The sequence below is a fragment of the Streptosporangium carneum genome (assembly GCF_027922005.1).
Classification (GTDB): domain Bacteria; phylum Actinomycetota; class Actinomycetes; order Streptosporangiales; family Streptosporangiaceae; genus Streptosporangium; species Streptosporangium carneum.
The window spans coordinates 284649-399073 of sequence record NZ_BSEV01000003.1; the positions used below are offsets into that span (position 1 = coordinate 284649).

General features: G+C 71.4%; 104 protein-coding genes (2 of these 104 cut by a window edge). 42 read left to right on the forward strand and 62 right to left on the reverse strand.

The window, feature by feature from the left end; all coding sequences use genetic code 11:
- A protein-coding gene (locus tag PKF00_RS10735) for a permease prefix domain 1-containing protein (RefSeq protein WP_271217275.1) crosses the window boundary here: on the forward strand, positions 1-153 show its 3' portion. Its footprint begins 555 nt before the window's first position; the window shows 153 of its 708 coding nt (coding positions 556-708); the start codon falls outside the window, past its left edge; the stop codon is at positions 151-153.
- Positions 154-215: 62 nt separating this feature from the next.
- Here PKF00_RS10735 and PKF00_RS10740 read toward each other — a convergent pair whose 3' ends face one another.
- Complete coding sequence (locus PKF00_RS10740) at positions 216-557, reverse strand: PadR family transcriptional regulator (protein ID WP_271217276.1); 342 nt, start codon at positions 555-557, stop codon at positions 216-218.
- Positions 558-722: 165 nt separating this feature from the next.
- On the opposite strand from PKF00_RS10740, the gene PKF00_RS10745 reads away from it, so the two are divergent.
- The 4 genes from PKF00_RS10745 to cydC are packed head-to-tail and all read left to right on the forward strand — an operon-like array spanning position 723 to position 6053.
- Positions 723-1904: a cytochrome ubiquinol oxidase subunit I gene (locus PKF00_RS10745; RefSeq protein WP_271217277.1), complete on the forward strand. Its 1182-nt coding sequence runs from the start codon at positions 723-725 to the stop codon at positions 1902-1904.
- 9 nt (positions 1905-1913) lie between these two features.
- Positions 1914-2681, forward strand: a complete 768-nt coding sequence (locus PKF00_RS10750; protein ID WP_271217278.1) for a cytochrome d ubiquinol oxidase subunit II — start codon at positions 1914-1916, stop codon at positions 2679-2681.
- A gap of 7 nt (positions 2682-2688) precedes the next feature.
- Positions 2689-4347, forward strand: a complete 1659-nt coding sequence (cydD, locus tag PKF00_RS10755) for a thiol reductant ABC exporter subunit CydD (protein WP_271217279.1) — start codon at positions 2689-2691, stop codon at positions 4345-4347.
- Positions 4344-6053 carry a thiol reductant ABC exporter subunit CydC gene (cydC, locus tag PKF00_RS10760; protein ID WP_271217280.1) on the forward strand — a complete coding sequence of 570 codons (1710 nt, stop codon included), beginning with the start codon at positions 4344-4346 and terminating at the stop codon, positions 6051-6053. The genes cydD and cydC overlap by 4 nt, the downstream gene beginning before the upstream one ends.
- 97 nt (positions 6054-6150) lie before the next feature.
- Here cydC and PKF00_RS10765 read toward each other — a convergent pair whose 3' ends face one another.
- The 10 genes from PKF00_RS10765 to lon all read right to left on the reverse strand — a co-directional run bounded on the left by PKF00_RS10765 (position 6151) and on the right by lon (position 17300).
- Positions 6151-7476 (reverse strand): S1C family serine protease, encoded by a 1326-nt coding sequence (locus PKF00_RS10765; protein ID WP_271217281.1) that lies wholly within the window; start codon positions 7474-7476, stop codon positions 6151-6153.
- Positions 7477-7812: 336 nt separating this feature from the next.
- Positions 7813-8373 carry an NUDIX domain-containing protein gene (locus PKF00_RS10770; RefSeq protein WP_271217282.1) on the reverse strand — a complete coding sequence of 187 codons (561 nt, stop codon included), beginning with the start codon at positions 8371-8373 and terminating at the stop codon, positions 7813-7815.
- Between the two features lie 247 nt (positions 8374-8620).
- On the reverse strand, positions 8621-9394 hold the full coding sequence (locus PKF00_RS10775; RefSeq protein ID WP_271217283.1) for a DUF732 domain-containing protein: 774 nt from the start codon (positions 9392-9394) through the stop codon (positions 8621-8623).
- A gap of 160 nt (positions 9395-9554) precedes the next feature.
- Entirely contained in the window at positions 9555-9722 is a 168-nt protein-coding gene (locus tag PKF00_RS10780; RefSeq protein ID WP_271217284.1) for a hypothetical protein, read from the reverse strand.
- A gap of 154 nt (positions 9723-9876) precedes the next feature.
- Entirely contained in the window at positions 9877-10098 is a 222-nt protein-coding gene (locus PKF00_RS10785; RefSeq protein WP_271217285.1) for a hypothetical protein, read from the reverse strand.
- A 98-nt stretch (positions 10099-10196) separates the two neighbouring features.
- Positions 10197-11732 carry an acyl-CoA synthetase gene (locus tag PKF00_RS10790; RefSeq protein WP_271217286.1) on the reverse strand — a complete coding sequence of 512 codons (1536 nt, stop codon included), beginning with the start codon at positions 11730-11732 and terminating at the stop codon, positions 10197-10199.
- A gap of 184 nt (positions 11733-11916) precedes the next feature.
- Positions 11917-12756, reverse strand: a complete 840-nt coding sequence (locus tag PKF00_RS10795; protein WP_271217287.1) for a MetQ/NlpA family ABC transporter substrate-binding protein — start codon at positions 12754-12756, stop codon at positions 11917-11919.
- Between the two features lie 71 nt (positions 12757-12827).
- The gene (locus tag PKF00_RS10800; RefSeq protein WP_271217288.1) at positions 12828-13484 is read right to left on the reverse strand and encodes a methionine ABC transporter permease; all 657 of its coding nucleotides are present in this window, start codon (positions 13482-13484) and stop codon (positions 12828-12830) included.
- A 55-nt stretch (positions 13485-13539) separates the two neighbouring features.
- Positions 13540-14502, reverse strand: coding sequence for a methionine ABC transporter ATP-binding protein (locus PKF00_RS10805; RefSeq protein WP_271217289.1), 963 nt, complete (start codon positions 14500-14502; stop codon positions 13540-13542).
- Between the two features lie 428 nt (positions 14503-14930).
- On the reverse strand, positions 14931-17300 hold the full coding sequence (gene lon / locus PKF00_RS10810) for an endopeptidase La (protein ID WP_271217290.1): 2370 nt from the start codon (positions 17298-17300) through the stop codon (positions 14931-14933).
- A gap of 193 nt (positions 17301-17493) precedes the next feature.
- On the opposite strand from lon, the gene PKF00_RS10815 reads away from it, so the two are divergent.
- The 8 genes from PKF00_RS10815 (at position 17494) to PKF00_RS10850 (ending at position 24746) form a co-directional block, all read left to right on the forward strand.
- Complete coding sequence (locus PKF00_RS10815; RefSeq protein ID WP_271217291.1) at positions 17494-18786, forward strand: sensor histidine kinase; 1293 nt, start codon at positions 17494-17496, stop codon at positions 18784-18786.
- A complete protein-coding gene (locus PKF00_RS10820; RefSeq protein WP_271217292.1) occupies positions 18783-19439 on the forward strand; it encodes a response regulator transcription factor in 657 nt (218 codons plus the stop codon). The genes PKF00_RS10815 and PKF00_RS10820 overlap by 4 nt, the downstream gene beginning before the upstream one ends.
- 134 nt (positions 19440-19573) lie before the next feature.
- Positions 19574-20314 carry an alpha/beta hydrolase gene (locus PKF00_RS10825; RefSeq protein ID WP_271217293.1) on the forward strand — a complete coding sequence of 247 codons (741 nt, stop codon included), beginning with the start codon at positions 19574-19576 and terminating at the stop codon, positions 20312-20314.
- On the forward strand, positions 20307-21422 hold the full coding sequence (locus PKF00_RS10830; protein WP_271217294.1) for an acyltransferase family protein: 1116 nt from the start codon (positions 20307-20309) through the stop codon (positions 21420-21422). The genes PKF00_RS10825 and PKF00_RS10830 overlap by 8 nt, the downstream gene beginning before the upstream one ends.
- Before the next feature lie 65 nt (positions 21423-21487).
- Positions 21488-22141, forward strand: coding sequence for a biliverdin-producing heme oxygenase (locus PKF00_RS10835; RefSeq protein WP_271217295.1), 654 nt, complete (start codon positions 21488-21490; stop codon positions 22139-22141).
- 263 nt (positions 22142-22404) lie between these two features.
- Positions 22405-22998 carry a TetR/AcrR family transcriptional regulator gene (locus tag PKF00_RS10840; protein WP_271217296.1) on the forward strand — a complete coding sequence of 198 codons (594 nt, stop codon included), beginning with the start codon at positions 22405-22407 and terminating at the stop codon, positions 22996-22998.
- A gap of 208 nt (positions 22999-23206) precedes the next feature.
- On the forward strand, positions 23207-23533 hold the full coding sequence (locus PKF00_RS10845) for a DUF8820 family protein (RefSeq protein WP_271217297.1): 327 nt from the start codon (positions 23207-23209) through the stop codon (positions 23531-23533).
- A gap of 109 nt (positions 23534-23642) precedes the next feature.
- Entirely contained in the window at positions 23643-24746 is a 1104-nt protein-coding gene (locus tag PKF00_RS10850; protein ID WP_271217298.1) for a DUF6745 domain-containing protein, read from the forward strand.
- Here PKF00_RS10850 and PKF00_RS10855 read toward each other — a convergent pair.
- The 5 genes from PKF00_RS10855 to PKF00_RS10875 all read right to left on the reverse strand — a co-directional run bounded on the left by PKF00_RS10855 (position 24722) and on the right by PKF00_RS10875 (position 30046).
- Positions 24722-25627, reverse strand: a complete 906-nt coding sequence (locus PKF00_RS10855; RefSeq protein ID WP_271217434.1) for an STM4011 family radical SAM protein — start codon at positions 25625-25627, stop codon at positions 24722-24724. The genes PKF00_RS10850 and PKF00_RS10855 overlap by 25 nt on opposite strands.
- 110 nt (positions 25628-25737) lie before the next feature.
- Positions 25738-27081 carry an STM4012 family radical SAM protein gene (locus tag PKF00_RS10860; RefSeq protein WP_271217435.1) on the reverse strand — a complete coding sequence of 448 codons (1344 nt, stop codon included), beginning with the start codon at positions 27079-27081 and terminating at the stop codon, positions 25738-25740.
- The gene (locus tag PKF00_RS10865; protein ID WP_271217436.1) at positions 27078-27884 is read right to left on the reverse strand and encodes an STM4013/SEN3800 family hydrolase; all 807 of its coding nucleotides are present in this window, start codon (positions 27882-27884) and stop codon (positions 27078-27080) included. Before PKF00_RS10865 ends, PKF00_RS10860 begins: the two co-directional genes overlap by 4 nt.
- A 66-nt stretch (positions 27885-27950) precedes the next feature.
- On the reverse strand, positions 27951-29093 hold the full coding sequence (locus tag PKF00_RS10870) for an STM4014 family protein (RefSeq protein WP_271217299.1): 1143 nt from the start codon (positions 29091-29093) through the stop codon (positions 27951-27953).
- On the reverse strand, positions 29090-30046 hold the full coding sequence (locus PKF00_RS10875; protein ID WP_271217300.1) for an STM4015 family protein: 957 nt from the start codon (positions 30044-30046) through the stop codon (positions 29090-29092). Before PKF00_RS10875 ends, PKF00_RS10870 begins: the two co-directional genes overlap by 4 nt.
- Positions 30047-30164: 118 nt before the next feature.
- On the opposite strand from PKF00_RS10875, the gene PKF00_RS10880 reads away from it, so the two are divergent.
- Positions 30165-31595 carry an MFS transporter gene (locus PKF00_RS10880; RefSeq protein ID WP_271217301.1) on the forward strand — a complete coding sequence of 477 codons (1431 nt, stop codon included), beginning with the start codon at positions 30165-30167 and terminating at the stop codon, positions 31593-31595.
- 203 nt (positions 31596-31798) lie between these two features.
- The gene (locus PKF00_RS10885) at positions 31799-32821 is read left to right on the forward strand and encodes an AraC-like ligand-binding domain-containing protein (RefSeq protein WP_271217302.1); all 1023 of its coding nucleotides are present in this window, start codon (positions 31799-31801) and stop codon (positions 32819-32821) included.
- Between the two features lie 119 nt (positions 32822-32940).
- Here the strand turns inward: PKF00_RS10885 and PKF00_RS10890 are convergent, their stop codons facing one another.
- The 4 genes from PKF00_RS10890 to PKF00_RS10905 form a co-directional block, all read right to left on the reverse strand.
- Positions 32941-34170 carry a cytochrome P450 gene (locus PKF00_RS10890; protein ID WP_271217303.1) on the reverse strand — a complete coding sequence of 410 codons (1230 nt, stop codon included), beginning with the start codon at positions 34168-34170 and terminating at the stop codon, positions 32941-32943.
- 217 nt (positions 34171-34387) lie between these two features.
- On the reverse strand, positions 34388-34924 hold the full coding sequence (locus PKF00_RS10895) for a hypothetical protein (protein WP_271217304.1): 537 nt from the start codon (positions 34922-34924) through the stop codon (positions 34388-34390).
- Between the two features lie 58 nt (positions 34925-34982).
- The gene (locus tag PKF00_RS10900) at positions 34983-36569 is read right to left on the reverse strand and encodes an alkaline phosphatase D family protein (RefSeq protein WP_271217305.1); all 1587 of its coding nucleotides are present in this window, start codon (positions 36567-36569) and stop codon (positions 34983-34985) included.
- A gap of 153 nt (positions 36570-36722) precedes the next feature.
- Positions 36723-37556, reverse strand: a complete 834-nt coding sequence (locus PKF00_RS10905) for a hypothetical protein (protein ID WP_271217306.1) — start codon at positions 37554-37556, stop codon at positions 36723-36725.
- A gap of 249 nt (positions 37557-37805) precedes the next feature.
- Between PKF00_RS10905 and arfB the strand changes: the two genes are divergently transcribed.
- A complete protein-coding gene (arfB, locus tag PKF00_RS10910; RefSeq protein ID WP_271217307.1) occupies positions 37806-38228 on the forward strand; it encodes an alternative ribosome rescue aminoacyl-tRNA hydrolase ArfB in 423 nt (140 codons plus the stop codon).
- Positions 38229-38375: 147 nt separating this feature from the next.
- On the forward strand, positions 38376-38819 hold the full coding sequence (locus PKF00_RS10915; protein WP_271217308.1) for an NUDIX hydrolase: 444 nt from the start codon (positions 38376-38378) through the stop codon (positions 38817-38819).
- Positions 38820-39007: 188 nt separating this feature from the next.
- Here PKF00_RS10915 and PKF00_RS10920 read toward each other — a convergent pair whose 3' ends face one another.
- From PKF00_RS10920 to PKF00_RS10940, 5 genes are read right to left on the reverse strand one after another with little or no spacing between them, the layout of a single operon-like run.
- Positions 39008-39187 carry a hypothetical protein gene (locus PKF00_RS10920; RefSeq protein ID WP_271217309.1) on the reverse strand — a complete coding sequence of 60 codons (180 nt, stop codon included), beginning with the start codon at positions 39185-39187 and terminating at the stop codon, positions 39008-39010.
- A 16-nt stretch (positions 39188-39203) separates the two neighbouring features.
- Positions 39204-39650 (reverse strand): signal peptidase I, encoded by a 447-nt coding sequence (gene lepB, locus PKF00_RS10925; protein ID WP_271217310.1) that lies wholly within the window; start codon positions 39648-39650, stop codon positions 39204-39206.
- Positions 39647-41644, reverse strand: a complete 1998-nt coding sequence (locus PKF00_RS10930; RefSeq protein ID WP_271217311.1) for an ABC transporter ATP-binding protein — start codon at positions 41642-41644, stop codon at positions 39647-39649. Before PKF00_RS10930 ends, lepB begins: the two co-directional genes overlap by 4 nt.
- Positions 41641-42177: a TlpA disulfide reductase family protein gene (locus tag PKF00_RS10935; protein WP_271217312.1), complete on the reverse strand. Its 537-nt coding sequence runs from the start codon at positions 42175-42177 to the stop codon at positions 41641-41643. Before PKF00_RS10935 ends, PKF00_RS10930 begins: the two co-directional genes overlap by 4 nt.
- The gene (locus PKF00_RS10940; protein WP_271217313.1) at positions 42174-42731 is read right to left on the reverse strand and encodes a MauE/DoxX family redox-associated membrane protein; all 558 of its coding nucleotides are present in this window, start codon (positions 42729-42731) and stop codon (positions 42174-42176) included. Before PKF00_RS10940 ends, PKF00_RS10935 begins: the two co-directional genes overlap by 4 nt.
- A gap of 238 nt (positions 42732-42969) precedes the next feature.
- Here PKF00_RS10940 and PKF00_RS10945 point away from each other — a divergent pair, with 238 nt between their 5' ends.
- The gene (locus tag PKF00_RS10945) at positions 42970-46509 is read left to right on the forward strand and encodes a BTAD domain-containing putative transcriptional regulator (RefSeq protein ID WP_271217314.1); all 3540 of its coding nucleotides are present in this window, start codon (positions 42970-42972) and stop codon (positions 46507-46509) included.
- 6 nt (positions 46510-46515) lie between these two features.
- On the opposite strand, the gene PKF00_RS10950 is transcribed toward PKF00_RS10945, so the two are convergent.
- The 4 genes from PKF00_RS10950 to PKF00_RS10965 all read right to left on the reverse strand — a co-directional run bounded on the left by PKF00_RS10950 (position 46516) and on the right by PKF00_RS10965 (position 49469).
- Positions 46516-47148, reverse strand: coding sequence for a hypothetical protein (locus PKF00_RS10950; protein ID WP_271217315.1), 633 nt, complete (start codon positions 47146-47148; stop codon positions 46516-46518).
- A gap of 36 nt (positions 47149-47184) precedes the next feature.
- Positions 47185-47937 (reverse strand): HAD-IIA family hydrolase, encoded by a 753-nt coding sequence (locus PKF00_RS10955; protein WP_271217437.1) that lies wholly within the window; start codon positions 47935-47937, stop codon positions 47185-47187.
- 176 nt (positions 47938-48113) lie between these two features.
- The gene (locus PKF00_RS10960) at positions 48114-48545 is read right to left on the reverse strand and encodes a nuclear transport factor 2 family protein (protein ID WP_271217316.1); all 432 of its coding nucleotides are present in this window, start codon (positions 48543-48545) and stop codon (positions 48114-48116) included.
- A 24-nt stretch (positions 48546-48569) separates the two neighbouring features.
- Positions 48570-49469 (reverse strand): TIGR03619 family F420-dependent LLM class oxidoreductase, encoded by a 900-nt coding sequence (locus tag PKF00_RS10965; protein WP_271217317.1) that lies wholly within the window; start codon positions 49467-49469, stop codon positions 48570-48572.
- Between the two features lie 56 nt (positions 49470-49525).
- Here PKF00_RS10965 and PKF00_RS10970 point away from each other — a divergent pair, with 56 nt between their 5' ends.
- Together PKF00_RS10970 and PKF00_RS10975 are read left to right on the forward strand one after the other, a co-directional pair.
- Positions 49526-50467 carry a phosphotransferase family protein gene (locus tag PKF00_RS10970; RefSeq protein ID WP_271217318.1) on the forward strand — a complete coding sequence of 314 codons (942 nt, stop codon included), beginning with the start codon at positions 49526-49528 and terminating at the stop codon, positions 50465-50467.
- 46 nt (positions 50468-50513) lie between these two features.
- Positions 50514-50795 (forward strand): TFIIB-type zinc ribbon-containing protein, encoded by a 282-nt coding sequence (locus PKF00_RS10975; protein WP_271217319.1) that lies wholly within the window; start codon positions 50514-50516, stop codon positions 50793-50795.
- 97 nt (positions 50796-50892) lie between these two features.
- Here the strand turns inward: PKF00_RS10975 and PKF00_RS10980 are convergent, their stop codons facing one another.
- Together PKF00_RS10980 and PKF00_RS10985 are read right to left on the reverse strand one after the other, a co-directional pair.
- On the reverse strand, positions 50893-51894 hold the full coding sequence (locus tag PKF00_RS10980; RefSeq protein ID WP_271217320.1) for a hypothetical protein: 1002 nt from the start codon (positions 51892-51894) through the stop codon (positions 50893-50895).
- A 312-nt stretch (positions 51895-52206) separates the two neighbouring features.
- Positions 52207-53769 (reverse strand): bifunctional phosphatase PAP2/diacylglycerol kinase family protein, encoded by a 1563-nt coding sequence (locus PKF00_RS10985; protein ID WP_271217321.1) that lies wholly within the window; start codon positions 53767-53769, stop codon positions 52207-52209.
- 136 nt (positions 53770-53905) lie between these two features.
- Between PKF00_RS10985 and PKF00_RS10990 the strand changes: the two genes are divergently transcribed.
- From PKF00_RS10990 to PKF00_RS11005, 4 genes are read left to right on the forward strand one after another with little or no spacing between them, the layout of a single operon-like run.
- The gene (locus PKF00_RS10990) at positions 53906-55018 is read left to right on the forward strand and encodes a hypothetical protein (RefSeq protein ID WP_271217322.1); all 1113 of its coding nucleotides are present in this window, start codon (positions 53906-53908) and stop codon (positions 55016-55018) included.
- A gap of 1 nt (position 55019) precedes the next feature.
- Positions 55020-56174 carry a toxic anion resistance protein gene (locus PKF00_RS10995; protein ID WP_271217323.1) on the forward strand — a complete coding sequence of 385 codons (1155 nt, stop codon included), beginning with the start codon at positions 55020-55022 and terminating at the stop codon, positions 56172-56174.
- A complete protein-coding gene (locus PKF00_RS11000) occupies positions 56171-57787 on the forward strand; it encodes a VWA domain-containing protein (RefSeq protein WP_271217324.1) in 1617 nt (538 codons plus the stop codon). Before PKF00_RS10995 ends, PKF00_RS11000 begins: the two co-directional genes overlap by 4 nt.
- A gap of 44 nt (positions 57788-57831) precedes the next feature.
- Positions 57832-58452: a hypothetical protein gene (locus tag PKF00_RS11005; RefSeq protein ID WP_271217325.1), complete on the forward strand. Its 621-nt coding sequence runs from the start codon at positions 57832-57834 to the stop codon at positions 58450-58452.
- Positions 58453-58974: 522 nt separating this feature from the next.
- Here the strand turns inward: PKF00_RS11005 and PKF00_RS11010 are convergent.
- A complete protein-coding gene (locus tag PKF00_RS11010; RefSeq protein ID WP_271217326.1) occupies positions 58975-59721 on the reverse strand; it encodes a VOC family protein in 747 nt (248 codons plus the stop codon).
- Between the two features lie 697 nt (positions 59722-60418).
- Here PKF00_RS11010 and PKF00_RS11015 point away from each other — a divergent pair.
- The 5 genes from PKF00_RS11015 to PKF00_RS11035 all read left to right on the forward strand — a co-directional run bounded on the left by PKF00_RS11015 (position 60419) and on the right by PKF00_RS11035 (position 63420).
- Positions 60419-60790 carry a hypothetical protein gene (locus tag PKF00_RS11015; protein WP_271217327.1) on the forward strand — a complete coding sequence of 124 codons (372 nt, stop codon included), beginning with the start codon at positions 60419-60421 and terminating at the stop codon, positions 60788-60790.
- A gap of 97 nt (positions 60791-60887) precedes the next feature.
- On the forward strand, positions 60888-61040 hold the full coding sequence (locus tag PKF00_RS11020; RefSeq protein ID WP_271217328.1) for a hypothetical protein: 153 nt from the start codon (positions 60888-60890) through the stop codon (positions 61038-61040).
- Between the two features lie 52 nt (positions 61041-61092).
- Complete coding sequence (locus tag PKF00_RS11025; protein ID WP_271217329.1) at positions 61093-61977, forward strand: hypothetical protein; 885 nt, start codon at positions 61093-61095, stop codon at positions 61975-61977.
- A 328-nt stretch (positions 61978-62305) separates the two neighbouring features.
- Positions 62306-62800 (forward strand): hypothetical protein, encoded by a 495-nt coding sequence (locus PKF00_RS11030; protein ID WP_271217330.1) that lies wholly within the window; start codon positions 62306-62308, stop codon positions 62798-62800.
- 77 nt (positions 62801-62877) lie between these two features.
- Entirely contained in the window at positions 62878-63420 is a 543-nt protein-coding gene (locus PKF00_RS11035; RefSeq protein WP_271217331.1) for an SMI1/KNR4 family protein, read from the forward strand.
- A 245-nt stretch (positions 63421-63665) separates the two neighbouring features.
- Here the strand turns inward: PKF00_RS11035 and PKF00_RS11040 are convergent, their stop codons facing one another.
- Positions 63666-64184, reverse strand: a complete 519-nt coding sequence (locus tag PKF00_RS11040; RefSeq protein WP_271217332.1) for a histidine phosphatase family protein — start codon at positions 64182-64184, stop codon at positions 63666-63668.
- Positions 64185-64423: 239 nt separating this feature from the next.
- Here PKF00_RS11040 and PKF00_RS11045 point away from each other — a divergent pair, with 239 nt between their 5' ends.
- A complete protein-coding gene (locus tag PKF00_RS11045; protein WP_271217333.1) occupies positions 64424-65167 on the forward strand; it encodes a class I SAM-dependent methyltransferase in 744 nt (247 codons plus the stop codon).
- Positions 65168-65430: 263 nt separating this feature from the next.
- On the opposite strand, the gene PKF00_RS11050 is transcribed toward PKF00_RS11045, so the two are convergent.
- The 15 genes from PKF00_RS11050 to mtnA form a co-directional block, all read right to left on the reverse strand.
- Complete coding sequence (locus PKF00_RS11050) at positions 65431-65871, reverse strand: hypothetical protein (RefSeq protein WP_271217334.1); 441 nt, start codon at positions 65869-65871, stop codon at positions 65431-65433.
- A gap of 205 nt (positions 65872-66076) precedes the next feature.
- A complete protein-coding gene (locus tag PKF00_RS11055; RefSeq protein WP_271217335.1) occupies positions 66077-66862 on the reverse strand; it encodes a polyphosphate kinase 2 family protein in 786 nt (261 codons plus the stop codon).
- Positions 66863-66992: 130 nt separating this feature from the next.
- On the reverse strand, positions 66993-67412 hold the full coding sequence (locus tag PKF00_RS11060) for a protease inhibitor I42 family protein (RefSeq protein ID WP_271217336.1): 420 nt from the start codon (positions 67410-67412) through the stop codon (positions 66993-66995).
- Positions 67413-67725: 313 nt separating this feature from the next.
- Positions 67726-68343: a GTP-binding protein gene (locus PKF00_RS11065; RefSeq protein WP_271217337.1), complete on the reverse strand. Its 618-nt coding sequence runs from the start codon at positions 68341-68343 to the stop codon at positions 67726-67728.
- Positions 68324-68716 carry a DUF742 domain-containing protein gene (locus PKF00_RS11070; protein WP_271217338.1) on the reverse strand — a complete coding sequence of 131 codons (393 nt, stop codon included), beginning with the start codon at positions 68714-68716 and terminating at the stop codon, positions 68324-68326. Before PKF00_RS11070 ends, PKF00_RS11065 begins: the two co-directional genes overlap by 20 nt.
- On the reverse strand, positions 68713-69141 hold the full coding sequence (locus PKF00_RS11075; RefSeq protein ID WP_271217339.1) for a roadblock/LC7 domain-containing protein: 429 nt from the start codon (positions 69139-69141) through the stop codon (positions 68713-68715). The genes PKF00_RS11070 and PKF00_RS11075 overlap by 4 nt, the downstream gene beginning before the upstream one ends.
- Before the next feature lie 96 nt (positions 69142-69237).
- On the reverse strand, positions 69238-71679 hold the full coding sequence (locus PKF00_RS11080; RefSeq protein ID WP_271217340.1) for a sensor histidine kinase: 2442 nt from the start codon (positions 71677-71679) through the stop codon (positions 69238-69240).
- 212 nt (positions 71680-71891) lie between these two features.
- Positions 71892-74018 carry a prenyltransferase/squalene oxidase repeat-containing protein gene (locus PKF00_RS11085; protein ID WP_438827850.1) on the reverse strand — a complete coding sequence of 709 codons (2127 nt, stop codon included), beginning with the start codon at positions 74016-74018 and terminating at the stop codon, positions 71892-71894.
- A 179-nt stretch (positions 74019-74197) separates the two neighbouring features.
- Positions 74198-75079 (reverse strand): terpene synthase family protein, encoded by an 882-nt coding sequence (locus PKF00_RS11090; protein ID WP_271217342.1) that lies wholly within the window; start codon positions 75077-75079, stop codon positions 74198-74200.
- Entirely contained in the window at positions 75076-76371 is a 1296-nt protein-coding gene (locus PKF00_RS11095) for a cytochrome P450 (protein WP_271217343.1), read from the reverse strand. The genes PKF00_RS11090 and PKF00_RS11095 overlap by 4 nt, the downstream gene beginning before the upstream one ends.
- Before the next feature lie 555 nt (positions 76372-76926).
- On the reverse strand, positions 76927-77895 hold the full coding sequence (gene meaB / locus PKF00_RS11100) for a methylmalonyl Co-A mutase-associated GTPase MeaB (protein WP_271217344.1): 969 nt from the start codon (positions 77893-77895) through the stop codon (positions 76927-76929).
- The gene (gene scpA, locus PKF00_RS11105; RefSeq protein WP_271217345.1) at positions 77879-80056 is read right to left on the reverse strand and encodes a methylmalonyl-CoA mutase; all 2178 of its coding nucleotides are present in this window, start codon (positions 80054-80056) and stop codon (positions 77879-77881) included. The genes meaB and scpA overlap by 17 nt, the downstream gene beginning before the upstream one ends.
- The gene (locus tag PKF00_RS11110) at positions 80053-81819 is read right to left on the reverse strand and encodes a methylmalonyl-CoA mutase family protein (protein ID WP_271217346.1); all 1767 of its coding nucleotides are present in this window, start codon (positions 81817-81819) and stop codon (positions 80053-80055) included. The genes scpA and PKF00_RS11110 overlap by 4 nt, the downstream gene beginning before the upstream one ends.
- 81 nt (positions 81820-81900) lie before the next feature.
- The gene (locus PKF00_RS11115) at positions 81901-82674 is read right to left on the reverse strand and encodes a peptidoglycan recognition protein family protein (protein WP_271217347.1); all 774 of its coding nucleotides are present in this window, start codon (positions 82672-82674) and stop codon (positions 81901-81903) included.
- Positions 82675-82980: 306 nt separating this feature from the next.
- A complete protein-coding gene (gene mtnA / locus PKF00_RS11120) occupies positions 82981-83961 on the reverse strand; it encodes an S-methyl-5-thioribose-1-phosphate isomerase (RefSeq protein ID WP_271217348.1) in 981 nt (326 codons plus the stop codon).
- Between the two features lie 47 nt (positions 83962-84008).
- Between mtnA and PKF00_RS11125 the strand changes: the two genes are divergently transcribed.
- From PKF00_RS11125 to PKF00_RS11150, 6 genes are all read left to right on the forward strand, one after another.
- Positions 84009-85724, forward strand: a complete 1716-nt coding sequence (locus tag PKF00_RS11125; RefSeq protein ID WP_271217349.1) for a serine/threonine-protein kinase — start codon at positions 84009-84011, stop codon at positions 85722-85724.
- 119 nt (positions 85725-85843) lie between these two features.
- Positions 85844-86953 (forward strand): DUF5925 domain-containing protein, encoded by a 1110-nt coding sequence (locus PKF00_RS11130; RefSeq protein WP_271217350.1) that lies wholly within the window; start codon positions 85844-85846, stop codon positions 86951-86953.
- Between the two features lie 93 nt (positions 86954-87046).
- Complete coding sequence (locus PKF00_RS11135; RefSeq protein WP_271217351.1) at positions 87047-87265, forward strand: hypothetical protein; 219 nt, start codon at positions 87047-87049, stop codon at positions 87263-87265.
- A 169-nt stretch (positions 87266-87434) separates the two neighbouring features.
- Positions 87435-88325, forward strand: coding sequence for a helix-turn-helix domain-containing protein (locus PKF00_RS11140; protein WP_271217352.1), 891 nt, complete (start codon positions 87435-87437; stop codon positions 88323-88325).
- A 333-nt stretch (positions 88326-88658) separates the two neighbouring features.
- A complete protein-coding gene (locus PKF00_RS11145) occupies positions 88659-89177 on the forward strand; it encodes a DUF732 domain-containing protein (RefSeq protein WP_271217353.1) in 519 nt (172 codons plus the stop codon).
- Between the two features lie 171 nt (positions 89178-89348).
- Entirely contained in the window at positions 89349-90767 is a 1419-nt protein-coding gene (locus PKF00_RS11150) for a DUF2079 domain-containing protein (RefSeq protein WP_271217354.1), read from the forward strand.
- A gap of 88 nt (positions 90768-90855) precedes the next feature.
- Here the strand turns inward: PKF00_RS11150 and PKF00_RS11155 are convergent, their stop codons facing one another.
- The 10 genes from PKF00_RS11155 to PKF00_RS11200 form a co-directional block, all read right to left on the reverse strand.
- Positions 90856-91617: an ABC transporter permease gene (locus PKF00_RS11155; protein ID WP_271217355.1), complete on the reverse strand. Its 762-nt coding sequence runs from the start codon at positions 91615-91617 to the stop codon at positions 90856-90858.
- 172 nt (positions 91618-91789) lie between these two features.
- Positions 91790-92821 carry an ATP-binding cassette domain-containing protein gene (locus PKF00_RS11160; protein WP_271217356.1) on the reverse strand — a complete coding sequence of 344 codons (1032 nt, stop codon included), beginning with the start codon at positions 92819-92821 and terminating at the stop codon, positions 91790-91792.
- A gap of 322 nt (positions 92822-93143) precedes the next feature.
- Positions 93144-93884, reverse strand: a complete 741-nt coding sequence (locus PKF00_RS11165) for an ABC transporter permease (RefSeq protein WP_271217357.1) — start codon at positions 93882-93884, stop codon at positions 93144-93146.
- A 32-nt stretch (positions 93885-93916) separates the two neighbouring features.
- Positions 93917-94801 carry an ABC transporter ATP-binding protein gene (locus PKF00_RS11170; RefSeq protein ID WP_271217358.1) on the reverse strand — a complete coding sequence of 295 codons (885 nt, stop codon included), beginning with the start codon at positions 94799-94801 and terminating at the stop codon, positions 93917-93919.
- Between the two features lie 11 nt (positions 94802-94812).
- Positions 94813-95115 (reverse strand): winged helix-turn-helix domain-containing protein, encoded by a 303-nt coding sequence (locus PKF00_RS11175; protein ID WP_271217359.1) that lies wholly within the window; start codon positions 95113-95115, stop codon positions 94813-94815.
- A complete protein-coding gene (locus PKF00_RS11180; protein WP_271217360.1) occupies positions 95112-95738 on the reverse strand; it encodes a hypothetical protein in 627 nt (208 codons plus the stop codon). Before PKF00_RS11180 ends, PKF00_RS11175 begins: the two co-directional genes overlap by 4 nt.
- Positions 95739-95911: 173 nt before the next feature.
- The gene (locus PKF00_RS11185; protein ID WP_271217361.1) at positions 95912-97186 is read right to left on the reverse strand and encodes an FAD-dependent monooxygenase; all 1275 of its coding nucleotides are present in this window, start codon (positions 97184-97186) and stop codon (positions 95912-95914) included.
- A 17-nt stretch (positions 97187-97203) separates the two neighbouring features.
- Complete coding sequence (locus tag PKF00_RS11190) at positions 97204-97851, reverse strand: maleylpyruvate isomerase family mycothiol-dependent enzyme (protein ID WP_271217362.1); 648 nt, start codon at positions 97849-97851, stop codon at positions 97204-97206.
- Positions 97851-98684: a fumarylacetoacetate hydrolase family protein gene (locus PKF00_RS11195; RefSeq protein ID WP_271217363.1), complete on the reverse strand. Its 834-nt coding sequence runs from the start codon at positions 98682-98684 to the stop codon at positions 97851-97853. Before PKF00_RS11195 ends, PKF00_RS11190 begins: the two co-directional genes overlap by 1 nt.
- Positions 98681-99835: a cupin domain-containing protein gene (locus tag PKF00_RS11200; RefSeq protein ID WP_271217364.1), complete on the reverse strand. Its 1155-nt coding sequence runs from the start codon at positions 99833-99835 to the stop codon at positions 98681-98683. Before PKF00_RS11200 ends, PKF00_RS11195 begins: the two co-directional genes overlap by 4 nt.
- Positions 99836-99915: 80 nt before the next feature.
- Between PKF00_RS11200 and PKF00_RS11205 the strand changes: the two genes are divergently transcribed.
- Positions 99916-100680, forward strand: coding sequence for an IclR family transcriptional regulator (locus PKF00_RS11205; RefSeq protein ID WP_271217365.1), 765 nt, complete (start codon positions 99916-99918; stop codon positions 100678-100680).
- A gap of 24 nt (positions 100681-100704) precedes the next feature.
- Here the strand turns inward: PKF00_RS11205 and PKF00_RS11210 are convergent, their stop codons facing one another.
- Positions 100705-101355, reverse strand: coding sequence for a TetR/AcrR family transcriptional regulator (locus tag PKF00_RS11210; protein ID WP_271217366.1), 651 nt, complete (start codon positions 101353-101355; stop codon positions 100705-100707).
- Between the two features lie 183 nt (positions 101356-101538).
- Between PKF00_RS11210 and PKF00_RS11215 the strand changes: the two genes are divergently transcribed.
- From PKF00_RS11215 to PKF00_RS11225, 3 genes are read left to right on the forward strand one after another with little or no spacing between them, the layout of a single operon-like run.
- Positions 101539-103083 (forward strand): bifunctional 3-(3-hydroxy-phenyl)propionate/3-hydroxycinnamic acid hydroxylase, encoded by a 1545-nt coding sequence (locus PKF00_RS11215; RefSeq protein ID WP_271217367.1) that lies wholly within the window; start codon positions 101539-101541, stop codon positions 103081-103083.
- Between the two features lie 46 nt (positions 103084-103129).
- Positions 103130-104062: a VOC family protein gene (locus tag PKF00_RS11220; RefSeq protein ID WP_271217368.1), complete on the forward strand. Its 933-nt coding sequence runs from the start codon at positions 103130-103132 to the stop codon at positions 104060-104062.
- The gene (locus PKF00_RS11225) at positions 104062-104907 is read left to right on the forward strand and encodes an alpha/beta fold hydrolase (protein WP_271217369.1); all 846 of its coding nucleotides are present in this window, start codon (positions 104062-104064) and stop codon (positions 104905-104907) included. Before PKF00_RS11220 ends, PKF00_RS11225 begins: the two co-directional genes overlap by 1 nt.
- Positions 104908-105213: 306 nt before the next feature.
- On the opposite strand, the gene PKF00_RS11230 is transcribed toward PKF00_RS11225, so the two are convergent.
- The 3 genes from PKF00_RS11230 to PKF00_RS11240 form a co-directional block, all read right to left on the reverse strand.
- Complete coding sequence (locus tag PKF00_RS11230) at positions 105214-105834, reverse strand: DUF6461 domain-containing protein (protein WP_271217370.1); 621 nt, start codon at positions 105832-105834, stop codon at positions 105214-105216.
- A gap of 55 nt (positions 105835-105889) precedes the next feature.
- The gene (locus PKF00_RS11235) at positions 105890-112678 is read right to left on the reverse strand and encodes a DNRLRE domain-containing protein (RefSeq protein WP_271217371.1); all 6789 of its coding nucleotides are present in this window, start codon (positions 112676-112678) and stop codon (positions 105890-105892) included.
- Positions 112679-112924: 246 nt separating this feature from the next.
- A complete protein-coding gene (locus PKF00_RS11240; protein ID WP_271217372.1) occupies positions 112925-113386 on the reverse strand; it encodes an ATP-binding protein in 462 nt (153 codons plus the stop codon).
- A gap of 132 nt (positions 113387-113518) precedes the next feature.
- On the opposite strand from PKF00_RS11240, the gene PKF00_RS11245 reads away from it, so the two are divergent.
- Together PKF00_RS11245 and PKF00_RS11250 are read left to right on the forward strand one after the other, a co-directional pair.
- Complete coding sequence (locus PKF00_RS11245; RefSeq protein ID WP_271217373.1) at positions 113519-114301, forward strand: helix-turn-helix domain-containing protein; 783 nt, start codon at positions 113519-113521, stop codon at positions 114299-114301.
- Positions 114292-114425: the 5' portion of a DUF397 domain-containing protein gene (locus PKF00_RS11250; RefSeq protein WP_271217374.1), read on the forward strand. The gene runs 97 nt beyond the window's last position; 134 of the gene's 231 nt are visible here — the first part of the coding sequence; its start codon is at positions 114292-114294; its stop codon lies beyond the right edge, outside the window. The genes PKF00_RS11245 and PKF00_RS11250 overlap by 10 nt, the downstream gene beginning before the upstream one ends.

Here is a 114425-nt window from a genome sequence, read left to right on the forward strand (position 1 = left end):
ACTCTGACGCTCAGCTCACACCACTCGTCGCTCTTCTCCTCCTATCCGCTGAGCATTCTCGCCGAACTGCTGAGCTCCGCGTGCGCGGGCCTGCAGCTGTACGGCGCGACCCGCTGCCTGAGAGTCACCAGCAGGCGGCTCGTCACGGCGTAGCCCCGCCCCGGCCCCTGGGCCTGTCACGGGCCTCGGCCCGGACGCCTCCCGTGTCCCCGCGCTCAGGTGTGCTGTCCCCGCGCGGGTCTGGGCTCGAGCACGCCGCCGATCACGCCGCTGAACTCCCGCCAGGCCGCGCGCTCGCCGGCCAGCGACTTGTGGCCTGACGAGGTCAGCCGATAGGTGCGCCGTTTGCGTCCGCCGACCGTCGCCCACTCGCTGGCGAGGTATCCCGCCTGCTCCAGCCGTCGCAGCGCCGGGTAGACGGTGCCCGTCGGCACGTTCAGCGCGCCGCCGCTGCGCGCCTGCAGCGCCTCGATGATCGCGTAGCCGTGCAGGGGCTCGTGCTCCAGCACGGACAGCAGCAGGGCGTCCATGTGCCCGCGGAGCGCGTCGGCGTTCACGCCGCTCCCCCCGCCCACCCGGCGGCGACGGACCCCGCGAGATCACTGTGGTTGTCGGCTCGGTCGCTCACGCCCTCACCTTACCTCTCCATAGGCAGGCTACATGTAGGCGTCCTACATGTAGAGTGCCTATAGGTAGACAGACACAACAACGGAGGTGAGTCCGTGGACGTGCTCGACCTGGCCCGGACGCAGTTCGCGGTGACGGGAAGTCTCCACTTCCTGTTCGTCGCGCTGACGCTGGGCCTGGCCCCCCTGGTCGCGATCATGCACACCCGCCACGCCGTGACCGGCAGGCCGGACCACGAGCGGGCGACCCGCTTCTGGGGCCAGATCTACGTGACCAACTACGCGCTCGGCATCTTCACCGGCCTGGTGATGGAGTTCCAGTTCGGCCTGAGCTGGAGCGGGCTGTCGGAGTACGCCGGGGACGTCTTCGGCGCCCCCCTCGCGATCGAGACGCTCGGGGCGTTCTTCCTCGAGTCCACGTTCCTGGGGCTGTGGATCTTCGGCTGGCACCGGCTTCCCCGATGGCTCCACCTGGCCTGCATCTGGCTGGTGACGCTGACCGCCTACGCCTCCGCCTTCTGGATCATGGTGGCGAACGCGTTCCTGCAGAACCCCGCCGGAGCCGTGGAACGCGGCGGCAGGCTGGTCCTGACCGACCTCGGCGCGCTGCTCACCAACCCGACGATGACCATGGCGCTTCCCCACGTGATCGGCGCGAGCCTGTGGGTCGCCGGCTTCACCGTCATGGGCGCCAGCGCCTACCAGCTTTTCAGGCGGACCTCCGAGCGGGAGTTCTTCACCTCCTCGCTGCGCGCCGGCGTGCTCGCCGCGTTCGCGGGCTCACTGATCGCGGTCGGCTTCGGCTACGCGCAGTTCGGCGTGGTCTCGGCCTTCCAGCCGGACAAGTTCAAGCAGCCTCTGGCGGGGCCGGGGCTCGGGATCATGATCGGGATCGGGCAGCCGCTCCAGTTCCTCATCATGTTCGTGCTGATGCCCGTGCTGTACTGGCTGCCCCGCTGGCGGTGGGCGCAGCCGGTCCTGATGATCGTCACCCCGCTGCCGTTCCTCACCGCGATCGCGGGCTGGCTGGTCCGCGAGAACGGCCGCCAGCCGTGGCTGATCAACGGGAAACTCACCGTCGCCGACGCCATGTCCCCCGGCCTGACCTCGGGGATGGTCACCCTCTCCTTCGTCGGCTTCGCCGGAGTGCTCGGCCTGCTCGCGGTCGTCGACTACCTCCTGATCGCCAGGACCGTACGGCGCGGCCCCGCGGCCGCCACCCTCGGCGTGGACGAACCCGCCGGCCCGACGACGCGCGCGCACGCGCTCAGCCACTAGGAGAAGACCGTGGACATCCTCTGGCTCGGCGTGCTCGCCCTGCTGCTGATCGGCTACTTCGCCCTGGAGGGCTTCGACATCGGCCTGGGCATGCTGCTGCCCGTGCTCGGCAGGACCCAGCGGGACCGGGACAGGATCGTCTCCGCCATGGCCCCGTTCGTCCTGGCCAACGAGGTGTGGCTGGTGGCCGTCGCGGGCGTGCTGTTCGGCGCGTTCCCCGAGATCGAGGGCCGGGCGCTGTTCGGCCTCTACCCGGTCGTGGTCGCCCTGCTGGTCTCGTGGATCCTGCGCGACGCCGGCCTGTGGTTCCGCCGCCGTCTCGACGGGGCCGCGTGGCGGGCGGCCTGGGACTGGGCCGTCTGCGCCGGATCGTACGGCCTGGCGCTGAGCTGGGGCATGGCGCTGGCCGCGATCGCCGGCGGCCTGTCCGGCCCGCCGGTCGGACTCGCCGGGCTCGGCTGCGGGATCGTGGTCGCCGCGCTGTTCGCCTTCCACGGCTGGACCTTCGCCTCCTGGCTGCTGCCCGGACAGGTGACCGGCGCGAGCCGCGGGACCGGGGCGCTGGTCGTATCCGCCTGCGCGGCCGCCCTGCCCGTGGCGGCGCCGCTGGCCGTACTGGCCCCGTGGCTGCTCGGACACGCCGCGCCCGCCGAGACGCTCGGTGTGCTCAGTCTCATAATCGCGCCGTTCACGCCGCTCATGGTGGGTGCGCAAGTATGGACATGGCGCACGTTCGGTCCCAGGCGTGCGGCCGATCGGACGCCGTCGTTCTTCTAGGGTTGGCATGCACAAGGATCTGCTGAGGCTCGCACTGAGCGAACGGGCCGTCCGCCGCCACCTGGCGCTCTGCCTGGCCGCCGCGGTCCTGGCCGGGCTGCTCGTACTGGTTCAGGCGGAGGTGCTGTCCGGGGTTCTGTCCGGTCGGTTCGCGACCTCCGCCCTGGTCGTCCTGGCGCTGGTCGTCGGCCTCAGAGCCCTGCTCGGCCTGACGCAGGGCGTGGCGGCCGGACGCGCGAGCACCGGCGTGAAGTCGGCGCTGCGTCACCGGCTGCTGTCGCGGCTGCGGGACCTGGGCCCCGCCCGGCTCGCCTCACACCGTTCCGGCGAGCTGGTGACGCTGGCGGGACGCGGACTGGACGCCCTCGACCCCTACCTGTCGGGCTACCTCCCCGCCGCGGCGGTCGCGGCCGTCGTGCCCCTCGCCGTGCTCGTCCGGCTGTTCGCCGCCGACCTGGCCAGCGCGGCGATCGTCCTCGTCACGCTGCCTCTCATCCCCCTCTTCGGCGCGCTGGTGGGCATGCGCACCAAGGACGTCACCGAGCGGCAGTGGCGCGCTCTGTCCCGGCTCGGCGGGCACTTCCTGGACGTGGTCAGGGGCCTGCCGACGCTGCGCGCCTTCGGCCGGGCTCGTTACCAGGCCGAGGTGATCCGGCAGGTGGCCGACGCGCACCGGGAGGCCACGATGCGCACGCTGCGGGTGGCCTTCCTGTCGTCGCTGGTGCTGGAGCTCGCCGCGTCGCTGTCGCTGGCGCTGGTCGCGGTCCCCGTCGGCCTGCGGCTGCTGTCCGGGTCCCTGGACCTGTCCACCGCGCTGCTCGTGCTGCTCCTGGCGCCTGAGGCCTACCTCCCGCTGCGCAACATGGGCAACAAGTTCCACGCGGCGATGGAGGGGGTCGCCGCGGCCGACCAGGCGTTCGCCGTCCTCGACGGGCAGGCGGAGGAACAGGCCGCGGCACGGGCGCCCCTGGGGAGCGCGGGCACGGCGCCGGAGATCCGGCTGGAGAACGTCACCGTGCGCTACCCGGGACGGCAGGAGGCCGCCCTCGAGGACGTCTCGCTGGTGATCTCCCCCGGCGAGCGGGTCGCGCTGGTCGGCGAGAGCGGCGCGGGCAAGAGCACCCTGCTCCACCTGCTGCTCGGCTTCGTCACCCCGACCACGGGCAGGATCCTCGTCGACGGCGTCGAGCTCGCCGGCGACGACCCGTGGCGGGAACGGCTCGCGTTCGTGCCGCAGCGGCCGCACCTGTTCGCCACGTCGGTGGCCGACAACATACGCCTCGGCTCCCCCGGCGCGACGACCGACGAGGTTCGGGCCGCGGCGAGCGCGGCGCACGCGGACGAGTTCGTCGCGGCCCTGCCGGAGGGCTACGAGACGGCGCTCGGCGAGCGCGGCGCGAACCTGTCGGCCGGACAGCGGCAGCGGATCGCGCTCGCCCGCGCCTTCTGCCGCCCCTCGGCCGACCTGCTGCTCCTCGACGAGCCGACCGCCCGGCTCGACGGCCGGAGCGAGGCGGCGATCGTGACCGCGACCCGTGAGCTCGCCGAGGGCCGCACCGCCGTGATCGTCGCCCACAGACCCGCGATGATCGACCTGGCGGACCGGGTGATCCGGATCGCCGAAGGGCGCGTCGTCCCCGCCGCGCTGACCGGAGGGGCCCGATGAGACGCACAGGACTGATCACAGGCCCGATGAGGCGGACGGGCGGGCGGACGGCCCTGGCCATGGCGGCCGGGGCGGCGGCCGAACTGGCCGGGCTCGGACTGATCGGGTCGGCGGCGTGGCTGATCACCAGGGCCGCCGAGCAACCGCCGCTGGCCGCGCTGAGCGTGGCGATCGTCGGCGTCAGGGCGTTCGCGACGACCAAGGGCCTCTTCCGGTACGGCGAGCGCCTGGCCGGGCACGACGTCGCGCTGCGCGCCCAGGCCACGACCAGGGAAGGCCTCTACCGGGCGCTCATACCGGCGGGACCGCTGAAGCAGCGGGGAGCCGACCTGCTCAGCCGGATGGTCGACGACACGGACGCGGCACAGGACCTGCTGGTGCGCTGCCTGCTTCCCGCGGCCGCGGCGCTGGTGACCGGGGTGGCCTCGGTGGTGCTCGGGCTGTTCCTGCTGCCCGCCGCCGCGCTGGCGCTGCTGGCCGGGCTGCTGGTCGCCGGGGTGCTGATCCCCGCGGGAACGGCCGCCGCCGCACGGCGCTGGTCGGCGCGGATCGCGCCCGCGCGGGCGGATCTGGCCGCCAGGGTCGCCGACCTGGTGCACGGCTCCGCCGACCTGGCCGCCTACGGCGCGACCGGCAGGGCGCTGGCCGCCTGCGCCGAAGCCGACGCCCGCCTGGCCGCCCTGGAGCACCGCCAGTCCAGGGCGAACGCGGTGGCCACCGGGCTGGGAGCGCTGACCCAGGGCATGACGGTGCTGGCGGTCGTCTGGATCGCCGCGGGCTCGGGGACCGGCAGGGTCGCCACCGCGGTGCTCGCGCTGACCGCGCTGGTCTCGTTCGAGCCCGTGCTGCCGATGGCCGCCGCCGCGGAACGGCTGACCGGAGTGCTCGCCGCCCTTCGCCGCCTGAGGGAGGTTCGCGCGACCCCGCCCGCCGTGGCGGAGCCCGCCCGTCCCGTCCCCGTCCCCGAAGGGCCGCTGACCGTCGAGATCGACGACCTGGTGGTCCGGCACGCCCCCGGCCGTCCCGCCGCGCTGGACGGCGTCAGCCTGACCCTCGCCCCGGGACGGCGCGTCGCCCTGGTCGGTCCCAGCGGCGCGGGCAAGAGCACCCTGCTGTCGGCCATGATGCGTCTGGTCGAACCGGAGTCGGGGACGATCAGGCTGAACGAGGTCGACCTCGGGGAGCTGTCCTCCGACGACGCCAGGCGGGTGATGACGGGGCTGACCCAGGACCCCTACGTGTTCCAGGCGTCGCTGCGGGACAACCTGCGCCTGGCCGGCCCTGAGGCGAGCCAGGAGGAGCTCGCGGAGGCCGTACGGCGGGCCCGCCTCGACCGGTGGGTCGAGCGGACCGGGTGGGACGCCATGCTCGGCGAGGACGGGCGGACGGTCTCTGGGGGCCAGCTGCAGCGCCTGGCGCTGGCCAGGGCGCTGCTGAACGCGCCGCCCGTGCTGCTGCTGGACGAACCCGCCGAGGCCCTGGACGAGGAGACCGCGGACGCGCTCATGACCGACCTGCTGGACGCGACGAACGGCCACACGACCCTGCTGGTCACGCACCGCCTGCGCGGGCTCGAGCGGGTTGACGAGATCATCGTGCTGGAGAACGGCTCGGTCGCGCAGCGGGGCACCCACGAGGAGCTGGTCGGCGTCCCGGGGTACTACCGCGACCTGTGGAGCTCGGAGGCCCTGACCGCGGGACGCTGACGGGCCGCCCGGGCCCGCAGGCGGGCTCACGAAGCGAGACGTGCCGCCGGGTCCGCAGCGACCCCGGCGGCACGCCTCGTTGATGAGCCTACTGAGGCTACTGACCCGTCTTCTCCGCCAGGGTCACGGTGGCGGTCTGGGGCCGCCCGTCGCGGACGTAGGCGATGGTCACTTTGTCCCCCGGCTTGAAGCCCCTGACCGCGCCGATCACGGTGGCGGCGTCCTCGACCTGGGTGTCGTTGATCTTGGTGATCAGGTCGCCCTGCCTGATCCCGGCGGCGGCGGCCGGGCTGCCCTCCGAGACCTGGCCCACCAGGGCCCCGCCCGCGTCACCGGTGGCGTCGGCGAGGCTCACGCCCAGGAAGGCGTGGGTGACCTTGCCCGTCTCGATGAGCTGCTGCGCGACCTGCTTCGCGGTGTTGATCGGGATGGCGAAGCCGACCCCGATGCTCCCCTCGCCGCCGTTGGTGGCGATGGCGCTGTTGATGCCGATCACCTCTCCGGCCGCGTTGACCAGCGCGCCGCCCGAGTTGCCCGGGTTGATCGCCGCGTCGGTCTGGATCGCGCCGCCGATGGTGGTCGGCCCGCCGCCGCTCTGCTGCTGCTGCATGCCGCCCCAGCCGGGGGGCAGCTGCTGCCGCTGCTCACCGCCGACGGTCAGCGTGCGGTTCAGCGCGCTGACGATCCCGGCGGTCACCGAGCCGGAAAGGCCGAGCGGGCTGCCGATGGCGAGCACGGAGTCGCCCACCTTGATCTTGTCGCTGTCGCCGATCGTCGCCTTGGTGAGGTTGGAGACGTCGTTGGCCCGGATGACGGCGAGGTCGGTGGCGGGGTCGGTGCCGACGACCGTCGCGGAGGCGGTCCTGCCGTCGCTGAACTTGACGCTCACCTGGCCGCCCTGTCCGCCTGCCGCGACCACGTGGTTGTTGGTCAGGATCAGGCCGTCGGCCGACAGCACGACGCCGGACCCCTCGCCGCCGCCGTTGGCGGTCTTGACCTCGATGGAGACCACGGAGGGCTGGACGGCCCTGGCCACGTCGGCGACCGTGGTCAGATTGCTGACCTGCCGTACGGCCGGAGCGGAGGAAGAGGAGGCGGCGACCGGGGTCGCGGCGCCGAACGAGGTCGCGACGAAGGCCCCCGTCACCCCGCCGCCGAGGGCCATCGCGGCCAGCGCCAGCCCCGCGCCCAGCTTCTGCCCGGCGGTGAGCGAGCCCCGCTGGGCGGGCACATGGGCGGGCATCTGGGTGGACGCGGCCAGCGGGTCGAGCACCGGGTGGATCAACGTCGGCTGCGGCCCGGTGTCCCTGTCCGACGCGTAACCGCCGGCCCGCGGCGGCACCTTGCCGAACTGGCTCCAGCCCTCGTTCTCACGGGCCGCCTCGACCGGGGTGTTCTCCTGCTCATTCTTGTTCGGGTCCATGTCTTCCCCCACGTCCTTCATCCGCCCGTGGATCGCGGAGCGGCGCCCGGTGGTTCCGGTACACCAAAACCATGCCTGAGCGGACGTAAGAGCAGGTTAAGAGGATGATCGGTCCCTGCCGATTCCTCTGACGGCGGCTTTATCAGCCGTGCTCAGCGGCGTTTCCGGCGCGGGCGATCGGCCTGAAACTTCTTCTGCCGCCTGGGACGCAGGTCATTGGGCCGATGGGTCAGTGCCCACATCCTGCCGTACGGTCCGCGTCATGACGCCGAACGGCCCCGCCGGCTTCCCGCCCAGGCCCAGCGGACAGCGGCTCTCCGCCGACCTTCTCAGCGGTCAGGAAGCGGCGGACGGCGGCGGGAGGGGCCGCTCCGCCAGCTTCTGGATGCGTGCCAGGTCGGCGGCGCCGACGTCGACGTCGCGGATCCGGCGCGTCCACCACCCCCAGATCGGCTCCAGGCCGGGGGCCGCGCTCCAGCCGGTTTCGGTGACCTCACCGCGCGCGTAGGCGACGGTGCGGTCGGCCAGCGCCTGGAGTTCGGCGCGGTTGGTCCAGCGGGTGTCGCAGGCGTAGGCGGCGGACGGCTGCAGCGCGCCGGTCACGGTGGCGCGGTAGATCGTCCAGTGGTGTCCCGGCGTCCGTCCGGCCTGAACGGCACGGTGGCAGTGGTCGGCCCGCCATCCGTCGGTCACGCGCTCCAGGGACATCACGGCCATGCCAAGCTGTTCGGCGACCTCGATGCGGGCGGCGAGTTCGAGGTCGCCGTGAGCGTCGTCGTGTCCGACGACCGACGTCCAGGCGTGCGGGTGATCGGCGTCTCTGATGAGCAGGTACCGGCCGGGCGCGTCAACGATCAGAACGCCGACGCGGGTGTGGTCGCACACGGCGAAGCTCATCGGCCCGCCGTCCCGGGGCGCCGGCAGGACATGGCGATCTCGTGCACGGCGCGCTCCCCGCTCCCCGCATCGACTGTGATCACGAATTGAAGATAGCCGACGGCGGCACGGCCAGGGGCGGGACGAGTCGCGCTGTCACCGCGGTTCCGCCGCCGGGAGGGCCGCCGGCGAGCGCGAGGAGGACCTGGTCGCCTCGACGGTCGAGGGGCCCGACCCGGTCCTGTACGCCTCGCGCGCGAACGTCGGACTACTTGGGGATCTTGTCCCGGTGACGCGGGCAGAGGCTGACGACGGCCGCGCCCGCCACGTATCCGGATGTCTCGGCGCCGAGTTCGCCGGCGTTGCTGGTCGCGACCTCGATGAGGTCACGTCCCTGGTCCAGGGCCGCGCAGACCTCCCGGCCGCGCCGCAGGAGGTCGTCCTCGTCCCGGTTCTTCAGGTCGGCCCGCTGCCGCATGGTGATCAGGAAGATCTCCTTGTTCTCCTTCTCCCCCCCGTTCGGCAGGCCGGTCGGCTCCTCGGTCGGCTCCTCTGTCGGCTCCTCGGTCGGGGTGGGAGTCGGCGTCTCGCTCGGCTCGGTGTCGGCCGTACGGGACGGCTCGGCGCTCTTCGACACGTTCACCGACGCGACCGGGTCCTCGCCCCTGTTCAGCAGGACGACCGCTCCGCCCACCAGGGCGAGCACGACCACCACCGCGACGACCACGCCTATCACCACTCCCTTCCCGCCCTTGCCCGGAGGCGGGGCGGGCGGTCCCGGCTGCCATCCGGGCGGCGGCCCCACGGGTGGCTGCTGCCATCCCTGGGGCGGTCCTGGCTGGGGATAGGGCTGCGTCGGCTGCTGCCCGTATCCCGGGCCCTGCTGGGGTGGATACGGCTGCTGCTGAGGCTGACCTGGGGGCGCGGGCGGCCACTGCTGAGGCTGACCGGGCGGATACGGCTGCTGCTGAGGCTGGCCGGGCGGCGCAGGCGGCCACTGCTGAGGCTGGCCGGGCTGATACGGCTGCTGCGGAGGATGCACCCGCGCACAATACGCCCCACCCCTGACGTTCCATCCAGAAATACCGGGATAGATGCCCAAAAGAGACAGCCGAAAGCGGTCGAACCCCTCGTCAACCAGGTGTCGACGAGGACCGGGAACCGGGCGCGCCCGGATCGGAGCCGTGGCCGCGCCGCGCACCTCAGAAGGTGAAGCCCTCCTGCGGCCTCTCCGTCCCCGGGACACCGTTCAGCTCGGCCTCGAGGCCGGGCAGCAGGCGTTCGAGGGCCTCGTGCCACTCACGGTGCCGCCCGGGGTGTTCGACCACGGTTCCGCACGTCCTGCACACAGGGGGCTGGGTCTGCGTCATGTCGGGATCCCTCCGGGATAGGCGATCGGACAGCACCCGCCGGAGGGGAGACCACCTTCCCGTCCGGCCTCGCGGACTGTCGCCTGCCCCGACAGACGGCTCCAGAACCATATTCCGCCGACGGGTTCGGAGTCCCGCCTCCTCCAGCCCTTCGTCAGAGGTCCACGACGCGGGAGGCGAGGGCTCCGAGCGGCGTCTGGCCCGCCGGTGTCACCACGACCCGCCTGCCCGGCTCCTCGTAGCCGTGTTCCGTCAGCCACATCAGGACGGTCGGCCCGAGGTCCTCGAAGGTGATCGGAGAATCCGGCGAGAAGAGGTCCTCGCCCGCTGCCCGCCCGGCGTCGCCCTCGACGATCGACAGGTTGTAGGTGGTCATGACGCCCCCGCGCTGTAGTCGTTGCCCACCGGGTCCATACCCAGGCCTGACCTGGGAACGACATCCGGGCCGCGGCGAGGCCCGTGCGGCCCGCCGGGTCAGGGAGCGGCGGGCCAGTACTCGTCGCGCAGGAGCCGCTTGTAGAGCTTTCCCGTGGGATGGCGGGGAAGCTCGGGCCGGAAGTCGATCGACCTCGGACACTTGTAGGCGGCGAGCCTGGAGCGGCAGTAGTCGATCAGCTCGCTCTCCAGCCCCGGACCCGCCAGGTCCATGGACATCGGCTGGACGACGGCCTTGACCTGCTCCCCCATCTCCTCGTCCGGGACGCCGAAGACCGCCACGTCCGCCACCTTCGGGTGCAGGGCCAGGACGTTCTCGGCCTCCTGCGGGTAGACGTTCACCCCGCCGGAGATGATCGTGTAGGCGCGGCGGTCCGTGAGGTAGAGGAACCCCTCCTCGTCGAGGTAGCCGATGTCGCCGAGGGTGGTCCACCCCCGGCCCAGCGGGTCGCGCGACGCCCTCGTCTTCTCCTCGTCGCCGTGGTAGACGAACCGGGGTCCTTCCGAGAAGTAGACCGTGCCGTGCTCCCGCAGCGGAAGCTCGTTGCCCTCCTCGTCGCAGACGTGCACCGCTCCCCCCAGCGGGCGGCCGACGGTGCCCCGGTGCTCCAGCCACTCCTCGGAGCCGACGTAGAGGAACCCGTTGCCCTCGGTTCCCGCGTAGTACTCGTGGACGATCGGCCCCCACCACTCGATCATCCGTTCCTTGACCGGGATCGGGCAGGGGGCCGCCGCGTGGATCGCGCAGGTCAGCGACGAGAGGTCGTAGCGCGCCCTGGTGCTCGCCGGCAGCTTGAGCATCTTGATGAACATGGTCGGCACCCACTGCGAGTGCGTGACGCCGTACCGCTCGATCAGCGCGAGCGCCTGCTCGGGGTCGAACCTCTCCATCACCACGAGCGTCGCGCCCAGACGCTGGAAGTTCATGCAGTAACGCAGCGGGGCGGCGTGGTACAGCGGCGCCGGGGAGAGGTACACGCTGTCGGCCGACGGCGCGAACAGGAACCGGATGAGCTGGAGCAGCGGCCCCGGCTTCTCCAGCGGAGCCGCGGACAGGAAGGGCTTGACGCCCTTCGGCCTGCCGGTGGTGCCGGACGAGTAGAGCATGTCGGCGCCCTGGCACTCGTCCCGGACGGGGGTGACGGGCTGGGAGGCGACGGCCTCCTCGTAGGAGACGAATCCCGGGGCGACCCCGTCCAGCATGAGCCTGAGCTCGACCCTGGGCGTCGCCTCGGTGACCGAGGTCGCCACGTCCGCCAGGTCCGCCGAGGAGAGGAAGACCCGCGCCTCGCAGTTGTCCACGATGTAGGCGAGCTCGTCGGTCGTCAGTCTCGAGCTGATCGCCGTGTAGTACAGCCCTGACCGGTGCGCCGCCCAGGCGATCGTCAGGAACGACGGGTGGTTGTCCAGCATGAAGGCGACGTGGTCGCCGGGGACGAGCCCGGTGGCGCGGAACAGATGGGCGAGCCGGTTGGACTCCTCGTCCAGCTCACGGTAGGTGACGACCCGCCCGGAGCCCGCCATGACCACGGCGGGCTTGTCCGGGGAGACTGCTGCGACGGCTCCCGGGTGCATGAATCCGAACGTTACTCGGCGCGATGACCGCTGAGAAGCCGCCGGGAATCGATGATCGCCGTCCCGGCGGGCCGACAGCCGGTGAGCGGCGGACGACGGGCCGGCAGCCGGGGGCCGGCGCCGGGATCGGCGCGGCCCCCGGCGACGCGAGGCGGGGCGAGGTTCGGACCGTTCCGGTCCCGGCTCAGTTGGCGGGGATGACCGCGCCCTTGTAGGTCTGCTCGATGAACTGCTTCACCTCGGGACCGGCGAGCAGCTTGGCGAGCTTGACCACGTTCGGGTCCTGCTCGTGGCCCGCGGCCACGACCAGGCCGTTGACGTAGGGGTTGCCCTCGGCCTTCTCCAGCACCAGCGCGTCCTCCGCGGGCTTGAGACCCGCCTCGAGCGCGTAGTTTCCGTTGATGACGGCGGCGTCCACGTCCTCGAGGGAGCGGGGCAGCTGCGCGGCCTCCAGCGGCTGGAACTTCAGGCCCTTGGGGTTGGCGGTGACGTCGCGCTCCGTGGCCGTGGTGCCGACTCCCGCCTTGAGGGTCACCAGGCCGTTGTCGGCCAGCAGCTTCAGCGCGCGGCCCAGGTTGGTCGCGTCGTTCGGCACGGCCACGGTGGCGTTCTGCGGCAGCTTGCCGACCTCGGTGACCTTCTTGGAGTAGAGCCCGAGGGGCTCGAGGTGGACCGGCTGGAGGAAGGTCAGCTTGGTGCCCTTGGAGGCGTTGAAGTCGTCCAGGTAGGGCTTGTGCTGGAAGAAGTTGGCGCCGAGCTGGCCGTCGTTGAGCTGCACGTTCGGCTGGACGTAGTCGGTGAACTCGACGATCTCCAGGTTCAGGCCCTCCTTCGCGGCGAGCTTGTCCTTGACGAACTTCAGGATCTGCGCGTGCGGGACGGGGCTCGCACCGACCTTCAGAACCTGGGCGGCGGGGCTCTTGGCCTCCGCTCCGGTGGTCGCGGCGGGCTCGTTCGAGCCGCAGGCGGCCAGCGTCACGACCAGGGCGGTGACGGCGGACGCGATTCCAAACAACTTACGCACGATGTGCTCCTTTTGGGTGTGGAAAACCAGGGCCCCCGCTCGTGGCGGGGTCCCGGGGGGAGGGGGAGAGGTCAGTTGCGCGCGATGCGGCGGGCGACGGTGTCGCCCAGGGTCTGCACGAGCTGGACGATGACGATCAGCACGACGACGGTGGCCACCATGAGCGTGGTCTCGAAACGCTGGTAGCCGTACCGGATGGCCAGGTCGCCGAGCCCGCCGCCGCCGATCGTCCCGGCCATCGCCGAGTAGGAGATCAGCGCGACCACGGTCACCGTGAGCCCCGCGACCAGGCCGGGCATCGCCTCGGGGAGCAGGACCTTGCCGACGATCGTCATCCGGCTCGCGCCCATGGCGTGGGCGGCCTGCACCTTGTCGCCGCCCACCTCGCGGAGCGCGGTCTCCACCAGCCTGGCGAAGAACGGCGCGGCGCCGAGGGTCAGGGGGACCACGGTCGCGGCGGTGCCGAGGCTGGTGCCCATGATCAGCCGGGTCAGCGGGATCACCGCGATCATCAGGATGATGAACGGCAGGGAGCGGCCGATGTTGACGATCAGCGCGAGCACCCGGTTCAGCGTCCACGAGGGGAACAGCCCGCCCCGGTCGGTGACGACCAGGGCGACGCCGAGCGGCAGCCCGAGCAGCACGGTGAACAGCGTGGACCAGACGACCATCTGAGCGGTCTGGCCGGTGTTCTCCCACAGGAGCTGGCCCATCTCGTCCCAGGTCATGAGATCTCCTTCGTCGGCCGGGCGGACGGGGCGCGGCGGGTGCGGAACGGCCCGGTCATCGGCTCTCCTCGACCAGCAGGCCGCGCTCGGCCAGGTAGGTGAGGGCGGCGGCGCGTTCCTGGCCGGTGAGGCGCAGGCGCAGGCGTCCCGACGAGACGCCCGCGACCTCCTCCAGCGCTCCGCCGAGGATGTTGACGTCCACGTCGAACTTGCGCACCACCTGCGAGACCACGGGCTCGTCCGCCTGGCCGGTGAAGGTGATCGTGACGTGGCCCGGCTCCGGCGCGGGAAGGGGGAACAGCTCGGCGGCGAGCCTGGACCCCGGCCTGGCGAGCAGTTCGGGGATGGTGCCTGACTCCTCGATCCGGCCGTCGCGCATGATCGCGACCGAGTCGCAGATCGTCTTGACGACGTTCATCTCGTGGGTGATCAGCAGGATGGTCAGGCCGAGCTCCCGGTTGAGGCGCTTGAGCAGGGCCAGGATCGACTGCGTGGTGCCCGGGTCGAGCGCCGAGGTGGCCTCGTCCGACAGCAGCACCGAGGGGTTGCCCGCCAGCGCGCGGGCAATGCCGACCCGCTGCTTCTGGCCTCCGGACAACTGCGCGGGATGGACCCTGGCCTTGTCAGCGAGCCCGACCAGCTCGAGCAGCTCGGCGACGCGCCTGGCGCGCTCGGCCTTGCCGAGCCCCATGACCTCGAGCGGGAAGGCCACGTTGCCCGCGACCGTGCGGGAGGACAGCAGCGCGAAGTGCTGGTGGATCATTCCGATCCGCTGCCTGGCCCTGCGCAACTGGGCCTCCCCCAGCGCGGTCAGCTCCTGCCCCGCGACGGTGACGGTGCCCTCGGTCGGGCGTTCGAGGAGGTTCACGCAGCGCAGCAGCGTGCTCTTGCCCGCGCCGCTCTGCCCGAGCACGCCGAAGATCTCACCCTCGCGGACGTGGAGGTCAACGCACTCGACGGCGGTCACCTCACGGCCCCGATCTCGATAGACCTTCCGCAGGCCTGACACATCAATCACAGCTGTTCCCCAACATGAGCGGATCGTCAAAAGGCTTCCGGCGGGGAGGGGCTAGCGCGTGCCGGGGTGGAAGGGGAGATGGCTCAGTCGGCGCAGGACGAGGTGGTCCGCAGGGCAGGTCATGGCTTCGGGCCTTCGTGAGGAGAACGGGCGGGGCGGAGCTTCAGTGCGTGAGGCGCATACAGCTCATGGCACGCATGGCGGGCATCCCGCACATGCGCTCGCCAAGAGACACGACCCGGCCCTGCGGAGTCGTGCCACCCTGGTTCACCACGTTCACGTCTGCGTCAACACAAGCCCGCTTACCCTCATTCCCATATTTCATGTGATTCCTATCACGCCGGTAGGTGAATGGATCAGGAGGCGGAACGGCGAACGGCCCGCCCTCCCCCGGCGGGGAGGGCGGGCCGTCGACGGACGGGACCGGGTCAGGCCGCGGCGTGCTCGGCGACCTTGGCCGGGGTGAGCGCGATCTCCAGGACCTCCCGCACGTCGCTCACCGTGTGGACGGTGAGCTCGGCGCGGACCGCCTCGGGGACGTCGTCCAGGTCGGGCTCGTTGCGGGCCGGGATCAGCACGGTGGTGATGCCCGCCCGGTGGGCGGCCAGCAGCTTCTGCTTGACCCCGCCGATCGGGAGCACCCTGCCGGTGAGGGAGATCTCACCGGTCATGGCCACGTCGCTCCTGACCGTACGGCCCGACAGCAGCGAGGCCAGCGCGGTGGTCAGGGTGACGCCCGCCGACGGGCCGTCCTTGGGAACCGCGCCCGCGGGGAAGTGGATGTGCACCGAGCGGTCCTTCAGGGACGCCACGGGCAGCTCCAGCTCCGCGCCCCGCGAGCGCAGGTAGGACAGCGCGATCCTGGCCGACTCCTTCATGACGTCGCCGAGCTGGCCGGTCAGGGTCAGCCCGGTGTCGCCGGTCTCCGGGTCGGCCAGCGACGCCTCGACGTACAGGACGTCGCCTCCCGCTCCGGTGACCGCCAGGCCCGTGGCCACGCCGGGCACCGCCGTACGCTGGCTGGACTCGGGGAGCGACGACTCCGGCACGTGGCGCGGGCGGCCGAGGTAGGGGACCAGGTCCTCCACCGTCACGGGCAGCCCGGCCTGGCCGAGCGCGACGTTGGCCGTCACCTTGCGCAGGACCCTGGCGATCGAGCGCTCCAGGGAGCGGACGCCGGCCTCCCGGGTGTACTCCCCGGCGAGCCTGCGCAGCGCGTCCTCGGTGACGGTGACGTCCTCGGCGGTGAGGCCCGCCTTGTCGAGCTGGCGCGGGAGCAGGTGGTCGCGGGCGATCGCGACCTTCTCGTCCTCGGTGTAGCCGTCGAGCGTCACGACCTCCATGCGGTCGAGCAGCGGCCCCGGAATGGCCTCGAGCACGTTGGCGGTCGCCAGGAAGAGCACGTCGCTGAGGTCGAGCTCGACCTCCAGGTAGTGGTCCCTGAAAGTGTGGTTCTGCGCCGGGTCGAGCACCTCGAGCAGCGCGGCGGTCGGGTCGCCCCGGTAGTCAGAGCCGACCTTGTCCACCTCGTCTAGCAGCACGACCGGGTTCATCGAGCCCGCCTCGCGGATCGCGCGGACGATCCGGCCCGACTGGGCGCCGACGTAGGTGCGCCGGTGTCCGCGGATCTCGGCCTCGTCGCGGACGCCGCCGAGGGCGACGCGGACGAACTTGCGGCCCATCGCACGGGCGACGGACTCCCCGAGGGAGGTCTTGCCGACTCCGGGAGGACCGGCCAGCGCGAGCACGGCGCCGCTGCGGCGGCCGCCGACCACGCCGAGGCCCTTCTCGGCCCTGCGCCCGCGCACCGCGAGGTACTCGACGATGCGGTCCTTGACGTCGTCGAGACCGGTGTGGTCGGCGTCGAGGACGGCGCGGGCCGCGGCGATGTCGTAGGAGTCCTCGGTCCGCTCGTTCCACGGGATGTCGAGGACGGTGTCGAGCCAGGTGCGGATCCAGCCGGTCTCGGGAGACTGGTCGGAGGTCCGCTCCAGCTTGTCGACCTCCTTGAGCGCGGCCTCGCGCACCTTGCCGGGCAGGTCGGCCGCCTCGACGCGGGCGCGGTAGTCCTCCTCCTCGGTCTCGGGGGAGGTGCCGTTGAGCTCGGACAGCTCCTTGCGGACCGCGGCCAGCTGCTGGCGGAGCAGGAACTCGCGCTGCTGCTTCTCCATGCCCTCCTGGACGTCCTTGCGGATCGTCTCGGCCACGTCCAGCTCGGCGAGGTGCTCGCGCGACCACTCGACCAGCCTCTCCAGGCGTTCCGCCGGGTCGGCGGTCTGCAGGATCTCGACCTTGCGCTGGGTGGTCAGCCAGGGGGCGTAGCCGGAGTTGTCCGCCAGGGTCGACGGGTCGTCCATCTTGTTGACGGCGTCGACGACCTGCCACGCGCCCCGCTTCTGCAGGATGGTGGTGGCCAGCGCCTTGTACTCCTTGGCCAGCTCCTCGGCGCGCTCCCCCGCCCTGACGGCCTCCATCTCGCTCGCCTGCACCCACAGGGCCGCGCCGGGGCCCGTGGTGCCGGAACCCACGCGGACGCGGCTGACGCCGCGCACCACGGCGGCGGGCTCGCCGCCGGGCAGCCTGCCGACCTGCTCGACCACGGCCTTGACGCCCACGGGGCCGTACTTGCCGTCGATCCGGGGAACGAGCAGCACCTCGGGCTTGTTGTCAGCGAGTGCGCGAGCCGCGTCGATCGCGGCCCGGACCTCGCCGTCCGACAGGTCCAGCGGGACGACCATGCCCGGCAGCACGACCTCGTCGTCGAGCGGCAGGACCGGGAGGATCAAGCTCTCACTCATCTGCACTCCAAAGGTTGAGTTATACCGACTCAATTAATGGGAGCCCTTGATTGTTCCCGGACTTGAGCGTGTTCGCTGTGAGCGATCGTAATTGTGTAATTCAGCTTCCTGGCGGCCGTACCTCTCAGGGGTGACCCGGGAGCTCACCCCCTGGTGGGACGCCGTCGAGGGCACTCATGCCTAGGCTGGGCGGGTGAACCTGCCCGCCGGTCTCGAACGGCTCCTCCGGCCACTGACCCTGGCTCTGATCGGCGGGCGGGCCGATCCGCCGTTCCCCCGCTCCCCTCGCCTGCGGATCAGGCTCCCCGCCTTCCTGGGACTGCTGCCGTTCCGCGCGGTCGACCTGGTCGTGGTCGCGAACGCGCTGATCTTCTGGTTCGTCTACAGCGAGGGCCTGACCGAGCTGATGGTGGACAACGCGAGGCTGCCCGCTCCCGTCCCCGAGTGGTGGGTCTACCTCGCAGCCGTGACCACCTTCGTCCCCGTGCTGCTGCGCGAGCAGTGGCCGCTGGCCGCCTGGCGGATCGCGCTGGCGTCCGTGTTCCTCGCCGCGCCGATCCGTGACGTCATGGGCAGCCTGCCCGTCTCGACCACCGAGGCCGTGCCGCATCTGCTCGTCGTCTACTCCGTCGCGGTCCGCTGCGAGCGCAGGACCACCGCGGGCGTGTGGACCGTCTCGTTGCTCGTTCTGGCGCTCTCCTCCGCCGAGGTCAACCAGATCCTCCTGGCCGCGACCCTGCTGGGCGTCACCGCGCTCCTCGGCTACAACGTCCGGATCAGGCGGCTGGCCGCCAGCCGGCTGGCCGAGGAGGAGTCGCGCAGCGAGCGGGCCCTGGCCGCGCAGGCCGCACTGGAGGAGCGGGCCAGGATCGCCAGGGAGCTGCACGACGTCGTCGCCCACCACATGTCGGTGATCGCCATCCAGGCGGAGGCCGTCCCCCTGCAGGCCGCCGGGAACGCCGAGCGCCTCGAGGAGGGGCTGCGGGAGATCCGCGCGCTGTCGCTCGCGGCCATGACCGAGATGCGCCGCGTGCTCGGCGTGCTCAGGGACGGGGACGGCCGTACGGACACCGCGCCCCAGCCGGGCCTCGAACGACTCGAGGAGCTCGTCGGCACCGCGCGCTCGGCCGGGCTCACCGTGACGCTCAGCCTGGGCGGCGTCCTGACCGGACTGCCCACGGCGGTGAGCCTGTCCGCCTACCGGATCGCGCAGGAGTCGCTGAGCAACGCGATGCGGCACGCGCCCGGCTCGACCGTCTCGGTGCGGATCAGCCGCTCCGGCGACGAGCTGCACGTCCACGTGGCGAACGACGCCGGGCTGCGCTCCCCCGCGAAACCGGGACACGTGGAAGGACCCGGACACGCGGGGCACGGCCTGATCGGGATGCGGGAGCGGGTGTCCATGCTCGGCGGAAGGCTGTGGGCCGGACCTGTCGGGACAGGCTTCGCGATCACTGCCATACTGCCGATCATGGAGAACACGTGACGATCCGGGTGCTCATCGCCGACGACCAGGGCATGGTCAGGACCGGGTTCACCGTGTTCCTCGGCTCGCAGCCGGACATCGAGGTGGTCGGCGAGGCGGCGAACGGCCGCGAGGCCGTGACCAGGGCCGCCGAGCTGCGGCCCGACGTGGTGCTGATGGACGTGCGGATGCCGGTCATGGACGGGCTGGCCGCCACCCGGGAGATCATGGCCTCGGGGGACCCGACGCCGAAGATCCTGATCCTGACCACGTTCGACCTGGACGACTACGTCTACGACGCATTGCGGGCGGGCGCCAGCGGCTTCCTGCTCAAGGACGCCTCAGCGCAGCAGCTCGCCGAGGCCGTCAGGGTGGTCGCCGCGGGAGAGGCGCTGCTCGCCCCCTCGGTGACCAGGCGGCTGATCTCGGAGTTCGCCCGCGTCGGGCCGCGCCGCCCGCGCGTCAGGCTGGGCGACATCACCGAGCGCGAGACCGAGGTGCTCGTCCTCGTCGCCCAGGGCCGCTCCAACCAGGAGATCGCCGCGGAGCTCGTGCTGTCCGAGCAGACGGTGAAGACCCATGTGAGCCGGATCCTGGCGAAGCTGAACCTGCGCGACCGGGCCCAGGCGATCGTCCACGCCTACGAGACGGGTCTGGTACGGCCCGGCGAGTGACCCGGGCCGATCACCCGGCGTCTCCCGGGTCACCCCCTGGAGGGACGCCGAGGGTGACCGCCCAGGGGTGACGTGCGCGACAGGGCGCGGCTCCTACCGTCCTGTCCGGTTCCCCCACCGGACAGGAGACTCACATGTTCCGTCGCGTGCTCGCGATGGCCGCGACCGCCGCGTTCGCCTACGCGATCGTCCCCACCCACCACGGCGACCGGATCGTCAGGGTCTACGGCGACCTGCGTACGGCCGAGCGCGTCGCGGTCATCGTGCCCGGCGCCGACACCACGTCGGCCACCTTCGAGGGCGGCAGGGCCAAGCCGTACAGCACGCCGGGAGGCGGCGCCCTGGCGCTGCTGGCCGAGGCGCGGGCGCTGGATCCCGGAGCGCGGCTGGCGGTGGTCGCCTGGCTCGGCTACGACAGCCCGGCGACCGTCAGCCTCGGGGTGGCGACCGAGGAGGCCGCCGAGGCGGGAGCCGTCGAGCTGCGACGCTACCTCACGGGGACGCTCGGGGGCCGGCGGGTGAGCCTGCTGTGCCACAGCTACGGATCGGTCGTGTGCGCGAAGGCCGCGCCCGGGTCGGGGGTGGCGGACCTGGCGGTCTTCGGCAGCCCCGGGCTCGGCGTCTCCTCCGCCTCCGAACTGGGCGGCGTCCCCCTGTGGGCGGGCAGCGGCGGCGAGGACTGGATGCGCGGGGTGCCCAAGCTCAGGCTCGGGCCGCTCGGCTTCGGCCCCGACCCGGCCGCCCCCTCCTTCGGCGCCCGCCTGTTCGCGACGGGCTCCGCCGGGCACAGCGACTACCTGAGACCCGGCGGCGAGTCGCTGCGCAACCTCACCCTGATCGCCCTCGGCCGGACGGGCGAGGTGTCCCGTGGCTGACCCGGAGGGCAGGGACCGGGGGGTGGACGCGCTGCGGGCGCTGGCGATCCTCGGGGTGGTCGGGGGGCACTGGCTGGTCACGGCGTGGGAGCGCGGGCCCGGCGGGACGGTGCACATCACCAGCCCGCTCGTCCACCTGCCGGCGCTCACGCCGCTGTCGTGGGTGTTCCAGACGCTGGCGGTGTTCTTCTTCCTGGGCGGTTTCGCGGCCGCGCGGAGCCTGCGGTCGACCGCGGCGGAGGGACAGGCGTCCTGGGTCAGGACCAGGCTGGGGCGGCTGTCGAGCCCGCTGGGGGCGCCCGCCCTGGTCTGGGCGGGGATCGCCGTGGGGACGGCCCTGCACGGCATGCCGGCCTGGACGATCAGGGCTCTCCTGCTCCCGGCGATCGGGCCGCTGTGGTTCCTGGCGGTGTTCGCCGCGCTCAACGCGGCCACCCCGCTGCTGCTGCGGGCCCGGCCGTGCGTCGTGGCCGCCTCGGCGTTCGCGGTCGTGCTCGTGGTCGACGCGTTCAGGTTCTGGCAGGCCGGGCCCGAGTGGCTGAAGTGGGTGAACCTGGTGGCCGGGTGGCTGGTGCCGTACGCGCTGGGGGTGGGCTGGGCCCGCGGCGCGCTCGCCTCGCGCGGGGCCGCCGCCGCCCTCCTCGCGGGAGGCGCGGCCGGAGCCGCGGTGCTGGTCACCGGATTCGGGTATCCGGCGAGCATGGTCGGCGTGACGGGGGCCAGGGTCTCCAACCTCGGTCCGCCCACGCTCGCCGCGGTCTGCTTCGGCCTCGCCCAGGTGGGGCTGGCGCTGCTGGCGCGCGAGCCGCTGGCCCGGCTGGTGCGGCGTCCCCGCCTCTGGGCGACGGTCGCGGCGGTCAACCTGGGCGCGATGGCGGTCTTCCTGTGGCACCAGACCGCGCTGACCCTGACCGTGCTGACCGTGCTGCGCTTCGACGACGTCCCCGGCCTGCTGGGCACGCCGGGCGGGGCCGCGTGGCCGGTGTACCGGCTGCTCTGGCTGCCGGTGTTCGCCCTGGTTCTCGCCCTGCTGCTCGCCGCGGCCTCGGGCCCCGCGCTGCTGGCCCGCCTCGCCGGGAGGCGGTTAAATGACAGGGTGTCATCATAGCTTGACGAGGGCGGGCGGCCTTTGTGACACTGTGTCATTAAAGACCCTTTGAACGCGGAGTGATCATGAGTGAGCCGCCCTTCTCCGAAGTGCTCAGGAACGCCACCTGGAGCAACCACGAGTCCGCAGAGGACGAGGGCTACCTCAAGGTCCTGATGGAGGGACGGCTCAGCCGCGAGGCCTACGGCGAGATGGTCGCCCAGCACTACTTCGCCTACGTCGCCCTCGACACCGTCTCCGAGACGCTCGCCGAGGACCCGGTCGCGGGCCCCTTCGTCTTCCCCGCGCTCTACCGTGAGCCCGCCCTGGTCCGCGACCTGGAGACGATCTACGGGGCGGAGTGGAGGTCGAGGATCGAGCCCTCCGAGCCGACCAGGAGGCTGGTCGCCAGGATCGAGCAGACGGCCGCCTGGCCCGGCGGCTACGTCGCCCACCACTACACCCGGTACATGGGCGACCTGTCGGGCGGACAGTTCATCCGGATGGAACTGCAGAAGATCTACGGCTACCAGCGGGACGGCGGAGTCGACTTCTACCTCTTCGACGAGATCGGCAGCCTGCCCCGGTTCAAGAACGAGTACCGGGCCCGGCTCGACGCGCTCGCGGCCGACGAGGCGGAGAAGCAGCGGATCATCGAGGAGACCAGGCTCGCCTACCGGCTCAACACCGAAGTGCTGGCCGACCTCGGACGGGTGGTGCGGGCCGAGCTCGCCGCCTGACCCGGCGCGCCGCCGCGCACCTCTCCGAACGCCCCGGTACGGCCCGCCCGTGCCGGGGCGTTCGGTCGTCCGGGGCAGGCGAACGGGACTCCGAGGAAAGTCACGACGCGACGGAAAGAGAGTCCGGGGCGGAGACCCGCAGGGAGGCGGGGCGCAGTGGAGCGGGAAGGGCCAGGGAGGAAGAGCGCGCGACGTCCCGAACCGGTTCGAGAAGGAACGCTCGTGGCCGAACCGGGACGTCGCCGCTGTGCCACCATGGGAGCATGCCCCGGATTTCGGCCGCGACGATCGGCGAGCACCGCGCCCAGACGCAGGACCGGATCCTGCAGGCCGTCTCGCGTCTCTCCCGCGACCAGGGCATCGACGCCATCTCGATGACCGACGTGGCGAGCGAGGCCGGGATCACCCGGACCGTTCTCTACAACTACTTTCCCGACAAGGCCGCGCTGCTGCTGGCCTTCACCGAACGGGTGACGCGCTACTTCATCGAGAGCTACGAGCGGGAGCTGCCGCAGGACGCCTCCCCCTCCGAGCGTCTGCGGGTGTTCGTCCGCCTCCAGCTGGCCGGGCTGCTCGCCCACCCCCACCCCGGCCCCGCCGACCTGTCGGCGGCGCTCGGCCCCGACGCCTACCAGCGCCTGGCCGACCACGTCGAGCCGATGCAGCGCATCCTGACCGGGATCATCGAGGGCGGCGTGGCGTCGGGCGACTTCAGGACCCCCGACGTGACAGCGGCCGCCCGCATCATCCTCGCCGTCATCGGGGCGGAACGGGTGCCGCTGCTCAGCGGCGAGATGACGCCGGAGGACGCGGAGGCGATCGTCTGCGAGTTCGTGCTGCGCGCCCTGGGCGCCTGAGCACCCGGCACGACGCGACACCCGGACGCGGGGCCACGGGGGCACCGGGACACGGAAACAGCGGGGACGCGGGGACACCGAGACGGAGGCTCTCCGGGACGCCGGGAGACTCGGACGTCCGGAGGTCGTGGGAGAGGTGCCGGAGCCGGCGGGGAAATGTCGGTGGCTGCGGCTAGCTTTCGATCACCCCGATTCGAGGAGCTGCGAGATGTACCGTCAGGGAGACATCCTGATCGTCCCCGTCGGCGAGGAGACCGTCCCCGCCTCGGTCGTCGCCACACCGTCCGTGCCGCGTGACGCGCGCGGCCGTCTGGTGCTGGCCCTGGGCGAGGCCACGGGGCACGCCCACGCGGTGGTGGGGCCGGGCAGCCTGGTCCGCGGGGCGCGCCCGATGGACCCCGCCTTCCTCCACCTTCCGTCGGGAGGGCGCGTGGTCCACGAGGAGCACGCCGCCATCTCCCTTCCCAAGGGGTGGTACCACGTGCGCCGCCAGCGCGAGTACGTCCCCGGCGCCTTCCGCGTCGTCGCCGACTGACCGGCCCCGCCTCCGTCCTCCCCGCCTCCGTTTCCCCGCTTCCCCCTCTCCCCCGCCGTCCCGAGGACGTCTCGGCACGGCCCGCCGCCCATTCCAGGAGCACCCGAGCATGACCGTCGCCACCGAACTCACCGACGCGCTGACCGCCGCGACGCTCCGCTGGGAGGAGACGGCCTTCCGCTCCGCCCCCGCCGACCGCGCCCGCGCGGAGGAGGGAGTGCGGCTGGCCTACCGGATCGGCGGGCTGGCCGAGCCCGAGCACATCGTCTGGGTCGGCTCCCCCGCCGAAGGCGCGAGGATCGCCGTGCGGCTCGGCACGGGCGGGAAGCGCGGTGCGCCCGACGCCAAGCCGTCCGACGTCGAGCTGCCCGGGGTCGGCGCGCTCGACGCGGGCAGGTCCGTCCGCGACGAGGTGCGGACCAGGCCGTGGGAGCGCGCCAGAGCCGACGCGCACGCCCGGCTCGGCCTCACGGACTGGCCGCTGGCCTGGTCCCTGACCGCGGGCGCGCTGTGGGACCCGGTGAACAGGCTGGTCACCCGGATCCGCGTGGCCGTCGCCGCGACCGGGAAGTCGGAGAGCGCGGGGGCCGAGTTGCGCGCCTCGACTCTGGACGCGGTGCTGGGCCAGCACGACGCGCCGTGGCTGTCGCTGTTCGCGGCGCTGGGCAGCCCCGAGGTCGAGGGGCTGGTCCAAGTGGCCGAGTCCGCCGGATGGTGGTGGCCGTTCGAGCGGGTCGCGCTGGTCTGCGAGCGCCCCGCGGAGCTGCGCCGCGACGACTCGGGCCGCCTGCACGGCGTCGAAGGGCCCGCTCTCTCCTTCCCCGACGGCTTCGCCCTGCACGCCTGGCACGGCATGCCGGTCCCCGAGGACTTCGGCGCCTCCATCGCGGGCCTGACCCCCCAGCGGATCCGCGCCGAGGAGAACGCCGAGCTGCGCAGGGTCATGCTGGAGCACTTCGGCTACGACCGCTACCTCGCCGAGTCGGGCGCGACCCCGCTGCACCGCGACGAGACCGGCGTCCTGTGGCGTGTCGACCTGTCGGACGACGAACCGGTGGTGATGGTCGAGGTGGTCAACTCGACCGCCGAGCCCGACGGCACGTTCCGCACCTACTGGCTGCGCGTCCCTCCGACGACCCGCACCGCGCGGGAGGGGGTCGCCTGGACCTTCGGCGTGCCGGAGGCCGACTACCACCCGGCCAAGGAGACCTGAGGAATCCTTTCCAGGACGCCCCCGGCGAAGACGTCGTAGAGTCCGGTGGGCTCCAGATGCACATACCCGATGTGGCAGTCGCACAACGCCGCCGGACAGGCCCTGGGACGCAGGGCCTCGCGGAAGGACCCGTCGTAGAGGTTGCCGAGGACGGCGGGGACGAAATGGCAGCGCCGTACGGTGCCGTCGCCCGCCACGGAGATCACGCTCTCCCCGGTTCGGCACGGCTGCCCGGCGCTGCGGTGCGGCGTCCTGCTGTGGTGGAACAGCGGGTCGATCTCCGCCCAGCGCGCCGCCTCCTCGTCCGTGTAGAGGCGCCCCTCCTCGGCGTTCACCCACAGATACACCTGGTCCGGCAGGTCGGCGCGGAGCCTGAGGGCGTGCTCCAGATGCTCCGGCAGCCCGACGACGCCGACACTGAAGCGGACCCCGCGCCCGGCGAGGTCACGGCACCTGCCGAGGAAGCGTTCGTAGCCGACCTGCCCCGGGTGGTAGGTCACCCAGAGGGCGAGGGTGTCCAGGTCAGCCTCCGCCAGCCAGTCGGGGCGGCAGCTGAAGTTCGTCTGGATGGCGACCCTCCTGACGTGCGGAAGGTGGCTGAGCTCGACCATCGCCCTGCGGTACCACGAGCGGACCAGCCCCTCGCCCCACGGTGTGAACAGCACCGAGACCGGATGACCGCATTCGGCCGTCCACGCGGTGAACCTCTCGAGCGCCGCCCTGTCCTCCCGCAGTTGCCGGGGGCTGTCGCGGCGCTTGGCGAAGGGGCAGTACGGGCAGTCGTAGTCGCAGCTGGACAGCGGCCCCCGGTACAGGATCGTCAGATGGCCGGGGTCGTGGCCGTCCGCGGAGGGGGTTCGCGGAGCCGCGTTCACGCCCATGTTCGCCTCCAGAAGGGCGTCTTCGATCGGACGCCTCATGAGATCAGGCCTTTCGGGGAGATCAGGCGCCTCGGGGGAGGTGGCCCCGGGCCCCGGCTTCGGAAGGGACGTCAACGCTGCTCGTATCCGGCCATCAGCTCACGCACTCCCTCGGAGAACAGCCATGGGCCGATCGCGTCGGAGTGGGCCAGGCCCTCCGGGGTGAGCCGGGGGCGGCGCTCGCCGCCGGACGCGGCGGTGTCGAGCCAGCCCCTGGCGGCCAGACGGTCCAGCTCCTCGCCGAAGTCGTCCTCGGCCTCGGCCCCGAAGCGCTCGCGGTATCCGCCCTGGTCCAGCCCCTCGGCCTGGAGCAGCGACTGGATCAGGTGACGGCGGCGGCGCTCCGCGTCGTCCAGGCGGAACCCCACGTTGGCGAACGCGAACTCCGCCGGGGCGAGCCGCACGTAGTCGTCGATGATCCCGCGCACCTCGCGGACGCCCACCGCGTACTCGTAGGAGTAGTGGAGGCCGGAGGTGTAGGAGCGGGCGCCGCAGCCCAGGCCGACCATGCCGTCGCTCTGGCAGCGGTACTCGCTCAGGCCGCCGGACCCCGGCAGCCGGAACATCCGCATCGACACCTGTTCGTATCCGGCGGCGAGCAGGTGGTCACGGCCTTGGCGGTAGAGGCTGAGCCGGTGGTCGTCCCAGTCGTGCGCGCGGCGGCCGAGACCGGTCAGCGGACGGACGTACAGCGGGTAGAGGTAGATCTCCTCCGGCCGCCAGCCGAGCGCCGCGTCCAGCGAGTGACGCCAGGACCGCTCGGTCTGCCCGTCGATCCCGTAGATCAGGTCGATGTTGAGCGCCTCGACCCCGGCCTCCCTGATCCGGCCGAGCGCCGCCTCGACCTCCCTGCGCCGCTGCGGCCTGACCGCGGCGCGGGCCTCGGCGTCGACGAAGCTCTGCACGCCGATCGAGATCCGGGTCGTGCCCCGCTCCACCAGGACGGCGAGCCGGTCGGCCGTCGCGGTCGCGGGTGAGGTCTCCACCGACAGCGGCACGGCGCGCAGGTCGGCGCCCATGATCCGCTCGGTGAGGTCGAACATCCGGGTGAGCTCCGCCGCGCTCAGGTAGGTCGGCGTGCCGCCCCCGACGGCCGCGGTCACGAACCTCGGCCCGTCCAGGGCCTCCCGTACGGCGCGCGCCTGGTGCTCCAGAGCGTCGAGGTAGGCGGCGACGAGCTCCTCCGGGGCGCCGGTCCTGGTGAACAGGTTGCAGAACCCGCAGCGCATCTCGCAGAACGGGATGTGCAGGTAGAGGAAGAGGGCGTCGAGCGGCTCCCCCGCCCACACCTCCCGGAGCGAGGGCCGGGGGTCCAGCGGCCGGTAGGCGGTCTTGTGCGGGTAGGCGTAGACGTATCCCTGGTAGGGGCCGCCCGCCGGTCCCCGCCCTCGCTCCTGCCCGTGCTCCCCGGTCACCGCCACTGCCCCCGTTCCATCGTGAACTCCCCGTAGGGCACGGTCCAGACGACCTCGTGGCCGATCCGGTGCCCGACGTGCCCGTCCTCGCCGTAGGCGGTGCCGTGGTCGGAGCAGACGATCGCGAACCCCGGACGCCGGGCGCTCATCAGGGCGAAAAGCCGGCCGATGTGCCGGTCGACGTACTCCAGCGCGGCGGCGTGGCTGCGCCTGTCGTCGCCGTGTTCGCGGGTGGCCCCCGGCAGGTGGAACCAGTTGGGCTGGTGCAGCGCCGACACGTTGACGAACAGGAACACCGGCCCGTCCGCCCGCGCGACCGCCCGCTCCGCGTACGCGATCTGCTCCTCGAACGAGGTGGGCGAGGTCACGCCGAAGCCGGGCTCCCAGTGGCTCTCCGCGAACAGCCCGGGCAGTGTGGACCCGAGCGGGGTCATCCTGTTGAAGAACCCCACCCCGCCGACGCAGATCGTGTGGTAGCCCGCCCCGGCCAGTCCGCCGGGCAGGTCGGGCGCGTCGAACACCCAGGTGCCCTCGGCCGTCGTCTCGCTGCCGGGGAACGCCGCGGCGAACAGCCGGGGGTGCGGCCCCGGGACGGCCGGGGTCGGCAGGAACCCGGCGAGCATCGCGGCGTGCGCGGCGTAGGTGAAGCTTCCCGGGCTGTGCCGCCGCTCCCACCGGCCGCCGGGCAGCGCCCTGCCCAGGGTGGGCAGCCGTCCCGCCGCCAGCGTCTCCTCCGCCACGTCGTATCTGAGCGTGTCGAGGGTCACCAGCAGCAGGTCGTGGCTGCCCACGATCTCGTTCATGTCCCGCACGGCGTCCACCGTCCCCTTCTCGGCCCTCTTCTCGGCCCCCTTCTCGGCCACTGTCGCTCAGCCACCGACGCCGCCTCCCCCGGACGCGAACGCGACCGGGCGGGGCGCGCCACCGTCCGGTGCGACGGCGTGCCGGGCGAGAATGGCCCTGACCTGGGTTTCGTAGGTGTCCAGGCCCTCGGCGACGCCGCCGGGCAGGCCGGTGAGCCGGGGCAGCAGGTCGCCGAAGGCGTTGACCTCCGCGACCGCGACATCACGCCAGTCGACGCCGATCATGAGGTCGACTCCGACGGACAGGCTGCCGGGGAAGCAGGCCGCCGCCCGCGCGCAGGCGTCGAGGGCCCGCCGCCGACCTTGCGGCCCCAGCCTGGTCATGACCGCGTCGAGGTCGCCGCGCTCCCCGCCGAGGTGCAGGTTCGTCATGGGCGCACGGCTCGCGCGCACCACCGCGTGGGTCGGGACGCCGTCGACCGCGACCACCCGCAGGTCGATCACCCGCTCGCCGAGGGAGGCCTTGGGGAACCAGCGTTCCACGTGGAGTCCGTCCGGGGCCAGCAGGTCGACGATCGCCGCCACGTCGGCCTCGTTCTCGTACGAGCGCACCCGCAGCGAGTTGTACAGCCCGCTCCCGGTCAGCTCGGCGGACGTCGTCGCCATGATCCGGCCGGCGGAGACCTGCAGGGCGACGACGCCGGAGGCGGAGGAGCCGTGGGCGGGCTTGACGAACACCCGGTTCCATCCGGCCTCGGCCATCCTTCCGCGCAGCTCGGCGTAGCCGCCGACCGGCCCCGGCAGGGCGGGCGGCACCGGCGTCTCCGCCGCCGACAGCCGCGCGTGGCACAGCCGCTTGTCGAACATCACCGCGATCTCGCCGGGCTCGGCCAGCAGCACCGCGCCGGGCGTGCGTTCGACGGCCTCGCGGACGCGCGCCGTGGCGGCGGTGAAGGCGGCGTGCCAGGCCGTGCCGCCGCCGACCCTGGACGGCTCGCCGGGGCCGCGCAGCAGCGCGTCGGCCTCCGCGTCCTCCCCCGGCGACTCGATCCGCACGAGCGTGCCCGGCTCGAACCTGATCTCCCGCCCGCGGAGCACTCGGGTCCACGGCACGACCAGGGGTTCGCGCAGGCCGTGCCTGACGCAGGCCCGCGCGAACATGGTCACCCTGCGGTCCCCCGGGGTGCCGACGACCGTCAGCAGGGTCACTCGGACACCGCCACGTAGCGCCAGTCGTCGTTTGGCTTCTGCTGTCCCGAGAGGTCGACCTTGACGCCGGCGTCGGCGAAGGCCGTCCTGACCCTGTCGGCCATGGGCGCGGTGAGGAAGTGGTGGTGCAGGTCGAGGCGCTTCAGGTGGGTCAGCGGCTGCCCCGACAGCAGCGCCTCCGCGCCCTCGTCGGTCAGGATGCCCATCGACAGCGACAGCGACTCCAGGCGGGCCACGATCGGCGCGGCCGCCACCGCCGCGGCGACCTCGTCCTGGATCTCGCTGTCCTGCAGGCCCAGGTGGCGCAGCGCGGGCAGCCGCTCGCCGGTCAGGAGGCTCTCGAGGTCCGCCACGCTCGAGTCGCCGCCGTAGTTGCTCGTGCCGAGCCAGAGCTCCAGATACTCGAGGGCGGGGAACTCGCTGTCGCCGACCCCGCGGACCACGGAGGCGGGCAGCCCGCCCGTCTCGAACCTCAGCACCCTGAGGTTGTCGTGCCTGACCGGGGGGAACAGCAGCCCGGTCCCTCCGCGCACATCCAGCCGTTCCAGCAGCGGGAAGGCGGCGAGCAGCGGCGTGACGTCGCCCTGCGTGATCCAGGAGATCTCGCACTCCTCCGCCTCGATGGCGCCGAAGAACAGCGAGCGGAGAGCGGGGAAACGGTCGGCGTGCTCGGTCAGCAGGCCGATGGCCTTGGCGGGGTCGTTGTCGTACGCCCCTCCCCAGTTTCCGATGACGAGCGCGCTGACCTTCGCCAGGTCGACCGTGGCGGCGAAGCGCCGGAAGCGGGCTTCGAACTCCGCCCCGTCGTCGTCGTAGTCCCCGACGATCTCCCAGGCCGCCGCCTCGGCGGCGGGAAGCTCCTGCGGGTCCGTGACGTCCGACTCCGGGACCTGCACGATGGGCAGTCCGGCGTAGGCACCGTCCCGGGAAGCGTCGAACTCGGCGTAGTCCATTCCAGAAGCTCCTGTCAGGTGAAAGGCGGCAGAACACGTCCTACCAGAGATCACCGACACTTCATGTCCTATCAGCCCATCCCTGGCGAAAGTCGAACAGTCGGCCATTATGGGGGTTATGGACAACGGCCACATCCGGCTCAGCTCGGCCCCGGGCCGCTGGGTCCTGCTCACCACCGTGCTCGGCTCGGGAATGGCCATGCTGGACGGCACGGTCGTCAACGTGGCGCTGCCCGCGCTCGGGGCCGATCTCGAGGCCGACATGGCGGGTCTGCAGTGGACGGTCAACGCCTACACCCTCACCCTGGCCGGGCTGATCCTGCTGGGGGGATCGCTCGGCGACCGCTACGGCAGACGCAAGGTCTTCCTGATCGGCGTGGTCTGGTTCGCGACCGCCTCCGCCCTGTGCGGACTGGCCCCGAACGTCGAGACGCTGATCACGGCCCGGGCCCTTCAGGGCGTCGGCGGAGCGCTGCTCACCCCGGGATCGCTGGCCATCATCCAGGCGTCCTTCGACCGCGAGGACCGGCCCAGGGCGATCGGGGCCTGGTCCGGGCTCGGCGGGGTCGCGGCGGCCGTCGGGCCGCTGCTCGGCGGATGGCTGGTCGAGACGGCGGGCTGGCGGTGGGTGTTCCTGATCAACCTGCCGTTGGCCGCGCTCGTGGTGACGGTCGCCCTACGGCACGCGCCCGAGAGCAGGGACGTGGAGGCGACAGGCCGCTTCGACGTGCTCGGCGCGGTGCTGGCCGCCCTGGCGCTGGCCGGGATCACCTACGGGCTGATCGGCCTGCAGGCGCTCCCGCTGGCGGCGGGCGCGTTGCTGGGCGCGGCGTTCGTCTGGCTGCAGATCAGGCGCTCGCCCAACGCGCTCGTGCCGGTCGGGGTCTTCGCCTCGAAGGTGTTCACCGCGGTCAACGTCGTCACGCTGATCATGTACGCCGCGATGGGCGTGGTGTTCTTCCTGCTGGTCGTCCAGCTCCAGGTCTCGGTCGGCCTGTCCCCGCTGCTGGCCGGGTCGGCGATGATCCCCGTGACGATCCTGATGCTGCTGCTGTCCGCCAGGGCGGGGGAACTGGCCAAACGGGTCGGCCCCAGGCTCCCGATGACGGCGGGCATCCTGCTCTGCGCCGCCGCGCTGCTGCTGATGTCGAGGATCGGCGAGGGCTCGTCCTACGCGACGGACGTGCTGCTCCCCGCCTCCCTGTTCGGGCTGGGCCTGTCCGCCGCGGTCGCGCCGCTCACCGCCACCGTGCTGGCCACCGCGGACGAGCGCTACGCGGGCGTGGCCAGCGGCGTCAACAACGCCGTCGCCAGGACCGGCGGCCTGCTGGCGGTCGCCGCGATCCCGCCGCTGGTCGGCCTGACCGGTGACGCCTTCCACTCGCCGGCGGTCTTCACGGCCGGGTTCCACACGACGATGCTGATCGCCGCCGCGATGATGGCCGTCGCCGCCGCCGTCGCCTTCCTGTCCATCAGGGAGAACGTCCTGACCGCGTCCCGGCCTCAGATGAGCTGCCCGGTGACGGCTCCCCAGCTCGGCAGGCGGTGACGACGCCGACGACCTGCGGAAACGGAATTGTTTTTGTTTACTTCCGCGCCCCGGGCTGCTGAACAAACTTCGCTTGCCTACACATAGGCGATAAGGGGGAAATGCGCCGCTCACATCGCGAAAGGAACTTCCATGTGTGTCGACGAGCACGGGGAACCGACGAAGGCGTCGGCGGACACGGGAAGGCTCAGGGAGGGGAATCGATGAGGGAGACCGTGTTCCGCAGCGACGACCTGCCGGCGGCCGACCGGTTCGCCTGGTGGCACGAGATGGCCTCCCGAGCGCTCGTCCCCACCCTGGCGCGCAGCGACCACGAGGCGGAGTTCCACGCCACCCTGCGCCTGCTCGACTTCGGCGCGGTGCGACTGTCCTGGTTGTCCTACCCGTCGCTGTGGACACGGCGCACCGAGAAACTGATCCGCCGCTCCGATCCCGACATGTACTGCCTGTCGCTCACCCTGCGCGGCACCATGAGGCTGGACCACCACGGTCGCCAGGCCGTCGCCCACCCCCAGGACCTGCTGCTCTACGACACCTCACACCCCTTCCACGGCCAGGCCCTGGCCGACGGCTCCGGCAGCGTCGAGGGCATGATCCTGCAGATCCCCAGAAACCTGATGCCGGTGCCCGCCGCGACGCTCGCCCGGCTCACCGCGACGCGGCTGCCCTCCCGGGACGGCGTCGGAGCCCTGCTGCGCCGCCACCTCGGCGACCTGGTCAGGCACGCCCCCCAGTGCACCACCGCCGACGCCACCCGCCTGTCCGCGCTCACCCTTGACCTGCTGGCCGCGACGTGCGCCCACTATCTCGAGGCCGAGGCCGCCCTGCCCGCCGAGACCAACCGCGGAGCGCTGCGGGCGCGCGTCCACGCCTTCATCCAGCGGCAGCTCGCGGATCCGTCCCTCTCCCCGGACACCATCGCCGCCGCCCACCAGATCTCCACCCGCCACCTGTACCAGCTCTTCAACGACCAGGGGCTCACCGTGGCCGCCTGGATCCGCAGGCAGCGTCTTGAGCGCTGCCGTCGCGACCTGGCCGACCCCAACCTGTGCCCGCGCCCCATCCACGCCATCGCCGCGCGTTGGGGCTTCTCCAACAACGCGCACTTCAGCAGGCTCTTCCGCGCCTCCTACGGCCTGTCGCCCGCCGACTACCGCAACCAGGTCCAGCACGGGGCCGTGCAGGAATCGGCAACGACTGTGCGGGAACTGTCAACGACCTTCTGAGCTCGGCCCGTCACACTGAGGACGGGGAGGCCGGCATGCCGGTCGAGGGGGGAGGCCGGCAGGCCGGTTACCGGTGTGCCGGCCTCCCCTGTACGAAGAGCCCGGCTCCGGCCGCGCCTTCAGAAGCTGAACGCCTGGCTGCGGACGCTGTTGTCGAAGTTGGAGACCAGGAGTTCCGGCTCGCCGACCGAACGCACCTCCGGCAGCCGGGTGAACAGCTCGCGGAACATGGTCCTGATCTCCTGGCGGGCCAGGTTGGCGCCCAGGCAGAAGTGCGGGCCGGGGCCGCCGAAGCCCACGTGGCCCTTGGCGTCGCGGGTGATGTCGAAGCGGTCCGCGTCGGGGAAGACCTCCTCGTCACGGTTGGCCGAGCCGTAGAACAGCACGACCTTGTCACCGGCCTTCAGATGCAGGCCGCGCAGGTCGTGGTCCTGGGTGACGGTGCGGCGGAACTGCATGATGGGCGAGACGTAGCGGACCATCTCCTCGATCGCTCCGCCGATGTGCGCGTCGAAGTCCTCGGCCAGGAGGCGGCGCTGTTCGGGGTTGTCGGTGAGCAGCTTGATGCCGTGGGCCATGGTGTTGCGGGCGGTCTCGTTGCCCGCGACGAGCAGCAGCGCGAAGAACGACCCCAGCTCCCGGTCGGTCAGCCTCTCACCGTCCACGTTGGCGGTGACCAGCGCGGAGACCAGGTCGCCTCCCGGTGTCTGGGCGCGCTGCCTGCCGAGGTCGATGACGAGGCGCTGCAGGGCCAGCAGGGCGAGCATGTTCTGCCCGGCCATCCGGACCGTCTGCGCCAGGCTCGGCCGTACGCCGGTGTAGGCCGTCGAGACGTCGACGTGCTGGTGCACCCTGTCCCGGACGTCGTCAGGGATGCCCATCATGTCGCAGATGACATGAATGGGCAGCCGGGCGGCGACCTGGCGGACGAAGTCGCCCGGCCCCTCGGCGACCACGTCGTCGACGATCCTCGCGCAGGCCCTGTCGATGTCCCCCTGCAGGTTGCCGAGCATCTTGGGGCTGAAGGCGCGCGAGACGATGCGGCGGAGGCGGGCGTGGCGGGGGTCGTCCATGTTGACCATGGACTCGCCGAACACGTGCTTGACCCAGCCCGGCGGCTCGGGGTTGGTCACCGCGGGCTCGCTGGAGAAGACCTTGGCGTTACGGCTGGCCTCCACCACGTCGGCGTGCCTGACCAGCGCGTAGAAGCCCTTGCCCGAGCGGAGCAGCGGCACCCGCCGTTCCTGGAAGAACACCGGCCGGTCCAGCTCCCGCAGCCGCGCGAACGCCTCGTGGCGCTCCTTCAGCGGGCGACGCCAGAACCCCAGATCAGCCAGGTCGATTTCCATGCCCCAATCCTGGCACGTTCTTTACCCGGGTCGGCCATGATCCCTGGGCGGACCGGGCCTTCGCCGCACGACGGCACGTCACCGCGCGGGAGCGTGAGGCGGGGCGGCGACCGGACACGCGCCCGGCGGCGGACAGGCCGGGAACCGCCCTCACGACCGCCGCCGGGACGCGTTCCTCGGCTACGGGCTCACGGGATCCTCAAGCCCGCGCCGCCGGTCACAGGACCTTCGACTTGGCGTTGATGTGGCGGCGGATCGCCTTGGTGAGCCGCTTCAGCGAGATGTCCGGGTTGTCGGTGACGACGGCGCCGAACCTCGCCACCGCGGTGCCCCGGCGCGAGCCGACCCATCCCCTGATCCTGATGCTCGTCAGGTCCCCCTTGTCGAGGGAGGAGACCAGGCAGGCCACGGCCCGCCCCTTGACGGAGCACCTGACGCTGCGCGGCCTGTCGATCACCTTGACCCTGCGGAAGTGCCGGGAGAACTCACCGACGAGCGCCACGTAGTGCTGGCCCTTGGCCCTCTTGTTCCGCACCTTGACGGTGTAGGTGAGATACCCGCCCCTGCGGGTGTACTTGGGGAAGTAGACCTCGTATCGGAAGTCGGCGGCGGACGCCGAGGACGCGGTGGACGCCGTGGACACAGCGGACGCGACGGTGGGGACCGCCGCCGTGGCGGGGGTTTGGACGAGGAGGGTACCGCCCAGCACGGCGGCGAGGGCCGCGGCGGCGAGCCTCCTGGGGAGATGACTCATATGCCGCATCATCTAATAAAACGCCGGAGATTCCTTGGGATTTAGATCAAGAAGGAACTCAGGTCAGGGTGGACTGTCCCGCGGGAACGGTGAAACGGGCGCCGCTCTTCGCCGGGGCTCCGCGGCGGCTGATGTAGTCCAGCGTGCGGAAGTCGGCGTGCAGTTCCTCGGGGGTGACGCGGCAGACGATGTAGCCGCGCCGCTGGTCGAGATAGGAGATGTGCGGGTTCTCCGCGATCGCCTCGGCCATTCTGCCCTCGTCCCGGTAGCCGTCGCCGTCGCTGGCGACCGAGGAGGTGACGAGTTCGACCGCGACCCTGGGCGAGTCCGGGTCGTCGAAGTCGAGTCTGAGGTCGGCCGCGTGGTGCATGTGCATGTCACCGGTCAGCACGACCGGGTTGGCCGCTCCCGAGTCCCGGAAACCGGTCAGCAGGCGGGTGCGCTCGGCGGCGTAGCCGTCCCAGGAGTCCATGTTGACCTCGGAGCCGGGCCCGACCTTGTAGTCGCGCTGGGCCATCAGGATCTGCTGGGCGACCAGGTTCCACCGGGCGCCCGAGGAGGCGAGCCCGTCGAGCAGCCAGCGCCGCTGGTCCTCCCCCAGCAGGGTGCGCCTCGTCGCGAGCCGGTCGTCGCATCCGGCCCTGAGCCCGTCCTCGCACGCCTGGTCGTCACGGAACTGACGCGTGTCGAGCAGGTGAAAACGGGCCAGGGGCCCCCAGTCGACCCGCCGGTGGATCCGTATCGACGCCCCGTTCGGCACGCTCGCCCGGCGCAGCGGCATGTTCTCGTAGTAGGCCTGGAACGCGTTCGCCCTGCGGCGGGCGAACTCCGGCGCGTCGGTGCTGGAGACGCCCCCCGCCCAGTTGTTCTCGATCTCGTGGTCGTCGAAGGCGACCAGCCACGGCGCGACCGCGTGCGCGGCCTGCAGGTCGGCGTCGCTCTTGTACTGCGCGTGCCGCGTCCGGTAGTCGGCCAGCGTGGCGCACTTGCCCTCGGTGTGCTCGCGGACGCCGCCGCCGAGCGCGGTGTACCCCTGCGGCGCGTACTCGTACATGTAGTCGCCCAGATGGACGACCAGGTCGGGCTCCTGCTCCGCCAGCCTCCGGTACGCCGTGTAGTAGCCGTGCTCGTAGTGGGCACAGGCCGCGACGGCCAGGGTCAGCGGGGACATCGAGGACGCTGCGGAGGACACGGCGGAGGAGCCTGAGGAGGGCTGGGCGGCCGGAGCCGTGCGGGTGCGGCCCGCCGGGGACAGGTGCCCCTCGGCGCGGAAGCGGTAGAAGTACTCCCGCCCCGGGTCGAGCCCCTCCAGCTCGACGTGGACGCTGTGCGCCCGCTCCCAGCGCGCGGTCTCGACGCCGGTGCGCACGACCTTCGTGAACCGCTCGTCGGTGGCGAGCTGCCACTCGACGTCCACGTTCCTGGCAGGCATCCCGCCCCTGCCCTGCGAGCCGAGCGGGTCGGGCGCCAGCCTGGTCCACAGCACGAACCCGTCCTGCGACGGGTCACCCGAGGCGATCCCGAGGGCGAAGGGATCGCGGCGCAGGGCCCTGGCGGGCGCGAGGCCCGCCCCGGTGAGCAACAGGCCGCCCGCACCCGCGGCGGCGACGGACAGGAACACTCTGCGTGACGGCGTCTGCTCCACACCGCCAGTGCAGCCCTTCCATCTGTCGCCGCCGTGGCCTGCGAATCAAGGCAGGGTGAACAGCCGTTGCACAGGCGAGCCCCTTACCCACCGTCATGAACGCCGCCCGACCTGCGGGCGACGTCACGGCGAAGAGCTTCCCTCAGGCCGCCGTCAGCGGAGGTACGGGGTCAGGGGCTCGGTGAGCGCGCCGCACCCGAGGTACTTCTCCACGGTGTGGAAGTCCAGCCAGTCCAGGTTCACCCGCACCTCCTGGTCCACCCCGGTGAAGCACCCTCGCAGCTCGGCGGGGATCGCCGCGATGTCGTCCTTGTCGGCGACGTTGACCCAGCGCCCGACCCCCGGCGGCTTCCTGCCCTGGCCGTTGACCGGGGCGGGCAGCAGCCGCTCGAAGATCACGTTGCGCATGCCGAGCGGGCTGCCGAGGGTGACCAGCAGATCCACCCGCAGGTCGGGGTTCGCCCAGAGCGTCTCGTAGGCGACCACGCTGCCCAGCGAGTGGGCGATCACCACCTTCGGCCGGTTGCGCCTGATCGTCTCCGCCACCGCGCCTCGCACCTTCCCCCGCGTCCCACCGTCCGCGCCCATGTAGGCGGCGACCTCGGGGCAGAAGAGCCTGGCGAAGTCGACGGCGTTCGTCTGCAGACGGTCCAGCAACCAGCCGGTCAGCAGGTGCAGCGCGCCGGTCAGCCCCTCCCCCAGCGCGGGAAGCTGCCTGGCCCAGGCGACGAAGATCTCCTGGGAGGGGGTGTCCATGCTCTGCACGACGCGGGGAGAGGCGTCGTGGGGCTCGCCCAGCAGGTGGGCGTAGTAGGCGATCTCAGTGATGTAGCGCTCGTTGGCATACGGCCTGCCACAGGTCAGGCCTTTGTGGAGGTAACGGTCCCACTTCTCGCGTACGGCCTCGGCTGCGCCGACCGCCGAGTTGCCCGCGTCGCGGTAGTAGTGGTACTTGCCGATCCCGTGCACGCCGACGATCTTGTCCACGCGCCCCCGCCCTTCTCCATCCGGATCCCCTCGGATCTCCACGGTGCGGCCCCCGTGAGCCACTGTGACCGAAGGTAGCGGGACCCCACAAGCCCGTATCCGCCGCTTCCCGGCCCGAATCCCGGCGCTTCTCAACCCAGATAAGGGATAAATCGCTTGATCAGGGCAATTACCCCCTGGATATCCTGGAGGCATGCCCCGTGAGGGCGTCCCGGCCACCCCCGCAAGACAACAAGGAGCCGTCCCACCATGTCCGGTCCGCTTCAGATCAGCGGCTCGGTCTCCATTCCCGAGACCGAGCTCCACTGGCGGTTCTCCCGCTCCTCAGGACCGGGCGGGCAGGGGGTCAACACCACCGACAGCCGGGTCGAGCTGAGCTTCGACCTGGCCGCCACCGAGACGCTCGGCCCGGTGCTCAAGGCCCGGGCGCTTGAGCGCCTCGGCCCCCGGCTGGTGAACGGCGTCGTCACCATCGCCGCCTCCGAGTTCCGCTCCCAGCTGCGCAACCGCGAGGCCGCCGGGATGCGCCTGGCCCAGCTTCTGCGGGAGGCCGTCGCCCCGCCGCCGAAGAAGCGCCGTCCGACCAAGCCCAGCAGAGGAGCCGTCGAACGGCGGATCGCCGCCAAGAAGCAGCGCTCCGACCTCAAACGCCTGCGCCGAGGCGATCACTAGCCTCGGCCGCGGGACAGCGGAACGGGTCCGGCCCGCGCCGCCGGGACCACCGCCGCGGGGCGGGGCGACGGGTCCGGCCCGCACCCCGTGACCGCCGTCGCGGGAAGGCCCGATCCGGGCCTCGGGTCCTGATGACACAATGGGCAGATGCCTCTCGTCCCCAGCGTCCGCGCGGTCCTCCTCGACGACGACCGGCTCGTACTGTTCCGGCGCACGGTTCCCGGGGAGGAGCTCTACTGGTCGGTCCCCGGCGGCCACGTCGAGCCCGGCGACGCCTCCCTCGAGCACACCCTTCACCGCGAGGTCCTGGAGGAGCTGGGCGCCGTCGTCTCCGACGTCACCCCGCTGACCACCCTGGAGTGCCTCCGCGACGGAGACGTCAAGACCCAGCACGTCTACGGCTGCCGCCTGGTCTCCATGGACCCGGCCCTGCGCTGCGGCCCCGAGTTCTCCGATCCCGCGAGGGGACTCTACGAGGTGGTGCGGCTGCCGCTCGACCCCGCCGAGATAGCGGCCATCAACCTGATCCCTCCCGAGCTCGGCGTCTACCTGGCCGACAACATCGACAAACTGCCCGAGCTGATCTCCTGACCCGGGTGGGACGGGGCCCTCGGCCCGCCGACGGCCCCGTCCCACCCGGGTTTCCCTCACCACGCGTCTTCACTACGCGTCTTCCGCGGGGCACGCCTCGCGGGGCACGCCGGAGGGGCTGGATGGATTGGCGCCATCCAGCCCCCGGCGCGTGCGCCCGTCACCCGGTCACCGCAGGCGGCGAGGCGTCAGCAGTCGCCGCAGGCGGTGAAGTCGGTGGAGCAGTCGGCGTAGATCCAGTAACGCTTGAACCAGGACCTGTTGCACTCGACGCAGTAGGTCTGGGGCCGGCAGAACGCCCCCGCGGTGGTGCTGGGCAGCAGGGAGGTCAGGAGCCGCTCCCCGGCCCGCTGCGCGATCTTGATCATGTCTTTCTTCCTTTCCTCACCGGCCGGCGGAGTGCCGGCTCGGAGACCGTGGCAGGTGGCGGACGACCACGCCGAGCAGCTGCCTGGCGTGCACGTAGCCAAACCCGCGTGAATCGAGGCTGAGCGCGAGGTTGTCGCCGACGACGACGAGGCGGTCGGCGGGCACGGCGGGGTCCCGGGTGCGGGCCAGAGCGGGGACCGCCTCGCGCGGAACCGGGTCGCCGGGCACGGCGATCACCCGTTTGACCATCCAGTCCCGGCCCGTCCCCGGCGGCGCGGCCATGACCGCGAGCTCGCCCGCGCGCACGGCGCCGACGCCCGTCCTGCGCACCAGGACCCGGTCGCCGTGCCGCAGCGTGGGCTCCATGCTCCGGCCGCTGACGGTGACCGTGAGGAAGCGCCGCCGCAGCGCCACGAGGGCGAGCGCGCACGCCCCGCAGACTCCCAGCACGATCGCGATCACGACGTGCCCGCCGGGGCGTATCCCCGGGCCTGCGTCTCGAAGAGCTCCGCGTAGCGGCCGCCCGCGCGCATCAGGTCGTCGTGGCCGCCGAGTTCCACGATCCGCCCCTCGGCGAGCACGGCGATCGCGTCCGCGTCGCGGACGGCGCTCAGCCGGTGCGAGATCAGCAATGTGGTACGGCCCTCCCGGTGCTCGCGCAGAGCGGTGTGCACCTCGTGTTCCGCCTGCGGGTCGAGCCCCGAGCTGGGCTCGTCGAGGATCATGAGGTCGCACCGGTCCCGCAGGAGCCCTCTGGCCAGGGCCACCCGCTGCCACTGCCCGCCCGACAGGGTCACCCCGGTCTGGTCCTCCTCGCCCGCGGAGCCGCGGAAGAACACCTTGGTCAGCAACGTGTCGTACCCTCTCGGCAGCTCCCGGACCATCGGGGCGGCACCGGCGCGCCCCGCCGCGGCCTCGAGGCGCGCGCGGTCTCCGAGCGCGGAGAGGTCGCCGACGGCGATGTTCTCCGCGACGCTCAGGTCGTAGGCGCCGAAGTCCTGGAAGACCGCGCCCATCCGCTCGCGCAGCGCGTCGGGGTCCAGATCCCGCAGGTCGACGCCGTCCCACCGGATGGATCCCCGGTCCGGGTCGTAGAAGCGGCACAGCAGCTTGACCAGGGTGCTCTTGCCCGCGCCGTTGAGGCCGACCAGCGCGAGCGACCGCCCCCTCGGGATGGTCAGGTCGACTCCGCGCAGCGTCCACGGCTGCTCCTGGCTGTAGCGGAACCAGACGTCCCGCAGCTCGACCCCCCGGCTGAGCGCGGGCGTCGCCGAGGGGCGGGGGCGTCTCGGCAGGTCCGGCTCCGCCTCGAGCACCGCCCGGTAGTGGCCGAACAGCAGCAGTGCCTGGTGCGCCGAGGCGACGCGCTGCACCGCGCCCGCCAGAGCGGCCTGTGTTCCCGCCACGGCCGCCACGAACACCGACAGGTCGCCCACGGTGGCCCTGCCCGCGACCGCCTCGCCGATGATCCAGATCAGTCCGGCGCCCGCGATCACCGCCGCCATCAGCGCCAGCGCGCCCTGACCGCGCAGCTGGCGCAGCCCGACCCCGCGCTGTTCGGCGTTCACCGCGCGCAGCTCGTCCAGCATGCGGTCGCGGAAGAAGTCGCCGAGGCCGAACAGGCGCACCTCCTTGGCCGCGTGCGGCATGCTCAGCAGGCGGGCGAAGAACAGCTCGCGTCGCCGGCCGTGTCCCGTGCTCCAGAGCATCGCGGCCTGCTCGCGGCTGAGCTGGAGGTGCACGCGGACGAGCGGCGCCGCCGTCAGCAGCACCAGTCCCGCGGCGACGGGGCTCACACTCGTCAGGGCGAGGAGGAAGCCGCCGATCACGATGGCCCCCTGCGCCAGGCCGAGGACGCTCGTCACCAGACGCCCGGGGCCCGATCGGCTCGCCTGCTCGGCGAGGTGCAGCCTGTCCTGGAACGCGGGATCCTCGAGGCGGACGAGGCCGGGCAGCCGGTTCACGGCCGTGTACAGCCGGTCCCTGGCCAGCAGCCCCACCCGGCGCTCCAGCTCCGCCTCGGCGTACCCCGCCAGATGCGGGACGGTCCCGGCCAGCGCGCCCAGGACCAGCAGGCCGACCGCGTACGGCAGCAACGCGGGCGTGGTGACCCCCGGCTCGGCGAGCCGGTCCAGGACGATCTTGGTGAACCAGGCGGTCAGCACGGGCGCGAGCCCCGAGGCGCAGGCGAGCGCCGCCTGCGCGCCCAGGTGTCCCGGGCCGCCGCGCCAGGCCAGTGCCGCCGCGGCCCCGACATGCCCGAGAAGGGCGCGCGTCCCCGGGGCCCGGCCTTCGTCGGGCGCACGGCCCTCACCCGCGGCACGCTCCGCGTCAGGCGCACGGTTCGCACCCGCGGCACGCTCCGCGTCAGGCGCACGGTTCGCACCCGCGGCACGTCCCGCGTCGGGCGCACGGCTCACGCCGTCGGCCCCGCCCGCGGCCGGAGGCCGGCTCACGCCGGGACGACGACCGGGAAGCCGGTCAGGTCGGTGCCGGAGGCGCGGATCACGCCCTGGTCGTCCATCAGGTACATCGCCGGCAGCCCCTTCACCCCGAACGCCCTGAACACCGTGCCTCCGCTCTCCTCCGCGACGACACGCGCCACCGGGCCGAGCTCCGCGACGAGCTCGGCCGTCTCCTCCCCGTCGCCGATCACCACGGCCAGCACGTCCTCACGGCGCAGCCCGCCGCGCTCGGCGTACTCCAGCACCTGCGGCATCCGTTCGTGGCACAGCGAGCAGTGGGGGGTGAAGAAACCCACCAGGCGGACGCCCCGCGCGTCGACGGGTTCGCCGTCGACGTCGACGGCGGTGAACGCCTCCGGCGTCGCGCCCGGCGGCAGCACGGGCTGGGGAGCCTCATGCCCCTCCCGCCCCCGCGTCCCGGCCGCCGTGAGCACGCGCAGCCGCGCGACGACTCCCAGCAGCACGACAAGGTTCAGCACCGTCAGCGCCGTGCTGAGCACGGTTGCGGCGACGAGGTACGTCATCGGAGCACGCTCCTATCAGGGGAGTCGACCGGCTGGAAGATGTGCGCGAGGTCGTCGAATCGGATGAGCAGGAGCGCCCCGACCGCGCCCGCGAGGACGGCGACCACGACGCCCTCCGCGTGAACCGGGGGTGAGGCGGCGGAGACGGCGGTCGTGGCGGCGTGGCCGAGCACGCCGACGGCGGTCAGGATCGCGTTTCGGACCACGTGGGGCCACCCCATCGGGCTCCGCCGCGCGCCGAAACACAGGCACGACGCCCGTATCCGCCGCAGGAGGGTCAGCGCGACCGCGCCGGTGAACAACGCGCTCAGCGAGGCGGCGACCGCGAAGCCGAAGGCGGCGGAGCCGGGCGCGAGAAGCAGCGGCGCCACCGCCGCCTCGGCCAGGATCACGCAGGTGGCGGCACCCGTACGCCACCTGCGTTTCACCAGGCGTGTCTCGACCAGGGAACGGGCGAACGCGTGAAAGGCCCCCGCCCCACGCGTCTTGCCCGCCACGGCGACGGCGAACACGACGGCCTGCACGACGCCGCACCCGATCGCGACATACTCCACAGCTGCTCCCGCCCCGCGAACCGATGTTTTCGGTCATGACGGTAGGGAGCCGCACCGTGTACTTTACTGAAAAGCTTCTTAACAGATCGACGGACCCCCCGGAATCGCCGATCCGCGCCCCATCCAGGGGAAACGCCGTCATGCGGCGGCCCGTCACGGGGCCGGGCGGCAGAACCGGCAGAAATTCCGGCAGCAGTACGCGTTGTCGACGCGAGTGCGACAGGAGATGCGTGTGGCCATGCAGGGACGACCGGCACAGGTCTCGGCCGGCGAGGCGCTTCGACGCAGGCGGACGGCCGCCGGATGGAGCCAGCACGAACTCGCCTCACGGGCGGGCCTGAGCGTTCGCACGATCCGCGACATCGAGCAGGGAAGGGTGAGCCGCCCCCAGCAGGCCTCCCTGGAGCGGCTGCTGTCCGCCCTGCCGGTCCAGGACGCCGAGCGGCGCGAACTGCTCGCGGGCTTCGAGCCGCCGCGGAGCCGTACGGCGGAGACGGGCCTGTGGATCGGCGTGCTGGGCGCGCTGTCCGTACGGCGGGACGGCGTCGCGCTGGAGATCGGATCCGCCATGCCCAGGACCCTGCTCGGCCTCCTCGCGCTGCGGCGGCGGAGCCCGGTCCCGACCGAGGAGATCGTCGACGTGCTGTGGGGGCACAACCCGCCGCGGACGTGCGTCAACCTGATCCAGGTGTACGTCGGCAGGCTGCGGGCCAGGCTGGAGCCCGAACGGGAGACCAGGGCGACGGCGTTGACGGTCCGCCGCACGCCGGACGGATACGTCCTCGACCTGGCCGACGAGCAGGTCGACCTCGGCCGGTTCGACACGCTGTGCCTGCGAGCCGAACGGGCGGGGGCCGCGGGAGACCGCGACGGGGCGCGGGAGCTGCTGGCCGAGGCCTTACGGTGCTGGCGCGGCCCGGTGCTGGCCGGGGCGCCCGACACGCTTCGCGCCCACCCCGCCGCGATCGCGGCCTCCCGCCGCCGCGTCGAGGCGGCTCTCGGCTACGCGGACACGGCGGCGGCCGTGGCGGACCACCAGCACGTCGCCGAGTCGCTGTGGCCTCTGGTGAACGACGAGCCCCTGCACGAGGGGCTGACCGCCCGGCTCATGACGGCGCTCGCGGGCTGCGGCGAACAGGCCGTCGCGCTGCGCCTGTTCACCGGCGTCCGGGCCAGGCTGGCCGACGAACTGGGCGTGGAACCCGGTGCCGAGCTGCGCGCGGCGCATCTGCGCATCCTCAGAGGCCGCCCGGCGGCCGGCGGCGACGCCGCGGGCGCGTCGCGAAGGCAGGGCCGGGGCGCGGCGTCCCCAAAACCGCCTCCGCCCCTCGGACCGCCCCCCGGACCGCTCCCCGAGCCGTCCGCCCGGCCGCCCGCCCAGCTGCCCGCCGGAGTCGCCGCCTTCACCGGACGCGCCGCGGCGCTCCGGGACCTGGACAGGCTGCTGGCCAGGCACGACAAGACCCTGACGATCGCGGTGATCACCGGAACCGCGGGCGTCGGCAAGACCGCTCTGGCGGTGCGCTGGGCGCACCGCGTGCGGGAGCGGTTCCCCGACGGGCAGCTGCACGTGAACCTCAGGGGATACGCGGCCGAGGGCCCGTTGCGGCCCGCCGACGTGTTGTCGCGCTTCCTGCACTCCCTCGGCGTGCCGCCGGACCAGGCGCCCTCCGACCAGGAGGAGGCCGCGGCGCTCTACCGCACCCTGCTCTCCGGCAGGCGCGTGCTCGTCCTGCTGGACAACGCGGCGGGCCCCGAGCAGGTGAGGCCGCTGCTGCCGGGGAGCGCGGGATCGGTCGCCGTCATCACCAGCCGCGACGCCCTGGCCGGGCTCGTCGCGCGCGACGGGGCGCACCGGGTGCCCCTGGAGGCGCTGTCCCCGCAGGAGTCGCGCACTCTCCTGACCCGCCTGCTCGGCGCGGCCAGGACGCGGGCGGAGCCCTCCGCGGCGCTCGACCTCGCCACGCTCTGCGGGCACCTGCCGCTCGCGCTGCGCATCGCCGCCGCCAACCTTCTCGGCAGCAGGCACAGGACGGTCGCGGAGTACGCCGAGGAGCTGCGCGCGGGCAACAGGCTCAGCGCGCTCGAAGTGCCGGGAGACCCCGAGTCCGCCGTCAGGGCCGCCTTCCGGCTGTCGTACACCGCCATGCCCGACCCCGCGCGGCGGCTCTTCCGGCTGCTCGGAACCGTCACGGGCCCCGACGTCACGATCGCGGCGGCGGCCGCGCTCACGGGCGCCGCACAGGCCGGGGCCGCCGAGCTGATGGGCGTCCTGACGGCGGCGCACCTGGTGGACGAGCACGCGCCGGGACGGTTCGCCCAGCACGACCTGCTGCGCCTGTGCGCGGCCGAGTACGCGCGGGCCGAGGAGACCGAGGAGGATCGCCTGGCCGCGCTCACCCGCCTGCACCGGCACTACCTGGCCACGGCCGACGTCGCGGCCAGGCTGCTGTACCCGCAGTTCATGCGTCTGGAGCTGCCGCCCGCCGAGGTCACGCCCTCACCCTCGCGCTTCGACGACCACGAGGCCGCCTCCGCCTGGCTCGACGCCGAGGCGCAGAACCTGGTGGCCGCCGTCACGTCCACCGCGGCGAACGGGCCGCACGAGCTGGCCTGGCTCATCGCGGACACGCTGCGGGGATACTTCTTCATGCGGCACAGCGCCGTCGACTGGGCGACGGCGGCGCAGGCGGGGCTCGCCGCCGCGGAGGCCGCGGGAGAGCGCAGGGCGCAGGCCGTGCTCCAGCTCAGCCTGGCGGGCCTGCACGGCTTCCAGGGACGGCATCGCCAGGCCATCCGGCGCTACACGCTCGCCCTGGAACTGGCGGAGAGCGTGGGCTGGCACGAGGGGCAGACCGCCGTCCTCGGCAACCTGGGCGCCACGCACGCCGACCTCGGCATGCTGGCGCAGGCCGGCGACTATCTCACGCGAGCCCTCGAACTCAACGTCAAGGTCGGGAGCGAGGAGAGGCAGGCCGTCAACCTCGGCAACCTGGGCTGCGTCTACCTCGAGATGGGCCGCCTGCGTCAGGCCGCCGACTGCCTCGACCGCTCCCTGGCCGTGTGCCGCCGTCTCGGTCACCGGGGCGGAGAGGCGAACAACCTCGCCGTGCTGGGCGAGGTGAAGCACTTCATGGGCCTGCTGGACGCGGCGCACGACGACCTCGTGGCGGCGCTCGCGCTGCACCGGCAGGTGGGCAACCGGGGGAACGAGGCCGACACCATGCGCAACCTCGCCGCGGTCCACCGCGACGCGGGACGGCTCGGGGAGGCCCTCGACCTGGCCAAGGACGCGCTGGCCGCGGCCTGGCAGACCGGGCACCGGCGGCTGGTCGCCGACGCCCTCAACACGCTCGGCACCGTCTGCCAGCACGTCGGCGACGTCACGTCCGCCGTGGAGCACCAGCAGGAGGCGCTGAGCACCGCGCGGGCCGCGGGCAACAGGTATCCCGAGATGAAGGCGCTGCTGGGGCTCGCGGCCTGCTCGAACGCCCTCGGCGAGTACGGCGCGGCGGTCCGGCAGGCCGACCTGGCCCTGGCGATCGCCGTCGGCGCCGGATACCGGATGCACGAGGGGCAGGCCCTGACCGCGCGGGCCCAGGCCCGATACGGGCTGCACGACCTGGAAGGAGCCGGCCGCGACGCCGGGCTGGCGCTGGACGCGCACCGGGAGACGGGCCACGCGCCGGGCGAGGCCAGGACCCGCGACCTGCTGGCGGGCATCGCGGCGACCGCCGCCCCCGCCTTCCCCGGGGACTCAGCCCCCCACGCGCACTGACCGCGATCAGGTGCGGCGGTCCTCCATCTCCCAGAGGTGGTCGATCACGTGCCAGGCGACGCGGCGGGCCGTGTAACGGGCGGGCCAGCCGCCGGGGACGACCGGGGCTCCGTCCGAGGGCCTGGCCAGCACCTCGGCGAGCTCCTCACGCATGGCCGCCAGGCCCGTGGCGTCGCGGAACGGCCTGTGCCTGACCCCCACCTTGCGGGCGTACGCGCGCTCGGCCTCGACCACGTGGGCGGCCATCTTGTCCCGGTCCCTGCCACCGCCGCGCGGGCCCTTGCGCAGTTCCTGCGGCGAGCCCGCCACGGCCTCCTCGAAGAGCTCCCACGCCGCCCTGACCAGTGCGACGCTCCGCTCCGCCTCGGCCGCCCCGACGGGCTCACCGTCCAGCTCGGGGATCGCCTCGATCGCCCCGAAGTCCGTGGTCGTTCCCCCCTTCGCGCGCTCGACGACCACCGGGGCGCCGGGTTCGAAGGTCAGGCCCGCCCGTTCCGCGACCGTCCGGTAGCGCGGCGCATAGTCGGCGAGCGCGTCCAGCGCCGCCTCCTCCGAGCCGCCGATGCGGCACCAGCCCGGCCACTCGGCCGAGCAGGCGAAGACCTTCTTGGGGCCGATCTCCAGATAAACGCGTGTCATGTCCCGCAGCCTCGCACCGAAAGGTGACAGGTGACGTCAGGTACCGTCCTCGACCATGTCGATCAGGTCGGCGACCGAGTCGACCACCTGGGACGGGCGGAAGGGGTAGCGGTCTATCCGGTCCTTGGTCATAACGCCGCTGAGCACCAGGATCGTGTGCAGCCCCGCCTCCATGCCGGAGACGATGTCGGTGTCCATCCGGTCACCGATCATGGCGGTGCTCTCACTGTGGCCGTCGATGGCCCGCAGGGCGCTGCGCATCATCATCGGGTTGGGCTTGCCGACGAAGTAGGGCTGCACGCCGGTCGCCTTGGTGATCATCGCCGCGACCGCGCCGCAGGCGGGCAGGGAGCCCTCGGTGGACGGGCCGACCGGATCCGGGTTGGTCGCGATGAAGCGGGCGCCGTTCTCGATCAGCCGGATGGCACGGGTGATCTGGGTGAAGCTGTAGGTCCGGGTCTCGCCGAGCACCACGTAGTCGGGGTCGATGTCGGTCAGGACGTAGCCCGCCTCGTGCAGGGCGGTGGTCAGCCCGGCCTCGCCGATCACATAGGCGGAACCGCCGGGGCGCTGGTCGTCCAGGAACTTCGCGGTGGCGAGCGCCGAGGTCCAGATCGACTCAGGGGGGATCTCCAGACCGGCGGCGCGCAGCCGTACGGCCAGGTCACGCGGGGTGTAGATGGAGTTGTTCGTGAGCACGAGGAACCGTTTTCCCGACTCGCGCAGGCGGCGGACGAACTCGTCGGCGCCGGGAACGGGGTGCCCCTCGTGGACGAGGACACCGTCCATGTCCGACAGCCAGCACTCGATCGGCTTGCGCTCTTTCACCGTTCCCCCGCGTTCCAGCCCAACTGACAACACCGACATGACACCACAGACACGACAACAAGGATGACAGGTCGGAGACGGACCACACGCCGCCAGACCCCCGCGCCCCCCACGTCTCACAGGCCGGCGGCAGGCGGCTACCGCACGGTGCGCCAGGCCAGCTCCTCGACCAGCTCCCGGCTCCGCCAGCCGTAGGGGGTGCGGAGCATGCGGTGGTGGTGCCACCCTCCGGCCTGGACGAGTCCGGAGGCGTCGGCGGGGAGCACGTCCCGGGAAGGCGCGAGGGTGCCGGTGAACGGGGCCGTGACCACGGCCTCGTCCCCCTCGAACCTGATGACCGCCGCGCCGATCAGGTGATGCCGACCCGGCCAGCGGGACAGCGTCTCGGCCAGCCACCGCCGCGCCTCCTCGCGGTTTCCCCTGACGCCTCCTGCGGCGGTGTAGTCGATCACCGCGTCGGCGGTGAACACGAGGTCGAGCCGTGCCCAGTCCGCGCCGTCGACGATGTGGGCGTACCTGGCGAGCAGGTCGCCGATCTCAAGGCGGTCCGCGATCTCCCGTTCCCTCATGCCTCCATACAACCAAACGCTTGATCAGGGTGCGAGGGCCTCCAGCGCCGCCTCCGCCCTGCGCATCGACTCCTCGGGGTCGGCGTCCGGCGAGCCGATCTGCGGGTCGAAGTTGAGGTCGTGGAAGACGTCGGTGACCCCCTTGGCCTCCAACCTGGCCACGTCCTGCCGGATCTCCTCGAACGAACCGGTCAGCGGGACGCGCTCCGCGGCTCCCGAGGGGCGGATCTGGGTGACCCCGCGGGTGACGAAACGCAGCGTCTCCGGGTCCCGTCCGGCGGCACGGGCCGCCTCCTTTACAATGTAGATTCTCTCGTCGATGCGGTCGAGGTCCTCACGGCTCGAACTGATCCAGCCGTCGGCCAGCCGCCCCGCGCGCCGCAGCGCGACCTCGGCGCTCCCGCCGAGCAGGAGAGGCGGCTGCGGCTGCGGCTTGGGGTTCTGGTGCACGGGCGGCACCTGGTAGAACTCACCCTTGTGCTCGACCGTCTCCTCCGACCAGAGCCTCCGCAGCAGGTGGATGTACTCCTCGCCGCGCCGCCCCCGCCGCTCGAAGCTCACCCCGGAGGCGGCGAACTCCTCGGGCAGCCAGCCGAGGCCCAGGCCGACGTCGAGACGCCCGCCGGAGACCGCCTGCAGGCTGGCCAGCTGCTTGGCCAGCAGCGGGGGCGAGGTGAACGGCATGTTCAGCACCGCCACGCCGAGCCGGACGCGGTCGGTCACCCCGGCCAGGTAGGCGAGCGTCACCACCGGGTCGTGCACACTGCGGTAGACGGGCCCCATCGAGTGCCCCTGCGGGTACAGCAGACGTTGGAAGGTCCACACCTCGTGATAGCCGAGCTCCTCGGCCCTGCGGGCGACCCGCACCATGTTGCCTGGCGTCGCCCAGGACCCCGAGACGGGCACCGCGAATCCGATCCTCATGCCATGCACTTTATGCGTCTCTGCGCAAGGGTCGCGATCAGTGGTTCACTTGCCGGATGAGCGACAGCGACGACCTGATCGACGAGCTCCGCCGGATCGCCGTCCGGTACGGCTCCGCGCCCGCGGAGGTGGTGCCGACCCGCCCCGACGTGATCATCGTGCGAGCCGGCGCCGTCGTGGTCAAGGCGCACGCCCCGGGAGCCGATCGGGCGCCGCTGGCCGAGCGGATGCGGGCCGTCGGACGGCGGGCCCTGTACGGGATCATGCTCGAGCCGGTCACGGAGGAGGTCGGGGTCGTCGAGGACCGGCTGGTCACGGTGTGGCCCGCCGGGACCCCGGTGGATCACTCGGCCCCGGACGCGGCCCCCTGGGAGGCGGCGGCGCGGCTGCTTGCCAGGCTGCACACGGTGCCGGTGGGGGCGCTGCCTCCGCTGCCTCCCGCGGGCGGGCCCGCGCGGGTGGCCGCGATGGTCGCCCGCCTCAGGGGCGACTCCGCCGCCGCGCTCGTCGTGCGCCGGGCCCTGGCCTGCCTGCCCGGGGCGGCCTTGGGCCGGGCCTGGAACCCGCTCCCGACGCCGGCTCACGGCTCATCTGGCCGCGGCTCGCTGACCCACGGCGACTGGCACATGGGCCAGCTGGTCAGGATCAGGGGCGAGTGGATCCTCATCGACGTCGACGATCTGGGAGTCGGCGATCCCGCCTGGGATCTGGCCAGGCCCGCCGCCTGGTTCGCCGCAGGACTGCTCGACCCCGAGGTCTGGCACCGTTTCCTGGCCGCCTACCGCGCGGAGGGCGGACAGGCCGTCGGCGCGGACGGCGACCCGTGGGAACGGCTGAACCTCCCGGCGCAGGCGATGACCGTGCAGCTCACGGCGGCGGCGGTGGCGAACGCCGAGCGGGAGGGACGGCCGCTGGACGAGGTCGAGCAGGTGCTTGTCGACACCTGTCAAAGGATTGTCCAGTTCCGAAGCGCCTGCCATAGTGTGCCCACGCAGTAGGTTGTGGTTACGTCAGACGCAACCCCAGGACAAGGAGATCATCCAGATGCAGTGCCCGAAGTGTCGGGGCAACATGCGCACCTATGAGCGCAACGGTGTCCACATCGACCAGTGCGACGGCTGTCGCGGCATCTTCCTGGACTACGGCGAGTTGGAGACGCTGACTCGCATGGAGAGCCAGTGGTCCCAGCAGCACTCCGCTCCCCCGCCGCCCCCGCCGCCGCCGCCGATGCACCACGGCGCGCCGCCCGCCTGGGGCGCCCCCCACCACGGCCACTACGGCCACCACCGCAACCGCAGCTGGGTCGGGATGCTGTTCTCCTCCTGATCTCTCCCCCCGATTCCATCAGGGGGGAACCGGGACCGCGATCTCGCGACGGAGATCGCGGTCTTCGCGTTCCCGGCCCCTCACGAGGAGAGCGGGGTCAGCCGGGGAAGTCGCCCGGCTTGATGCGCTTGGGCTTCACGGTGCCGCCCACGACGGCGTTGAGCGTGAGGGTCCAGTCGGTCCAGCGGATCTGCGTGGCGGTGTGGATCGTCCTGAACCGCACCGACTTGCCGAACTGCTCGAAGGTGCACGAGCGGGTGAAGCTGCGGGCCTTGGAATCCCAGTCGACGCCGAGGGTGTAGAAGACGTTGTACTTGCCGTCCCGCACCCCGTGGATCCTGAACTTGGACTTCTTGCGGACGTAGACGCTGATCGCCTTCTTCTTGCCGCGCGTCAGCACCACGACCGCGTCCTGGTTGTTGCCGTTCTTCAGCTCGAGGTAGGCCCGCCCGGGACGGCCCTCCGACTTGATGAAGGCGCCGTTGCGCAGGCGGCGGGACTTCTCGCCGCTCACCTTGACCGGGACGACGTCGGTCGGATAGTCGCCCAGGGCGGCCAGGGCGTCCCCGCTGCGGCGCACCGGGGAGATCCGCCCGCTCTCGTCGACGCCCGTGAGCACGGCGGGCCCGGTGCACACGTCCTGCGCCTGCACGTCGTCCTGGGCGTCGGCGAGCGCGTCGGTGAGCCTCCTGAGCGTGCCGACGTACTCCGCGTGCGGGGCCTGCACCGCGGACGGCGGGACGACGGTCTCCAGACCCGAGACCGCCCTCTCCATCGCGGCGACCGTCTGTTGCAGCCGCTTGTCGAGTCCCTTGCCGCCGGTGGAGTCCAGCTTCCTGAGGGCGTCCCTGATCGGGCCGCGCGCCCTGTCGAGCTCGGCCCGATAGGCGTCGGTGGTCATCTCGGCGACGGTGGGCGTGCCGCTCGGAGCCGCGGTGCCGGTGGGCTGGCTCGTTCCGACGCCGGATCCGGATCCCGAGCCCACCACGCCGCCCGCGACGGGGCCGCCGACCACGGGGTCACCGGGGCTGAGGGAGGTGCAGGCGCTCAGGGTCACCATGGTGACCACGGCGCATGAGATCAGTCGGGGGGCAGTCACCTGCCACACTATCGCCCGATCGATCACGACCCGTCAAACATCGAAGTCGGATCACCCCTTTTATAACGGTGTTCAGGACAGCTCTATAACGGTGTTCATGACAGCGAATTCTCCGACAGCGTGTCGTCCCGTCCGAGGACCAGCCTGCGGGTGATCTTCAGAGACTCCAGGAACGGCGGCGAGGCCCTCCCCGGAGACCTCTCCTCGCTCGATGGCCGGCAGCGCGGCTCGGCGCTCGGCGACGCCCAACAGCCCGGCGACCGTACGGCTCGCGTCAATGGCTTTCTCTTCGCCCTCGGCCGCCCTGAGCCCTCACCCCGTAGGCCGGATCACCAGCAGCGACCGCGGACGCTTGGCGAACTCCACCTCACCGGAGACGGTGAACGTCTCACCGTCGCGCGCCAGCCGTAGCGGCCCCGAGGGGCAGGAGATCCGCAGCGTGTCGGCCCGCCACTGCCGGTAGTGGCGCGACAGCCTGAACCTGCCGCCGATCACGCTGAGGAACGCCCTGGCCCGGGGCAGCCGGTCGGCGGCGGTGAGCACGCGGATGTCCAGCAGGCCGTCCTCGAGGCGCTCCCTCCTGGTGGGCGCGGCGCCGCGCGCCTCGTAGCCGCAGTTGCCCGCGAACACCAGCCAGACCCGTCTGGGCACCCCGTCGACGACCAGGTCGACGGGGCGCGCGCCCGCGGGGCCGAGCAGTTCGGCCATGGCCCACAGCAGCGCGGGCCACTTGCCGATCCGCCCCTGCCTGCGCTCCCTGCGGTCGGCGAGCTCGGCGTAGACGCCCAGGCTCGCGGTGTTGACGAAGGCCCGTCCCGCGACCTCGCCCACGTCGACCGCGGCGAGCTCCCCGTTGCGGTAGGCCGTCACGGCGTCCTCCAGGCTCAGCAGCCCGAGCGCGCGGGCGAAGCGGTCGCGGCCGCCCGTGGGCACGACCAGCAGCGGGATCCCGGCTTCCAGCGCCTCCTGCGCGGCGCACGCCACGACGCCGTCGCCGCCCGCGACCGCGAGCACCCTGGCCCGTGAGGCGGCCTCGCGCATCACGGCCCGCAGCTCGGCCCTCGGCTCCGGCTCGACGACCTCGGCCTCGGGCAGGGCCGCGCGCAGCAGCCGCGCCGTTCCCCCGCCACCGCCTCCCGCACCGCCTCCCGCACCGCCTCCCGCACCGCCTCCCGCACCGTCTCCCACGCTGTCTCCGGCACCGCCTGCCGCACCGCCTCCTGCACCGCTTGCCGCACCGTCTCCCGCCGCCTCGTCGACCACGGCGACCATCCCCTCGCCGTCGGGGCCGAACCTGGCCGAGGGGGCGGTGACGGCGACCCTGGCCTGCCCCGCCTCACCGGCCCTGGGCCACAGCCTCCGGGTCAGCAGTCCGGTCGCCACGCCGATGCCCGCTCCCACGAGCACGTCGCCCGGATAGTGCACGCCGGTGTAGACGCGGGAGAAGCAGACCGCCGCGGCGAGCAGCGCGACGGGCGCGGCGACCGCGACAGGGGCCTCGATCGCCACGGCGGTGGCGAAGGCGGCGGCCGACGCCGAGTGTCCCGAGGGGAAGGAGGCCGAGGTGGGCATCTTGATCAGCCGGGCCAGCGGCAGCCCCTCGTGGGACGGCCTGGCCCGGCGGAAGGCCTGTTTGCCGACCAGGTTCACCAGCGGGCTGGCCAGGCTGACCGCGAGCAGTCCGCGGGTGGCCGCGCGGCGCAGCGGCCTGCGCCCGCTGACCGCGCCCCCTCCGGCGAGTCCCGCCCACAGCAGCGAGTTGTCCGCCGCGCGCGACAGGGCCGGCAGGAGCCTTTCCAGGCCGGGGAGCCTCGCGTCGGCGACCGCCCTGAAAACCCGCCGGTCGAGCGCGCTCAACCACGATCTCACCCGCATGTCCCGCCTTCCCCGAAAATGACGAACCAGTTAACGGAGACTTAATTCTCTGGCATACCCCGTCATCCGGCGCGCGTCCGTTTCACGCCCTCCCATAATTCCAAGCAAGAGGGGCTATCGGCAGAAATGGGGTGGAATGAAACGGTCGATCGGCATTGCTCTCGCGCTGCTGCTCGGCGCCGCGGTCGTCGTGGCGGTCGTCCTGGGAAACAGGGACGACGTCAGCGGACCGACCACGGTGCGAGGCGTGATCGGCTCGGAGAAGAAACCCTTCTTCGACGATCCTCGGGTGCGCGCCGCGTTCGAAAGACACGGGCTGCGGGTAGAGGTGGACACCGCCGGATCCCGGCAGATCGCGACCGAGGTGAAGCTCGACGACTACGCGTTCGCCTTTCCCTCCAGCCTTCCCGCCGCGGAGAAGATCAAGAAGGATCGCAAGGTCGCCACCACCTTCTCCCCCTTCTACTCCCCCATGGCCGTGGCGACCTTCCAGCCGATCGCCGAGCTGCTGACCAAGGCGGGTCTCGTACGCGACTCGGGCCAGGGCTACCAGGTGCTCGACGTCGCCAAGTACATGGACCTGGTGGCCAAGAGCACCCGGTGGGACAAACTGCCGGGCAACACCGCCTACCCCGCGCGCAAACGGGTGCTGCTGACCACCACCGACGTCAGGACCTCCAACTCGGCGGCCATGTACCTGGCGATAACCAGCTACGTCGCCAACGGCGAGGACGTGGTCACCGCCTCGGCCCAGGTGCCCGCGGTGGCGGGGAAGGTGGCGCCCGTCTTCCTCGACCAGGGCTACTCGCAGTCGTCCTCGGAGGCCCCCTTCGACGACTACCTGGTCATGGGGTCGGGCAAGACGCCGATGGTCATGATCTACGAGGCCCAGTACCTGTCCCGGGTGTTCGCGGGCGACGGCTCGATCAAGCCCGAGATGCGGCTGCTGTACCCCTCGCCGACCGTGCTGAGCAAGCACACGCTGGTGCCCTTCACACCGCAGGCGGCCGAGGTGGGGCGGCTGCTGACCGAGGACCCCGAGCTCAGGACCCTCGCCGCCCAGTACGGCTTCCGCACCGCCGACCCCAAGGCCTTCGCCGACCTGGTCGCCAAGCACAGGGCCCCGGCGGCGCGTGACCTGGTGGACGTGGTCGAGCCTCCCACCTACGAACACCTGGAGGGGCTCATCGCGAACATCGACCGGCTGTACGCCAGCGGCGCGGTGCCGCAATCCGAAGGAGGGCCGTGACGTGGCCGAGAGCGAACTGACCCTCACGCCACCCGCCCCCGTGGCGGCCGTGCCCGCCGCGAAGGCGGCGACCATGCTGCCGCTGGCGGAGGGACGCGAGAACGAGCTCGCCGCCAAGGCGCAGCAGTTCGCCGCGGAGCTGAGCGCGCTCGACCACAGGGCGCCTGACTTCACGCGCAAGGTGCACGACATCTCCTCGATGGGCGACACCGAGATCCGCTCCGCCTCCCAGGTGGCCAACCGGATGCTCAAGCGCCCGGTCGCCGCCCTGGCCTCGGCCAAGGGCGAGGGGGCGGACGCCCAGGGCAGGGTCGCCGGCCAGCTGGTCGCGCTGCGCCGCACGGTGATCGACCTCGACCCCAAGCAGGCGGCGAGCGGCCCGCGCAGGCTGCTCGGGCTCATCCCGTTCGGCGACCGGCTCCGCGACTACTTCGCCAAGTACCAGTCCGCCCAGAAGCATCTGGACGACATCATCAGGGCGCTGAAGTCGGGCCAGGACGAGCTGCTGAAGGACAACGCCGCGATCGAGGGCGAGAAGGCGAACCTGTGGGAGGCGATGACCCGCCTGCAGGAGTACGCCGTGATGGCCGCGGCGATCGACGCCGCCCTCGAGGAGCGCATCCTCACCCTCGAGGCCGCGGAGCCGGAGAAGGCCACCGCGCTGCGCTCGGACGCCCTGTTCGCCGTACGGCAGAAACACCAGGACATCCTCACCCAGCTCGCGGTCTCCGTCCAGGGTTACCTGGCCCTCGACCTGGTGCGCAAGAACAACCTGGAGCTCAGCAAGGGCGTGGACCGGGCCACGACCACGACGGTCGCCGCGCTGCGCACCGCGGTGACCGTGGCGCAGGCGCTGGCCAACCAGAAGCTGGTGCTGGACCAGATCACCGCGCTCAACTCCACGACCAGCGACCTGATCCTCGCCACCAGCGAGATGCTGCGCACCCAGGCGGGCGCGATCCAGACACAGGCGGCCTCGACCACCGTCGACATGGACGTGCTGCGCAAGGCGTTCGACAACGTCTACGCCACCATGGACATGATCGACAACTTCAGGTCGCAGGCCGTGGAGAGCATGGCCGTCACCGTGGACAGCCTGAGCACCGAGCTGGCGCACGCGAAGACCTACCTGGAGCGCGCCGAGGGAGCCTCGTGAGCGTCCCCCGCCTCTCCCCCTCCCAGGCGTCCCCGCTGTCCTGCCCGCGCCGCGGGACGGCGCGGTCGGCCGCGCTGCGGGCCGTGGTCGCGCTGGCGCTGCTCGGCTCCGCCACGCTGACGGCGTGCTCCTCCGGCGACTCCGACGACGCCCCCGACGTGCTGCGGGTGCTGGCGGGCAGCGAGGTCAAGGACCTCGAGCCGATGCTGCAGCGGTCCGGGGTGAAGGTGAAGATCTCCTACACCGGCACCCTGGACGGCGCCGAGCAGGTGGCCGGAGGCGGCGCCGACGGCTCCTACGACGCGATCTGGTTCTCCTCGAACCGCTACCTGTCGCTGATCGACGGCGCGAGGGCCAGGCTCTCCACCGAGACCAGGATCATGTCCTCCCCGGTGCTGCTCGGCCTCAAGACCGCCAAGGTCAAGGAGCTCGGCTGGGAGGGCAGGCCGGTCAGCTGGGAGCAGATCGCGACCGCGGCGCGCGAGGGACGCTTCACCTTCGGCATGACCAATCCCGCCTCCTCGAACTCGGGCTTCTCCGCGCTGGTCGGGGTCGCCGCCGCGCTGTCGGACGCGGGAGAGGCGTTGAGCGGCGAGCAGGTCGCGGCGGTGACGCCCAGGCTGAAGGAGTTCTTCTCCGCGCAACGCCTGACCTCGGGCTCCTCGGGCTGGCTGGCCGACGCCTACACCAGAGAGGGCAAGGTGGACGGCATCGTGAACTACGAGTCGGTGCTGCTCGGCGTGCAGGGGCTGACCCTGGTCTACCCCAGCGACGGCGTGGTCACGGCGGACTACCCGCTGACCCTGCTGGCCTCGGCGAAGCCGGAGAAGAAGGAGCTGTACGGCAAGCTGGCCGCCTGGCTGCGGACACCCGACACGCAGCGGCAGATCATGACCTCCACCCACAGGCGGCCCGCCGTCCCCGAGGTGAGGCCGGGACCGGAGTTCGGCTCCGCCCCGCTGCTGGAACTGCCCTTCCCCAACCGCAGGACCGCCGCGGACGGGCTGATCACCGCCTATCTCGACGAGGTGCGGGTCCCGGCGCAGGCGCTGTTCGTGCTGGACACCTCCGGCTCGATGGAGGGCGACAGGATCGAGGCGCTGCGCCACGCGCTGGTCACCCTCACCGGCGCCGACACCTCGGCCTCCGGCGCGTTCTCCCGCTTCCGCAACCGGGAGAACGTGGTCATGATCCCGTTCAACGACTCGGCCGGGCAGCCGCAGTCGTTCGCGCTCCCCGACCAGAACCCCCAGCCGGTCCTCGACCAGATCAGGTCCTACGCGGAGAACCTCCGGGCGGGCGGCGGGACGGCCATCTTCGACGGTCTGCGCACCGCCTACGAGCAGGCCCCGAAGGCGAGCCGGGACCACTACACCTCCATCGTGCTGATGACCGACGGCGAGAACACCAACGGCATCTCCTACGACGAGTTCGCGGCGTTCCAGCGGACGCTGCCCGAGGCGCAGCGGCAGATCAGGACGTTCGTCGTGCTGTTCGGCGACAGCGACGTCGAGGAGATGAAGAAGATCGCCACGCTGACCGGCGGCGCCGTCTTCGACGCCCGCAGCGGGTCGCTGGCCGCGGCGTTCAAGGAGATCCGTGGCTACCAGTGAGCACCGCGCCGCCCATGTGGGGCGGCTCGCCGACGGGTGCGGCCATGACCGCTGAAAGGGTGCTGAGATACCTCGGCTCCACCAGGAACATCGTCGGCTGCGCCCTGGCCCTGCTGGGGTTCGGCGCGCACTTCCTCGGCCTGGCGGGCGCGTTCTGGCCGGTCGTGGTCGTCGGCCTGTACGGGGTCGGCGCGCTGCTGGCCCCGCCGGACCGCGTCCGGCTGGCCGTCTCCCACGCCGAGGTCGAGACGGCCCGGCTCCGGTCGGACCTGGAGGCGCTGCTGCGGAAGGTGGACGGCCTGCAGCGCTTCCCCGACGACGTGCGGGCCAGGCTGGGCGGCCTGGCCGACGTGCTCAGCGGCGTGCTGGGCCGGGCCGAGGTGCTGACCACCTCCCCCGACCACCTGCACATCGTCTCCCGGACGATCCGCGACTACCTCCCCTCCAGCCTGGAGGCCTACGCCAATCTGCCCCGCTCCTACGCCCTCAACCGCCGCTCCGAACGCGAGCACAGCGCCCACGAGGAGCTCCTGGCCCAGCTCGACCTGCTGGACACCAGGCTGCGGGAGGTGGCGCAGGCCGTGCACAGAGGCGACGAGCAGGCACTGCGCGACCAGGGACGCTTCCTGCGCGACCGCTTCGGCGGCTCGGACCTGGACCTGTAGGGACACTTCCAGCCGTGTTCCCCGCCGCCTTCGGAGCATTGGGCGGTGCGCTGTTCGTCTTTGCCCACGTGGTTCGTTCGGCCCGTTTGGTTCGCTTGATTCGCTGAACCTGTTTGGTTCGTTTGGTTTGTCGTTGTTCGCGTGGAGGGGGCGGGGGTTCGAATCCCCTCATCCCCACCAAGGCCAGAAGGCCACTTCCGCGGGATCGGAAGTGGCCTTCTGCGTTGCCGAGTGGCCAACTGAGTGACTATGGGCCCTGATCAGTCACGGTGAGAATTCTCAAGCGCCAGCACGACGGCGGTGAGGAGAGATCCCAGCCCCGCGCCTACCAACGCGATCACCCCTGCGGTCGCTCCGCTTTCCGACCCGAGGAGGACTCCCAAGCCGATCCCCAGGACGAGGAACAGCCAGCCAAGGATTACGAAACCACGGGCTCCACCGCGACGGGCTCCCTGTACGCGATTCAATGATCATCCTTCGGTCGAGTGAGACCATACGGTGATCATGCATCATCGGGCCGCGTCAGGACGTGGCGAGGACGCAGAACTCGTGGCCTTCCGGGTCGGTCAGGCACGTCCACGGGACGTCGCCCTGACCGAGGTCGAGGTCGGTGGCGCCGAGGGTCCGCAGCCGGGCCACCTCCGCCGCTTTGTCGTCACCGGGGTACGGCAGCAGGTCGAGGTGGACGCGGTCCGGCACGGTCTTCACGCCGGGCGTGCGGAGGAACTCGAGATACGGGCCGACCTCCTTGGCGGAACGCAACACCGCACGATCGTCGGTCACCTCGTGCAGCGTCCAGTCCGTCGCCTCACCCCAGAACCGGGCCATGGCCCGCGGATCCGCACAGTCGACCACCACCCGGGCGATCGGCCCGGTGTCCCGGTAGGTCTCCCGAGGCTCCAGCACACAGAACTCGTTGCCCTCCGGGTCGGCCAGGACCGTCCACGGCACTTTGCCCTGGCCCACGTGGGCGGGCGTCGCACCGAGAGCCTGAAGGCGCGCGACCGACTCCGCCTGATGGGCCGCGGAGGTGGTGGCGAGATCGAGGTGCACACGGTTCTTTGTCGCCGTCTTGGGTTCCGGGACCGTGACGACGTCGACGCAGACGGCGACCGGGTCCGGCCAGACGAAACCGCCGACGGGTCCGACGTAGGTGGTCACGCCCGGCACCCCGCCGGAAACGCTCCAGCCGAGCGCCTCCGCCCAGAACCGGCCGACCGCCGAGTCATCAAGAGCCTTCATGTTCACCTGAACAGGTCGCAGGGCCATGCCGGCGATCCTATGCACCCGCTCCGCGGCGACATCCGCAGACACCGTCGCCGAACAGAGATCGACTCGCTCACCGGCCGCAACGGGCAGCTCGCCGATCAGAGCGCTCAGCCCCGCCAGGTCGCGGTCAGCCCCTACGACACCACGAGTTCAACCTCAGCGACTGCTGTCGGCCTGCGAACATGTGATCCGACGCCCGGTTCGAGGCCTTTCTGGAATCGAATTTCTTCACATCGCCGGGAAGGCGGCCTACATCGGTTGGGGCGGTTTCATGCGAACCCGGTGGACACCGCCGCGAACTCGGTGAAGAACTCCGTCGCTTGGCGGTGGAATAACGCCGACTGCGTCATTCCGGGCGGCGGCGGCTACGAATACAATCGGTTCCGGCAGAGTGGCTGGACGTTGTTCTCCGACTCCCGGCAGAGCTGTAGGGCTGTTCTCCGACTCCCGGCAGAGCTGTAGGGCTGCGACGACCAGCGCGTCGAGTCGGCGGCGGTCCACCTGAACCACGTTTTCTGCGTGGCGGCCCCGAGACCTACGCGGCCGACCGCGCGCAGGGATGGTGGAACGGAAACCTGACCGGGTCCTACGACTCCTGCTCCTTCCTGCTGACTCGCCACTACGAGTTGATCCGGACGCTCGACCGAGCACGCCACAGGCGACCGGCGCGTGATCGGCCACTACCAGGGGAGTGAGCATGACGACCCGTACCTGGAACGACCAGCAGGCGAAGTCGGCCCGGTGCTGGACGCTCGGCGCCGTGGCCCTGAGCCTCGTGGCCGCCGTCGCGCTCCTCCTCGTGCCGGTCTACGCGTCGGCCACCCCGTCCGGGATCACCGGCAGGCGCGCGACCGACGTCATCGGCGGTCGCGCGCTGCTCTTCCTCGTCCCGGTCGCGCTCTCCGCGCTCCCCCTCCTCGTCGCCGGAGCGCCGCGCAAGGCGTCCACCCTCGCCGCGACCGTCCTCCTGGGCGCCTTCTGCCTGCTCACCCTGCCCTCGGTCGGCATCTTCCTCATCCCCTCCGCCGTCTGCCTTCTCGTCGCGTTCACCCGCCTGCTGACCCGCTGACGGACCCGGCCGGCCGGCGCGACGTGTCACCGCCGACGACCCCCGCCACCACGTCCCGTGCACCGAGACCGTCGGCTCGCGTCCACTGTGGATCAACATGAAGGACAACGGCTGGGCCGACATCCCGCGGGCCGAGGAGGCCGGGCCGGTCAACCGGCGCCACCGCCCGCACGAGGTCTTCGCGCACACGGTCGCCGGTAAGCGCGGTGGGAGCACCTCCGGCTTTCATAGAGGCTTTGATATGCCCTGATGTGTGGCTGAGCGAACCGCGTCGCCCGCTGACACGTCTATCGATCATGAGGATGTTTCCAGCCGTAGTGCTCCTCGCGCTCGCAACGGCCTGTGGTTCCGTCCGAGCACCGGTCACCGCCGACGAGTTCACCGAACGCGCCCGCGAGGTCACCGAACACTGGCGAGGTTCGGCGGAGCGAGAGCCCTGGATCGCGGGGTTCGTCCCGCTGCGGAACCTGACCCTGGAGCTCGATTGGGGGCACACGCCCCGCTGGGTCGGACGGAGCATGATCAACAGTGCCTGGAAGCTGGAGATCGAACTCCCGGCCGAGGCTCCTGCCCCGGCCAAGCTGCACTGGGCCGACGGGGGCACGCTGAGCGTGCCGGTCCTGGCGGCCACAGCCGCCTACGCCGGGCTCAGCAAGCCCAAGTCCTTCGTCGACGAGGAGTGTCCGGCCAAGGGCTGCCGACCGCTGCGCGTGATCGCGGTGGCGCGAGGCGAGGCCACGATGCCCAGCAGCCGGGGGGACGTGCGGGTACCGACGTGGGACTTCACCGTGAAGGGCGTGCCGGAGCCGTTCCGGCGGGTGGCGGTGGACCCGGCCGCGATGGGCGGGCCGCCCCGGCCGCTGGACGACGGGACCCAGGAGGTGAGCACCTACGAGGTGCCCACGCCAACTGAGCTCCGGCTGAGCTATCTGCACGGCACGTGCGACACGACGTACGGCTCGCGCGTCCACGAGACGCCCGAGGCGGTGGTCGTGGACGTCGACGTCCGGCACGACGACGGCGTGGAGAGCTGCACCGCGATGGGGAAGACCGACCAGATCGGCGTCACGCTGCGCGAGCCGTTGGGACGCCGGGTGGTGCTGGACTCCAGCAGCGGGGTGCCCCTGCTGTCGCAGAGCGGCATCCACCTGGTCGAGTTCCAGAACTATGACCCGCGCCGTTCCTAGCCCTGCGACACGTACCTGCGGGGCCGCAACGCATGACTTCGCGGCGTCGACAAGCCCGGCGGTGGTCTGGCCCGCTCCCCCGGCGGGAAACGATCACCGCGAGTCCGGGGCACGATCTCCGTCTACCGCCCATGACGCCCGAGCGGAGCGCACTCGATCGTCTCTGCGTCAGGGGCGAGCAGGGGCCGGAGGACTCCTCGCCGCGGAGCCGTCGCTCGCGTTCGCCGCGACCACGGGTCCGCGACTTTCTGCTGTGCGGCGTTCGCCCTTGATTGTCTGGCCTGCTGTCCGGCAGCATGATCGCTGGATCCGAGGAGGTGCAGGTGGCATGACGCTGTTACGCAGACACATCTCCCCGAACAACGGCCTGGTCTCGATCCTGGCTTTGCCGGCGGCTGTCCTCATGGTGGTCGGCCTGGGGTGGGCCGCGCTGCACTTCCTCTTCGGGCCCGACGTTCGGCGCGTGGACCCCGCCGTGCTCTCAGAGTTGCGCGCTGTCGGCCGGGTCGTCGGCGAAGACGGCGGCATAGCTCACGAGTGGGAGAACTCCTACGTCGAGTTCAAGTATCTCGTGGTCCACCTCGACGGCAGCGCGACGGAAGACGTGGTCGCCGAGACCGAGCGACGGCTGAGCCGGAGCGGCTGGCGCGTATGGCAGAGACAGCGGCACGAGATCGATCTGGCATCGGCCAGATGGACTTCCACCCTCGTTGAGGTGGAGCAGCTCGAGTGGGCGGGCCACATGAGCAGCGAACTGCGCGAGGCGGTTGCGGCCACGGGACTGCCGATGAGCGAAATGGTGTACATAACCATCCAGGCGTAAACATCTGGCTTACCCTTTCGCGCTGTGCGCGGCCACCAGTGCAGAAGTGTCAGTCGTGCCGAATATCTTCGCCCACCATGAGTGTCCAGTACGCATGGTCTGATCTCCTGCCGGAAGTGAACCCGGTGACCGACGGCCCTGACCACCCTCGGGAGGATTCAGGCGGATGTCTGCGTCCCCCGGCCGGTGAGTCAGAGCTCCGTCGGCTTGAGGAGCGGTTGGGCCTGGACCTGCCACCGAGCTACCGGCAGTTCCTCCTGTTCGCCGACGGCTGGGGTGCCGAGGACGACGAGGCCTGCATACGGTCTGTCGCGACGGTCGGCTGGCTCCGTGACCTTGAGCCCCGGCTTGCCGAGGCGTTCAGACCCGACGGGGAGACGCCTCGGAGCGTGCCCGATGACCTCTACTTCGTCTACGGCAAGGAGCAGGACTGCATCGACCTGAGAGAGGAGTATGTGCCCGACACTCTTCTGGTCGGGCATTGGAACGACGGGGTGACTCTCCTCAATCCCCATGTCAAGACCCCTGAAGGTGAGTGGGAAGCCTGGTTTCTCGCGCCTTGGCTGCCGGGGGCCAACCGCTACGTGTCCTTCTGGGAGTTGATGAAGAACGATTTTTAGGGCTTACGGCGACTGAGCCGGCGAGCGCCGGACAGCGCGCGGCCCCGTTTCCCTCATCTCCACCAGGGGCCGTTCTTGAAACGGCTGGACTGAAGTTGACGGATCCCGTCTGATCCTGGTGATCGAACGGGATCTCGTCGCTTCATGCCCTGTCACAGCGAAGGTTGAGCGATTCTCGTCGAAGTTCGAGTGATCGTGGCTCGGCTGCTGTGCTCTCGGCTGCCTCCTGGTCCTTCCGGTGACGTTCAGAGGGCCAAGGCTCGCTCGACGGCGCCCGAGTCCAGGTCGACGAGATGCGCGTCAGGAAAGCGGAGGTCCGCCCAGAAGTCACCGGGACTCTGCAGGCCCAGCCGCGCCTTCACCCAAACAGTCATCGCCATGCCGTGTGTCGCCACCACGAGCGGGCGCCCGCCGGCGAGTGCGAGGTGCTCGGTGATCCCGGCGTCGAAGCGCTTGGCGACCTCGGCTCGCGGCTCCCAGTCCGCGTGATCCGCGCCTTCCACGTATGCGCGCCGCAACTCGCGATAGTTGCCCTCCCATGGCTCCACGCGGGTGACCTCGTTGAACCGTCGATCACGAGTGACCGCGTCGCCGCCCAGGGTCTGCCAGGCCTTCGGCTCGTCACTGGCGACAAGGCAGGCGTCTTCGGGCAGACGGGTGATCAGCCGCTGAGCGGCCTGCCACCCCTCGGCGCTGAGCGTCCATTCGTGCGGCGGGACAGACGGCCCGTAGGCAGGCATGGAATGGCGGACCAGGAGGAGCATGGAAGGGAATCTATCGAGCCGACAGGCCCATCGGAATGAGAGCCGCTGTCCTCTCCGTCTGGAGAAGCAGGCATTTGGGGCGTCCTGTCTGTTGAGTGGCTCAGACGGGTGTGCCCTGCGCGCTCACGTAGTTCCCCCGGGATCGTGGTCGGGTTCAGTGCCGAGCCGGAAAACGCTCGTCCCCTGCACCGATCGAATCCGGACACGCCCATGGTGATCGGCTATGCCAGGATGGGCCCATGTCTCCCATGATCGAGAACTCCGCCGGGTCCGCCGACCAGGCCGGGGTCAACGACTACGACGGCTTCGCCGAGGCGTACGCGGCCGAAACCGAGGCCAGCCTCATCAACGGCTACTACACGCGGCCCGCGATCCTGAACCTGGCCGGGGACGTGGCCGGGCGGCGGATCCTCGATGTCGGCTGCGGCGCCGGTCCTCTGCTCGAGTCGCTGCGCGATCAGGGCGCCATCGTGACCGGCGTCGACCCCAGCGTCAAGATGCTGGACCTGGCCCGGCAGCGGCTCGGCGCGGGAGCGGCCCTGTGTCAGGCCAGTCTGGGCGGCGCTCCTCTGCCGTTCCCCGACGGCGCGTTCGACGATGCCATCGCGTGCCTGGTCCTGCACTACCTGGAGGACTGGAAGGCGCCGCTCGCCGACCTGCGGCGCGTGCTGGCGCCCGGCGGCCGACTCATCGTGGCGGTCAATCACCCCTTCGTCTACAAGCTGACCTATCCCGATGCCAACTACTTCGCGCCCCGCGAGCACTCCGAGGAGTACACCTTCAGCGGCCAGAACGCCGTGCTGACGTATTGGCACCGGCCGCTGCACGCGATGACCGACGCCTTCACCGCGGCCGGCTTCCGGATCGCCGTCATCAGCGAACCGCACCCGGCGCCAGGCGCGCACGAACTGTTCCCCGATGTCCTCAAAGAAGCCGACTCGACCTTCCTGTGCTTCCTGTTCTTCGTCCTGGAAGCCGTTTAGCCTCACCGATCAGGCTCCGAACGGCCAAGCCGCCCAGCCGGGTGAGCCCGACCGGGCGAACACGGCTTGAGGCGGCTGGGCGGCGGCGGTGACCGGGGAATCGCGTGCGCGGATCACACCTCGCCGGAGGAATTGCGAGGTCAGGTGATCACCCTGCCGTGGCACGGAAGCTTCGTGGCCCACCGGAAAAGCCCACCAGGAGAACTGGTCGGCCGGCCGACGCGGGGTGATCGGGTTCGGCGAGTGGCGGGAGTCAGCCCGCTTCAGGGAAGCGGTGCGTCACCTACCGCCGCCAGCAACTCGACGGGGAACTCACGGTCGGCCTGACCGACGGCGAGCGCTACCCATCGGCCGGTTTCCGGTCGCCGCCAGACGAGCATTTCTCCGCTGAGCAGGCACAGGAGACCCATTGGTTCCGCGGCCGGGAGCTCACCCGACAGGTAAGGCTCCAGATCGACCGCCTCGGGGTCGCCCCAGTGCGCCGTCAGGGTGGCCACCAGCTCCCGGTAAGTGACGTCGATCTCCTGCTCGGCCGCGTCGACGGTCTCTTCACTGCGGTCGTCCCAGAAGTCCTGGCTGGCCTGGAGGACACGCACGTGGTGGCCCGGACCGCTGCTGGAGAAGCCTTCCAGCTGTCTGGCCTCCTGAGGAAAGGGGAGGGAGAGCAGGTCCTTGACGATCGCGTGTCGATCTTCGGCGGCCATGCGGGGAGCTTAGCGAGCCGGTGAGCACGGGTGGGCACAGGTGGGCCCCGGTGGGCCCAGGTGGGTACCGCACCGGAGGTCTCCGCTGGACGTCCTCGGTCGTACGCGTCCCGCCCGACCGTCTTGACCACCTGGTTGGCGCTCTCGGAAACCGCGCTGGGTGCCCGGAATGCCCGACCCCCGACGGGTGTCCGCAGTCAGAGGATCAACGAGGTGTCACCTGCGGGTCGGCGGCGGGGTCGCTCAGGTCGTGCCCCTGGTCGCGCAGCCCCGCCTCGATCGCGGCGCACACCGTCTCGACGACCGTGACCCGGGCGAACCGCTTGTCGTCGCCCGCGACGACGTGCCACGGCGTCCTCGGCTGGTCGGTGCGGGCGAGCATCTCCTCGACGGCTGCCTCGTACTGCGGGCGCTTGTCACGGTTGCGCCAGTCCTCGTCGGTGAGCTTCCAGACCCGCAGCGGGTCGCCCGCCCGGTCCTCGAAGCGCCGCAGCTGCTCCTCCTCGGAGACGTGCATCCAGAACTTGACCATGATCATGCCCTCGGCGACCAGAGTGCGCTCGAACTCCACGATCTCGTCGTAGGCCCGCGACCACTGCTCCTCCGTGGCGAACCCCTCGACCCGCTCGACCAGCACCCGCCCGTACCAGGAGCGGTCGAGGACGGCCATCCCGCCCCAGCCCGGCAGCACCGGCCAGAACCGCCACAGGAAGTGGTGCCGCTTCTCGTCATAGGTCGGAGCCGCGAACTGGGCGACCCGCACGTGCCTGGGGTCGAGCGGGCGCACCAGCCGTTTGATGGCCCCTCCCTTGCCCGAGGCGTCCCAGCCCTCGAACACCACGCACAACGGCGGCCCGAGGCGCCGCTCACCGATCTGACCGCCCAGCATGAGCCGCAGCCGCAGCAGGCGGTCCAGCGCGGCGTCGAGCCGCTCGGCCGCCTCCTTCCTGGGCAGTCTCTGGGACAGGTCGACCTCAGACAAACGATTCATGACGACCAGCCTCGCATCTCCCCGGGGGAGGCGGCCACCCGCCGAGGAGCCGCGCGGTGGACAAGACCACGCGGTGGCCAGCGTGGCGGACAGGACGACGCGGTGCCGTACAAGGCGGTGCGGAGCGGGGTCAGGCGACGGTGATCCGGAAGACCGCCTTCCCCGTCTCGTTCCCACCCTGTCCGCCGGCGGGCGTCCTGCCGTCGGCGCAGCGCTCGCACGCGATGAGCGTGACGGTGGTCGTGCCGGGGTACTTGGCGTTGAAGACGAAGTAGCGCACCCCGCCCCCGCCGTCGCCCGCCCGATACTCCTCGCTGATGAACGACGCCACCTTGACGTCGGGCAGGGCGGCCAGCCGCCAGCCCTCCCCCGCCGAGCGGTTCTCCTCGACCGCGAGGGAGAACCTCCTGCCCGGGGTGAGCGGCACGTCCACCGTCTTGCCGACGCCTCCGTGGACGACGGTGCCGAAGTCGGAGACGGCGCCTCCGGGGCCGCATCCCGTGACCAGTGCCACCAGCAGCAGCGCGACAGCCCACGTTCGGTAAATCACGCAGGCCAGAGTAGCGAGCACGACTCCCGGTGCCTCACAAGGCCACGCCGTCAGGACACCTCCGCGCCACACCCAGGACGTCCCGCCTCTTCCCGCCGCCTCCCGGCGACGGACCGCGCTCCCGTCGCCCCACACGTCCCACTTGCCCGCAGTCCTCAGACACCCCGGTCGCCACACGCCCCACCCCGGAGATCCCGTCGCCGTACGCCCCACCCCCGGAGATCCCGGTCGCCAAGACGTCCCTCGGCGTCCCGAGGTCGTCCCCGGATGCCCCGGGCGTCCCCGGGTGTCCCTGGGTGTCCCTGGGTGTCCGTCAGCGGGCCGTCGTGTCCCCGGCGACCGTCGCGCCCAGGCGCATTCTCATCGCGTGCTCGACCAGGGTGATCAACACCTTCTTGCTCGACTCCCGCCGCCTGGCGTCGCACAGCACGACCGGGACGTCCGGGTGGAGGGTCAGGCCGAGCCGTACCTCGTCCAGGTCGTAGCGGCGGGCTCCGTCGAAGCAGTTGACCGCGACGACGAAGGGCGTCTGGCGTCGCTCGAAGTAGTCCAGGGAGGGGAAGCAGTCGGCCAGCCTGCGGGTGTCGGCGATCACCACCGCGCCCAGCGCGCCGAGGGCCAGCTCGTCCCACAGGAACCAGAACCGCTCCTGCCCCGGGGTCCCGAAGAGGTAGAGCCGGTAGGCGTCCCCGATGGTGATGCGGCCGAAGTCCATCGCGACCGTGGTGGTCTGCTTGCTCTCGACTCCGGACAGGTCGTCGACCCCGACGCCCCTGTCGGTCAGCGTCTCCTCGGTGCGCAGCGGCTGGATCTCGGAGACCGCGCCGACCAGCGTCGTCTTTCCCGCCCCGAAGCCGCCCGCGACCAGGATCTTGATCGCCTTGGGCAGCCTGACGCGCCCGGCGTCACGACTAGAGCGCACGGAGTCCATCGAGCACCGCCCTGTACAGCCTCTCGTCGTGCATGTCAGTCTCCGAATGGGGTTCTTGCAGGACGATGAAACCCTGGTCGAGAAGGTCGCTGAGCAGGACGCGGACGGTGCCCGCGGGGAGGTTCGTGTGCGCGGCGATCTCCGCGACGGACTGCGGCTGGTGACAGAGCCTCACGATGGCGAGGCACTCGGGGTCGAGCCCGGACTCCCTGGGTGAGGCGGAACGGATGGTCACCGCCAGCGTGATGAGGTCGAACCTGCCGCGGGTCGGCTCGGTTCTGCCGCGGGTCAGGACGTAGGGCCGGACGATCGGCCCGGCCTCCTCACCCACCCACTGCGTGTCCGGCGGCTCTTCGAAGGGGCTGGGGGTCATCGCGGAACTTCGTCCTTGACGGATTCCGTGGCCCTGGCGGGCGAGATGAGGTACTGCCCGACCCGGGTGACGAGCATCGCCATCTCGTAGGCCACGAGGCCGACGTCGGCCTCGTTCGTGCAGAGCACCGCCAGGCAGGCGCCCTGCCCCGCGGCGGTCACGATCAGGTAGGCGGAACGCATCTCGATGATGGTCTGACGCACCGAACCGCCGTTGATCCGGTCGCTGACCCCCTTGCCGAGGCTCTGGATCGCCGAGCCGACGGCGGCCAGGTGCTCGGCGTCCGACCGGTCGAACTCCGCCGAGGTCGCCAGCAGCAGACCGTCGGTGGAGAAGACGATTCCGTGCTCGGCTTCCCCCACTCGATCGACCAGGTCGTCCAGCAACCAGGCCAGGTCGGTGAAAGATCCTGTTCCCTGCACCACTCGTTGTCCTCTTTCTGGCGGCGGGCGTTCGGTCATGGCCCTCTGGCGGCTCGTCTGCGCCGGGTCGGCACGCGCGAATCGAGATCGTCACTGGTGTCATGGGCGGGATCCGCCTCCGTCGGCGCGACCACCCTCCTTGTCCAGCAGCTGGGCGGCGTCCGAGCGGCCTCTGCGAGTGCCCTCCTGGAAGGAGGCCATGGCCGCGCGGATCATCTCCGGCGAACGTTCGTCCGCGTCGTCGTGGTCAGCCTTCCGTGACGACGGCTCGTCCTCCTGCAACGGGGCGGCGAGGTGCGTCTGCGGCACGCGGCGCGGCAGGCCGCCGGGCGTGTGGCTGCTGTCCGGAGGAGGCAGGACGGGAGGCAGCGAGGAGGCGGGATCGTCGGGCGCGCCACCGGGCACGCCTCTCCCCGCGACGGGCCGCGCCGTCTCCTGGCGCTCGGAGGGCGTCGCCCTGACGGACTCGTCGATGGCCTTCTCCCTCCTGTCCACCGGCTTGGCGCCGGCGATTCCCAGTGGGTCGTCGCCCAGGTCACGGGGCCTTGAGGACGTCCCGCCCGCCATCACCGTGCGAGGCTGCGGCACGGCGGCGGCGACGCCGTCCCTCCTCGGCTCCGGTTCCGGCTCCGGCTGCTCCTTGACCAGTTCTTGGGGAAGCAGGACGACGACGGTCGTGCCGCCGTACGGCGAGGCCTTGAACGTCACCCGGATCTCGTGCCGCTCGGCCAGGCGGCTGACCACGTAGAGCCCGAGGCGGGCGTTGCCCGACAGTTTGAGCTCGGGCGGGTTCGCGATCCGCTCGTTCGCGTCCGCGATGTCCTCGGGGCTCATGCCCAGGCCCCGGTCCTCGATCTCCAGTGCGTACCCGTGGGCCACGGTGTATCCGCTGACCTGCACCGTCGTGTACGGCGGCGAGAAGGAGGCGGCGTTCTCGACCAGCTCTGCGACCAGGTGGATGACGTCGCCGACGGCGCGCCCGTCCAGCGCGACCTCGCCCAGCGGCAGCACGTCGACCCGGGTGTAGTCCTCGATCTCGGCCAGCGCGCCGCGGACCACGTCGATCATCGGCACCGAGTCACGCCACGCGCGTCCCGGCGCCGCCCCGGACAGCACGAGGAGGTTCTCCGCGTAGCGCCGCATGCGGGTCGCCAGGTGGTCGAGGCGGAACAGGTCGCGAAGTTCCTGAGGGTCGTTCTCCCGCCGCTCCATGACGTCCAGCACGCTGAGCTGGCGGTGGACGAGCGACTGGGTGCGGCGGGCGAGGTTGCGCAGGATGTCGGCGATGTCACGCCGCAACTGCGCCTGCTCGACCGCGACCTTGATGGCCGTCCGCTGCATGGCGTTGAACGCCTGGCCGACGTGTCCGATCTGGTCGTTGCCGAACTCGAGCGGCGGCGCCTCCGCCGCGACGTCCACCTCCTGGCCGTGGCCGATCCGCTCGACCACGGAGGGAAGCCGCTCGTTGGCGAGCTCCCAGGCCGCGACCCGGAGCTTGTCGAGCTGCTGGACCAGGGCGCGCGCCGTGGTGATGGACAGGATGATGGAGGCGATGACGGCCAGGAGTCCGAGACCACCGGCCAGCGAGAGCCGTACAACCACGCCGACCGCGACCGGGGTCGCCCGCTGCACGATGCCGTCTCCCGCGCCCAGCACCGCCTCCTGGAACTTGGCCAGCACGGGCTGGGCGGCCGAGGACCACTGCCGGGCGTCGACGGACTCGGCGGGGGGCGGGTTCGCCGGGCCCGCGGGGGTCGGGGCGCCGCCCCGCATGAGCTGCTCCTCCATGCCGCGCATGCGGGTGAAGGGCTCGCTCGCGATCAACCGCTCGCAGACCGCGCGGTCGGCGGCGGGCAGCTCCGCCACGGCCTCCTGGAGGATGAACCGTCTCGTCCCGACGGTCTGCGCGAACAGGGCGCGCTCCGTGTCGGTCAGGCGGCCCGCGGCCAGCCCGCCCATCGCCACCGCGTCCTCGAGCGTCAGGACGTCTCTGGCCCGGCTCAGCCGGATGATCGTCCGGGTGTCCTTGGCGATGGCGTCGTCGTCGAGCGTCGCCATCGAGTCGTAGATGCGGTACAGGGAGTCGATGGCGTCGGTGAAGATGTCGGCCGCCTTGACACGGTCGACCGTTCCCGCGTCGATGCTCTTGCGGCCTCCCTGGAGGCCGTCCAGTTTCTGGAGCGTCTCCTTGATGCGCCGGTCGAGGGCGGCGCTGCCCATCAGCCGGACGTCGCCGCCGGTCGCGAGTGTCCTGAAGTTCGCGCCGGCGTCCTCGGTGCGCTTGCGCTGGACGCTCAGCGCCTCGCGCTGCTGCCGGGCGGAGCCCGGGGTGCCGATATAGACCAGACTGAGCCTGCGCTCGTTCTGAAGTTCGACCAGGAGCCGTTCGCTCGGCTCGGCGACGCCCGCGTCGAGCCTGGCGACGCCCAGCATGTTCAGACCCTCACGTACGGTAACCCACGCGGTGAAGGACCACAGAGCGATTAGGGACACCAGCAGTGCCGTGACCTTGGTCCGCAAACGCGCGTTACGCAAGCGCATAGCACCCATCCTGGCAAAAGTGAAAGAAAATCACATATTTTTTCACGACGATTAATGTGTGTGAATAAAAGTACGCCACATTGCGCCGGTCGACGGCAACCGGCATGGCACCCGGAGAACCTTAGCAATGTCGCCAATTACACTCAAGACAACATTGACCAGATGTGACCGTCTGTCCTTTTCGCAGATCAAAATTCTGCAATGAATTCCGACTACTGTCCGTTATCGACGATGTACCGTTTCGCTCTCCCGCCGCCGCGAGGCAGAGGCAGCGGATGCGACGCGGACGGCGAGGGGGGAGGCGGCCCCTGAGGCAGGGTGCGCGCGGCCAGATGCAGCGCCCCCAGGATCGCGGCCCTGACGATCGCCGCGGGGAAGTACAGGTCCTTGTCGTGCCACAGGGCCGGAGCCTCGACCGGCTCGCCGCGGTCGGTCACCAGTGCCAGCAGTCTGCGGCGCCCGCGCGCCACCGCCTCCGTCCGCCGCCTGTCCTCCACCGAACCCGCCGGATGAGACAGACCCGACGCGGACGGCCCTGCCGGGGCCGTCAGCAACAGGGTCTGCAGAGCGTACGCGGTCTCCTCCGCCGTCCCCTGCCAGCGGCCCCACGAACCGTCCGCCCGCTGGGTGTCCAGCAGCCAGCGCACGGCCCGGCTCACCGCGCCCGCCGAGTCCTCGTCGCCGTACTCCTCCAGGGCGAGCGCGCAGCAGGCCGTCGCGTAGTACGGCGAGACGTGCCAGCGGTCCAGCCAGCTCCCGTCCGCCCGCTGGCATCCTCGCAGCCACCCCGACAGCTTGCGGACGGCCGCGGCGTACCGCCCGGAGCCCCCGGAGCGCCCGGCGGTCAGGCGCAGGTGCTCGCCGAAGGCGTCGAGCACATGCGCGTTGACCGTCGGCGAGGCCCCCTCCTCCCCCTGCCAGGTGCAGAAGTGGGTGCCGGTCTCGTAGGCCCACAGGCTGTCCGGCTCGCGGGGCGTCCCCAGGAGCGCCAACGCGTAGAGCCCGACGGAGGTGGTGTCGGCGTCCGGCGGCAACCCTGGGCCCGCCGCGGCGTCTGCAGGACCGATCGCCGCGTCCAGGTCCGCCACCAGCTCTTCCGGCACGGTCACGGGAACGCCTGCGCGCCGCAGCCAGCTCAACGTCCAGCCTCGTTCGAAGGCGGCGACGGGGACGGCGCAGGGCACCGGCCCGCCGTGACGGCCCGCGACCGCCTCCAGGTACCGCCGTACGGGAGAGCCCGCGTCACCGGTCTCCGCGCCGCCGAGCCAGGCCGCGCCCGCCGCGGGCGACGCGCCGATCGCGCCGGCTCCCGCCGGGACCCCGACTCCCGCCCTCAGGGTCCCGGCTGCTTCCGCCCCCGGGACCTCTCCGACTCCCGCCTCCGGGATCCCACCGGCTTCCGTCCGCGGGACCTCGCCGCTCCTCTCGGGGGCGAGCGGTCCTTCGCCCGTCCGCCCCGGCGTCTCCGGGATCGGGCTCGGCGTGACTCCGGGAGCCCCTGCCGCCGCCTCTCCCGCCACCTCCAGCGCGTGCAGCACCTTCTGCGGGACGGCCTCGCCCGAGGCCAGCCTGGCCCGGATCGCCGCCAGTTTCGCCCCGTCCATGCCCGCCGGGAGCTCCAGCTGCTCGTCCTCGCCCTCGGTCTCAAGACGCCTGTTGATCATGGATGTCAGAGCGGGCACGATGAGCTCGATCGCGGGCATGTCAGGCAGGTCACGCATGCCGAGCAGGCCGTGCGGGCCATGCGGGCCGTGTGTGCCGAGCAGGTCGTGCGGACCGTGTGTGCCTTGCGAACCGTGTGTGCCGAGCAGGTCGTGCGGGCCGAGCAGGTCGTGCGGGCCGGACGACCGGAGGCCCAGCGCCTCGAGTCCTCGCCGCGCGGCCCTGGCCAGGGCGTCGCGGCCCCCGCCCAGGGCATCCCCGCCGGAAGCGCCCCGGCCCGAAATGTCCTGACCTGAAGCGTCCCCGCCGGAAGCGTCCCGGCCCGAAGCTTCCTGGCGTGAAGTGTCCTGCCCTGAGGCGTCCCGGTGAAGTTCCGCGAGCAGCGCCTCGGTCGCGCTGAGGGTGGGGACCAGCGCGTATCCGCCGGGGGCGCCCCAGCCGCCGTCGGCCCGCTGGGAGGACAGCAGGAACTCGACGCGCCTGGCGTGGCCCGCGAGCCACGGGGCCAGGCTCACCAGCCGTCCCGTCTCGTACACCGAGACGGAGACCTGGCCCCACGGCTCGGCCAGGAGCCCGGCGACCAGCCGGGACGCCTGTGCGGCCACGTCGACCTCCGCGGGAGCCGCCCCTCCCGCGGCGTCCGCGCGCCGCCGTACGGCGTCCGCGCCCCCGAACATCGCGCCCCCGAACGCCGTGTCCGCGGTCCCGAACGCCACCTCCGCGGTCCCGCGCGCCGCGCCCGCGACCTTCGTGGTCACGCTCGCCGCGCCCGCGCTCTCGCCCATCACCTTCGTGGTCACGCTCGTCGCGCTCGCGGGCACGCACGCCGTGCCGCGCAGAAGAAGGTCGTCGAGTCTCACAGGGCGCCCCAGTAGTCGGCCACCTGGTAGAAGCCCGCGCAGAAGTCCATCTGCCGTTCCAGGTAGTCCGCGAGCTCGGGGGTGCCCGCCCGCAGCGGGGCGATCAGCTCCCGGCTCAGCGCGGCCAGTTCGGCGACGCGCCGCTCGACCTCGGGGCGGGCCACCCCGAGCAGCAGGGCGTTGAGGTCGCCCCAGGTCACGTCCCGCTCGTAGGTTCCCAGGTCGTTGAGGAGACGGATCACCCTCTGCACCGCCCTGGACGCCTCCCCGACCCGGTCGAGGTCGGCCGTGACGTCGGGGCCGGCGGTGTGGAGCCAGTGGGAGGCGAAGGCGAAGGAGAAGCCGAGGTTGTCGGCGTTGCCGAGATACTCCTCGAAGGTCGGCGTGACCTTCGCGGCCTTCCAGTGCCACTCCTTCAGCATCGCCTCCAGCATCCGCCGCAGTTCCTCGTGCCAGACGGGACCGAGCACGGGGAACGCGGGCGAGGCGGCGAGCTCGTCGCGGATGTCGGCGAGCATCCGGGTGAGGTCGTCGCCCTCCCACGGCGGAGCGCCGCCCGCCACCTCCAGGCAGCGCCGCGCGATGTCGTCCGCCTCCTGCGGCGAGGTCGCGACGTAGTCGACGAGCCAGTCGAGCCCGAACGCCCACAGGCAGACCTTGTTCGCCGTCCGCAGCTGTTCCGCGGTGAACCAGGGGCCGCTGAAGGCCATGGCCAGTGACAGGGTGCTGTAGAGGGCCGCGTCGAACGGCTTGGCGGAGAACAGGCCGGGGTAGGCCTCCGCCCATCGGCGCATGTCGCGCTGGGACCGTCCGGCGAGGGCGCAGATCGTCCCGCACTCCGTGGCCGCGGGCGGCACGGGAGCGGTGCGGGCCGTCACGCCGCCTCGCCCGCGGCGCGCCGGACCGGGACGAGGTTCAGCGTGATCTTCTCCTTCGGCCGCAGCGAGGCGGCCGGTGACGGGGTGAACGGCCCGGCGGAGGCGAGTCGGGGACGGAAGCGGCTCAGGAGGGCGGCGACCAGGAGGGGCGCCTCGACGTAGAACAGGTGCTGGCCCAGGCACTGGTGCGGTCCGCCGCCGAAGGGGAAGTAGGAGTACTTGTGCCTGCGGTCCGGCGCCTCCGGGGCGAAACGTTCGGGGTCGAACTCCAGCGGGCGCTCCCAGAACTCGTCGAGCCGGTGCGTGGCGTAGGGGCTGATCAGCACCTGTGCGCCGGCCCTGACGCGCACACCGCCGATCTCCGCGGACTTCATGGCCATCCGGGGGAAGATCCAGCCCGCGGGGTAGAGGCGCAGGAGTTCCTGCAGCACCATGCGCGTGTAGCGCAGTTCGGGGAGGTGCCGGGGGGCGACGGGGCCCGCGCCGACCACCCTGTCGATCTCGTCGTAGAGCCTGGCCGCGACGTGGGGGTGGGCGTCCAGGATCGGCCACAGCCAGGTCAGGGTCATGGCGGTGGACTCGGAGGCCGCGCCGTACACGCTGACCAGGTTGTCGCGGATCCGCCTGTCGTCGATCTCCGTCCCGTCGTCCCCCCTGACCCTGCAGAGCGCGGAGATCACGTCGAGCCCCTCGCTCTGATCGGCCCGCGCCTTGCGGATCACCGGGAACACCACGTCGTCCACGGTCCTGACGGCCCTGACGAAGGCCCGGTCGCCGGGCACCCGCACCGAGTAGGGCATGAACGGCATGAGCAGCCGGAAGTTGATCGAGGTCGCGGCCGCGTCGTAGGCGGGCGCGAGGCGTTCACCCTCCTCCCGGGTGATCCTGTCGCCGAACAGCACCCGCAGAACGGCCCGGTTGACGATCCTGGACATCTCCTCAAGGCCGTCGATGTGCCGTCCGGCCAGGGCGTACTCGTCGAGCTCCTCGACGCGGGCGGTGATCGCCCCGGCCAGTTCGCCGGCGATCGAGCCGATGTAGCGTCTGGTGAACAGCGGCTGCAGGATCTTCCTGCCCGACTCCCACGGCTCGTCCTCACCCAGGACGCCCGCGCCGAGCATGCGTCGCAGGGGACGCCAGAACATGCCTTCGCGGCGGTAGTTCGTCCAGTCGGACCTCAGCACCTGCTGGACGTGGTCGGGGTGGGTGACCAGATAGGGGCGGAAGAGTCCGAGATCCAGGCGGACGACCTCTCCCTTCGCCCGCCTGCCCATCTCGGCGAGCGTGTTCACCGGATCCTTCACAAGGCTTGGCAGTGCACGGTGGACGGGGATGGTCCTGCTCCGCCGGAACGTTCCGACAGTCGCGCCGATCGACATTGCTACGTTCTCCCACCTCGCGTGACGCGAACTTACGCAGCGTGACCGCCGCCCACGGCCAGGCCGGGGCGGTGGGAGCGCAATCAGGGACTCGCGGCCACTCCGTCGTGGCCCGCCCCACACGGGAAACGGTCAGGGCCGGTCGACCGGCAGCCCCTCCGCGATCTTCCCGCGCCTCGCCATGCGCCTACTCACACTCACGTATCTAAAGGTGCTTTATTGCAGCTTTCGCTACCTTTGGGCGAAGTATCACATGATCGGCAGGCGGCGATCAAGGTTGTGGCCGGATAATAGTTTTGCCATTACTGCGATGAATCGGTTTATTAAACAAGTATTCATGTAACGTGAACTGAATTCGCAAATCAGTTCCCACGCGTCGTCACGCACCGCGACGGAGCCCACACGGGAACGCGCCGCGCACTGGCGTGCACGGCGCGGAGTCCCACGGGGTTCAGGGGGTCAGGGGGCTCAGTGCCCGAAGGCGTCCAGGAGGCGGTCGGCGGCGAGGGAGGGCGTCAGGTCACCGGCCTGGACCTCCCGTTCGACCTCGGCGGCGATCGCGGCGACCTCCGGGTGCTCGCGGAGCCTGGTCAGCAGGCGCTCGGTCACCAGGGACCACGTCCAGCCCACCTGCTGACGGCGGCGGCGGGCCTCGAGCTCACCGGAGGCCGCCATCGTGTCCTGGTGCTGGACGATCTGCCGCCAGAGCTCGTCCATGCCGGAGCCCTCACGCCCGCTGCAGGTCAGCACCGGGACCGTGCGCTCCGAGCGCAGCAGCCGCAGCGCCCCCGCCAGTTCCCTGGCCGCCTTCCTGGCGTCCAGCTCGTGCGGGCCGTCGGCCTTGTTGACCGCGATCACGTCGGCGAGCTCGAGCACGCCCTTCTTGATCCCCTGCAGCTGGTCGCCGGTCCTGGCCAGGGCGAGCAGCAGGAAGGTGTCCACCATGTCGGCGACCGCGGTCTCCGACTGGCCGACTCCGACGGTCTCCACGAGCACGACGTCGTAACCCGCCGCCTCGACCACGACCATCGCCTCGCGGGTCGCCTTGGCGACCCCGCCGAGTGTGCCCGAGGTCGGCGACGGGCGGATGAAGGCGGCCGGCTCGGCGGCGAGGCGGGACATCCTGGTCTTGTCGCCCAGGATGCTGCCGCCCGTCCTGGTGGACGACGGGTCGACGGCGAGCACCGCGACCCGGTGGCCCTCCCCGGTCAGGCGCGTGCCGAGCGCGTCGATGAACGTGGACTTGCCCACGCCCGGCACGCCCGTCACGCCCACCCTGCGCGCCCTGCCCGCCAACGGGCTCAGCTCGCCCAGCAGCCGCTGGGCGAGCTCACGGTGATCGGCTCTGGAGGACTCGACCAGCGTGATCGCCCGCGCGATCCACGCCCTGGATCCCTCCTTGACCCCCTGGACGTAGTCCTCAAGCGTCCGCGGCATGGCCCAGCCGGGTGAGCAGATCCGCGACCAGCCCTCGCGCCGCGTCGGCGATCACGGTGCCGGGGGGGAAGATCGCCGACGCCCCCGCCGCGCGCAGTTCGTCGAAGTCGCCCGGGGGGATGACACCGCCGACCACGATCATGATGTCGTCCGCGCCCAGCTCGGCGAGCGCCTCGCGGAGGGCGGGCACCAGCGTCAGGTGACCCGCGGCCAGCGAGGAGACCCCGACCACGTGCACGTCGGCCTCGACCGCCTGACGGGCGACCTCCTCCGGGGTCTGGAACAGCGGGCCGACGTCCACGTCGAACCCGAGGTCGGCGAAGGCGGTGGCGATCACCTTCTGCCCCCGGTCGTGACCGTCCTGTCCCATCTTGGCGACCAGGATCCGGGGACGGCGCCCCTCGAGGCGCTCGAACTCGGCGCAGGCCGTACGGACCTCGTCCACTCCGGCCCCCACCTCCTCGCGGTAGACGCCGGAGATCGTGCGGATCTGGCCCGCGTGCCTGCCGAACACCCGCTCGAGGGCGTCGGAGATCTCCCCGACCGTCGCCTTGGCCCGTGCCGCCTCGATGGCCAGCGCGAGCAGGTTGCCGTCGCCCGCCGCCCCCTTGGTGAGCGCCTCGAGCGCCTGGCCCACCCGCTCCGCGTCCCGCTCCTCGCGCAGGCGGCGGAGCTTGTCGAGCTGCTGGGCGCGCACGGAGGTGTTGTCGACCTTGAGCACCTCGATGGCCTCGTCGGCGTCGGGGCGGTACTTGTTGACGCCGATGACGGGCTGACGCCCCGAGTCGATGCGGGCCTGGGTACGGGCCGCCGCCTCCTCGATGCGGAGCTTGGGCAGTCCCTGGTCGATCGCCTTCGCCATGCCTCCGGCGGCCTCGACCTCCTCGATGTGCCCCCACGCCTTGCTCGCCAGCTCGTGGGTGAGCCGCTCGACGTAGTAGGAGCCGCCCCAGGGGTCGATCACCCGGCAGGTCCCGGACTCCTGCTGGAGCAGCAGCTGGGTGTTGCGGGCGATCCTGGCGGAGAAGTCGGTCGGCAGCGCCAGCGCCTCGTCGAGGGCGTTGGTGTGCAGCGACTGGGTGTGCCCCTGCGTCGCGGCCATCGCCTCGACGCAGGTGCGCACGACGTTGTTGAAGACGTCCTGGGCGGTGAGCGACCAGCCCGAGGTCTGCGAGTGGGTCCGCAGCGACAGCGACTTGGGGTTCTTCGCGCCGAATCCGGAGACGAGCCGCGCCCACAGCAGCCGGGCGGCCCGCAGCTTGGCGACCTCCATGAAGAAGTTCATGCCGATGCACCAGAAGAACGACAGCCTCGGCGCGAACCTGTCGATGTCCAGCCCCGCCTCGACCCCGGCCCTGAGGTACTCCACGCCGTCGGCGAGGGTGTAGGCCAGCTCAAGGTCGCACGTGGCCCCGGCCTCCTGGATGTGGTACCCGGAGATCGAGATCGAGTTGAACTTGGGCATCCGCTCACTGGTGTAGGAGAAGATGTCGGAGATGATCCGCATCGACGGACCCGGCGGGTAGATGTAGGTGTTGCGGACCATGAACTCCTTGAGGATGTCGTTCTGGATGGTCCCCGCCAGCTGCTCGGGCGCCACCCCCTGCTCCTCGGCGGCCACGATGTAGAGCGCGAGCACCGGAAGCACCGCGCCGTTCATGGTCATCGACACGCTCATCCGGTCGAGGGGGATCCCGTCGAAGAGCTGCCGCATGTCGTAGATGGAGTCGATGGCCACCCCCGCCATGCCCACGTCCCCGGCCACGCGCGGGTGGTCGGAGTCGTAGCCCCGGTGGGTGGCCAGGTCGAAGGCGACCGACAGGCCCTTCTGCCCGGCGGCCAGGTTGCGCCGGTAGAAGGCGTTCGACTCCTCGGCCGTGGAGAACCCGGCGTACTGCCTGATGGTCCACGGCTGGTTGACGTACATGGTCGGGTACGGCCCGCGCAGGTACGGCGCGGCTCCCGGGTAGGTCCGCAGGAAGTCGAGCCCGGCCAGGTCGTCGGCCGTGTAGAGCGGCTTGACGCCGATCCCCTCCGGCGTCTCCCACACCAGCTCCTCCGGGGTCTTCCCGGTGGCCTGTCGTACGGCCCGCGCCCAGCCGTCCAGGTCGGGCGCGGCGGGCTTGCCCCTCAGTCCGATTCCGGAGAAGTCGGGGATCATCGAGCCACCTCCAGGTCGTCGAAGGTCGTGCGGAGCACGTCGAGCGCGTCGCACCCGGCGTGGACGTTGGCGTCGACGCCCGCGAAGTCGCCCTTCCCCGCCAGCCACACCTTCGCCGCCCCCGCGCCGCGCAGCGCGGCGGCCACGGTCTCGGCGTGCTCGCCGTACAGCCTGTCGCTGGAGCACAGGCACGCGACCCGCGCGCCGCTGGCGGCGAAGGCCTCGGCGATCAGGGCCGGGTCGACGGCGGGGGCGGAGACCACGGCGGGGTCGGTGACGGTGGCGACGCCTCCGGCCTGGAACAGGTTGGCCGCGAACGACGCCCTGGCGGTGTGGGCGGCGACCGGGCCGATCGTCGCCAGGAACACGGCCGGCCTGACCTCCTGGGCGTCGGCCAGGTCGCGCAGCGCCTCGAACTCCTGGGCGTAGCGGACGCCCCCGGCGGCGGCGGGTCTCTGAGCGCGGGAGGGCAGTCGTTCCGCGAGGTTGGGGAACTCGCTGACGCCGGTGATCGGATCGCGGCGGTGGGCGATGTTGTCCGAGCGCCTGCGCCAGGTGTCGGCGAGCCGGTCGGCGACGAGCCCGGCGTCCAGGGCGGCGGCCATGCCGCCCGCGCGCTCGATCTCCTGGAACCACTCCCAGGCCTTGCCCGCCAGGTCGTCGGTGAGCCGCTCGACGTACCAGGAGCCGCCCGCGGGATCGGTCACCCTGGCCACCCCCGCCTCCTCGACGAGCAGCGACTGGGTGTTGCGCGCGATGCGCCGGGCGAAGGCGTCGGGCAGGCCAAGGCAGGCGTCGAACGGCTGCACGGTCACCGCGTCCGCTCCCGCGACCCCCGCGGCGAAACAGGCCAGCGTGGTGCGGAGCATGTTCACCCACGGGTCGCGGGCGGTCATCATGGCCGAGCTGGTCACGGCGTGCTGCCGCTGCCCGGCCGCCTGCCCCTCCGTCACGCCGCACACCTCGGCGACGCGCGCCCAGAGCCCGCGCGCGGCGCGGAGCTTGGCGACGGTGAGGAACTGGTCGGCGGTCGCGGCGTACCGGAACTCCAGCTGCCCGAACGCCTCGTCGACGGTGAGGCCCGCGCCGGTCAGCGTCCGCAGCGCCGCGACTCCGGCGGCGATCGAACAGCCGAGCTCCTCGGCGTCGCTTCCCCCCGCGTCGTGGTACGGCGTGCCGTCGACCACGACCGCCCTCAGCCCGGGAAAGCCCTCGGCGCAGCGCCTGGCGAGGTCGGCCGCGGTCTCGGGGTCACGCAGGGCGTCGGCGCCGAGGTTGCCCGTGGGCGCGACCCCCTTCCGCCCGGCCAGGGCGAACAGCGCCTCGGCCGCCTCGCGGGTGCGCTCTCCCGCGTCGAGCGTGACCGAGATCAGCTCCAGGTGGATCCGGTCGTCGAGGGCGCGGGGCAGGTCCTCGGGGCCGAGGGCGAGCCACAGCGAGGTGACACCGTTCTCCAGGTCGGCGAGAACCGCCTCCGGGTCGGCCGTCTCGTGCCGCTGCCTGACGTCCCAGCCGCCGCCGGGACGGGACCCCCTGATGTAGGGGGCCGCGCCCGGCAGGCCGGGGTCGTCGGGAAGGTCCGACGCGTCGTAGAGCGGCGCGATGGTCACGCCGTCGTAGGTGGTGGAGGACAGTGCCTCCTCTGGGGAGCCGGTTTCGATCCCGGACTTGTGTAGAACGCCGAGCGCGAGCTCGCGCCACCGCTCCCGTGTGGTAGGCGGGAAACCGGCGGCCGTTCGGAGTTCTTCAGGCGGCACCGTCATGAACCGGATAGTAAGCCCATCGTCTGAACGCGTTCTCCGTCAGGTCCCGGTCAGCGGACCGTTCGGGCTCCTGCCCGCCTCTCAGGTGACCGGCTCCTTCCAGCTGGCCTCCCAGGTGGCGCGGTCGACGGCACCGGTGACCGGCAGGCCCTTCTCCTTCTGGAAGGCGCGGCAGACCTCGCGGGAGCGCTCGCCGTACAGGCCGTCCGCGTCGAGGCTCCAGCCCCTGGCCCGCATCTGGCGCTGCCAGGTGCGGACGTCCTCCCCGCTCATGACCGGCGGGTACTTCAGGACGCGCCCGGGGAAGGCCGGGGACGGCTGCGGCTCCTGCGGGCCTCCGCCGTCGCCGGGCCGGGGAGCGCCCTTCTTCACCCAGGCGTACAGCGGCCCGCCGGGGCAGTCGGTCGAGTAGCCGTCGCGGTGTCCCTTGATCTCCTTGCCCGCGCCGCCCTTGTCCCTGAGGTACTCGATGGCGTCGAGGATGCCGTTGAGGATGCCGTCGGTCGGCTGGGTCAGTCCCGCGTTCCCGACCAGGCCGAGCACCGCGTAGTGGCCGCTGTTGAGCCCGGGGCCGTTGGCCGCGGGCAGGTTGTGCGGCCCCCTGCCCTCGAAGACCTTCCTGTGCGGGCAGACCAGCATCGAGTAGCCGACGTCGATCCAGCCGTTGCCGTCCATGTGGTGGTTCTGGATGGACTTCACCATGGCGACGCACTTGGCGTGGTCGTTGACGATGTCCGGGCTGACCTGGCCACCGGTGTAGTGGACCTTGACGCCTTTGGTCGAGTTGAGCCGCCCGTAGGAACCGCGCGGCTCCCGGGCGCCCCACTCGCGACGGGTAACAAGATCGATGGCCACGAGACTTCTCCACGGTTTGGGTACAGGGGGCTTACCGGAGCGTAGTAGCTGACGCATCACCCTATGGCGCGGTTCGCCAACTGATCTACCGGTGAAACATGTCGAAACGGAGCTCCAGGTAGGGGCGGGCATTGGAACGGCCGTCTTCTTACCGGGGACCGGACGGCTAAACCACCGTCCCGCTCCCCCACCGGACCGGCACGCGCGGAGCCGTCGCAGGAGCCGGGCCGCGTGCGCGTCCGGCCCCCGGCCCCCTCCGGCTCCCCGCCGCCCCGAACGCCACCCCGAACGCCGCCGGGACCGCCGTCACGGCCGCTCGCCCCTGTCGGGGCGGATCACCCGGCGCTCGGTGACGATGGCCGTGACGAGGTCGTGCGGGGTGACGTCGAAGGCCGGGTTCAGGGCGTGCGCCCCCTCTGGCGCGAGCCGTGCCCCGCGCACGGAGAGCACCTCCTCGGGATCGCGTTCCTCGATCTCGATCCCGGCTCCGGTCGGGGTCGCCAGGTCGACGGTGGTCTCCGGGGCGACGACGACGAACGGCACGCCCGCGCGGCGCGCGCCGAGGGCCAGGGCGTAGGAGCCGATCTTGTTTGCCGTGTCGCCGTCGGCGGCGATCCGGTCCGCGCCGATCAGCACGGCGTCCGCGTGCCCTCGCGCGAGCAGGAACGGCCCCGCGGAGTCGGCGACCAGGCGGTACGGCGCGCCCATCCGGCCCAGCTCCCACGCCGTCAGCCGGGAGCCCTGAAGTAGGGGCCGGGTCTCCAGCGCCAGCGCCTCGGTCAGCTGCCCCCGTTCGTGCAGGGTCCGCACGACCCCGAGGGCGGTGCCGCGCTCGACGGCGGCCAGGCCGCCGGTGTTGCAGACGGTCATGATCCGCACCCGGTCGCGTCCGGTGAGCTCACGCACCAGGTCCGCGCCCCGCTCCCCCATCGCGCGGCAGGCCTCGACGTCCTCGTCCCTGATCCGCAGCGCCCGGCCGAGGACCGCCTCGAACCCTCCGTCCAGATGTCCGAGAGCCTCGTCGACGCCCCAGGCGAGGTTGACGGCGGTCGGCCTGGCCGCGCGCAGCCTGGCCGCCGCGGAGAGCGGGTCGGTCTCGTCGCGCGCCGCGAGCGCCACCCCGAGCGCGCCGGCCACTCCCAGGGCGGGAGCGCCCCGTACGGCCAGCCTCCGGATGGCGTCGACGAGCCCGTCGACCGTGTCGATCCGGATGACGTGGAACCTGCCGGGAAGCGCTGTCTGGTCCACGAGCTCAACAGCCCCGTCAACCCAGTCGATCGTCCGCATGCCTCAACATATGCCCATACGAGGTAGTCATCGCTAGCCTTGCCCCCATGGCCGCCACTCCCCTGACCCCTGACGACCCACCCCGCCTGGGGGCGTTCCGGCTGGCCGGAAGGCTCGGCGAGGGCGGCCAGGGCGTCGTCTACCTCGGGCACGCGCCCGACGGGGAGCCGGTCGCGGTCAAGCTGCTGTTCGGCGGCGACCCCGAGACGCGGGCGCGGCTGTCCAGGGAGCTGGCCGCGCTGGAGAGCGTCGCCCCGTTCTGCACGGCGCGCGTGCTGGCCGCGTCGGTCGACGGGCCGCGCCCGTACGTGGTGAGCGAGTTCGTCGACGGGCCGTCCCTGCAGGAGCGGATCAGGGAGCGGGGGCCGCTGCGGGACGGCGAGCTCGAGCGTCTGGTGGTCGGCACGGCCACCGCCCTGGCGGCGATCCACGCGGCCGGGGTCGTGCACCGGGACTTCAAGCCCGCCAACGTGCTGCTCGGCCCCGACGGCCCCCGGGTCGTCGACTTCGGCATCGCGAGGGCGGACGGAGCCTCGACGATGACCTCGGGGATCATCGGCACCCCCGCCTACATGGCGCCCGAGCAGATCGGCGGCGCTCCCGCCTCGCCCGCCTCCGACGTGTTCGCCTGGGCGGCCACGATGGCCTGCGCGGCGAGCGGTTACTCGCCCTTCGGGGCCGACACCCTGCCCGCCGTACTGCACCGGATCCTGAACCACCACCCCGATCTCTCCGCCCTGCCCGCCAGGTTCACCGGACTGATCGGCTCCTGCCTGGACAAGGATCCCGCCCGCAGGCCCACGGCCCGTTCCCTCATGGTCAGCCTCGTCGACCCGGGCGCGGGCTCCTCGCCGTCGACCGAGGACCTGGCCAGGATCGGCAGCCGGATCGCCTCCGCTCCCGGCGGCGCGGGGACGGGCGACGCCGGGAGGGGCGGCGCCGGACCGGGCGGCGCGGGGATGGGCGACGCCGGGAGGGGCGGCGCCGGACCGGGCGGCGCGGGCACAGGCCGTACGGGATCGGACGCCCCGGGAACGGGCGGCGCTGGGACAGGCGGTGCGGGGACGGGCGGCGCGGGAACGGAGACCACCGGCACGGGCCGCGCGGGTCTCGACACCCGCGTGCCCGGACGGTCCTCCCGGGGCGTCCTCGTCGGCGCGGGGCTCGCCGGGGCGGCGATCCTGATCACCGGGGCCGTCGCGGCCTGGTCCCTGCTGGGCGGCGGGGGGCCTGCCGCCCGGAACACCCCCTCGGACACCGGCCGGCCCCTGGCCTCCGCCTCCCCCGACGTCACCGGGGCCTACCCCGACCAGCCCGTGGACACCTCCTCGGACGACGGCGGGAACCCCGACGACGTCACCGACACCGGGGAGCCGGTCCCGGAACCGTCGGGAACGGCGGCGTCCCAGCAGCAGGGGGGCGCTCTGCGGATCCCCTCCGCGTTCGCCGGGACCTGGTCGGGGCACATCAAGCCCACCGACCCCACCGGGCTGTTCTCCCTCAAGGAGCACGACGTGAAGGTCGACCTCGCCTCGGGCAGGGACTCGGGCTCGTGGACGGAGCCGACCTCCGACTGCTCCGGCACGCTCAGGCTCACCAAGGTCGGCGAGTCGGCCCTCGGGTTCAACCTGGAGGTGGAAGATCCCCTCAAGTGCGTCCCGGGCGCGCTGACCCTCACCCGCAGGGGAGACAGGCTGGCCTACCACTGGACCGACGGTCTCGGCGCGGGCACCTTCTTCGACGGCGAACTGTCCAGGGGCTGACGCGGGAGCGCGGCCGGACGGCGATCGGCGGGCCCGTTCCCCGCGCCCGCCGTGGATCCGCCTTGCTGAAAGCCGAAAACCCCTCGACCTGCGCGACAGCAAAGGGGATCATTACCGATATGTCCGTACTGAGGGAGGTCCACTTCACCCCGGAGTCACGCGCGACGGAACTGCCGATGAACCTCTGGCTCGACGACGGCGACTCGGCGATGGACGTGATCGACGCTCTCGCGCTCTCACCGTTCGCGACGGGCGCGCAGCCGTGGTCACGCACCACGGAGCTGGAACGGGTCCGAGCGGACGCTCCGCTGGCGCCGGCGGCGGGGACCCTGGTGCGGGCGGCGCGTGAGGACGACGGACGGGAGTCCCGGCTGATCCGCGGCGAGGGCTGGACCCTGCGCGTGGTCCGCTACCGCAACCGCTCGGCCCTGGTCAGCGTCACCGCGGTCGACGACGAGCTGGCCCGCTCGGTGATCGAGGAGACCGTCAAGGACGCGCTGGAGCCCGCCCCGGAGAGCGACCACGTCGAGATGGGCTTCTGGTGGCAGGGCCCGCACGGCGCGCGCCGCTCGGAGAAGCCCATCACCGCCTCCCCCTGGGCGAAGGTCGGCGGCAACTACGCACGCGCCCTGGACGGCCCGCTGTCCCGCCTGATGTCCGTCACCCCGCAGGACGTGCGCGGCCGCCTCATCCTCCTGCACGGCCCGCCCGGCACCGGCAAGACCACGCTGCTGCGCACGCTGGCCCGTGAATGGCGGTCCTGGTGCCAGGTGGACTGCGTGCTCGACCCCGAGCGCCTGTTCAACTCGCCGGGGTACCTGATGGAGGTCGCGGTCGGCTCCGACTCGGACGACAAGGGCGGCAAGTGGCGGCTCCTCGTGCTGGAGGACTGCGACGAGCTGATCAGGTCCGGCGCCAAGGAGATGACGGGACAGGGGTTGTCCCGTCTGCTCAACCTGACCGACGGCCTGCTCGGTCACGGCCGCGACGTGCTGGTGGCCATCACCACCAACGAGGACCTGGCGCGACTCCACCCCGCCGTGGTCCGTCCCGGTCGTTGCCTGGCCCAGATCGAGGTGGGGGCCCTTCCCCACGACGAGGCCGCCCTGTGGCTCGGCACCGACGAGGGCGTCTCCCCGTCCGGGGCCACTCTGGCCGAGCTGTTCGCCCTGCGCGAGGGCGTGAGCAACGCCTCGACCGCCCCCGAGACCATCGGCCTCTACCTCTGATCCACCGCCGGAACGCCGGTCGCGAACCACCGTCGCGCCCGCGCCCCTTCTGCCGCAGAATGGTGACAAGAGCACTATCGAAGGATGCCGACCATGCCGCGCACCGGACCACGCAGCCCCTCTCCGGCAGGGCTTGTCTGCGTGATGATCGGCTCCTCCCAGGCCGTCGCGACCGTGGCCAACTACGTGGAGGGAAGCATCCTTCGGATCCTCTTCGTGATCCTTGTCGGCGTGGTCAGCGGCGCCGTCGCCTACCTGACGATCAGCAACGCACCTCGTTCTCAAAAAAAATTCCTCCGATCTGCCATGTAGCAGATTGACACGTGGCAGCCGCCCCGGCAGGTCGCCATGACGTGCTCCCGCCGGGAAACGGCACAGGCCGCGCGGTCGCCCCGGCGGGGCGCGTCGATCCCCGACCACCGCGGGAGGCCCCGCCTTCGGGCGCGGGCCTCCCGCGGTGCGTCCGCGGAGAGGAGAGAGAGTGGTTTCCGAAGACGGTCCCGTCGTCTCCAGCGCACTGCTTCGCAGCAGGCTCCTCCAGCTTCGCCAGGAACGGCGTCTGACACAGGAGCAGGTCGCCCGGGCTCTTGAATGGTCGCTGTCGAAGGTCATCCGCATCGAACACGGAAAGAACAACGTCAGCAGGGCCGATCTCCAGGCGCTTCTCGTCCTTTACGGGATCGAGGACGAAAGGGAGCGCGAGGTCCTTCTCCAGCTGGCCCGGTCCGCCAGGACGCCGAGTTGGTGGAGTGAGTTCAGGACGTCGATCTCGGACGCCTATCTCTCCTATGTCGGTTACGAGCAGGCTGCGGCAGCCATCCTGCAGTTCCAGCCCCACAGCCTGCCGAGCCTGCTGCAGACGGAGGACTACGCGAGGGCGGTCGTGGCGGACTCCATGGAGAGGACGGGCGCCGACGCCGTGGTCAGGCTGCGAATGCGCCGCCAGCGGATGCTGCGCGAACGCCGGGAACCGCCGGTTCGGGAATTCGTTCTGGACGAGGCCGTGATCCACCGCCGCGTCGGCGCCGGCAGATCACCGGAGATCATGCCCAGGCAACTGGTCCACGTCAGCGAGATGATCGAGCGCGAAGAGGTCAGGGTCCACGTGGTTCCGTTCGAGGCGGGCGCGCATCCGGGGATGGGAAAAAGCGATTTCACCCTGCTGGAGTTCGCCGGCGGACTGGACGATGTGATCTACACCGACAACAACGAAACCACCGCGGCCGTCCCGGGGACCGACCACCGCGTGGTCGAATACAGAGAGCTCTTCGAGCTGCTGAAGGAATGTTCCCTCTCCCGTGAGGAGTCATACCAGCTCATCGCGCGCACCGCCCTGGAGATGAGTGACCGCCCGAGGAGCCGCAGCGGGTAAGCCGGTCGCGCGCCTGGCTCCCTTTCGCCACCGGTCGCCGCCTGCGGCGCGGACCTCGTCCGGACGCTCGTCAGGACGTCTCCCCGGCGACGATCCTGGCGGCGAGGACGTGCTTGCAGGGGTCGCGCGAGCCCCGGTGGTCGACAACCCCAGGCGGCCGTCGGAGAGCGTGGAGGGCCCGGCGTAGGAATACGCCTGCGACGTGCTCGTCATGCGGCGGACACTGGAGATCGCCACCGGCAAAGCCAGGAAGAGGGAACGAGCACGGGCACGGGAGATCGTTTTGGATCGTTCCCCTTACCCTGGGCGGGCCGCGCGCCCTATCGTCCGAGGGTGCGTACTCTCCGTCGTCCACGTTCCCGCCGCCGCGACCGGCAACCGAGGAGGCGCAGCCCGCTGAGGGCTCTGGTGCTGTCCGCCGTGACGGCATTCGCCCTGGTCACCGCAGTCGGCGTCATCGGCGACAGGATCAGCAGGGCGCACGACGCCGTCAAGGCGAGCACCCCGGCCCCTGTCACGGCCTCTCCCGACGCCTCGGCCCCCAGCACCCTCTCGCTCGCGGAGCCGCGCTCCCCCGTCCTCTCCCCGACCCCTTCCCTGAGCCCCTCCTCCGGTCCCGGCGAGATCCGCGCGCTCCTGTCCGCCCTGCGGCGGATCGATCCGGCGCTGGACGACCGGAGGGCGATCGGCCTGGCGCTGGAGTCGTGCCGGGATCTGGCGAGCGGGACGGGCCGCCCGCAGGTGGCGGAACGCACCCGCCTTCGCTTCGACCGCTTCGGCGGCGCAGCCGGGATCGGCGTCTGGCAGGCGGACCTGATCCTGACGGCGATCGAGAGGTTCTGCCCGTCCTGACGCCCCGATCCCGCCGGACGCCCGATGCGCCGTCGACTCTCCCCCGCGTGCGGGAAGGCGCCGATCCGGCCGGCTGCGAAGTGGGTGCCGCCGGGGGCGTCTCCCCCGTCCGGCGCCCAGACCGTCACGGAGAACCGGTGGAACCCGGCCGAGCCACTAGCCTGATCGGCTGTGGAGATCGCAGCCCGCCCGGCCCCGACCGGCGTCCTCACCCGCATCGGCCCCGCGGGCGTCGTGGGCGTGATCACGGCGCTGGCGGCGACGCTGTACTCGGTCGTGAGCCTGACGCGCCTTCACGCGTTCCGCCTCGGCACCTACGACCTCGTCATCTTCGACCAGGCCGTCCGTTCCTACTCCCGCCTCCAGCTCCCGGTCTCGATCGCCAAGGGCGTGCACAACGACCTGGGCTGGACCTTCGCGGTCCTGGGTGACCACTGGTCGCCGATCCTGGCCCTCCTCGCGCCGTTCTACTGGCTGCACGACGGCCCCGAGACCCTGCTCGTCCTCCAGGGCGTGCTGCTGGCCTCGGCGACGCCCCCTCTGTGGCTCCTGGCCAGGCGACGCCTGGGCGTGAAGCGCGCGCATCTCGTCGCGGTCGCCTACGCCCTGTCGTGGCCGGTCGCCGAGGCCGCCGCCTTCGACTTCCACGAGGCGGCCTTCGCCCCGGCGCTCACGGCGTGGATGATCGAACGTCATGACGCGGGCCGGCCGGGGCAGGCGGTGGCGGCGGGCGCGCTGCTGCTGTGCGTCAAGGAGGACGCGGGCCTGCTCCTCGCGGGATACGGCCTGTTCCTGCTGGCGACCCGGCGGTGGCGGGCGGGCGCCGCCCTGGTGGTGGGCGGCCTCGCGGCGGTGATGCTCACGACCAGGGTGCTCATCCCCGCCTTCGGCGGGCGTGCCGACTACTACTGGGCCTACGGCGCGCTCGGCCCCGACCTGTCCTCGGCGGCGGCGCGGGCGCTGACCCACCCGCTGGAGGCTGTGGCGCTGCTGGGCGCCCCGCCGCAGAAGCTGCTCACGGTGCTCATGCTCGGCGTGATGGTCCTGTTCCTGTGCCTGCTCTCACCGATGACGCTGATCGTGGTCCCGCCGCTGGCCGCCCGCATGCTGGCGAGTTCCTTCCCCAACTGGTGGGGCACCGACTACCACTACAACGCCTTCCTCGTCGCGGTCCTCTTCTGCGCCGCGGTCGACGGGATGAGCCGCGCGCGGCTCGCGCGTCTGAGGACTCCGCTGGCCTTCGCCCTCGCGGCGACCGCCGTCGCGCTGCTGCCCTTCTTCGCCTACGGCAGGCTCTCCGCCCCCGACCGGCGCGCCCTGGCCGCGGCCGAGGCCGCGGCGGCCGTGCCGGACGGCGTGCTGGTCGAGGCCGCCAACTACGTGGGACCGGCGCTCACCTCCCGGACCCGGGTGCTGCTGTGGGATCGTCTGCCCCGCTGGGCGCCGTGGGTGGTCGCGGAGACGGGCAGGAAGACGTTCCCCTTCACGGCCCTCGAGGAGCAGCTCGCCCGGGTCGAGACGCTCAGGCGCAACGGTTACGAGGTCGTCTTCGAGCGCGAGGGCTATCTCGTGCTGCGACGCGGCGGATGAGGGACGCGGGAGCCGGAGGGCGACGGCACGGGAGACGCGGCCCCGTCCCCGTTCCCCGGGGGCGGGGCCGCGCGCCGAGGGGCGCCGGTCAGACGCCGCGCCGCATCGCGCGGATGCCGAGCGCCAGGCCCGCCGCGGCGACCGCGCAGGCGCAGAGCACGCCGTACAGCACGGGCGGCTCCGCGAACCGGCCCGCGAACAGCGCCCGTTCGGCCTCGACCACGTAGAAGACGGGGTTCAGCGCCGCCGCGGTCCGCAGCCAGGACGGACCGGTGTCCAGCGGCAGCAGCAGGCCGGACAGCAGCATCAGCGGGAACATCACCAGCTGGGTGACCACGTAGAACATGGTGCCTCCCGGCCGGGAGGCGATGGCGAGGACGAAGGAGAAGCCGCCCAGGCCGACGCCGAGGACGGTCAGCAGCGCCAGCCCGGCCAGCACCCCCTGCGGGCTCGGCCGGAACCCCAGCGGGATCGCGAGGCCGATGATCAGCACGGCCTGGGCCAGCAGGATCACGAACTCCTTCGCCGTCCGGCCGACCAGCATCGCCGTACGGCTCAGCGGGGTGACGAGCATCCGCTCCAGCGAGCCCCCGAGGAGCTCGATCAGAAGCGAGTATCCGGCCGCCATCGGCCCGTAGAGGCACATCATGATCAGGATTCCGGGCACGAACCACTGCCACGGCGAGCCCCCGTCTCCGAGGACCCCCGTCCCCGAAAGCGTCGGGCCGAACAGGAACAGGAAGATGAGCGGCTGCACCATGGTGAACAGCAGGCCGACGGGCTCGCGCGGCACGGGGGCGAACTCGCGGGAGAACACCGTCACGGTGTCGCGGACCAGTGTGGGACTCACGTGTCATGCCTTTCTCTGCTCCCCGCCGGAAGGCTCCGCGGGACACGTCGGGAAACTCCTGGCCGGTCGGCGACCGCCGGGAGAAGGGCGACCGCCGGGAGGACGGCGGGCACCGGGAGGACGGCGGGCACCGGGAGGAGAGCGGGCGCCGGCCTCACGGGGGGCGCGAGGATCACGCGGCGGCGTCCCGGGAAGCGCCCTGCTCCCCGCCCTGCTCCCCGCCCTGCTCCCCGCCCTGTGCGTCGCCCTGTGCGTCGCTCTCACGCAGGCTGCGGCCGGTGAGCGCGAGGAACACGTCGTCCAGCGTCGGCCTGGAGGTCTCCGCGGTGAGGACCTTCACCCCTGCCTCGTCCAGCGACCGCAGGTACTCCGGCAGCACCGCGCCCGCGTGGGAAACCCGCAGCAGCACGGTCGTGCCGTCGGCGGTGACCTCGCCTGACCCGGCGACCCGCTCGGCGATCCCCGCCGCTCTCGCCGCGTCCGCCGCGTCGCGGGTGGTGATCGTGACGCGGTCGCCCGCCAGGTCGCTCTTCAGCCGCCCCGCCGCGCCGTCCGCGATGACCCGGCCGTGGTCGACGATCACGACCCGCGCGGCCATGTTGTCCGCCTCCTCCAGGTAGTGGGTGGTCAGGAAGACGGTCGTGCCGTGCTCCTCGCGCAGCCGCAGGATGTGCTCCCAGATGTTGGCGCGACTCTGCGGATCGAGGCCGGTCGACGGTTCGTCCAGGAACAGCAGCCTGGGCCGGTGGACGAGCCCCAGGGCGATGTCGAGACGCCTGCGCTGGCCGCCCGACAGGGTGCCGGGTTTGCGCTCCGCCAGGGAGCCCAGGTCCAGCATGGCGAGGACCTCGTCGGCCCGCTCACGCGCCTGCGGGCGGGTGAGGCCGTAGCAGCGTCCCTGGGTCACCAGTTCGTCGCGGACGCGGAAGTTTTCCCCCGCTCCGCTCTTCTGCCCGACGTAGCCGATGCGGGCGCGCACCCCGGCCGGATCGGACACGACGTCGCGGCCCGCCACGACGGCGGTCCCCGAGGTCGGGGGGAGCAGCGAGGTGAACATGCGCAGGCAGGTCGACTTCCCCGCCCCGTTCGGGCCGAGGAAGGCCACGAGCTGGCCCTCCTCGACGTCGAGGTCGAGGCCGCGTACGGCGTCGACGTGCGCTCCCTTGATTTTGAAGCGCCGGGTCAGTCCTCGGGCATGGATCATCGTCCCCTCCTTGGGGGCAGGCGTGGGTGGTGGGCGGGCGTCCGGCGAGCAGGATCGGCGACGCCCGGGCATGACGAAGAAACCCCAGATCGGGGGCTTTTTTCGGAGACGCCTCATCCTTGACCACGGAAACCGACTTTGGCAAACGCGAATACGACGTTCGCGTTTGCCCTGACCTGGGAAAACGTGCTTCTTTCCGGGAAAGGGAAACGGCCCGGACCCTGCGGGTCCGAGCCGTTTCCCATCGCTGACGTGGCCTTTTTCGAACCGGTGAGAAAACACCGGTGTTTTTCTGTGGAGGCGTCCCGCGCGGACGAGCGCCTCAGGAGAAGCGACGCCCCTCGTCGCGGCGGTAGGCCCAGACGGAGAGCGCGCCGAAGACCGCGACCCACACGACCAGCGCCACCAGGGAGACCGCGTTCGGGGAGAAGTCGGTGCTGGCCGCCCAGACCAGCTCGACCGCGCCCCTGGTCGGCAGGTAGGGGGCGATGACCTGGATGAACTCGGGGGCGTTCTCGGGAGGTCCGGTGAGCAGCCCGCCGCCGACGGCCATCGGGAAGAACACCACCTGGGCGACGACGATGGCGGCCTTCGACGGCAGCGCGTAGCCGATGAACAGGCCCATCAGGGTGAACGGGATCGAGCCCAGGAGCACGGCGGCCAGGCCGAGCAGCAGCTGCGCCGGGGTCACCGTCGCCTCCGTGAGGAAGGCGGCGATGAGCAGGACGGGGACGACGGCGATCCCCATGATCGCCATGACGGTGAGGATCCGCCCGGTGAACCGGGGCAGCGGCCCGGCGGGCAGCGTGCGCAGGTAGGGGTCCCACGGCTGGGCCCGGTCCTCGGCGACCCCGATGCCGTAGGTGAACAGGCAGGCGGACATGACCGCGAAGACCAGCATCGCTCCGGTGGCGTACGTCGCCGCGACCGCGTCCTTCCCGGCGAAGGGCACCACGAAGAACAGCATCGAGAGCGCGGGGAAGACCGAGCTCCCGATCACCGACATGGGCACGCGGACGGTCTCGAGGAACTGGTACCGGGCATGGGTGAGAACGAGGGACATCACAAACTCCTGTCAGCCGACGGGCCCGCGGGTCAGGCGGTCTGGGGTTCGCGGGTGGTGATGGTGAGGAAGGCCTCTTCGAGGGAGGTCGGCCGGATCTCCAGGCCGGAGAAGGGGACGCCGGCCAGCACCAGCTCGCGGACCAGGGCGTCGGCGTCGGCGGTGAGCAGGTGCGTGCGGGAGCCCTCGTGCTCGACGCCCAGGACTCCTGGCAGGTCGGGCAGGCCGGGGCCGGTCAGGGTGACGCGGCGGACGCCGACCAGGCCGCGCACCGCGTCCATGGTGTCGTCGGTGAGCACCCGGCCTTCGCCGATCACCACGACCCGTTCGGCCAGCGCCTCGATCTCCTCCAGGTAGTGGCTGGTGAGGACCACGGTGCCGCCTCCGGCGTGGAAGTCCCTGATCGCGTCCCAGAGGGCGTGGCGGGCCTCGACGTCGAGGCCGGTGGTCGGCTCGTCGAGGAAGACGAGGCGGGGGTTTCCGACGAAGGCCAGCGCCACCGCCAGGCGGCGCTTCTGCCCGCCGGACAGGCCGCCGATCTGACGCCTGACGAGGTCGCCGAGGCCGAACCGCTCCAGCAGCGCCTCCCGGCTCACCGCCTCGGGAAAGTGGGCCGCCACGAAGTCGACGCACTCGCCGACCCGCAGCGCGGGCGGCAGGCCGGTCTCCTGGGGGGTGACCCCGATGCCTCGGCGTCGCACCGGATCCTGGGGCGAGCCGCCGAGCAGCTCGACGGTTCCCGACGTCGGCCGCCGGAGCCCGGCGAACAGGTTGACCAGTGTGGACTTGCCCGCGCCGTTCGGCCCGAGCAGCCCGACCAGCTCTCCGGCGCGGATGTCGAGGGAGACCCGGTCGAGTGCCGTGACGGCGCCGTACCTCCGGGTGGCCTCGACGGTGCGGGCCAGGATCTCTGCCATGGGGGTCCTTCCTATCCCAGGTCGAGCAGTTCGCGGATGGCGGCGGTGTAGTCCTCGAAGGCACGGCGTCCCTGACGGGTCAGGGCGACGTAGGTCGTGGGGGTGCGTCCCCTGTGGGTCTTGACGATCTCCACATATCCGGCCTCCTCAAGCTTTCCGAGGTGCACGGACAGGTTTCCCGCGGTCATCCCGAGCAGTTCCCGCAGCCCGGGGAAGGTGATCTGGTTCGTCTCGCCCAGGGTGTTGAGCGTGGCGATCACCTTCAGCCGGGCCTGCGCGTGGATGACCGGGTCGAGCTCGCGCGGCGCCGTCATGCCCCGCCCCGCCGGCGGATCCGCTGCACCACGCCGACGACGATGAACGCGCCGCCCGCGCCCACGGACATGAGCAGGGCGTGGACGCCGGGACCCGCGATCGCGCCGACCACGTTGAGCACCGCGAGCCCCGCGCCGAGGAAGAACATCGTCCGCACCCGCCAGACCGCGCCGCCCGCGATGTAGAGGGCGGCCACGATCGTCATGGACATCACCGCCCAGAGCAGGCCGGTCTCCTCCACGGGCAGCAGGGGGCTGAGCCTGACGCCGAGTGCGAACATGCCGGCGAAGCCGAACAGCCAGGCGAAGCCGTACATCATGCCTCGTTCGGCCGCCTCGCCCCGCACCTGGCTGCTCATCGACCGCTGCGCGAAGGAGCTGACCGCCATGGCCAGGACCATCAGGGAGAACAGCACGGACAGGGCGACGCCCCTGGGGACGAGCCCGTAGGCGTAGTGCAGGAACAGCGCGCCGAACCCCACTCCCCAGGCGATCCCCCACGGCGTGTAGGTCAGCAGCGGGTCTCCGCCGAGCCGTCTGCTCGTCGCGCTCTGCTGCTCCTCGATGAGCCGGAGCATCTCCTCCGGGCTCAGGGGCCGGTCGTCGTCGTCAAGCCGGTTCATCGCCGTCCTTCAAACTAGTTTGAACCGCAAACCTGTGGTTTGAACTGTAAACCACATTGCACGGCAAACTCAACAGGACGATCTCCGAGCACGGCGACGGCCACCGCGCGTCTCCGGGAGGCCGTTCCTCCTGGGAGCGTCACGCGATGGCCGTCATGTGGGACAGGCGCCCCCTACCTCTGGGCGTGGAGCGCGGTGTCGAGGGGAATCGGACGGAACATCTCCGGCTCCTCCTCGGAGGTCAGCGCCGTGGGGCCGTAGATCCAGTCGACGAACGAGTAGTCGTAGACGTCGCGGCCGCGCAGGAGGGCGTTGCGCTGCAGCCTCCGGAGTCCCTCGAGGTGCCACAGCTCGCCCCACGCCCGGGCGGTGGTGACGACCCGGCGACAGTGCTCAGGCCGTACCGCCTCGTAGGCGGCGAACGCCGCGTCCCAGTCGACGCCCGAACCGCCGCCGGTCCGCCGCGCGCGCTGGGCGGCGACGTGCTCTCCGAGCACCCAGCCGTCCTCGATCGCCATGACCGCGCCCTGCGCCATGTACTGCAGGGGCGGGTGCGCCGCGTCGCCGAGCAGCGCGATCCGACCGGCCACCCAGGTCATGATCGGGTCGCGGTCGTACATCCGCCACCACCGGTCGCGCCACATCAGCGGCAGCCCGTTGCGGACCTGGTCGCAGGTCCCCGCGAACGCCTCGTCCAGTTCGTCCGGCGTTCCCCAGTCGTCCTCGCCGGCCAGCGCCTTCGGCGACTCGAACACGGCGACCTGGTTGAACATCTCGCCGCCCCGCAGCGGGTACTGGACGAAGTGGCAGCGAGGGCCGACGTACACGACGACGTCCCTGTCGTGGATGCCGTTGCCGACGACCTTCTCGAACGGCACGGCGCCGCGGTACGCCACGTACGCCGAGCTCACCGGCTCGTCCCGGACCAGCAGCTCGCGGGCGACCGAGCGCAGTCCGTCCGCGGCGATCACCGCCTCCGCCTCGTCGACGCCGCCGTCGGCGAAGCGGACCCTGGCGCCGCCGTCGACGTTCTCGTACGACACGCAGCAGGCGTCGGTCAGCAGCTCGACGCCCGCCCGCTCACAGGCGCGGAGCAGGATCCGGTGCAGGTCGCTGCGGTGGATCACCAGGTAGGGGTAGCCGTAACGGCGCTCGAGGTCGCGGAGGTCGAGCCGGGTCAGGTCGCGGGCGTCCACGGCGTCCTTCATGACCATGCCCTCGGGCAGCACGCCGAGGTCGGTCGCCTCCTCCAGCAGCCCGTAGCGGTCCAGGATCCGGGTGCAGTTCGGCGCGAGCTGGAGGCCCGCGCCGACCTCGCCGAACACGGACGCCTGCTCGTGCACCCTGACCCGCAGCCCCTGGCGGGTCAGCGCGAGCGCGGCGGACAGGCCGCCGATGCCGCCCCCGACGACGATCACCTCGGCGCGGGTGGAGGGAGAGATGCCCATGGGGTCGGTCCTTCTCGTCATAGCCACGGAGGCAGGGCCGGGGGGAGGCCGCCGCCGGCGGCGGTCACTCCGGCCGCGGGGCGTCCGGCCAGGTAGGCGGTCACGTCGGCCGGGGTTCCCTCGACGTCGGGCACCGCGTCACGACCCCGCCTGGCGCGGATGTCCTCCTGCAGCGCCCGCAGGAAACCGTCGGGGAGGTCGGCGAAGGTGAGGCCGGTGGCGAGGTCCACGGCGTGCACCATCACCTCCCGGCTGCGCATCCACGGGATCTCGCTCGCCGGCACGGTGCGGCCCTGCGCGGTCACCACCTCGGCCCGCCACGCCTCGTCGGGAAGCTCCGCCATCGCGGCGGCCAGTGTCGCGGCCGACTCGGTGAACCACCGTGCCAGCTCGTCCGCGCCCAGCCGGGAGCCCCGCTCGATCCCCGCGGCGCGCTCCCGCGGGGAGGCGTACATCGGGGTCTCCTCGCCGGTGCGCGCCCAACGGACCAGGTTGCCGACCGCGTCGGCGTTCGCCGCCAGGTGCGCCACGACGTGCTTGCGCGTCCAGCCCGGCAGGGCCGACGCGGCGCCGTACTCGTTCTCGGAGAGGCCGGCGATCGCCGACGCGCACAGCCGGGTCCCCGTTTCGGCCCACGCGAGCGTGGTGGCGAGGTCGCGTGCCATCACGCGCCTTCGGGGACGACGCGGTTCTCGAGCCTGCCGAGCCCCTCGATCTCGGTCACGACCAGTTCGCCGCCCTTCAGGAATACCTGCGGTTCGCGGGCGTGGCCGACGCCGCCGGGGGTGCCGGTCGCGATCACGTCGCCCGGGTTGAGCCGCACCATCGTCGAGACGTAGCGGACCAGGTGGACCGGGTCGAAGAGCAGGTCGCCGGTGTTGTCGGCCTGCATCACCCGGCCGTCGACCTCGCAGCGGATGTCGAGCGCGGGCCGCGGGCCGGTCTCGTCCGCGGTGACGAGGAACGGGCCGATCGGGGTGGTCGAGTCCCAGTTCTTGCCCTGCAGCCACTCCCTGGTCCGGAACTGCCAGTCACGGCAGGTGATGTCGTTGAGCACGGTGAACCCCGCGATCGCGGCCACCGCCTGTTCCTCGTCCGCCCGGCGCACCCGCCGGCCGACGACGACGGCGAGTTCGGCCTCCCAGTCGAACTGCGCGGTCTCCGCCGGGCGGAGGATGTCGTCGGCGGCGCCGATGAGGGTGTCGGTGAACTTGGAGAAGAGGGTCGGGTGCTCCGGGAGGTCGCGGCCCATCTCCTTGATGTGGTTCTGGTAGTTCAGCCCGACGCAGACGACCTTGCTCGGCCGCGGCACGACCGGGGCGAGGTCGGCTCCGGCGAGCGCGTGCCGCGGGCCGTCGGCCGCCGCGGCGGCCGCGAGGCCGTCGGGCGCGGCCAGCACCGCGCCGACGTCGGGCAGGCCCACCTCGACGAGGTGGTCGCCGTCGACGCGGACGGCGGCGGTGCGGTGGTCGCCCAGGCGGATGGTGGCGAGCTTCATCGGCTGCCCTTCTCGGTGTGACTGCGGAACAGGTTGAGCTTGGTGAGGATCGGGGCGTCGCCGAACTGGAACAGGTCGAGCGCCCCCGAGTCGGAGTCGGACGCCGACGCCTCCGAGCGGATCGACAGCGGCTGCCAGGAGGGGACGACGAAGAGGTCGCCGCGGGTCACCGTCCAGGAGCGGTCGCCGACGGTGACCCGCCCCGACCCGTCGAAGACCTGGTAGACCGACGAGCCGGTCTCCCGGTACGGCGCGGTCTCCGTGCCCGCCGTGATCCGGTGGAACTGCGCCCGGATCGTCGGGAGCACGTCGTCCGCGGTGGTCGGGTTGGTGTAGCGGACCAGGGCGTGACCCGGTTCGACCGTGCCCGCGTGGCCCTCCCGTTCCAGCGCGAGCTGGCCGGTCAGCGCGGCGTCGGTGTCGGCCCAGCGGTAGCGCAGCAGGGGGGTGCCCTCGCGACGGCCGAGCTGTGAGACCGGCGCCAGGCCGGGGTGTCCCCAGAGCCGCTCCGAGCGGGAGCGGTCGGGGGCGGCGTGCTCCCCCTCGCTGAGGGTGTCCCTGCCGAAGTCGAAGAACTGCCCCTCGACGCCGTACTGGAACGGGATGTCGAGCCCGTCGATCCAGGCCATCGGCGTGCTCGCCGAGTTGTGGTGGGCGTGCCAGTGCATGCCGGGCTGAGGGAGGAAGTCGCCCCTGCGCATCGGCACCGGGTCGCCCTCGACCACGGTCCACACGCCCTCACCCTCGACGACGAAGCGGAACGCGTTCTGGGTGTGCCGGTGCTCGGGCGCGTCCTCGCCCGGCATCAGGTACTGGATCGCGGCCCACAGGGTCGGGGTCGCGTAGGGCCTGCCGCCCAGGCTCGGGTTGGCCAGCGCGATCGCGCGGCGCTCGCCGCCGCGGCCGACCGGGACCAGGTCACCGGCACGGCCTGCGAGTTCGAGCAGCCCGCTCCACTCCCAGCGGTGCGGCTGCGCGTTGGAGCGCGGGTGCTGCGGCATCAGGTCGCCGATCTCGGTCCACAGCGGGACGAGCAGCGCCTTCTCGAAGCCGCGGTAGAGATCCTCGAGTTCGGGGCTGACGGGAGGCTGGCCGGGCCGGTCCTCAGCGGTGAGGCTGACCGGCGACGTGATGGCGTTCGCGTCGGACATGGTCCCGACTATCCGCCGACCCGGCGGATCGGGAACAGAGGATTCTGCACAGCGGAACAGGCTGTGTCAGCATGGAACTCATGGCGAAGCCGATGAAGATCCCGCCCGCCTACGCGTCGAACAGCGTCGACCACGCCCTCAGGCTCGCGCAGATCCTCCAGATCGACGGGGCGATCACGGTCTCGGCGGCGGCCGAGCGGCTGGGTGTCGCCCGATCCACGGCCCACCGGCTGCTGACCGCGCTGGTCTACCGCGACTTCGCGGTGCAGGACGAGGACCGGACCTACCGGGTGGGCCCCATCCTCGCCCTCGCGGAGCGTGCCCAGTCCGACGTCGGCGCACTCCGCGCGGCGGCCCTCGGGCCGATGCGGGCCCTGGTCGACCGGATCGGCGAGACCGTGAACCTCAGCATCCGCACCGGCAGGAACGTCCGGTTCATCGCCTCGGTCGAGTGCGCGCAGGCCCTGCGGGTGGGCAGCCGCGAGGGCATGGTCTTCCCCGCCCACCAGGCCACCGGCGGCCTGATCGCACTGGCGGCGCTCTCGGACGAGGAGCTCGCGACCCTGTACGCCGCCGACGACCGGCGCGATCCCGGCGAGGAGCCGCCGGACCTGGCGAAGCTCCGCCGCGAGCTCCGGTCGGTACGGCTCAGCGGCGTCGTGCTCAACCTCGAGCGCACCGAGCGGGGCGTGACCGCGATGGGGTGCGCGGTGAAGGACCGCGCCGGCGCGACCGTCGCGGCGCTGTCGGTCTCGATGCCCAGCGTCCGCTACTCGCCGAAGCAGCTCACACCGCTCATCGCCGAGGTCACGGCCGCGGCCGACGCGATCACGCGCGCCCTCTGAGGCGGCGGCTCAGCGGGCGGCGGCTCAGCGGGCGGCGACCAGCGCCTCGCCGATCGCCGCCATGGCGTCGGCGAGCCGCTCCATGAACTCCGAGATCGGCTTGCCGTCCCTCGACTGGAGCGAGACGAACGCGCCGTCGAACCCGGCCATGCCGAAGTGCGCGAGGGCGTCCGCGACCGTGTTCGCGACGTCCTCGCCCTCGCTCGCGAACGACGAGCGGATCATGTGCCGCATGTAGTCGCGGCCCTCGTCCCGGACCTCGATCACGGTCCGCAGCGCCTCGGGCGCCTCGGCCGCCTCGCGGCTCATGACCAGCACCAGCAGCAGGCGCAGGAACTCCTCCCGGTTCTCCAGGACGTCGCCTGTCCTGTGCAGGTACCACCCGAGACGCTCGCGCGGGGTGCCGCCCTCCGGCGGGTTCCGGTGAGCCTCGCGCATGGCGTCGAAGAAGCCGTGCGCCCCCTTGGCCATGACGGCCGAGAGCAGCCCCGCCTTGGACTCGAAGTGGTGGTAGAAGGCGCTCTTCGGCAGGCCCGTCTCCCTGACGAGCGTCGACATCGACGTGCCGGCGTAGCCGCGCACGGACATCACCCGGGCGGTCGCGTCGAGGATCTCCTGCCGTGACCTGCGGCCGCGGCGGTTCCCGGTGCGCGCCTCGGGCGCGAGCTTCTCCACCCGCTGAAGTCTAGGGAACCGGCGGTGACGGCTCGTCTCCGCGGCTGGAAACCGCGTCCACGGACCGCGACGGACCCTTGACACACCGCGGTGGCTCGTTGTTACCCTCCACACGTTTGAACCGAACGTTCGGTCCAAAACTGCCGCACCGAGCACGTGCGGCCGGGACAACGGAGTCAGCGCATGACCGAGAGCTACGACGCGGACGTCGCGATCGTCGGGTACGGCCCAACCGGTGTGATCGCCGCGCTCACCCTCGCCAGGTACGGCGTCTCCGCCGTCGCCCTCGAACGGGACAGGGACATCTATCCCCGGGCCCGGGCCGTGACCGTCAACGACTGGACGATGCGGATCTTCCAGGACCTTGGCGTCGACGAGCGGATCGAGAAGAGGATCGACCCTCAGCGAGCCCTGCGCTGGGTGACCTACGACGGCACGGAGATCATGCGGGTCGAGCACCCGCCCTCGACACTGGGCCGCAAACCGCGCTTCTACAACATCTACCAGCCGACGATGGAGACCGAGCTGCGCGCGGCCGCGCAGGAGTACGGCGACCGCGTCACCGTCCACTACGGTGCCGAGGTCACCGGGATCGACCAGCACGCCGACGGCGTCACCGTCACCTCGACGGACACCGCGACCGGCGAGACCCGCGTCACCCGCGCCCGGTACGCGATCGGCGCCGACGGCGGCAGCAGCGCGACCCGGGGCGAGGTGGGCTGCCGGCTGCTGGGCGACACCAACGACGTCACGTGGGTGGTCATCGACTGCCGCGTCAAGCGCTGGTGGCCCGACCGCGACTTCCTGACCTTCTGGTCCGACAGGGAGCGCCCGGTCGTCGACATCGCGCTCTCCGCGGGCAACCACCGGTGGGAGATCCCGCTCAAGCCCGACGAGTCCCCGGAGGACTACCCGACCAGCGCCGAGGTGTGGCCGCTGCTCAGGGCGCTCGGCGTCACCGAGGAGGACGTCGAGATCCACCAGCACGCCTTCTACAGACACCACACCCGGATGGCCGACACCTGGCGTCGGGGCCGGGTGTTCCTGGCCGGCGACGCGGCCCACCTGATGCCGCCGTGGGCGGGCGCCGGAATGCAGACCGGGATGCGCGACGCCCACAACCTGGGCTGGAAACTCGCCCGCGTGATCAAGGGCGAGCTGCCCGAGAGCTGGCTGGAGACCTACGAGGCGGAGCGGCGCCCGAACGCCGCCTTCTACACCGGCCTCGCGGTCGAGCTCGGGCGGGTCATCAAGCAGGAGCTGTCCGAGGAGGAGCAGGCCACGATGAACGCGGCGCCCCCGAGCACGGTCACCCCGTTCGAGCCGCCGCTCATCGCCCCGCCGGTGCTGGAGGGCGGATGGATCAGGGGTCCGCTGGGCGACGCCAGCATCGTCGGCCGGATGGTCCCGCAACCGATCACCGGCGACGCCGTCGGCCGGATGGCGCGCCTGGACGACCTCCTCGGCGACGGCTTCGTGCTGCTCGGCGACGACGTCGACCCGGCGACCCTGCTGACGGCGGAGGAGAAGGCGGGCTGGGACGCGCTCGGCGCACGCTACGTCGCGGTGCGGCCGAAGACGGCGTACACGCAGGGCCCGGACGAACTGGTCGACCTCGACGAGGTCCTCCTGCCGTGGCTGCGCAGGTACGGCGTCCGCGCCGTGGCGCTGCGCCCCGACAGGTTCGTCGCCGCGGCCGACGTCAGCGGCCTCGCCGTACCCGCCTGAGACCGGTCCGGCCGGACCCACCCATCTGAGAAGGAGAAGGAGAGAGATGCCTCAAGTCAAGGAGCTCGGTTACGTCGTCTACGAGGTCAGCGGCCTCGCCGACTGGGAGCACTTCGGTGTCGAACTGCTGGGCATGCAGCTCGGAGACAAGACCGAGGACGGGTTCACGCTGCGCACCGACGAGAAGGCCCACCGCTGGATCGTCACCGGGGGCCCCGCCGACGACCTGGTGGCCACGGGCTACGAGGTCTCCGACGCGGCCGAGCTCGACGCGCTGGTCGAGAAGGTGCGCGCGGCCGGGGTCGAGGTGACCGAGGGCGACGGCGCTCTCGCCGCCGCCCGCAAGGTGGAGCGGATCTTCGTCACCGCGGACCCGATGGGCAACCGGATCGAGCTGGTCACCGGCCTGGCCGACGCCGACACGCCGTTCGAGTCCGCGAAACTGCTCGGCGGGTTCGTGACCGGCGCAGGCGGCGCGGGCCACCAGGTCCTCCTGGCGCACGGCGTCTCACGGGAGACCTACCTGGGCTTCTACATCGACCTGCTCGGCTTCAAGGTCAGCGACACCATCGTCGAGGAGGTGTCCCCGGGCGTGGTCGCCGACCTGATCTTCCTGCACTGCAACGGCCGCCACCACACCGTGGCCTTCGGCGACCTGCCTCCGCAGAAGAGGGTCCATCACTTCATGGTCGAGGTGACCGACATCCGCGACGTCGGCACGGCCTACGACCGCTGCATGGACGCCAAGCAGCCGTTCGAGATGACGCTCGGCATGCACCCGAACGACCACATGTTCAGCTTCTACGTCTTCACGCCCTCGGGTTTCAGCGTCGAGTACGGCTGGGGCGGACTGATCATCGATGACGAGACGTGGGAGGTGAGGACGCTCGACAAGCTGCACAGCTGGGGCCACCGCCCCTCGGAGGTCGTCGCCGAGCTGCTCGCCGCCGCGCCCGCGCCGAACAAGGAGACCCACTGATGACCCTCGACCCCAAGGACATCGCCCGCACCGTCCAGACCGACGACTGGAAACTCCGCTACTACGAGGCGGGCTCCGGCCACCCGGTCGTCCTGCTGCACGGCAGCGGGCCCGGCGCGACCGGGTGGAGCAACTTCGCCGGCAACATCGAGGCGCTGGCCGAGCACTTCCACGTGTACGCCGTCGACATGCCCGGCTGGGGTGAGTCGGACCCCGCGACCGTCGACCGGCTCGACCACGTGGAGGCGGCGATCCAGTTCCTGGACGCCCTAGGCATCGACAGGGCCGCGTTCGTCGGCAACTCGATGGGCGGTCAGACCTCGCTGCGGCTGGCCACCGAGCACCCCGACCGGATCTCGCACCTGATCACCATGGGGCCGCCGGTCGGCCGGACGCCCACGCTCTTCGGTCCCGGCGGCGGCCCGTCGGAGGGCCTCAAGGTGCTGATCGAGGCGTACCGCGACGCGAGCCCGGAGAACATGCGCCGGCTCGTCGAGATCATGGTCTACGACAAGGCCCGGTTCGCCACCCCCGAACTGTGCCAGGCGCGTTCTGACGCCGCGCTCGCCCGTCCGGACCATCTGCGCAACTACGTGGACGGCCTGCCGAAGGGCGCGCCGCTGCCGAAGTGGGTCAAGCCGGAGCTGCTGCCGACGATCCAGGTGCCGACCCTGCTCATCCACGGCCGCGACGACCGCGTCGTGTCGTTCGAGACCTCGCTGTACCTGCTGGCGAACATCCCGGACAGCCGTCTGGTGCTGCTCAACCGCTGCGGGCACTGGGCGATGATCGAGCACGCCGACGAGTTCAACCGGCTGGTCGTCGACTTCGTCGCGAACAACTGATCCGGCGGATCAGGTCCGGTAGGTCGCCGAGCACGGCGAGGAGGGCGATTCCCGCCTCGCCGTGCTCCGAAAGATCTCTCACTCCAGGGCGACTCGCACCCGCTCGGCAAAGTCGACGTACTGACAGTTCTAGGCCTCACACGGCGGCCGGAAGCACCGATGTACGCCGACCTGCTTGGGCTTCCGGAAAGGCGGACGACTGCTCGGGACGGCCCCCGAAGGGGCGCCGTCCCGAAGTCCGTCAGCCGTTGAGAGTGGTTGAATACAGCCGCCGTGATCTGTGCGATCGTGTCCGATCAGGCTGGGTCACCCGACCTCGCCTTCCGGAATCACGTAAAGAGTGTGGGCCGCATCCAACCATCTCTTGTTGATTTCCACTCCGGTGACCCGCCCGATGAGCGTCAACGCCGAGGTGATGCTCTCGGCCACTTCAACGGGGCCTTCATCCCCGATCTGATCATCACCGAGATGGAAACGCAGCCCGGTCATGTACGAATCCAGCGCGTCTGGAACCACACCGAGGCGCACATTTGGATTTGTGATCTTGAATTGGGTGACGATCACCCCGTCGATCGCGTAGGTGAGAGAGCCCGGACCTCCTGGGCTCCACCCCATACCGATGACTTTAACGCCGTCGCCGGAGATTGATTTCAGCGCGGCGTCGCTCGCGCACAGACGGTCTCCTATCACGGCGATCCATGCGCCAGCCTTTCCCACGAAGATCGCCCGATCGCCGTAGGCATGCATGGTGATGCCAGCGCAGTCGGCGAATGTTGCCGCGGTGGCCGATCCCAGATCGGCACCCAGGCGGCGCGCCACCTCCTGCTTGTCGAGCCCCTGACACCAGACCGCGTAGAAGGCAGGGAGCGGGTCTTCCGCCTCATCATAGGAGCACAGTAGGTCATATATGTGATCGCGACCGGTCATTAAATTCATTCCTTAAAGAAAAACCGCCCGGCAGTGCGCCGGGCGGCAGATCTGCTTACGGCTGGACGGAGACCCAGAAGTGGTTTCCGCCGCCCACTCTATATCGCGCGAAGAAGACGGCGCGATGCCATCCTTCGCTCGAGTTGTGACTGGCGTCGAGGGCAAGGATTGAGTAGTTTCCGTCTCCCTTTCCTGCGCCTTCGCCCGTCACCGCGAACGGATACTCATCGCATTCCTTGTTCTGCTGCGAGGCGTTCGGGAAATCCAGCGCACAGATGCGATCCTTTTCGGCCACGTTCTTCGAATACCACGTCCTACCGTCGGGGGCCTTCGCCCCACTGTAGAGCCGCCTCAGCCACGTGTGCTGGTCACTGCCGCGCTGTGCGTTCCAGTTGCCCGGGATGACCTTGGACGGGTTGGTCTTCGTGGGCTTAGTGAGATCAGGTGTGGTGAAAGCCATGTTCACGTGCTTCGCCACCTCGCCCATTCTGGGATGGCTCATGCTCATGGTGTAGACGCGTGCAGCCTTGGGGATGATGCAGGCCCCCTTGTAGTTGACGACCTTCTCCGGAGGAGTGTTCGGGAGAGGATTTCCAGGCCCGAACTTTTTGCTGTCGCACTTGACAGTGAGAGCGTTATCCCTTTTGAGGATGCTGGTCGTCCCGGCGGCGACCTTCCTATCCCACAGCGGGATGTGAGTGCTGGTGCCGCCACCATCCTGGAACACGGTCGGCAGGTTAACCCAAGGGCGAATACTGCAAGCCTGTCCGCGCCCGAAGTCCTGAGTGGGATAGGACTCGAACGAGTAGAACAGGGATCCGACCTCGTCCCAGTCGCTCATCTTCTCCGTTTTGTTCTGGCCGAACCTGGTCAAACACGTGGAACTGGGCTCACCTGCGGTGGGGGTGACTTCCAGAGTCATCTTGTGCAGGCCGTTGAGGCTGAAGATGGGGTCGTAGTCGATCTCGTCGATGGCCATCCACATCGAGATGTCGCGAGGCTGCTGTCCCGTGACGCCGTCCTTGCTCGGCACCACACCATTTCCATCTTTGTTGCCCAGATAGGTGTTCACCACCATGGTGCTGCGGAACCGTATGTCGTACATCGCATCCGACATCTTGACCGTCTTACCGTCCGAGAAGGTGCTAACTCGCTTCTTCCGCGTGCCCGACGGGTCGCTCTCGTCGGGTGCCCACTGGCTGACGAAGTGCCAGGCGACTATGCAGCCGCTGTATGGGCGAACCGCCGTCCACACGGTGTCGTCGTCCTTGGGGGATTCTTTTTTGGCCTCCTCCCGGCAGCTGTTGATCGTGTAGTGATCGTAGTTGAAGTAAGGAAAGGGGTCGGGATTGTCCGCCGTGGTCACCGGGCCGTTCACGACAGCGGAGCCGCTGCGCGTGGCGACCGCCGCCTCGCCGTTTGCGAGCCCCGCCAACGTGCGAATCTGGACGGGCGACAACGCCGCCTGATGGATCTGGGTGTCGTCGAGATCGCCTCGCATGCTCGTGCCAAGCGTCAGTGAGGTGTTCGCGTTCCAGGCGGAGAGACTGATCGGCTCCGACTTGACCAAGGTGCCGTTGAGGTAGAGCGCGGCGGTCTTGGCAGAGGCATCGTAGACCCCGGCGAGGTGGAACCACTCGTTGACCGGTGGTTCGACGTCGGACAGCGCGCCCTCGATCGTCGCATCAGCGGTGTCGGCGCTGGTGAAGGTGAACACCAGTCCACGGTCGGGGGTGTTGCCCAGCCGGAAGGGCGCCTGGTGGGTGCCCCTCTGCTCAAGGACGGTGTAGTCACCGTCCTTGTCGCTCCATCGCAGCCAGGCGGCGGCGGTGAAGCTCTCATCGGTGCGGATCACCGGTCCGGTGGTCTGGGCCAGGGGCTCCTCGCCGGGCTGGGTGACGTCGACGGTGACCTGCTGCCAGCCCGACCAGGCCGAAGTGGCCTGTCCGGTGACCGCGCGGGCCCGCCAGCGCACCTTCCACCCATCGGTCAGTTCCCCGGCCGGAACCGTCAGGCTGGCCTGGGTGCCGGAGGCGACGTTGTCGACGCCGCCGGTCCAGATCTGGCCGCTGCCCTGCCCGGCCGGGGCGGTGGGGTCGTGCTCGATCTCGACCTCGGCGCGCAGCGCCTGGCCGGTCGGGTGGGTGACGGTGGCCTTCAGCGCCGGGGTGAGCGTGGTGGTCACCGTGACGTTGTCCACCACCTTGGACGGGGTGATCGTGAGCCCCTGCACGGTGGGCTTGGGCACCTCGACGGTGAGCACCTGCCAGTCCGACCAGGCCGAGGCGGCGGTGGCCGAGACCGCGCGGGCCCGCCAGCGCACCTTCCAGCCGTCGGTCAGCGTGTTCGCCGGGACGGCGAGGCTGGCCTGGGTTCCGGCCGGGACGTTGTCGGCGTTTCCGGCCCAGATCTGGCCGGTGCCCTGCCCGGCCGGGGCGGTGGGGTCGTGCTCGAGTTCGGCCTCGGCGCGTAGCGCGCCGCCGGCCGGGTCGCTCACCTGCGCCAGCAGCGCGGGGGTGAGGCTGGAGGTGACGGTGGTGCCGTTCACCTGCTCAGAGGGGGTGACCTGCAGCGCGCCCACGGCCGGTTCGGAGACCGGGTCCGGCAGGTCGACGGTCAAGGCCTGCCAGGGCGACCAGGGCGAGCCGACGGTGGTGGCGGTGTTGACCGCGCGGGTCCGCCAGCGCACCTTCCAGCCGTCGGTCAGCTTGGCCGCCGGGACGGTCAGGCTGGCCTGGGTGCCGGAGGCGACGTTGTCGACGCTCCCGGTCCAGATCTGGCCGCTGCCCTGCCCGGTGGCAGTGGGGTCGTGTTCGACCTCGACCTCGGCCCGCAAGGGCTGGGCGGCCGGGTCGGTGACCGTGGTGTGCAGGGCCGGGGTCAGGCTGGTGGTCACCGTGGTGCCGTTCACCTGCTGGGACGGGGTGACCTGGAAGGCGTCGACCGTGGGGTTGGGCACGTCCACGGTCGCGCTCTGCCAGGCCGACCACGCCGAGGTGGTCGCGGCGGTGGTGTTGGCCGCGCGGGCCCGCCAGCGCACCTTCCAGCCGTCGGCCAGCTTGGCGGCCGGGACGGTGACCGTGGCCGGGCCGCCGGAGGTGACCGCGGCCGAGGTGGCGGTCCAGATCTGGCCGGTGCCCTGCCCGGTGGGGGCGGCCGGGTCGTGCTCGATCTCGAACTGCCCGGTCAGGCTTCCGGGCGCGGTGTCGGCGACGGTCGCGGCCAGTTGCGGGGTGAGCGAGGTGACCGTGGTGGTGCCGCCGGCGCTCTGGGCCGGGGTGACGGTCAGGTTGCTGACGGCGGGGGCCGAGGCCGGGCCGCTGGTGGTGACGGTCAGCAGCGGCGGGGCGGCGTAGTCGGTGTCCTCCGAAGCGGTGAACACCCGGTAGTTGTCGGCGGTGTTGGCCTCGTTGGGGTGCTGCAGCACCACGCCGTGGTTGGCCGCGCCCGCCGCCCAGTCCTGGGCGATGCCGGTGACGGTCCACTGCATGCGGGCCACCCCGCAGTCCTGACTGAAGGCCTGGCGGTTGGTCTGGGCGTCCTCGGTGGTGGAGGCGGGTTTGTTGGCCCAGTGCAGGTTGTTGGCATCCCACGCGCCGGTCACCCGCCGCGCCTGGACGCCCGCGCCGACCTGGGTGCCGCAGGAGGGGGAGTCGATGTTGTTCAACGACAGCTTGGCGTCGGTCACCGTGGAGCCGGTCAGGCTCGCGGTGTCGAAGCGCAGGTAGACCCGCGACAGGAACATCCCGCCCATCCGGCCGGCCATCAGGTACTGGCTGGTCGGGTCGGCGGGCATGTCGGCGTCGTTGCTGTCGGCCAGTTCCACGTCGTGGTTGAACGGCAGCGTGGTGGTCGGGTCGATCCGCACCGGGTAGACGGTGGCCGGGTCGGTCAGGAACGCCTGGTCGGGCTTGAGCACCAGCTCGGTGCGGCCGTCCTTGACCACCACCTCGGTGGCGATCTTCGAGTGGCGGGTCGTGGAGCGCTTGCCCTTGACCAGCCGGCCGCGGGCGTCGGCGTCCCACATCACCGGCTGCGGCGCCGACGCCACCAGCTTGCCGGCCTTGCCCTTGGCCTTGTCCTTGCCGGTCGCGCTGTCGGTGAGCAGCAGCCGTCCGCCCTTGCCCTTGGACAGTGTCAGACCGCCGGTGTCCACGCCGATGCGCACCTCCAGCGGCTGGGCGGGCCGCTCGCGCAGCACCACGTCGTGCCGGAACCCGGTCGGCAGCACGGTGACCACCAGGTCCGCGCCCTTGCCGGCCGCGTCGGTGTAGGTGGCCACGTTGCCTTTGACCGTCGGCTTGGGCAGCGCGGCCGGCCAGGTCAGCGCGTATCGCCGCCCGTCGGCGGTCATCTTCACGAACGCGCCGGTGCCGCCGGTGGAGACCTCCACGTCGATCTCGGCGTCGATCGCCTTGGGCTTGAGCGTCCCACCCTGCTCGGCCAAAGCGGTGTCGATCGGCACCCACTTACCGTTCTGCTGGGTGCGCACCGGACCCGCGGCGATCTCGGTAGTGAACGTCTTCCCGTCCGGCTGGGCATACGTAATGCTGGTCTCGTTTGTCTCGCCGATGACGACGATCTCCTTGCCCTGACGGGCGGCCTCCTTCGAGGCGAAGGTACGCGCCTGCGAGGATGTGTTCGATAGGGCGCTTCCGGTTCGTCCAGTAGTCCACTCCGCCGTGTCGTTCAGGGCTGCATGACGACCGTGGGCTGAAGAGTCGTTTGCGACACGACCGGAGTTCTCGTCGAAGGCCCAGCGGGCGGCGGGCTCTGACTTCGTCACGAACGACCAGGTGTGCGTGGGCATCCGATTGCCGTAGGCGTCCACGGCCTTCGACGCGGTGGCGGTGTAGAGGACACCGGAGAGCAGTTCCTGCGCAGGTGTGAACGTCGCGACCTTCTTCGCCGCATCCATGTCGACGGTCGTCGCGATCACCGTGCCAACGGGGTCACGCAGCGACAGGCCGGCATCCCATACCGGCTCACTGAACGTCAGCGTGATCTTGGTATCAAGGGGGACGCCCTGTTCACCCTCGAAGGGGGAATTGGCGACGACAACAGGCACAGTGACGTCTTCTGGCATATCCTCGAGCGTCACGTCAGGGTTGGTGTAATCGGCCTCGCCGGCCTCGTCCGGCAGTGGCTGGAGAAGATCGGCTCCGATGCCGTACGACTGTTCTGGCTCCTGCTCCAGCACCGCCAACTGCGCCTCGGACACGCCGGGCAGGCTGGTCGACGTCTCCGTCTTCACCGCCATAGCGCGGGCTTCCTCGTAAGTGGGCGGCGTCGCTCTTAACGGGCCCCGATACGTGTAGTGAATGGTCTCGACCTCTGGCAGTGCCGGAGGTTTGAAGTCCACGGTGAGGATAGGCGGGTGGAGTTGCCCCTTACAGGCCTCCAGCGGCGACGTCGTGCAGCCGCCGGCGTCCTCGGAACGGTAGCGCCGCCAGTTTCGCAACTCGGATTCGTTGCCCGCGGTGAGCTGGATGCCGTAGTTGGTGGCGCCGTCGACCCAGGCCTGGACGATCCCGTTGATCGAGTGGGTCAGGTCCCAGGCGTAGTTCATGGAGCCGGAGCAGTCTTCGCTGTAGGCGCCGTACTCAGTGTCCGCGCCCACACCGGTGACGGACGGCTGGCTGTTCCAGCTCAGCGTCAGGTCATCCCAGGCGGAGGTGATCTGCCGCGCGGTGATGCCGGAGCCGACCGATATCCCGCAGTCGTTGGACTGGTAGTTCCACAGGACCAGGTCGGCGTTCTCCACCGTGCTGCCCGCGAACTCGGCCGGGATGTCGGGGAACTGCAGATAGCCGCGCCAACGCTTGGCGACGCTGCTGGCGTAGGACTTGCCGACCACGATCTGGTCCTGGGCGTGGGTGTCCCAGCTGTCCTGGTAGTCGACGTCGTTGATCCAGGTGTCCATGGCGCTGCCGGGGCGCTGCCACTGGCCGGTATGGCCCTCCCACCAGTCGGACGCCGCGGCGGTCATCGTCACCGGGTACGTCGTCGCCGGATCGGCCAGGAACGCGGCGTCCGGCGTGAACACCAGGGTCTTGCCGTCCTCGGCGAGCGCGACGGCGGCCTCGCCGATCTTGCCCACCTCCAGCGGGGCACCCGTGTCGGCGGCCTTGGCGTCCTGCAGCAGGGTCGGCCGCACCTCGGTCAGGATCTTGCCGTCCTTGCCCGCGATGGCAGGCCGGCCCGCGGCGTCCTTTTTGAAGGACGTGCCCTGGGGCAGGTCGACCGGAACCCGGAAAGTGACCGGACCGGTGGGCCGTTCGGCGATGGTGATCTGCTGCCGGAACCCGGTGGGGTTGGCGGTCACCACCAGGTCGCGGCCCTTGCCGTAGGCGTCCGGGTAGGTGGCGGTGCTGCCCTTCAGCCGGGGTTTGGGCAGCTCCGACGGCGTGGTGATCTTCGCCGTGGCGTCGGCCGCCCGGTTTTTGAGCAGCGTCTTGTCGCGGCCGGCGGACAGGACGAGGTCGCCCTTGGTCGCCTTGGGTTTGATGGCGCCGTTCACCTCGACGAGGGTGGTGTCGATCGGCATGAAGCCTTTGCCGTCGGCGTTCTTGATGCGGATCGGCTGGGTGTGCAGCTCCATCCGGAGCGTTTTGCCATCGGGGTTGGCGTAGTAGGTGGCGCTCTCTGAGCGCAGCGACTCGATCTCGACGCGCCGTTTGTCCTTCTTGGCCTGCGCCAGCGCCTTGCCAGTGGGAGTGGCGGGAGCGTTCAGCGGCGACGCCGTGGGGCTGAGAGGCGGCGTGGGGGTGGAAGGGGGCGTGGGTTCCTGGGCGAGCGCGGGCACGCTCAGGAGCGACAGGGGCAGCGTCAGAGCCGCGATCATAGCGGCGCGACGGCGCGTCCGGACGGTTAGGCCGGACGCTATGAGTGATGTGTTCACTCCAGCCTTTCGAACAGGTGTACTAAAGCAGAGTGATCATCACATATGATGTGATCTATAGTAAAGATCGGTTTCAGTAACGGGAAAGGCGGGTTCCGTGAGCGCCGGGACCGGCGCCACCCCCTACCGATACGCCACCGGTGAGCACGGCTGGACTGAAGGCCTCACCTGCGCCGACCGGACGGGGCCTCACGGCCAGGCGAGCAGTTCGAAGAAGACGGCCTTGCCGAGGCGCGTGTCGCGGAAGCCCCAGCTCCGAGCCAGCCCGGCGACCAGGGCCATGCCGCGCCCGGACTCCTCCCGCTCCCCCGGGGCCGCCACGACCGGGGCGTCCCTGTTGCCGTCGTGGACCTCGACGACCATGATCCTGCCCTCGCGGTACACCGCGACGTGAACGGCGAGCCCGTCGCGGCAACCCCGGCCGTGGACGATCGCGTTCGTGACCAGTTCCGAGGCGAGCAATTCCACGACCTCTCGGATTTCCTCGGGAACCCCCCAGTCGCGGGCGATGTCCCGCACGAATCCACGCGCGCTCGCGACGCATTCCGGTTTGTACGGAATGCTTTTCTCCCCCAGCACGGAAATCGGATTCTCGGCGGCGAGGAGTTGTCTCACCGTGAGCGCCTTCCTCGGGTCGGCGTCGATTGTCATGGACCACTTCCCTTTTTCTCTCCGTCCCGGCCCCAGACTGCCAAGGAATCGCTACGCTAAGTAGGCGAATGGCTACCATGAGACAAATTGGCGGCCGGTCCCCCGCGTTGAATTCCGGCAGGAGAGGTCAAGATGGGAGATCCAAACACACCGCAGGCCATATGGGGCAGGGAGCTGCGCCACCACCGGCGCGTCGCCGGGCTCACCCAGGCGCAGTTCGCGGCGAGGGTCCACTTCAGCGAGAGCCTGGTCAGCGGCGTCGAGACAGGCCAGCTCCCCGCGAGCCCCGACTTCGCCCGCGCCGCCGACACCGCCCTCGACACCGGCGGCCTGCTGCTGCGCCTGCTCGACTGGCGCAAGGGCCAGGTGTTCCCCTCGTGGTTCGGCACCTGGCACGAGAAGGAACAGGCGGCCGTGGCCCTGCGTACCTACCAGCCCCTGGTCATGCCCGGCCTGCTCCAGACCAAGGACTACGCCCACGCCCTGCTGGGTGACGACGAGCAGGCAGTCGCGGCGCGACTGGATCGGCAGGGCGTTCTCTCCCGCGAAGACCCTCCGCCGCCGACATTGCGCTGCCTCATCGACGAGGCGGTCCTGCACCGTCCAGTCGGCGGCGGAAAGGTCATGCACGACCAACTTCAAAAGCTAGTGTCGGTGGCCGACTCCATGATTAGCATTCAGGTGGTGCCGATGTCCGTCGTCCGTTTCGGACTCCTGGCCGGATTCGCCATCGCCACCTCGGAGAGCGGAACGGACATGGCATATTTCGAAACGGCGATTCGTGGCCTGACGACCGGCGACCCATCGGAGGTGGCGGAGGCCGTACGGCTATTCGAAGCCATTCGCACGGAGGCACTGCCGCAGAGCATGTCCATAGACCTCATCAGGAGAACGGCGGAAGAGCGATGGACCTGAACACCCTGAAGTGGCGGAAGTCCAGCCTCAGCGGGAACAACGGCGGTGACTGCGTCGAGGTCGCCGAGCTGGAGCACCCCGCCCAGCGCCCCGACCACAAGCAGGACGCCGTCCTCGCCCTCCG

Coding starts and splice junctions, on each gene's coding strand:
- cydD (WP_271217279.1), top strand. CDS start 2,689: ATGCACAAGGATCTGCTGAGGCTCGCACTGAGCGAACGGGCCGTCCGC.
- cydC (WP_271217280.1), top strand. CDS start 4,344: ATGAGACGCACAGGACTGATCACAGGCCCGATGAGGCGGACGGGCGGG.
- PKF00_RS10765 (WP_271217281.1), bottom strand. CDS start 7,476: ATGGACCCGAACAAGAATGAGCAGGAGAACACCCCGGTCGAGGCGGCC.
- PKF00_RS10770 (WP_271217282.1), bottom strand. CDS start 8,373: ATGAGCTTCGCCGTGTGCGACCACACCCGCGTCGGCGTTCTGATCGTT.
- PKF00_RS10780 (WP_271217284.1), bottom strand. CDS start 9,722: ATGACGCAGACCCAGCCCCCTGTGTGCAGGACGTGCGGAACCGTGGTC.
- PKF00_RS10785 (WP_271217285.1), bottom strand. CDS start 10,098: ATGACCACCTACAACCTGTCGATCGTCGAGGGCGACGCCGGGCGGGCA.
- PKF00_RS10790 (WP_271217286.1), bottom strand. CDS start 11,732: ATGCACCCGGGAGCCGTCGCAGCAGTCTCCCCGGACAAGCCCGCCGTG.
- PKF00_RS10800 (WP_271217288.1), bottom strand. CDS start 13,484: ATGACCTGGGACGAGATGGGCCAGCTCCTGTGGGAGAACACCGGCCAG.
- lon (WP_271217290.1), bottom strand. CDS start 17,300: ATGAGTGAGAGCTTGATCCTCCCGGTCCTGCCGCTCGACGACGAGGTC.
- PKF00_RS10825 (WP_271217293.1), top strand. CDS start 19,574: ATGTTCCGTCGCGTGCTCGCGATGGCCGCGACCGCCGCGTTCGCCTAC.
- PKF00_RS10835 (WP_271217295.1), top strand. CDS start 21,488: ATGAGTGAGCCGCCCTTCTCCGAAGTGCTCAGGAACGCCACCTGGAGC.
- PKF00_RS10840 (WP_271217296.1), top strand. CDS start 22,405: ATGCCCCGGATTTCGGCCGCGACGATCGGCGAGCACCGCGCCCAGACG.
- PKF00_RS10845 (WP_271217297.1), top strand. CDS start 23,207: ATGTACCGTCAGGGAGACATCCTGATCGTCCCCGTCGGCGAGGAGACC.
- PKF00_RS10850 (WP_271217298.1), top strand. CDS start 23,643: ATGACCGTCGCCACCGAACTCACCGACGCGCTGACCGCCGCGACGCTC.
- PKF00_RS10855 (WP_271217434.1), bottom strand. CDS start 25,627: ATGGGCGTGAACGCGGCTCCGCGAACCCCCTCCGCGGACGGCCACGAC.
- PKF00_RS10865 (WP_271217436.1), bottom strand. CDS start 27,884: ATGAACGAGATCGTGGGCAGCCACGACCTGCTGCTGGTGACCCTCGAC.
- PKF00_RS10875 (WP_271217300.1), bottom strand. CDS start 30,046: ATGGACTACGCCGAGTTCGACGCTTCCCGGGACGGTGCCTACGCCGGA.
- PKF00_RS10880 (WP_271217301.1), top strand. CDS start 30,165: ATGGACAACGGCCACATCCGGCTCAGCTCGGCCCCGGGCCGCTGGGTC.
- PKF00_RS10885 (WP_271217302.1), top strand. CDS start 31,799: ATGAGGGAGACCGTGTTCCGCAGCGACGACCTGCCGGCGGCCGACCGG.
- PKF00_RS10890 (WP_271217303.1), bottom strand. CDS start 34,170: ATGGAAATCGACCTGGCTGATCTGGGGTTCTGGCGTCGCCCGCTGAAG.
- PKF00_RS10895 (WP_271217304.1), bottom strand. CDS start 34,924: ATGAGTCATCTCCCCAGGAGGCTCGCCGCCGCGGCCCTCGCCGCCGTG.
- arfB (WP_271217307.1), top strand. CDS start 37,806: ATGTCCGGTCCGCTTCAGATCAGCGGCTCGGTCTCCATTCCCGAGACC.
- PKF00_RS10915 (WP_271217308.1), top strand. CDS start 38,376: ATGCCTCTCGTCCCCAGCGTCCGCGCGGTCCTCCTCGACGACGACCGG.
- PKF00_RS10920 (WP_271217309.1), bottom strand. CDS start 39,187: ATGATCAAGATCGCGCAGCGGGCCGGGGAGCGGCTCCTGACCTCCCTG.
- PKF00_RS10935 (WP_271217312.1), bottom strand. CDS start 42,177: ATGACGTACCTCGTCGCCGCAACCGTGCTCAGCACGGCGCTGACGGTG.
- PKF00_RS10945 (WP_271217314.1), top strand. CDS start 42,970: ATGCAGGGACGACCGGCACAGGTCTCGGCCGGCGAGGCGCTTCGACGC.
- PKF00_RS10950 (WP_271217315.1), bottom strand. CDS start 47,148: ATGACACGCGTTTATCTGGAGATCGGCCCCAAGAAGGTCTTCGCCTGC.
- PKF00_RS10955 (WP_271217437.1), bottom strand. CDS start 47,937: ATGGACGGTGTCCTCGTCCACGAGGGGCACCCCGTTCCCGGCGCCGAC.
- PKF00_RS10960 (WP_271217316.1), bottom strand. CDS start 48,545: ATGAGGGAACGGGAGATCGCGGACCGCCTTGAGATCGGCGACCTGCTC.
- PKF00_RS10965 (WP_271217317.1), bottom strand. CDS start 49,469: ATGAGGATCGGATTCGCGGTGCCCGTCTCGGGGTCCTGGGCGACGCCA.
- PKF00_RS10970 (WP_271217318.1), top strand. CDS start 49,526: ATGAGCGACAGCGACGACCTGATCGACGAGCTCCGCCGGATCGCCGTC.
- PKF00_RS10975 (WP_271217319.1), top strand. CDS start 50,514: ATGCAGTGCCCGAAGTGTCGGGGCAACATGCGCACCTATGAGCGCAAC.
- PKF00_RS10985 (WP_271217321.1), bottom strand. CDS start 53,769: ATGCGGGTGAGATCGTGGTTGAGCGCGCTCGACCGGCGGGTTTTCAGG.
- PKF00_RS10990 (WP_271217322.1), top strand. CDS start 53,906: ATGAAACGGTCGATCGGCATTGCTCTCGCGCTGCTGCTCGGCGCCGCG.
- PKF00_RS11005 (WP_271217325.1), top strand. CDS start 57,832: ATGACCGCTGAAAGGGTGCTGAGATACCTCGGCTCCACCAGGAACATC.
- PKF00_RS11010 (WP_271217326.1), bottom strand. CDS start 59,721: ATGGCCCTGCGACCTGTTCAGGTGAACATGAAGGCTCTTGATGACTCG.
- PKF00_RS11015 (WP_271217327.1), top strand. CDS start 60,419: ATGACGACCCGTACCTGGAACGACCAGCAGGCGAAGTCGGCCCGGTGC.
- PKF00_RS11020 (WP_271217328.1), top strand. CDS start 60,888: ATGAAGGACAACGGCTGGGCCGACATCCCGCGGGCCGAGGAGGCCGGG.
- PKF00_RS11025 (WP_271217329.1), top strand. CDS start 61,093: ATGTTTCCAGCCGTAGTGCTCCTCGCGCTCGCAACGGCCTGTGGTTCC.
- PKF00_RS11030 (WP_271217330.1), top strand. CDS start 62,306: ATGACGCTGTTACGCAGACACATCTCCCCGAACAACGGCCTGGTCTCG.
- PKF00_RS11035 (WP_271217331.1), top strand. CDS start 62,878: ATGAGTGTCCAGTACGCATGGTCTGATCTCCTGCCGGAAGTGAACCCG.
- PKF00_RS11040 (WP_271217332.1), bottom strand. CDS start 64,184: ATGCTCCTCCTGGTCCGCCATTCCATGCCTGCCTACGGGCCGTCTGTC.
- PKF00_RS11045 (WP_271217333.1), top strand. CDS start 64,424: ATGTCTCCCATGATCGAGAACTCCGCCGGGTCCGCCGACCAGGCCGGG.
- PKF00_RS11050 (WP_271217334.1), bottom strand. CDS start 65,871: ATGGCCGCCGAAGATCGACACGCGATCGTCAAGGACCTGCTCTCCCTC.
- PKF00_RS11055 (WP_271217335.1), bottom strand. CDS start 66,862: ATGAATCGTTTGTCTGAGGTCGACCTGTCCCAGAGACTGCCCAGGAAG.
- PKF00_RS11065 (WP_271217337.1), bottom strand. CDS start 68,343: ATGGACTCCGTGCGCTCTAGTCGTGACGCCGGGCGCGTCAGGCTGCCC.
- PKF00_RS11070 (WP_271217338.1), bottom strand. CDS start 68,716: ATGACCCCCAGCCCCTTCGAAGAGCCGCCGGACACGCAGTGGGTGGGT.
- PKF00_RS11080 (WP_271217340.1), bottom strand. CDS start 71,679: ATGCGCTTGCGTAACGCGCGTTTGCGGACCAAGGTCACGGCACTGCTG.
- PKF00_RS11085 (WP_438827850.1), bottom strand. CDS start 74,018: ATGTTCGGGGGCGCGGACGCCGTACGGCGGCGCGCGGACGCCGCGGGA.
- meaB (WP_271217344.1), bottom strand. CDS start 77,895: ATGCCGCGGACGCTTGAGGACTACGTCCAGGGGGTCAAGGAGGGATCC.
- scpA (WP_271217345.1), bottom strand. CDS start 80,056: ATGATCCCCGACTTCTCCGGAATCGGACTGAGGGGCAAGCCCGCCGCG.
- PKF00_RS11110 (WP_271217346.1), bottom strand. CDS start 81,819: ATGACGGTGCCGCCTGAAGAACTCCGAACGGCCGCCGGTTTCCCGCCT.
- mtnA (WP_271217348.1), bottom strand. CDS start 83,961: ATGCGGACGATCGACTGGGTTGACGGGGCTGTTGAGCTCGTGGACCAG.
- PKF00_RS11125 (WP_271217349.1), top strand. CDS start 84,009: ATGGCCGCCACTCCCCTGACCCCTGACGACCCACCCCGCCTGGGGGCG.
- PKF00_RS11130 (WP_271217350.1), top strand. CDS start 85,844: ATGTCCGTACTGAGGGAGGTCCACTTCACCCCGGAGTCACGCGCGACG.
- PKF00_RS11135 (WP_271217351.1), top strand. CDS start 87,047: ATGCCGCGCACCGGACCACGCAGCCCCTCTCCGGCAGGGCTTGTCTGC.
- PKF00_RS11160 (WP_271217356.1), bottom strand. CDS start 92,821: ATGATCCATGCCCGAGGACTGACCCGGCGCTTCAAAATCAAGGGAGCG.
- PKF00_RS11165 (WP_271217357.1), bottom strand. CDS start 93,884: ATGTCCCTCGTTCTCACCCATGCCCGGTACCAGTTCCTCGAGACCGTC.
- PKF00_RS11170 (WP_271217358.1), bottom strand. CDS start 94,801: ATGGCAGAGATCCTGGCCCGCACCGTCGAGGCCACCCGGAGGTACGGC.
- PKF00_RS11175 (WP_271217359.1), bottom strand. CDS start 95,115: ATGACGGCGCCGCGCGAGCTCGACCCGGTCATCCACGCGCAGGCCCGG.
- PKF00_RS11180 (WP_271217360.1), bottom strand. CDS start 95,738: ATGAACCGGCTTGACGACGACGACCGGCCCCTGAGCCCGGAGGAGATG.
- PKF00_RS11185 (WP_271217361.1), bottom strand. CDS start 97,186: ATGGGCATCTCTCCCTCCACCCGCGCCGAGGTGATCGTCGTCGGGGGC.
- PKF00_RS11190 (WP_271217362.1), bottom strand. CDS start 97,851: ATGGCACGCGACCTCGCCACCACGCTCGCGTGGGCCGAAACGGGGACC.
- PKF00_RS11195 (WP_271217363.1), bottom strand. CDS start 98,684: ATGAAGCTCGCCACCATCCGCCTGGGCGACCACCGCACCGCCGCCGTC.
- PKF00_RS11200 (WP_271217364.1), bottom strand. CDS start 99,835: ATGTCCGACGCGAACGCCATCACGTCGCCGGTCAGCCTCACCGCTGAG.
- PKF00_RS11205 (WP_271217365.1), top strand. CDS start 99,916: ATGGCGAAGCCGATGAAGATCCCGCCCGCCTACGCGTCGAACAGCGTC.
- PKF00_RS11215 (WP_271217367.1), top strand. CDS start 101,539: ATGACCGAGAGCTACGACGCGGACGTCGCGATCGTCGGGTACGGCCCA.
- PKF00_RS11220 (WP_271217368.1), top strand. CDS start 103,130: ATGCCTCAAGTCAAGGAGCTCGGTTACGTCGTCTACGAGGTCAGCGGC.
- PKF00_RS11225 (WP_271217369.1), top strand. CDS start 104,062: ATGACCCTCGACCCCAAGGACATCGCCCGCACCGTCCAGACCGACGAC.
- PKF00_RS11230 (WP_271217370.1), bottom strand. CDS start 105,834: ATGACCGGTCGCGATCACATATATGACCTACTGTGCTCCTATGATGAG.
- PKF00_RS11235 (WP_271217371.1), bottom strand. CDS start 112,678: ATGATCGCGGCTCTGACGCTGCCCCTGTCGCTCCTGAGCGTGCCCGCG.
- PKF00_RS11240 (WP_271217372.1), bottom strand. CDS start 113,386: ATGACAATCGACGCCGACCCGAGGAAGGCGCTCACGGTGAGACAACTC.
- PKF00_RS11245 (WP_271217373.1), top strand. CDS start 113,519: ATGGGAGATCCAAACACACCGCAGGCCATATGGGGCAGGGAGCTGCGC.